We start from the raw sequence: 113,933 nt of genomic DNA, 5'->3' as shown, positions 1-113,933 counted from the left end.
GCGTCGTTCAAGAAGCCGACCCGCGCCGAGCTGCGGCACGACTTCCTGTGGCGGATCCGCCGCCAGGTGCCGCAACCGGGCTACATCGGCGTGTTCGACCGCTCGCACTACGAGGACGTGCTGGTCGCCCGGGTGGACAACCTGGTGCCGTCGACCGAGTGGCGGCGCCGGTACCGGCAGATCAACGCGTTCGAGGCGGAGCTGGCCGACCAGGGCGTGACCACGGTGAAGTGCTTCCTGCACATCTCGCCGGAGCGGCAGCGCGAACGGCTCATCGCCCGGCTGGAGAACCCGCTCAAGCGCTGGAAGTACAACCCGGGTGACCTGGAGGTGCGGGCCAAGTTCTCCCGCTACCAGCTCGCCTACTCCGACGCGCTGGTCAAGTGCTCGACGCCGGTCGCGCCCTGGTACGCCGTGCCGTCGGACCGCAAGTGGTACCGCAACTGGGTCGTGGCCCGGCTGCTGCTGGAGGTGCTGCGCGGCCTCGCGCCCACGTACCCCGAACCCTCGTACGATCCGGCGGTCGAGTTGGCACGGCTCCGGGACGCCGACCCGTTGCGCTGAGTGCAATCTTCATTGCGCCTCTTGCATGTTCACAGTGGTCCAGGCCAGTGTGGGAGCCGCCGCGGGCGGTCGAGCGGAGGTTCGGTGTGGTTGTCGACAGGCGGCGGTTCCTGGGGGCCGTTGGCGTGGGAACGGGGTTGCTGATGACCGAGGGTGTCGCGCGAGCGGACGAGGCCGAGGTGGGCCGCGGGCGGAAGGAGGTCCGCGCCTACCTGGGCACCTACACGTCCTGGGCGGGCGGCGGCACGGGCCTCGGCCTCGGCGCGTACGACCCGGCGACGGGCCGGCTGCGCGTCACCGGCGTGGTGCCGGACGTGCCGAACCCGTCGTTCGTGATCGACGCGGGGCGCTGGGTGTACGCGGTCAACGAGAAGTCCGACGGCGAGGTGACCGCGCTGGCGGTCGGCGCCGACGGCGTGCCGAAGGTGGTCGGCAGCCGGAGCACCGGCGGCGCGGACCCGTGCCACCTGGCGCTGCACCGGGGCTTCCTGCTCTCGGCCAACTACAGCTCGGGCAGCGTGTCCGTGCACCCGGTGCTGCGCGAGGGCGGGTTGGGCGAGCGCACCGACCTGGTCGTGCACTCCGGCGCGGGACCGGACCCGGACCGGCAGGAGGGGCCGCACGCGCACCAGGTGCTGCCCGACCCGACCGGCGCGTTCGTGCTGGCGGTCGACCTGGGCACCGACTCGGTTCACAGCTACCGGCTCAGCGACGAGGGCAAGCTGACCCCGGCCGGCACCGCGCGCGTGCACCCCGGCGCGGGTCCGCGGCACCTGGCGTTCCACCCGTCGGGCAAGCACGCCTACATCGCCAACGAGCTGGACTCCACGATCGTGGTGGCCGCTTACGACCGGGGGGTGCTCACGCCCGGCCAGAAGGTCGGCACGCTGCCCGCCGACGTGCCCACCGGCCCGCGTAACTACCCGGCCGAGATCGTGGTGTCGCACGACGGGCGGTTCCTCTACCTGTCCAACCGGGGCCACGACAGCGTGGCGGTGTTCGCGGTGGAGCGGGGCGGGGCGTCGCTGCGGCTGGTCGAGGTCACGCCGGTGGGCGGGAAGTTCCCGCGGCACATCGTGCTCGACGCGTCGGGCCGGTTCCTGCTGGCGGCCAACCAGAACTCCGACACGATCACCACGTTCGCCGTGGACCGGTCGACCGGGAAGCTGCGGCAGACCGGCACGACGGCGTCCCCGATCCCGGTCTGCGTCGCCCTGACGAGGTAGCACCCGACGGGTTAACTTCGGCCGGTGGGACCGTCCACAGTGGTAGGCCGGGTGCATGAGGATGCTCGCGGTCGCACTGGTGATGTCCCTGGCCCCGGCACCGGTCGCGCCGGAGCTCGTCGCGCTGGGTGACTCCTACGCGGCGGGCCTCGGCGCGGGCGACGAGGCGTCCGACGACTGCCGGCGCAGCCCGCACGCCTACCCGGAGCTGTGGGCGCGGCGCAACGGCGCGTCGCTGGTGTTCGCCGCGTGCGCCGGCGCGCGTACGGGTGAGGTGGCCGGTCAGGCGGACCGGATCACGCCGTCCGCCACGCTGGTCACCATCACCGCGGGCGGCAACGACGCCGGGTTCGGCGACGTGATGACGACGTGCACGCTCAACGGCGACGACGAGTGCGCGCAGCGGGTGGACGTGGCCGTGCGGTTCATCCGGGACGAGCTGCCGGGCCGGCTGGACGCCCTGTACGGCGCGGTGCGCGACCGGGCGAAGGTCGAGGTCGTGGTGCTGGGCTACCCGCGGCTGTTCTCGTTCGAGACGTGGTGCCTGATGAGCGGCCGCAAGCGGGAGGCGGTGAACCGGGCGGCCGACGCGCTGGCCGAGGTGACCGCCGACCGGGCCGCCGCGGCCGGGTTCACCTACGCCGACGTGCGGCAGCCGTTCGACGGCCACGGCGTGTGCGCCGACGAACCGTGGCTGAACGGCCTGGTCCTGGTCCCCGTCGACCGCTCCTACCACCCGAACCGCGCCGGCCACGAGTCCGGCTACCTCCCGGCGCTGACCGACGCCGCGTCCGTGCGAGCCGGCTGACCCGCCGCGAGCGGCTGACTTCCGGGCGGCCGAGCCGCCGTCTGCGGAGCAGCGGCAAGATGGCACCGTGAACCCCACGAACGGGCTGCGCCAGGTCGCGGCCACCCGCTACGTCACGCCCTTCCGGGAGGGCGGTTCGCTGCCCGGCCTGGTCGAAGCCGACGACCTCGGCATGTACGTGCTCAAGTTCCGCGGCGCGGGCCAGGGCGTGAAGGCGCTGGTGGCCGAGATCGTGGTCGGCGAGCTGGCCCGCCGCCTCGGCTTCCGGGTGCCCGAGATCGTCCTGGTCGAGCTGGACCCGGAACTCGGCCGGGCCGAGCCGGACCAGGAGGTGCAGGAGCTGCTGAAGGCCAGCGGCGGGCTCAACCTGGGGTTGGACTACCTGCCCGGCTCGTTCGACTACAACCCGGTGGTGCGCGAACCGTCGGCGGACACCGCGGCCCGGCTGTTGTGGCTGGACGCCCTCACGCTCAACGTCGACCGGAGCTGGCGCAACCCGAACACGCTGCTGTGGCACCGGGAGCTGTGGCTGATCGACCACGGCGCCTCGCTGTACTTCCACCACTCGTGGCGGCCGGAGAAGTTCCCGGCGGCCACCTACCGGTTCGACGCGGCCGACCACCTGATGCTGCCGTTCGCGGGCGACCTCGCCGCCGTCGACGCCGAGCTGACCGCCCGCGTCACGCCCGACCTCGTGCGCGAGGTGCTCGCGCTCGTGCCCGACGCGTGGCTCGCGCAGGACGAGGCGTTCGGCACACCGCAGGCCGTGCGCGGGGCGTACGAGTCGTTCTTCACCGCCCGCCTGGCCGCGCCGCGGACCTGGGTCGACGCACTGGAGGCCGCCCGTGCCGCACGTGTTTGAGTACGCGCTGCTGCGCGCCGTGCCGCGGCAGGAGCGCGGCGAGTTCGTCAACGTCGGCGTGCTGGTCTACTGCAAGGACCTGGACTTCCTGGGTGCGCGCGTGCACGTGGACGAGCGCCGGGTGCTGGCGTTGGACCCGTTCCTGGACGTGGAGGTGCTGCGGGCCACGCTGGACCACCTGGGTTTGTCGTGCGACGGCGTGCCCAAGGCGGGCCCGGTGTCGCGCACGTCGGCCGGTCAGCGGTTCCGCTGGCTGACCGCGCCGCGCAGCACCATCGTGCAGACCTCGCCCGCGCACACCGGCCTCACCGACGACCCGGAGGCCGAGCTGGACCGCCTGCTGGCCGCGCTGGTGCTGCCGCCCGCCCACTAGGGTGGGCAACCTCTCGCCGCGCGCCGCGTCTTTAGGTGCGGGCAGTGACGACACACGGACGGGGTCGCTTGATGAACGCCGGATACCAGCAGGGCGGGTATCAGCAGGGCGGATACCGACAGGGCGGGCAACCGCGGCAGCACAGGCCCCAGGGCCGGCCGCAGGGCTACGGGCAACCGGCATACCAGCAGGCCGCCCGCCCCGCGCAGCGCCGCCGCAAGCCGAGGATCGGCCGGATCATCGGGGTCGTCCTGGTGCTGCTGCTGGTGTTCGGCGTGGGGCTGTGGTTCTACGTCGACGGGTCGTTGCGCCGGATCGACGCGCTGGCCGACTACGAGGGCAGGCCCGCGGACACACCGGGCACGAACTGGCTGCTCGTCGGGTCGGACGCGCGGGACGACCTCACCGAGGAGCAGAAGCAGGACCTGTCCACCGGTGACGCGGGTGGGCGGCGCACGGACACCATCATGTTGCTGCACATCCCGGACGGCTCCGGGAAGTCCACTTTGGTGAGCGTCCCTCGCGACTCCTATGTGGACATTCCGGGCAACGGCAAGAACAAGATCAACGCGGCGTTCGCGTTCGGCGGTCCGTCGTTGCTCGTGCAGACCGTGGAGGGTGCGACGGGCATCCACGTCGACCACTACATGGAGATCGGCTTCGGCGGCTTCGCCGGCATCGTCGACGCGGTCGGCGGCGTGGACATGTGCATCGAGGAGCCGATGCGGGACCCGTTGGCGGGCTTGGACCTCCAGCCGGGCTGCCAGGAGCTCGACGGCGCGCAGGCGCTGGGCTTCGTGCGCTCCCGGGCGTTCGCCACGGCCGACCTGCAGCGGGTGGAGAACCAGCGCAAGTTCCTCGCGGCGCTGACCGAGAAGGCGACGAGCTTCGGCACGCTGGCCAACCCGTTCCGCGCGTTCCCGCTGCTGTTCGCGGGCACGGACTCGATCTCGGTGAACTCCGACGACCACCTGCACCACCTCGCGGGCATGGCGTTCGCCATGGGCGGGGGAGTGGACACGGTGACCGTGCCGGTGGGCGGCACGCCGACGGTGCCGGGCGCGGGCTCGGTCGTGCAGTGGGACCGGGAGAACGCGCTGCGCCTGTTCGGCGCGCTGGAGAAGGACGAACCGGTGCCCGCCGACCTGCTGCCGGCACCGAAGTAGCGCCGGCCGGGCCGCCGGGGCCGCACACGCACCCCGGCCGGCTCGCCGACGGGCCGCCGGGCACACGCACCCGGCGGCCCGTCCGCGTTCACGGCAGCCGTTCCCGGACTCCTCCCGCGCTCAGGCCTTGACCACCGGGACGTCGGGCACGCCGAGCCGCCGCACCGTGCGCGGCACGACGACCGCGCCCGCCAGGATCATCGCCGCGGCCACCGCGCACGCGACCCACCAGCGCGCCCCGTCGTACAGCACACCCGCCGCCACGCTGCCGATCAGCGCCCCCACCAGGCACGCGGCCTCGTACACGCCCATGGCCCGGCCCACCTGACCGTCGGCCGCCTCCGCGATCACCGCCTGCTGCACCGGCATCACGGCCGCCCACGCCAGCCCGCTGAGCACCCACAACCCCGCGATCACGTACGGGTTCGGCGCCCACGCCAGGCCGACCGCGAACGCGGCACTGGCCAGCGACGCGCCCGTCAGCACCACCCGCCGGCCGAACCGCAGCACGTACCGGTGCAGGTACTCGGCGGCGGCGCTCATCGCGATCGCGCCGGGCAGGAACACGTACGCCACCTCGCGCAGCTCCAGGCCGAACCCGCGTTGCAGGTGCAGGAGCAGCAGCAACCCGACGGCCGCCTCCGCCGCCATGGTCATCACGACCGCGAACAGCATCGGCCGCAGCCGCCTGCCCACCGCGCCGAGCCCGCCCGCCGCCGCACCCCCACCGACGCGTTCCGAACGCCGCGGCGCGGCCAGCAGGAACCCCGCCGCCGCGACGCACGCCGCCGCGCAAGCCCAGAACAGCCCGGCGTAGCCGAACGAGCCGACGAGCGTCAGCCCGACCACGAACGCCACCCACGACCCCGTCTCCTGCGCCGAGAGCAGGCGCGGGAACACCGCCGTGTCCTCGGCGAGCCGTTCGCTGACGATCGCGCGCACGGCGACCCACAGCAAAGCGCCACCCGCACCGCCCACGGCCGCCGCGCCGTACGCGAGCGGCGCGCTCTGGGCCACCGCGTACCCCGCCGCCGACACGGCGTAGAGCAGCGCGCCGATGGCGGCGGTGTGCCGTCGGTCCCACCGGTCCGCCAGCACGCCCGCCAGCGGCCGCACGACCACCGACAACGCCATCTCCACCGCCATCAGCAGCCCGACCTCGGTCGCGCTGAGCCCGATGGCCGCGCCCGCCCACAGCGGCAGCACGAAGTCGATCAGCTCGGTCGGCCCGTTGGCCAACGTCGCCGCCGTCAGCGTGCGCCGCTCGCGCTCCAACCCCCGGTCCACGGTCATCCCCCCAAAACATCGAACACCGTTCGGACAACTCCGAACGGTATACTGGGTTTCACCATGACCGCAAAGGGCGACGGGCAGCGGCGAGTGCTGGAGCTGCTGTGGAAGGACGCGCGCCGTCCGGCCCGCGGTCCTCGGCGGGGCCTCACGATGGAGCGGATCGTGGCCGCCGCGATCCAGGTCGTGGAGACCGAGGGGCCGGCCGCGCTGTCCATGCGCCGGGTGGCCGAGGAACTGGGTGTCGGGACGGCGTCGCTCTACACCTACCTGCCGGGCAAGGCGGAGCTGGAAGCCCTGATGGTCGACGCGATCGGGGCCGGGGACCCGTTGCCGGACGACTGGCCGGGCGACTGGCGGGCCAAGGTCGAGGCGTGGGCCCGCACCGACCACGAGCTCTACCGGAAGCACCCGTGGGTGCTGCACCTGGTGGCGACGGTGGCCGCGCCCGGTCCGAACCTGCTGCGGTGGATGGACTCGGCGCTGCGCGTGCTGCGGGGGACCGGGCTGACCGAGGCGGAGAAGATGGCCGTGGTCGAGTCGGTCGACGCCTACGTGCGCGGTCAGGCCAGGCTGAGCCTGGACACGCGCGAACCCAGCGCCGAGGAGGTGCGCGAGCGCGACGCCCTGCTCGGCGAACTGGTCGACTTCGAGCCGTACCCGGCGCTGGTCGAGACCGTCCGGGCGGGCGTTTCGCCGTACGCGGGGGACAAGTTCGAGTTCGGGCTGCGGCTGCTGCTGGACGGCGTCGAAGCCCTCATCGCCGCGCGGAGGGCTTCGACGCCGTGAAAGCCCTGATCAGGCCTTGACCCGGGTGGGCTCTGCCACGGCGGGCGCGTCCGGGGTGGGTTCGCCTGGGGTGAGTCCGCCCGTGATGGGCTCGTCGGCCTGCTCCGCGGCAGCCGGCGCGGCGGTCTGGACTGCCTCGGCCGCCTCGCTGACGAGGATGATCCCCTCGAACTCGCGCAGCAGGTCGTCGTAGATCGGCGTGAGTGACACTTCGTAACCCCCAAAACCTCGTACGTCCCCCGAACGGGCCAAAGCAGCCTACCTACGGCCGCACCATCACTTCACCCGGTATTGGGCAATCCGATCATTCCCGCGCTAACTGGTGGCTAAACACATGCACCGCCCCGAGGTTGTGGGGCTTCGTCACATGTGCGCTGCATCGCAGGTCACCTAGCGTTTCGGGCCATGACGAGTGTCCCCGGTCACAGCGACGACCTGTCCGGTCGCACCGCCCTGGTCACCGGCGCCGGCAGCGGCATCGGGCGGGCGTGCGCGGTCGCCCTCGCCCGCGCGGGCGCGACAGTGCACCTCGTCGACCGCGACGGCGACTCGGTCACCGAGGCGGCCCGCGAGACCGGCGGCACGGAGCACGTGGTGGACCTCGCCGCCGACGACCCCGTGCGCGACCTGCCCGCCGAGGTCGACATCCTGGTCAACAACGCCGGCCTGCAGCACGTCGCCCCGGTGCACGAGTTCCCGCCCGACCGGTTCGAGCTGCTCCAGCGGGTCATGGTGACCGCGCCGTTCCGGCTCGCCCGGCACGTCCTGCCGCACATGTACCAGCGGGGCTGGGGCCGGGTGGTGAACATCTCCAGCGTGCACGGCACGCGGGCCAGCGCGTTCAAGTCCGCCTACGTCGCCGCCAAGCACGGCCTGGAAGGGCTGAGCAAGGTCGTCGCCCTGGAAGGCGCGCCGCACGGCGTGACCAGCAACTGCGTCAGCCCCGGCTACGTGCGCACCCCGCTGGTGGAGAACCAGGTCGCCGACCAGGCGCGCGCGCACGGCATCGGGCCCGAGCAGGTGCTCGCCGAGGTGATGCTCACCCGGCACGCCATCAAGCAGCTCATCGAACCGGCCGAGGTGGCGTCCGTCGTGCTGTGGCTGTGCGGCCCGCACTCCGGTCACGTCACCGGCTCCTCGTTCACGATCGACGGCGGCTGGACCGCCCAGTGACCCCCTCGTTCCCCCCTCCCCCAACGAAGTGGTGACCGACATGACGAACGCCGCACCTCCGCCGAAGAAGTCCTTCACCAAGGTCGTCATAGCCAGCCTGATCGGGACCACGATCGAGTGGTACGACTTCTTCCTCTACGGATCAGCCGCCGCCCTGGTGTTCAACAAGCTGTTCTTCCCCACTGCGGACCCGCTCAACGGCACGCTGCTCGCCTTCACCACCTACGCGATCGGCTTCCTGGCCCGGCCGCTGGGCGGCCTGGTGTTCGGCCACTTCGGCGACAAGCTCGGCCGCAAGAAGCTGCTGGTGCTCAGCCTGGTGCTGATGGGCGGCGCGACGTTCGCCATGGGCCTGCTGCCCACCTACGCCGCGATCGGCGTGGCCGCGCCGCTGCTGCTGACGCTGCTGCGGTTGATCCAGGGCTTCGCGCTGGGCGGTGAGTGGGGCGGCGCGGTGCTCATCGTGTCCGAGCACGGCAGCGCGGAACGGCGCGGGTTCTGGGCGTCCTGGCCGCAGGCGGGCGTGCCGATGGGCAACCTGCTGGCCACCGCCGTGCTCGCGGTGCTGGCCGCCGTGCAGAGCGACGAGGCGTTCCTGTCGTGGGGCTGGCGGGTGCCGTTCCTGCTGTCCGGCGTGCTCGTCCTCATCGGACTGTGGATCCGGCTCAGCGTGGCGGAGTCGCCGGTGTTCCTGGAGGCGCAGGCCAGGATCGAGGCGGGCAAGGTCAAGGAGAAGCCGCCGATCGTGGCCGTCGTGCGCGACCACTGGCGCGAGGTGCTGATCGCGATGGGCGCGCGCATGGCGGAGAACGTGTCCTACTACGTGATCACCGCGTTCATCCTGGTCTACATCACCAGCGAACTGGGCATGCCGCGCTCGGCGGGCCTGAACGCGGTGCTGATCGCCTCGTTCGTGCACCTGGTCACGATCCCGATGTGGGGTGCGCTGTCGGACCGGATCGGCCGCCGCACCACGTACCTGATCGGCACGGTCGGCATCGGCGTGTGGATGTTCGCGTTCTTCGCGCTGCTGGACACGAAGTCGTTCGTCCCGATGACGCTCGCGGTCACCGTCGGCCTGTTCCTGCACGGCGCCATGTACGGCCCGCAGGCCGCGTTCTTCTCCGAGCTGTTCGGCACGAAGGTGCGCTACTCGGGCGCGTCCATCGGCTACCAGCTGGCGTCGATCGCGGCGGGCGCGGTGGCGCCGCTCATCGCGACCGCGCTGCTGGCCTCCTACGACAGCTCGTTCCCGATCGTGCTGTACGTGCTCGGGATGTGCGTGCTGACCGTGGTCGCCGTGGTGGTGGCGAAGGAGACGAAGGGCAGCTCCCTGAACCGGGCCGACGCCGATCAGGACGCAGTGCGAGCATGAGGGCATGAGCGAGGCGGACGCGGTGGAGCACCTGCTGGAGCTGCTCGACCTGCTCGCGGCGGACGCGGGCAGCGAGCGGCTGGCGGCGGTGCTCCCCGCGGCCCGCGCGGCGGGCGTGCCCGACCACGAGCTGGACCGCGTCGCCCGCGCCACGGAGTGGGCGTTGCGCGTCCGCCGCACGCTCACCGCGCACCGCCGCCGCGAAGCCGAGCTGGAAGCGCTGTTCGACACCGCGAACGACCTGGCGGGCGTGCGCGATCCGGACGCCGTGCTGCGGTCCATCGTGCGGCGGGCCCGGCTGCTGCTCGGCGCGGACATCGCCTACCTGAGCATGAACGAGCCGGGCCGCGGCACGTACATGCGCGTCACCGACGGCTCGATCTCCGCGCTGTTCCAACAGGTCCGGCTCGGCATGGGCGAGGGGCTGGGCGGGCTGGTGGCGCAGACCGCCCAGCCGTACGTGACCGCCGACTACTTCGCCGACGACCGGTTCAACCACACCGGTCCCATCGACGCCGCCGTGCGCGACGAGGGCCTGGTCGCCATCCTGGGCGTGCCGCTCAAGCTCGACCGCCGGGTCATCGGCGTGCTCTACGCGGCCAACCGCTCGCCGCGCCAGTTCCCGCCCGACGAGGTGGCGCTGCTGTCGTCGCTGGCCGACCACGCCGCGATCGCGCTGGACACCGCGCACCTGCTGGAGGAGACGCGGGCCGCGGGGGAGACGATCCGGGCGCACAACGAGGCCATGCGCCGCGCCGAGGACGCCCACGACCGGCTCACCGACCTGGTGCTGCGCGGCGCGGACGTGCCCGAGGTGGCCGCCGCCGTGGCCGAGGTGCTCGACGGCGGGATCGTGGTGCACGACAGCGACGGCACCGAGCTGGCCCGCATCGGCACCACCCGCGCGCCCGCGCCCCGTGCGGCGGTCAACGCCTCCCGCGCCAGCGGCCGGGCCATCCCGCAGGACGGCACGTGGGTGTGCGCCGTGCTGGCGGGCCGCGAGCTGCTGGGCAGCATCACCCTCACCGACCGCCCGGACCTCGGTGACGCCGACCGCAGGCTGTTCGAACGCGCGGGCGTCGTCACCGCCCTGCTGCTCCTGCTGCGCCGCACGGTCGCCGAGGCGGAGAACAAGGTGCGCGGCGAGTTGATCACCGACCTGCTGACCGCCGCGGTGGACTCGGTGGCGTTGCGCGCCCGTGCCCGCCGGGTCGGCGTCGAGCTGGCCGCCGACCACGTGGTGCTGGTCGCGGACGGCCCGCGGGACCGGCTGCTCGCCGCGGCGGCGCACCACGCGTCGTCGTGCCGCGGCCTGGCGGGTGCGCACGGCGAGCACGTGGTGCTGGTGCTGCCGGGCGCGGACCTGGCGTGCGCGGCGCGCGACGCGGCCCGGGTGCTGGGCAAGGCCGTCGGCCTGCCGGTGACCGTCGGCTCCGGCGGTCCGGCGCACGGCCCGGAAGGCGTGGCCGCCGCGCACGCCGAGGCGGTGCGGTGCCTGAAGGCGTTGCTGCAACTGGGGCGCAAGGGCACCGGCGGCACGCTCGCGGACCTCGGTTTCGTCGGCGTGCTGCTGGGCGACCGGGCGGACGTCGCCGGGTACGTCCGGTCCACCCTGGGCCCCCTGCTGGACTACGACGCGGGCCGCGGCACCGAGCTGGTCCGGACGGTGACCGCGTACTTCGCGTGCGGCGCCAACCTCAGCCGCGCCAAGGACGAGCTGCACGTCCACGTGAACACGGTGGTGCAGCGGCTGGACCGGGTGGCGAGCCTGCTGGGCGAGGACTGGCAGTCGCCGGAACGGGTGCTGGAGGTCCAGCTCGCGCTCAAGCTCATGAAGGTGCTGGGCGCCTGACCGTTCCGCAAGACTGCGGAGCCGCGGGCCGCTCTTCTCGGCTATAGGGGTGAAATCGACCCCGACCCGCCCTCGGCCGCCGACCCCGTCTGCTGTGATGGCCGCTCTTGTCGCTGCTGATCAAGGGCGCGGTGGTGCGGGTGCTCCACGGACGGGACGCGATCCTGGAGATCGCGACGAATCTGATCGTGCGCGGCTCACCGGTCTCGGGTGACGCGCGGCGGGCCGAGCGCCGCATCCCACCCGCGCTCGTCCTGGTGGGGCCGGGCGGCTCGGGGAAGTCGGCGGTGCTCGCCGAACTGGACGAGCGCCTCGGCGACCAGCCGCACGTCCGGGTCGACGCCGCCCGGACCGGCCGGGACGGCACGTCACCGGTGCTCGCCCTGGTCACCGCGGTGATGTTCGAGCTGGCCCGGCACGACGCCCGCCGCTTCCGGTTCTCCCGGTTCCTCGTCGGCTGGCTGATCACCGAGGTCGACCTGGACGACGGCAACGTCGACCTGGCGCACCGCCAGGCCGAGGCCGAGCTGCGCCGGGTCGACCCGGCCGCGCTCTCCGCCCGCCTCGCCGGCATGATCGCCCTGCTGCCCGAGCAGACCGGGATGCCCGACACCGCGGACGCCGTGCAGCAGTTCCTGCCGCCGCTCATCGAAGGGCTCACGCGCACCCACTGGGGCCGCCGGGCGACCCTGCTGTCCGGGCACGAGTGGTACGGCCACCGCGACCGCGACCGCCGCCGGGACGCGGTCGCCGAGCTGGTGGCGCTCAACCGGCTGCGCCGCCTCGGCGGCGAGGAGGGCCAGGCCGAGGTCGACCGCACGCTCGTGGAGGCGTTCCTGGCCGACGTGCGGCACGCCGTGCGGCGCGGGACGGTCGACCCGGTGCTGCTGCTGGACAACGCCGACCACGAATCGGGGGTGGAGTTCCTGCGCGCGCTGGCGGCCATCCGGTACGCGCCGGCCACCGACTACCCGCACGACCACCTCACCGTGATCGCCGGGGGCAACGGCACCCTGGTGAAGTCGCTGGAGATCGCCAAGGACGAGGTGGCCGTGGACGACCCGACCGTCGTGGAACGGGTGCGCACCGGACGCCTGGACGTGAAGGGGCCCTGGCTGGCCCTGCCGCTGCGCGACCTCACCGAGCCGGAGATGCTGCTGCTCGCCGAGGGGGTCGGCATCGAGGCGCAGCACCGCCACCGGGTCGTGCGGGTGCTGCGCGACCTGACCCGCGGCCACCCGGGCGGCACGGCGCTGCTCATGCAGGCCGCGGCGCTCGTCGGCGCGGGCACCGCCTGCCCCGGGGACATGTTGGCCCAGGACGTGCCGGCGCCACCGTCGCGCGACCGGAACGCGCCCAGGACCAGACCTGCGGCGGACGTCGTGCTGGACATGTTCCTGGCCGACCTCCCGGCCACCCTGCGGTACGACCTGACCACCTGCGCGGCGGCCCGCGACCACGACGAGGCCGCCGTGATCGCCGGCTCGCCGATGACCGGCACCGCGTTCCACGACCAGGAGCCGCTGCTGTCCACGGCCCACTGGAGCCCGCGCGAACCGGGCGGCGACCCGGTCATGCACCCGTTGCTGCGCCTGCTCCTGCTGCGGGAGCTGGCCAAGCGGCCCGCCTCGGCCACGACGTCGTGGCGCCCGGTGTTCGGCCTGCTGGCCGAGAAGGCCGGGCACGAGGACGACCGCCTGCACCACCTGTTCGCCCGCGGCGACACCGACGTGGTCGTGCAACGGCTGGTCGCCCTGCTGCGCGAGCGCGGCGGCAGGCAGTGGCTCGCGCTGGTCCGCTCGCTGGCGACCTGCCCGGCCCACCCCGACCTCGCGGGCGCCCGCGTCGAGCGCACCGGGGACGGGCCGACCGACGCCGTCACGGCCGTGCTCACCGCCTGGCGCGCCGGTGCGGACCCGCTCCAGGTCGGCAGCCGGGCGGACCGGCACGGCGTGGTCTACACGGAGATGCCGGTGCTGGCGCGGGAAGCGCTCGACGACCACGGCGAGTTCGTCTCGGTCGCCGCCGAGCACCGGGAGCTGGCCAAGCGCTGGCGGGACGTGCGGTGCGGCGACCCGGCCGACGAAGAGTGGGGGAGCGGACGATGACCCTGTTGGTGATCTCGGCGCTGCTGCTGGTGGGCTGGGCCGTCCTGCTGGAGTTCCGGCGGCGGTCGCGGGCCAGGTTCTCCGGTCCGATCACGCCACCGCCACCGCCGAGGGCCGTGCGCGTGCTGCTGGCGGTGGCGGTGGTGCTGCTGCCCGTCGGCGCGGTCGCGGTCGCCGCGCCGAAGGTGCTGTGCTTCGGCGGCGGCGTCGACACCGGCATCACCCTGCGCGGCTTGTTCTCGGCGGCGGAGCTGGAGTGCGTCGGCGTCAGCGACGGCGGCTACGACTTCTCCGGCGGCTTCGCCGACGGCGAGGTGGGTGAGAGCACCCGCGCCCGGTACGAGGAGGTGCTGGACCGGATCGGCGCGCAGAACGACGCGCTGTCCGGCGACCACGTCAAGGTCGCGCTGCTCGCGCCGCTGACCTCGCCGCTGTCCGGGCCGCGCGTCGTGCACGAGGTGGCGGGGCTCGCGGCCGCCCAGGAACGGCTCAACGCCGAGAGCGGCAGCCCGAAGGTCGAGGTGCTGCTCGCACACATGGGCACCACGTCGGCCCACTGGGAGCCGGTGGTGGACGAGCTGATCGCGATGAAGGACGACCCGGCGCCGCTGCTGGCCGTGGTGGGGCTCGGGCTCAGCCAGGACGAGTCGAAGTTCGCGGCCCGCAAGCTCGCCGGGGCCGGCGTGCTGATGGTGGCGGGCCACCTCACCGCGACCCGGCTGGACCCGGACGGCCCCATCGAGCACTTCCACCGGACCGCGTTCGCCAACGCGCGGCAGTTCGACGCGACCACGAAGGCGCTGGCCGCGGCCGGTGTCGACGGGACGCGCGCCATCGTGGTGAAGAGCAACGACGCGGGCGACGCCTACGCGAGCACGTCCGCCGAGGCCATCGCCGACCAGCTCGGCGGGCAGGAGACGCCCTACCGGTTCGGCAGCGACGACGAGGGCGTGCTGGGCAACCAGTTCCGGATCATCAGCGACAAGATGTGCGGCAAGGTCGACCCGACCCGGCCGGACGCGCCGGTCGCCGTCTACTACGCCGGGCGCGCCCGGTACCTCAGCGACCTGATGGGCAAGCTCGACGCGGAGAGCTGCCTGCGCAAGGTGATCGTGGTCAGCGCCTCCGACGCGGCCGTCCTGCGGATGGGCGGGCAGGACGCGGAGGCGGCGAAGGCGTGGAAGGTCCCCGAGGCGCTCGAGGTCGTCGGCCGGGGCAAGGTCGAGCTGTACTACACCCCGCTGGCGGACCCCGTGGTGATCGGCGACCGCCCCCGGTTCGCACCGCTGCGCGAGGCGTTCGCGGGCCACGAGCACGAGCTGGACACCGGCTGGGCCGTCATGTCCTGGGACGCCCTGCACGTGGCGGTCGGCTGGATCCGGCACGCGCAGGCGGGCGACCCGGACGTGGTGATCCCCCAGCCGGAGACGGTCGAGCTGGCCACCCAGGCGACCTTCTCCGACGCGGAGTCCGCCTACGAGGGCGCGAGCGGCACGTTCTACTTCGACGCCGCCGGCGACCGCGTGGACGTCGCCGGCGACCAGCCCGCCGTGGTGCGCCTGCTGCCGGACGGGTCCGCGCGACGCATCGGGTGAGCACCGCCGCTCGACGTCCGCGGGGGCACGTCGAGCGGCGGGCACCGGCGTCACGCCAGCACGCACTCCGTCGCGTTCACCACCGCCGGGCGCGGCACGGTGGTCGATACGGGCGGGCGCGTGCCCGACAGCCAGCCCTCCAGCGCGGCGAACGCCGACCGGTGGCACGGCGTCAACGGCCGCAGCCGGTCCGGGAACGCGTCGAACAGCGAGTCCACGTGCGTGCCGCCCTCGATCCGGTAGTAGCGGAACAGCCCACCCCGACCGGCTTGGCGCACCATGTCCGCGTAGACGTCCGAGCCGCGGGAGATCGGCAGCAGGGTGTCCAGCGTGCCGTGCAGCGTGAGCAGCGGCTTGCCGATCCGGCCGGTGAGCGCGATGCGCTCGACGGCCCGCTGTGCCTGCGGCCGTGACGCGTAGTCGTAGTCCGCGTCGCACGACGGCGTGCCGGGCGCGCAGAACGGCGTGCCGGCCTCGACGTCACCGTCCCAGGTCGGGTCCAGCTCCTCGCGGTAGATGCGCTGGGTCAGGTCCCAGTAGTACTGGTGGTGGAACGGCCACAGGAACTCCGACTCGGCCGGGAACCCGGCGGCCACCACCGCCGCCCGGTCACCGGTGGCGTAGCCCTTGAGCGCGGGCGGCAGGAACGTCAGCAGGTTCGGGCCCCGGGCGGTCCACAGCGTGCCCTCCCAGTCCACGCCGCCGTCGTACAGCTCGGGGCGGTTCTCGAGCTGCCAGCGCACCAGGTAGCCGCCGTTGGAGATGCCCGTGGCCAGGGTGCGCGCCGGCGGGCGGCAGTACCGCTGCGCCACCACGGCCTTCGCCGCCCGGGTCAGCTGCGTGACCCGGTGGTTCCACTCGGCGATCGCGTCACCCGGGCGCTCGCCGTCGCGGTGGAACGCCACCCCCGTGTTGCCCTTGTCGGTCGACGCGAACGCGTAGCCGCGGGCCAGCACGAAGTCGCTGATCGCGCGGTCGTTGGCGTACTGCTCGCGCACGCCCGGCGAGCCGGTCACGACCAGGCCGCCGTTCCAGCGCCGGGGCAAGCGGATCACGAACTGCGAGTCGTGCGCCCAGCCGTGGTTGGTGTTGCCGGTCGAGGAGTCGGGGAAGTAGCCGTCCACCTGCGTGCCCGCCACCGGCGTCGGCGCGGGCAGGCCGGCGGGGGTCAGCCCGGCCCAGTCGGCGGGATCGGTGCGGCCCCCGGCGGTGGACAGGTCGGCGAGGTGGGTCAGTTCCTGGTGCTCGGCACCGGGAACGCGCAGGGGCCCGCATCCGTGGGCGGACGCGGGAACGGCCTGCGCCGTCGTCGCGAGGAGCGCTGCGATCAGCGGAACGGCGATGTTCACCCGAGGCACGGTAGGACGGCCCGCCGGGGCGCGGAATGGGTCGCGACGCCATGGCCGGCGGGGCGGATGTGGTGTGCGCAGCCATCGGCGACACCCCGACGAGCGACCCTCGCACCGGCGAGGTGGTCGACACCGCGTCACGAGCGGACGTCAGCGGACTTTTCACTGCCACGAGTGACGTCGATCGGTGCATAACCACGCCGTGACCGGGCTCCACGTCCGCCTGAACGGCCCTGTCCTGGACGTCCCCGCGTGCACGGTGTTGCTTCTCGCTCGGCGGTGGAACCTTGAGTACCACGATCGGCGTGTTTTGACCGCCCGCGCAGGGGTAGCTGAGTTGACCCAGCGAAGTTCGCACTGCCAGGTGATTTACGTTCACCCGGCGTGAGGTGTCTGCTTCCGGGGTGACTGAGCAACGGCGCTCTACGCGCACTGACCAGGAGTGGGACCTGATCCGGCGCCTCCAGAACCTGGCCCACCGGGCCGAACGCACCGCGTTCGACCACTCGAACCTCGTCGGTCCGCCACCGTCCCAGCAGCACCTGGACATCCTGGCGGAGATCCGCGCCCTCACCGAGCAGGCGGTGGCACAGCGGATCCCGAGACCGGCCGCGCTGCCCCGGCAGCCGCAGCCGGTCGTCGAGAAGAAGGTCTCCACACCCGTTCGGTGACCGCCGTCGCGCGGGCCGGGCCTGACTCCCGGCCCGCGCGGCGCCGAGCGCTCAGCGGCGCCGGACCAGCTTCACCAACCCCTTGAACGTCTCCTCCAGGCCGGAGGAGAACGGGTTGTCGTTGACCAGGTAGGTCCAGGTGGTGTTCGGGCGCTGCACGCCCGCCTCGGCCAGGTGCGCGCCGTCGGCGTCGATCTGCACCTTGGCGAAGGTCTCCTCCGCCTCGTCCCAGGCGTCCGGGATGATCTTGTGGTAGGCCGGGATGGCCTCGCGGTGGAACTCGTCCAGCGGGTTCTGCCGGGCCAGCGCCCGCAGGTGGATGCCCTCCCGCAGGTCGGTCAGGAACGTCAGGTGGTCGCTCCACCGCTGGTCGAGGTGGTGCAGCGCGATCAGTCGGGCCGCGGACACCTTGACCTCGTCGTCGAGGTCCTCGATCTCGTGCGCCTTGTCCGGCTTGCGCTCGGACAGCTCCTTCCACGCCAGGTCGGTGCGCAGCAGCTTGTCCCGGTACTCCAGCAGCAGTTGGCGCTGGTGCTCGATCAGCTTGTTGTACCGCCAGGTGTTGCGGTGGATCTCCAGGTGCACGCCCTCGGCGACGCGTTGCGCGTGCTCCACGGTGTGCAGGGTGCCCGCGTCGGTGATGCGGCCGTCCTCGTCCACCTCGGCCGGCTCGTCGTGGTCGGGCACGTACTGCGTGACCAGGTCGTCCTGCAACGAGGAGAAGAACACCGACCCGCCGGGGTCGCCCTGGCGACCCGCCCGGCCGCGCAGCTGGTCGTCCAGCCGGCTGCTGGAGTGGCGGCCGGTGCCGATCACGTACAGGCCGCCGAGTTCGGCGATGCGCTCGTGGTCGGTCGAGTCGTGCCCGCCGAGCCGGATGTCCGTGCCGCGGCCCGCCATCTGGGTGGACACGGTGACCCGCTCGAACGAGCCCGCGTCGGCGATGATCGCGGCTTCCTCGGCGTCGTTCTTGGCGTTGAGCACGACGCACTCCAGGCCCGCCTCGGCGAGCTTGCGCGACAGGCGCTCGGACTCGGCCACGTCCAGCGTGCCGACCAGGATCGGGCGCCCCGTCGCGTGCACCTCCTTGATCTCGGCGACGATCGCGGCTTCCTTCTGCTCCAGCGTCGTGTACAGCCGGGGGGCCTCGTCCTCGCGGATCGTCTCCACGTTCGGCGGGATGACCAGCACTTCGAGCTGGTAGAAGTCGCGCAGCTGCTCGGCGACGGCCACCGCGGTGCCGGTCATGCCGCACACGGTCGGGTAGCGGCTGAGCAGCGCCTGGACCGTGATGGAGTCCAGCACCTCGCCCGCGTCCGTGGTGGCCACGTTCTCCTTGGCCTCGACCGCGGCCTGCAGGCCGTCGGGCCAGCGCTGGAGCTTCGCGATCCGGCCGCGCGTGTCGTTGATCAGGTGCACCTTGCCGTCGCGGACGATGTAGTCCACGTCCCGGTGCAGCAGGACCTGCGCGTGCAGGGCCACGTTGACCTTGCTCAGCGTGGTGGAGACGTGCTCGTCGGAGTACAGGTCGATGCCACCGAGCGCCCGTTCGACCAGCTCGCTGCCCGCGCCGGTGAGGTAGACGTTGCGCTCTTCGTCGTCGATCTCGAAGTGCAGGTCGCGGCGCAGCCGCTTGACCAGGTCGGCCAGCGCCGGGTCGACCGCCGGGCCCGCCGTGGAGCCCGCCAGGACCAGCGGCACGCGGGCCTCGTCCACCAGCACCGAGTCCGCCTCGTCCACGAGGGCGACGCGCGGCTTGGGCACGATGAGGTCGCCCTCGGCGGTGGCCAGCCGGTCGCGCAGCACGTCGAAGCCGATCTCCGAGACCGAGGCGTACATGACCTCGGCCTGGTAGGCGGCGCGGCGCTCCTCGGGCTTGGAGCTCTGGTTGATCCAGCCGACGCTCACGCCCATGAGCTCGTAGAGCGGGCCCATCCACTCGGCGTCGCGCTGGGCCAGGTAGTCGTTCACCGAGACCACGTGCACCTGGTCGCCGCGCAGCGCGAAACCGGCCGCGGCGATGGCGCCGGAGAGCGTCTTGCCCTCACCGGTGGCCATCTCGACCACGTGGCCCTCCAGGAGGCCGAGCGCGCCGAGGATCTGCACGTCGAACGGGCGCAGGCCGAGCGCGCGGTCGGCGGCCTCGCGGCCGAGCGCGCAGACCTCCACCAGCTCGGGGCGGCCGAAGTCGCTCTTGTCGCGCAGTGCGGCCGCCGCGGCGGTCAGTTCCTCGTCGCTGAGCTTCTTCACGCGCTCGGCCTGCTCGTTGACCTCTTCGAGCAGCTTCCGGTAGGGCGTGAGGTCGGCGGAGCCGGGCTTCTGCGCGAACCGACGCAGCCGCTGCTTGAACCGTCCCAGGAGAGTGGTCACGGCACGGCAACGTACGGCAAGTCCACAACGTTCCGCACGTCACCCGGTTGACAGTTCACTCGCGGGGTCCGTCGTCCGGCGGTGGAGCACTCCGGTCCGCTGAGCCAGGAGCACCAATCCCAGGCCTTTCCCGTCGAAGTGCGCCCTCGCCGGTGACTACGTGCCGTTACGCTTCGGTGCTCGAACGTAGCCGGGTCTTCCCAGGAGGCGGGATGCTCGCTCGGTTCATCGCCTGGCTGGACGACCTCCTCGCGGCCGAGGGCAGCCCCGCGATCGTGAAGGCCGTGCTCGGCATCCTGTCCTTCGCCGTGCTCCTGGGTGCGCTGCTGGGCAACGCCGCGGTCAAGGCCGGAGCCCTTGTCGCGGCGCTGCTCGTGCTCCTGTCGGGCGTGCTCGTGCTCTTGGCCGACCGCCGGGCGACCCTTCGTCGATTGGAGGTCCACCGGCGGCTCGTCTCCCACTACACCAAGCTGGCGTCCGACCACGACCCGCTGGAGTACCGGGTGATGGACTGGGACGACTTCTACACCGTCGAGCCCAACGGTGACACGCGCAAACGGCTCACGATGCGAGCCCACGTGCTCGTCGACGGTCTGTGGGCGGTGCGCCTGGAGCACGGTTGCGGATGGCCCCAACCCGCCAAGCACCGGCGCAGGGTCGCCGTGGTGGCGCGCAAGCTGCAGGCGGACGACCTGCCCGGTCCGAAGCTGACGACCACCTCGGAGTGGGTGGCCGAGGGCAAGTTCGTGCTGATCATCCACTTCCGCGCGGCACTGCCGCGCGGGAGTTCCTTCGGGGTGGTGGTCGAGTGCGACTGGCCGGGCATGTGCGTGCCGCTCATGCGCGACCACACCCCGGACGACTTCATGCTGAGGTTCCGCACCCCGGTCGTCCGGGCTCGTCATCGGGTCGCGCTCCCGCCGGGGTCCGACGCGTACTTCGAGCCGCTGGGCTTCAGCGACGGTGACGACGGCTTCGAAGTGGTCCGGGCCGTGGACGAGAGCGGTAGGCCCGTGTTCGGCGTCGAGTCGACCGCGGTTCCGCACCAGGAGAGCTTCGGGATGCGCATCGAGCTGAAAGGGAGGGGTGTGGTCGTGTGAGCACACCCCTCGCCGCTCAGCAGTCGTTCCCGCTCTCACTACCGCGTCGTCGAATGATGCTCGAACTCCTCTCGGATCGCGCACCGGTCACACGATTCGAAAGTAGTCGCGGTCACGTGGAATAGAATCGGCCGTTCGTCTCAATCAAGCCCGGTGCGTCTCCCGCAGCCCGAGCACCGAGGCCAGCGTCACCACGCCCATGACCAGCAGGAACGCCGAAACCGACAGGGACGTGCCCGTGGCCACCAGCAACGCGGTCATGATGAACGGTGTGCCGCCGCTGACCAGGATGGACGCCAACTGGTACGCCAGCGACGCGCCCGAGTACCGCACCTGGGGCTCGAACAGCTCCGCCAGGTACGCCGCCACCGGCCCGTAGACCAGGCTCGACCCCACCCCCGACACGGCCAGCGCGACGAAGATCAGCCCCAGCGACGCGGTGTCGATCAACCAGAAGTACGGGAACGCCCACACGATCATCGACACCGCGCCCGCCACGATCAGCGGACGCCTGCCGTGCCGGTCCGACCAACGCCCCGCCAGCAGGATCACCGGCACGCTGACCAGCGACGACAGCAGCGTCACGACCAGCACCGAGTTGCGCGCCAACCCCAGCTCACGGGTCGCGTAGTCGAGCACGCCGGCGATGCTGACGTAGAACACGGCGTTCGACGCGAACATCAACCCCGCGCCCAGCAGCACCGGCCGCCGGTGCGTCCGCAGCACCTCCTTCAACGGCGCGGGCGGCGGGCCGGCCGGGCGCCGTTCCTTGATCTCCCGGAACACCGGGCTGTCCTCCACCTTCAGCTGGATGAACAGCACCACGGGGAACAGCAGCGCGCTCGCCAGGAACGGCACCCGCCACCCCCACGTCGCGAACGACGCGGGCGGCACCGTCGCACCCACGACGAGGAACGCCACGTTGCCCAGGATCACCCCCAGCGGCACGCCGGCCTGGCCGAACGTGCCCGCGAACCCGCGCCGCCCCGGCCCGGCGGTCTCGGTCAGCAGCAGCACGACGCCGCCCCACTGACCGCCCACCGCGATGCCCTGGAGGAACCGCAGCACCACCAGCAGCACCGGCGCCACCACACCCAGCGTCGCGCTGGTCGGCAGCACCCCGATCAGGAACGTAGCCGCCGCCATCAGCGCCAGGCAGGTCACCAGCGCGGGCTTGCGGCCGAACTTGTCGCCGACGTGCCCGAACACCAGCCCGCCGACCGGCCGGGCGATGAACCCGGCCCAGAACGTGCTGAACGACAGCAGCAACCCGACCAGCGGCGACGCCTCGGGGAAGAACAACTTCGGGAACACCAGCGCCGCGGCGGTCGCGTAGATGAAGAAGTCGTACCACTCGAGCGACGAGCCGACGAGCCCGGCCGCCATGAGTTTGCGCAACGTGCGCCGCTCGGGGGGAGCGGTCGTGACCATGTGCTGTTCCCTTTCACCAGGTGTCCACGAACGGGCGTTTCTTGCCGGTCCTGACCTGGACGGGGTCGGGTCCGGTGAGCAGGGTGGTGATCCAGCGGCGCGTGTCGGCCGGGTCGATCACGTCGTCGATCTCGTACGCCGAGGCCACGTTGAGCGCCTTGCCGTGCTCGTAGGCGGCGGAGACCATCGCCTCGAACATCTCCTTGCGCTGCGCCGGGTCCTCGATGGCGTCCAGCTCGCGCCGGTACCCGAGCCGCACCGCGCCTTCCAGCCCCATGGGGCCGAACTCGCCGCTGGGCCACGACACCGCGAACAGCGGCACCTTCAAGCTGCCCGCCGCCATCGCCTGCGCGCCCAGCCCGTACGCCTTGCGCAGCGCCACGAACCCGAACGGCACGTCCAGGTTCGCGCCGGCCACGAGCATCCGGGTCAGGTGCCGCACGGTCGCGGTGCGCTCGGCGTCCGGCCCGACCATGAACCCCGGCGTGTCGCACAGCGACACCACCGGCAGGTCGAACGCGTCGCAGAGCTGGAGGAACCGCGCGGCCTTGTCCGCGGAGTCCGCGTCGATCGCGCCGCCGAGGTGGCCGGGGTCGTTCGCGACCAGGCCGAGCGGCCGCCCCTCGACCCGGACCAGCGCCGTGACGATGCCGAGCCCGAACCCGGGCCGCAGCTCCAACACCGAGCCGGTGTCGGCGACGGTCTCCACCACGGACCGCACGTCGTAGGCGCGAACCCGGTTCTCCGGCACGAGGTGGCGCAGCCGCCGCTGGTCGGCGCACTCCCAAGCGTCCACCGGGCCCTGGAAGTACGACAGGTACTTCTTGGCCACCGCGACGGCCTCGGCCTCGTCGGCCACGAGCACGTCGATCACGCCGTTGGGCACCTGCACGTCGACCGGCCCGACCTCCTCCGACCGGAACACGCCGAGCCCGCCGCCCTCGATCATGGCCGGGCCGCCCATGCCGATGGTGGCGTCACGGGTCGCGATGACCACGTCGCACGTGCCCAGCAGCACGGCGTTGCCCGCGAAGCAGCGGCCGGACGCGATGCCGACCAGCGGCACGAGCCCGGACAGCTTGGCGAACAGGTGGAACGCGAGGCAGTCCAGCCCGCTGACGCCGCCGTGGTCGGTGTCGCCGGGCCGCCCGCCGCCGCCCTCGGCGAACAGCACCACGGGCAGCCGCTTCTGCTCGGCCAGCGCGAACATCCGGTCCTTCTTGGCGTGGTTGCGCAGGCCCTGCGTGCCGGCCATCACCGTGTAGTCGTAGGACATCGCCACGACCCGGCCGCCGTTCACCGTGCCGACGCCCGCCACCAGGCCGTCGGCCGGGGTGCGCTCGACCAGCTCGTCCAGCGACCGGCGGCGGCGTTGCGCGGCGATGGCCAGCCCGCCGTACTCCACGAACTCCTCGCACAGGTCGGCGATGTTCTCCCGGACCGTGCGGCGTCCCGCGGCGTGCCGCTTGGCCTCCGCCTCGGGACGCGTGAAGTCGTGGCGCGCCAACGTTTCCGCGAGGTCGGCTCGCACGTCGTCCAGGTCGACCTCGACGGCCTTCTCCTCGACGGCGACGTCCACGCCCTCGGCGAGCAGCGCGCCTTCCGCGACCGTGTCACCGACCTCGACCAGCACCCGCGCGTCACCGATCGGCACGACGTGCTGCATCTTCATCGCTTCCACGACGACCGTGCCGTTCTCGATGGCGACGACGGTGCCTTGCACGGGAGCGCGCGCTCCGGTGTCCTCACGGGGCAGCGAATCAACCAGGCCCGTGTGCGCCTGCAACACGTCCGGGTGGTCCAGGAGACCGCGCAGGAAGCCGATGTTGGTCCGCGCACCGTCCACGGTGAACTCGTCCAGCGCGCGGCGGGCGCGGCGCAGCGCGGTGTCCGGGTCGTCGGCGTGCACCACGACCTTGGCCAGCAGCGGGTCGAAGCCGAGGCCCGCCCGGTAGCCGACGGACGCGTGCGTGTCGACCCGCACGCCGGGTCCGGTCGGCGGCTCGAACGCCGACAACCGTCCCGTGGACGTCAGGCTCACCCTCAGTTGCAGCGCGCTGCCGCGCGGCGTGTGGGTCAGGTCCGGCTCGACCTCGGTCGCCAGCAGCAGCTGGGCGCGCACCAGGTCCAGCCCGGTGACCTGCTCGGTGACGGTGTGCTCGACCTGGAGCCTCGGGTTGGCCTCCAGGAACGCGAACCGGCCGTCCGGCGCGACCAGGAACTCGACCGTGCCCAGCCCGGTGTAGCGGACGGCACGGGCGATCGTCGCCGCCGCGCCGTGCAGCGCGGACCGCAGGTCGGCCGACAGGCCGGGCGCGGGCGCGACCTCGACCAGCTTCTGGTGCCGGACCTGCAACGAGCAGTCCCGGTCGCCGAGCACCGTGGTGCCGACCAGCTGCACCTCGACGTGCCGCGCCGGTTCCAGCAGCTCCTCCACGAACACGGTGCCGTCGCCGAACGCGGCCAGCGCCTCGGCCCGGCAGCGCTCGACCGCCGCGGCCAGGTCGGCGAGCCGGCGCACCACCCGCACGCCCTTGCCGCCGCCACCGGCCACGGCCTTCACGACCACCGCGCCGTGCCGCCGGAAGAAGTCCTCGAACCCGTCCTCCGCGCCCGCCAGCACGGGCACGCCGACCTCGGCGGCCAGGGCGCGGGCCCGGCTCTTGTCGCCGAGCAGCTCCAGCACCTCCGGCGGTGGTCCGACGAACGTCAGCCCGGCCTCGGCGCAGCGGCGGGCGAACCCGGCGTTCTCGGCCAGGAACCCGTAGCCGGGGTGCACCAGGTCGCAGCCGTCGGCGGCGGCGAGCACGGCGTCCACGTCCAGGTAGGAGCCCTGCAGCCGGACCGCGCGGTCGGCGTGCCTGCCGTGGGCGTCGTCGGAGTCGGTGACCAGGGCGACGGTCCGCCAGCCGAGGTCGGCGGCGGCGCGCAGGACCCGGACGGCGATCTCTCCCCGGTTGGCGACGAGCAGCGTGGGCACTGGAACCTCCTGAGCGACCGCTTAGTATGTGACCGCGGTCGCATAGTGGCACCTGCGCTTGGCGTTCGTCCAGAGGGAACCGATGCACCTGTCGAGGCGTCTTTGAAGAAACCCGAGGTCAAGGGCGTGACACACAGCAGGCCAGGAGGCACTCACCGTGGTTTTCAAGAGGATGTTGCGCGCGTTCGGAGTCGGTGGTCCCACGGTGGACACGGTGCTGGCCAACCCCAACGCACGGCCCGGTGAGCTGCTCACCGGCGAGGTGCGCATCGCGGGCGGGGACCACCCCGCCGACATCGACCTGGTCAAGCTGTCGCTCGTCACCCGGGTCGAGGTGGAGAGCGGCGACAACGAGTACAACCGCAACGTCGAGTTCGCGCAGGTCGTGGTCGGTCAGCGGATCGGCGTCGGGCCGGGGCAGCAGCTGGCGCTGCCGTTCCGGTTCCCGGTGCCGCTGGAGACGCCGTTGACCGTCGTGCACGGTCAGCACCTGCACGGCATGACGATGGGGCTGCGCACGGAGCTGGAGGTGCGCGGCGCGGTCGACCCCGGCGACCTCGACCCGGTGGCCGTGCACCCGACCCGGTCGCAGGAGCACGTGCTGAACGCGTTCGGCGCGCTCGGGTTCCGGTTCCAGCGGGCCGACAACGAGTCGGGGCGCATCCACGGCGTGCCGCAGCAGCTGCCGTTCTACCAGGAGATCGAGTTCCTGCCGCCGGGGCAGTTCCTGAGCAAGATCAGCCAGCTGGAGCTGACCTTCGTGACCGATCCGCACCGGCTGTACGTGGTGCTGGAGGCGGACCGGCGCGGTGGGCTGTTCCGGGCGGGCGGTGACTCGTTCGGCCACTTCGCCATGTCGCACGATGAGGTGATCCGCACGGACTGGGCGGCGCTGCTGCACCAGTGGATGGACCAGGTCTCCGGCAGGCGATCTTCCCACGGTTTCGGCCACTAGGGCGGTTCGCGCGGAGGTCGCCGCGGCGGGCGGGCGGGGTTGCTCCGATCGCCGCTGGCGCTGCGGGCGACGTCTGCGGTGGGGATGATGAGCGGCGAGGCCCTCGACGCGGTCGGGGACTTCTTCGAAGGCGACTAACCCGCAGGAGGCATCGTGGGCATCGGCGGTGTGATCAGCGCTCTGATCGTGGGTCTCATCATCGGTTTGCTGGGCAAGCTCGTGGCGCCGGGCAAGCAGGCCATCCCCATCTGGCTGACGATCATCGTCGGCATCGTGGCGGCGTTCCTGGGCACGTTCATCGCCCGGGCGCTCGGCGTGGAGGACACGCCCGGCATCGACTGGATCGAGATCATCGTGCAGGTGATCATCGCCGCCATCGGCGTGAGCCTCGTCGCCGGCTTCTACGGCAAGAAATCCGTCCGCTGACCCGAGAGTCCTACGTTCACCACGCATGAGTTCAACGCTCGACCCGAACACCGTTGGGCATGAGCGTCGGACTCGGGCTGCCTGAACGTAGGACTCTCGAGCGCTGGGCGTAGGACCCCCGGGGTCAGGGGGTGCGGACCATGCGCAGGACCAGGTCGGCGTAGAGGTCGCCGATCTCGGCCGGGGTGCGGCGGCCGGAGGGTTGGTACCAGCGGGCCACGTCGATGCACAGGGACAGCACGGCCAGGGTCGCACCGCGCACGTCGGGCACGTCGAACGCCCCCGCGGCCACGCCGTCGGCGATCATGCCGCGCACCGCCGCCTCGATCCGCCGCCGCAGCTCCACCACCTCGGCCAGGTGCTCCGGCGTCAACGCGCTCAGCTCGTACTGCACCACCCGCGCCGTCGTGTGGTACTCCGCGTGCCACGACGCGAACGCCCGCACGGCCGCCGCCAGCCGGTCCACCGGGTCCACCTCGGACACCCCGGTCAGCAGCGACAACGACGTGGCGTGCCCCACCCGCGAGATGTGGAACAGCAGTTCCTCTTTGGACCGGTAGTGGATATAGACCGCGGCCGGTGACATGCCGGCCTGTGCCGCGATGTCACGGGTCGTCGTCGCGTGGTACCCGCGCACCGAGAACGCGGCGGCGGCGGCGATCAGCATCCGCCGGGCCGCCGGTGGCGTCACCGAGGACCACGTCTCGTCCAGGAGCGCGAACTCACCACTGGTCGTCGTCACAGCCGGCCCTCCTTGACACGAACCCGAACGATACCGCAGGCTAAGCACACGCTTACACCTAAGCAACCGCTTAGTATGGAGGATCCGAGAGTGCGCCGCACGTTGTTCGAGCCCGACCACGAAGCGTTCCGCGAGTCCGCGCAGGCGTTCTGCGACCGCACCCTCCGCCCGAACTACGAGCGGTTCGTCGAGCAGCGCAGCATCGACCGCGACGTGTGGCTGGAAGCGGGCAAGCAGGGGCTGCTCGGCCTGGAGGTCCCCGAGGAGTACGGCGGCAGCGGCGCGAACGACTACCGGTTCAACGCCGTGCTCGGCGAGGAGCTGTCCAAGGTCAGCGCCGGCATGTCGTCCTGCCTGGGCATCCACGGCGACGTCGTCGCGCCCTACCTGGTCGACCTGTGCACCGAGGAGCAGAAGCAGCGCTGGCTGCCCCGGTTCTGCTCGGGCGAGCTGACGACCGGCATCGGCATGACCGAGCCCTCCGGCGGCTCGGACCTGGCCGCGCTCAAGAGCACCGCCGTGCGCGACGGCGGCGACTGGGTGCTCAACGGCTCCAAGACGTTCATCACCAACGGCTTCTCCGCCGACATGATCGTCGTCGCCGCGCGCACCAGCCCGGAGAAGAAGGCCCGCGGCATCACGCTGTTCGCCGTCGAGACCGGCATGAAGGGCTTCGAGCGCGGCCGCAAGCTGGACAAGGTCGGCCAGCCCGAGTCCGACACCGCCGAGCTGTTCTTCGAGGACGTGCGCGTACCGGCCGAGAACGTCATCGGCGAGGTCGACCAGGGCTTCATCTACATGATGGAACGCCTGCCGCAGGAACGCCTCGGCGGCGCGATCTCCAACCTGGCCCACGCCAAGCAGATCCTGCTCGAGACGATCGAGTACACCAAGGAGCGCAAGGCGTTCGGCCAGGCCATCGGCTCGTTCCAGCACAACAAGTTCACCCTCGCCGAGCTGGTCACCAAGATCGACGTCACCCAGGCGTTCCTGGACCAGTGCACCGACGCGCACACCCGGCGCGAGCTGACCGCCGTGGACGCGGCGAAGGCCAAGTGGTGGAGCGCGGACGTGCAGAACGACGTCATCGACGCGTGCGTGCAGCTGCACGGCGGCTACGGCTACATGACCGAGTACCGCGTGGCCCGCGCCTGGATGGACGCCCGCGTGACCCGGATCTGGGCCGGCTCCAACGAGATCATGAAGGAACTCATCGGCCGCGACCTCGGCCTCTAGCCACCAGGAGCACCGCCATGCCCGAGGCTGTCATCGTCGCCACCTCGCGTTCCCCGATCGGTCGGGCGCGCAAGGGGTCGCTGGTCGACCTGCGCCCGGACGACCTGGCCGCGCAGATCGTCGGCGCCGCGCTGGACCAGGTCCCGGAGCTGGACCGCGACGACATCACCGACCTGCACCTGGGGTGCGCCGAGCCGCAGGACGAGCACGGCCAGAACGTGGCCCGCCGCATCGCCGTCCAGCTCGGCCTGGACACCCTGCCCGGCACCACCGTCAACCGGTTCTGCGCGTCCTCGGTGCAGACCGCGCGGATGGCGTTCCACGCCATCAAAGCGGGCGAGGGCCACGCGTTCGTCAGCGCCGGCGTGGAGTGCGTCTCCCGCTACCGGCACGGCGACCCGCACTTCAACCCGCTGTTCGACGTCGCCCGCGAGCGCACCCAGCGCACCGCCGAGACCAACGAGCCGTGGCACGACCCGCGCGAGGACGGCGAGCTGCCCGACTACTACATCGCGATGGGCCAGACCGCCGAGAACGTCGCCACCCTGCTCGGCATCAGCCGCCGCGACCAGGACGAGTTCGGCGTGCGGTCGCACAACCTCGCCGAGAAGGCCATCGCGGACGGCTTCTTCGCCCGCGAGATCACGCCGGTCACGCTGCCGGACGGCACGGTGGTCAGCGCGGACGACGGCCCGCGCAAGAGCGTCACCTACGACGCCGTGTCGGCGCTGAAGCCGTCGTTCCGTCCAGAAGGGACGGTCACGCCCGGGAACTGCTGCCCCCTCAACGACGGCGCGGCGGCCGTCGTCATCATGAGCGACGTCAAGGCCAAGGAGCTGGGCCTGACCCCGTTGGCGCGCATCGTGTCCACCGGCGTGTCCGGTCTCTCGCCGGAGATCATGGGCCTGGGCCCGGTCGACGCCACCAGGCAGGCTCTCGCGCACGCGAACCTGACCATCGGCGACATCGACCTGGTCGAGATCAACGAGGCGTTCGCGGTGCAGGTGCTGGGCAGCCAGCGCGTGCTCGGCATCGACGTGGACAAGCTGAACGTGCACGGCGGCGCGATCGCGCTGGGCCACCCGTTCGGCTCGACCGGCGCCCGCATCATGACCACCCTGATCAACGGGATGCGCGCGCGTGACGTCCAGTTCGGGCTGGAGACGATGTGCGTCGGCGGCGGTCAGGGCATGGCGATCATCCTGGAGAGGTTGAGCTGAATGGGAATCCTGGACAAGTTCCGGCTGGACGGCCAGGTCGCGATCGTCACCGGCGCGTCCTCCGGCCTGGGCGTGGCGTTCGCCAAGGGTCTCGCCGAGGCGGGCGCGGACGTGGTGCTCGCGGCCCGGCGGGTGGAGCGGCTCAAGGACACCGCGCAGCTCGTGGAGGACGCGGGCCGGCGCGCGCTGGTCGTGCAGGCCGACGTGGCGCAGCCGGACGACTGCCGCGAGGTGGCCCGTGCCGCGGCGGAGTTCGGCCCGGTGCGGGTGCTGGTGAACAACGCCGGCGTGGCGTCGGCGGTGCCCGCGTCCCGGGAGACGCCCGAGCAGTTCCTGGGCGTCATGGACGTCAACCTCAACGGCACCTACTGGATGGCGCAGGCGGCGGCGGCCGTGATGACCGACGGCGGGTCGATCATCAACGTCTCCAGCGTGCTCGGCCTGGTCTCCGGCGGGCTGCCGCAGGCCGCGTACTCCGCGTCGAAGGCGGGCGTGATCGGCCTGACCCGCGACTTGGCCCAGCAGTGGACGGGGCGCAAGGGCATCCGGGTCAACGCGGTCGCGCCCGGCTACTTCGCCTCCGAGATGACCGACCAGTACCCGGAGGGCTACCTCGAAGCGCACGTCTCGCGCCTGCCGATGGGCCGGGTGGGCGACCCGGAGGAACTGGCCGCGGCCGTCGTGTTCCTGGCCTCGGCCGCGGGCGGCTACACCACGGGCGCGACGTTCGTGGTGGACGGCGGCGTGACGTTGGGCGGCTGATCGCCGAGTTGTAACCCCCGGCGGCGGCACGGCGATCTACGCTCGTAGCAGCGCAGTGTCGCCGTGCCGCTCGGGGGAGTCCGTGGTCGCGAAGAGTTCCGCCGAACCCAGCTTATCGATCCTCGAACCGTCCAGGCCGGTGTTCCGGCGCAAGCGCTTCCTGCTGCCGTTCGGCATCTCGGCGGGCATCGCGCTGGTCGGCGTGGTCGCGCTGCTCGTCTCGGGCGCGGTCGCGCTGCCGTTCCGGGGCGTCACGGTCGTGCGGGCCATGATGGCCTCGAAGGTCGAGTTCTTCTCCGACGCCGAGGTCCGCCGCATCCTGATGGCCAACGGCATCCAGGTGCACCTCACCGACTCGGGCGGCTCGACCGAGATCGCCAAGGAGCGGGCCGACCCGACGTCGTTCGACTTCGTCATGCCGTCCGGCCAGCTCACGGCCCGGCAGATCCACGACCGGGTGGGCGGCACGCCGTTCTACCCGTTCACCACGCCGCTGGTGATCGCCGCGTTCAGCGACTACGCGCGGGCGCTGGCGCACGCGGGGGTGGCCGAACCCCAGTCGGACGGCGACGGCCTCTACTACACGCTGGACATGGCGGAGTTCGTCGGGCTGACCCTGGAGGGCAAGACCTGGAAGGGCATCGAGGGCGGCGGCCTGACCAGCGAGAACCAGATCATCGCCCAGTCGCCCGACCCGTGCCGGGCCTACTCCGGCGCGGCGTACCTGGCGGTGGTGGCGTTCGCGGCCAACGACCGGCGGGCGCCGACGGAGGCCGAAGCCCTGGCGGTCGCGACGAAGATCAAGCCGCTGTTCGAGGTCGAGGGCCAGTTCGGCGCGGGCATCGGCCGCACGTTCTTCGGTCCGGACGGCCGCACGTTCGCCCCGGTCAGCGTCATCTACGAGCACCAGTACCTGGCCTACCAGATCCGCACCGAGGAGCGCACCGGCGAAGTCGACCGCGACCGCGTGCTGCTCTACCCCGACGCGCACCACCACGCCGAGCCGTGGCTGATCGCGTTCAGCGAAGCGGGGGAGCAGGTCGGGCGGCTGCTGCAGGAGAACCCGGACCTCCAGCGGCGCGCGTTGGAGCTGGGGTTCCGCCTGGGACGGGCGGGCAGCGCGTCGGTGGGCACCGTGCTCGCCGAGCGCGGCATCCCCGTCGGCAACCCCGGTCAGGGCGACACCGAGGCGTACGTGGCCAAGCCCGCCGCGCTGGCCACGATGATCGGGGAGCTCGGGGACTGCCCGAGCGGGGTGCCGCTGTGAGGGCGCTGGCCGCCGTGCTGGTGACCGCGGCGGCGCTGGCGGGCTGCACGTCCGCCCGACCCGACCCGGTCACGCTGACCGTGCTGGCCAGCTCGGAGCTGGCGGACCTGGCGCCGGTGCTCGCCGACCTGCGGCGCGACACCGGCGTGGAGCTCAGGCTCGACCAGCGGGGCACGGTGCGGGCCAGTGAGGAGCTGGCCGCGGGCGTCGACCACGACCTGGCGTGGCTGGCCACGAACCGGTACCTCCGGCTGCAGGGCGCCGACCTGCCGCTGTCGACCAGCACCATGCTGTCGCCGCTGGTGCTGGGCGTGAAGGCGAGCCGGGCGGCGGCGTTGAGCGGCGCGTCGTGGGCCGACGTGGCGGGCCGCGCGGCGGCGGGGGAGCTGCGGTTCGGGATGGCCGACCCGCGCGTGTCCGGCAGCGGGATGGCGGCGTTGATCGGGGTGGCCACGGCCGCCGCCGGTACCGGCGCGGCGCTGCGGCCCGAGGACGTCACGTGCGACAAGCTCCAGGGCTTCCTGACCGGTCGGGCGTTCGACGCGACCGGCGCGGCGGAGGTCGTGGACGAGTACGTGCGGCGGCAGGACGACGTGGACGCCGTGGTCACCTACGAGTCGGCGGTGCTGTCGCTGAACGCGTCCGGGCAGCTCCGCGAGCCGTTGGAGGTCGTGTACCCGCGGGACGGGATCGTGCTCTCCGACTACCCGTTGATGCTGCTCAAACCGGACAAACGAGCCGCGTACGACCGGGTGGTCGAGTGGCTGCGCACGCCCGCGGCCCAGCGGTCGATCATGGAACGCACGGCGCGCCGGCCGGTGGACCCGCAGGTGGAGCGCACCGACGCGCTGCGCGAGCCGATCGGCACCGCGCTGTACTTCCCGGGCACGCAGCGGGTCGTGGACGCGCTGCTGGCCGCCTACGACCGGGCCGGTCGGCCCGGTCGGGTCGTGTTCGTGCTCGACCACTCGACGTCCATGGCCGGTCCGCGCCTCGCCGGGCTGCGGGAGGCGTTCGCGACGTTGAGCCGCGCGGGCGGGTTCGACCGGTTCCGGGTGGGGGAGGCGGTCGTGCTGGTGCGGTTCGCGGGGACCGTGCTGGAGGAGCGCACGGTCGTCGTCCGCGGCGCGGCGGACCTGGAGGCGTTGGCCGGTGCGCTGGAGACGGCGGAGCTGTCCGACGACGGCACGGCGATCTGGTCCGCGCTGGACCACGCCTACCGGGTCGTCGGCGAGGGCACGGTGGTGCTGATGACCGACGGCGAGAACAACGCGGGCCTGACCGCGGACGGGTTCCTGGCCGCGTGGCCGCACCCGCCCGCGCGCACGTACGCGATCCGGTTCGGCGAGGCCGACCCGGTGGAGCTGGACCGGGTGGCCCGGGCGACCGGCGGGCGGGTCGTGGACGCCACCACCGGGTCGTTGCTGGAGGCGGTGAAGGAGATCCGTGGCTGTCGATAGCAGGCTGTGGTGGTCGGTGTGGTGGCCCTGGGTGCTCGTGTGGGCCGTCACCGCGCTGGCGCTGCTCGTGGCCGCCGGCGTCGCGGTGTGGGCGTGGCGGTCGCGGCACCGGTACGCGCCCTCGCGCGAGGTGCCCGGGTTGACCATCTACCTGCACGAGAAGTCCGTGATGGACCTCTACCAGGTCGGCCGGTACGGCGACGCGATGACCAAGGAGGTCGTCGACCGGGTCGGCGTCACCAAGGACGGCAAGATCGCGCTGAAGGGCCTGGACCTCGGTGTCGAGGGCGCGCGGACGTCCGGGCGCGAGGTGGTGAAGACCTACATCGAGCAGTACGAACCCATCGCGGTCGTGGGCGTGCTGCTGGACGCGCTGGAGTCCGCGTCCGGTGTCGTGCACGTCGACCTGCGCGACCTGACCGTGCTGCGGAACACGGCGCTGGAGCAGCACCTGGAGTCGTTCGACTCCGTGCGGCTGCGGCGGATCGACTCGTACGTGTCGGTGAAGGGCGTGTTCCGGGTGGCGTCCGACGGTGACGGCACGACGGTGTTCCTGGCGCCGTTCGGCGACCCGGACGACCCCGAGCAGGGCCCGCAGGTGCGGGTCGAGTGCTACAACGGCGGGCTGCGCGACGAGGTCGTGCCCGAGGGCGGGTTCCAGGCGCGGTGCCTGGGCAAGGTGCAGGCGTGGCAGGCGGACCCCCAGCAGTTGGTCATCCGGCCGATCGCGATGTTCCAGTGATCCGGCGTGCGATGCTTGGCCCATGGCATCGGTACCGGAGCGGCTGATCGACGCCGCGACGCGGTTGTTCGCCGCCAAGGGCTTCGACCGGGTCGCGGTGCAGGACATCGTGGACCTCGCGGGCGTCACCAAGGGCGCGATGTACCACTACTTCGGCTCCAAGGACGACCTGCTGCACGAGATCTACGGCAGCCTGCTGCGCATGCAGACCGAGCGGTTGGAGCACTTCGCCGCCGGGTCCGCGCCGGTGGCCGAGCGGCTGCACGCGGCGGCGGTCGACGTGGTGGTCACCTCGGTGGACAACTTCGACCAGGCGCGGGTGTACTTCCGGTCGGCCGACCACCTGGCCGAGGACAAGGTGCGGGAGATGCGGGTCGAGCGGCGGCGCTACCACGAGCGGTTCCGGTCGCTGGTCGAGGAGGGGCAGGCCTCGGGCGTGTTCCGCACCGACGTGCCCGCCGACCTGACCGTGCACTACTTCTTCGGCACCGTGCACCACCTGGGCCAGTGGTACAGCGCCGACGGCCCGCTGTCGGCCAAGCAGGTGGGCCGCCACTTCGCCGACCTGCTGCTGGCATCCCTGCGCCCCGTTCCGGAGGACTCACCGTGAAGCCCGACCTGCACCGCTACCTGCGCTCGGCGCGCGAGGCGGTGCTGTGGAAGCTGGAGGGCCCGTCCTCCTACGACGTGCGCCGGCCGTTGACGCCGACCGGCACGAACCTGCTGGGCCTGGTCAAGCACCTGGCCGCGATGGAGGTCGGCTACTTCGCCGACACGTTCGGCCGGCCGTTCGGCGAGCGGTTCGAGTGGATGGGCGAGGACGCCGAGCCCAACGCGGACATGTGGGCGACGGCCGAGGAGTCCGTCGAGGACATCACCGGGCTCTACCGGCGGGCCTGCGCGCACGCGGACAGGACGATCGACGCGCTCGACCTGGAGTCGACCGGGGAGGTGCCGTGGTGGCCGCCGGAGCGCCGGGTCGTCACGCTGCACCTGGTCCTGGTCCACATGATCGCCGAGACGAACCGGCACGCGGGCCACGCCGACATCGTCCGCGAGCTCGTCGACGGCGCGGCCGGTCTGCGCCCGACCAACGACAACATGCCCTCGGTGGACTGGCCGGCCTACCGCGCGGAGCTGGACCGCGTCGCCCGCGAAGCCGGGTCCTGACCGGTCGGTGCCGGCCGCCCGCGCGGTGGTCGTGACCGTGGCCGAAGGGAGCAGGGGTCTCCTCGGCGGAAACCCCTGCTCCGGTCGACGCGGTCAGGCGGCCGGGACCAGCAGGACCACGGTCTCCGCCACGCACGCGGGCTTCGGGTTGCCCTCGATCTCGACGGTCACCTTCACCACCGCCTGCTTGCCCTGCGCGACGTCGGAGATCCCGGCCAGCTCGGCGCCGGCCCGCACCCGCGACCCGACGACCACCGGGCTGGGGAAGCGCACCTTGTTCAGCCCGTAGTTCACGCCCATCGCCAGCCCCTGCACCGCGTAGATGTCCCGCACCAGCAACGGGATCAGCGACAGCGTCAGGTAGCCGTGCGCCACCGGCGCGCCGAACGGGCCCGCGGCGGCCTTCTCCAGGTCCACGTGGATCCACTGGTGGTCGCCCGTGGCGTCGGCGAACAGGTTGATCTCGGCCTGCGTGATCTCGTGCCACTCGCCGTGGCCGAGGTGCTCGCCCTTGGCCGCCGCCAGCTCCTCCAGGTCAGCGAATACGCGCATCATCAGTCCTTCGGTCCGCCGGCGACGTAGACGACCTGACCGGACACGAACCCGGCCCCCTCGCTGACCAGGAACGACGCGGTGTGCGCGATGTCCTCGGGCGTGCCGACGCGCTGGACCGGGATCGCCGCCGCCGCGCCCTTCTTGAAGTCCTCGAAGTCGACGCCGACCCGGGCCGCCGTCGCGGCGGTCATCTCGGTCGCGATGAACCCCGGCGCGATGGCGTTCACCGTCACGCCGAACTTGCCCAGCTCGATCGCCAGCGTCTTGGTGAACCCCTGCAGACCCGCCTTGGCCGCCGAGTAGTTCGCCTGGCCCCGGTTGCCCAGCGCGGAGGTGCTGGACAGGTTGACGATCCGGCCCCACTTGGCCGCCGTCTGGAACTTCTGCACCGCCCGGCTCATCAGGAACGACCCGCGCAGGTGGACGTTGATCACCGCGTCCCAGTCGTCGTCGGTCATCTTGAACAGCAGGTTGTCCCGCAGGATGCCCGCGTTGTTGACCAGGACGGTCGGCGCGCCCAGTTCGTCGGCGACCCGCTGCACCGCCGCGTCCACCGCCGCGCTGTCGCTGACGTCGACGCCCACCGCGATCGCGGTCCCGCCGGCGGCCTTGATCTTCGCCACGGCGTCCGCGCAGCTGTCCTCGGTGAGGTCGAGCAGCGCGACGGCCATGCCGTCCTGCGCGAGCCTCGTGGCTACGGCGGCGCCGATGCCGCGTGCGGCACCGGTGACGATGGCCACCCGTGCGTCCGTCTCGGCCACGGTCAGTCCTCCTTGATCTGCGGGCCTAAGCAACCGCTTAGTAACCTACCGGCGACCTCGCCTTGACGCCAGAGCGCGTCAGGGGAACCATACCGACTGGTCGGAATGCCAGCCAGAGGAGGCGCGGTGGAGTTCTCGGGCAAGGTCGCACTGGTCACCGGGGCCGCGAACGGCATCGGCGCGGGGGTGGCACGTCGACTGGCCGCCGCCGGCGCGTCCGTCGTCGTCGCCGACGTGGACGACGAGCGCGGCAAGGCCGTGGCCGGAGAGGTCGGCGGCGTGTACGCGCACTGCGACGTGCGCGACCCCCGGCACAGCGAGGCGGCCGTCGCGACGGCCGTGGAGCGGTTCGGCGGTCTCGACATCGCCGTGCTCAACGCGGGCATCGCCACCGGCTTCGGGCTGGGCGACGACTTCGACGCCGAGCGGTACCGCACGGTCATGGGGATCAACCTCGACGGTGTCGTGTACGGCGTCCACGCCGCGTTGCCCGAGCTGCGCAAGCGCGGCGGGCGGATCGTAGCCACCGCCAGCATGGCGGGTCTGATGGCCATGCCGATGGACCCCCTCTACGGCGCGAACAAGGCCGCCGTGGTCGGGTTGGTCCGCGGCCTCGGCCCGGTCGCCGCCGCGGACGGCGTCACCGTCAACGCCGTGTGCCCGTCGTTCGCTGACACCGCCATCATCACCGGCTTCAAGCCCGCGCTCGAGTCGGCGGGGATGCCGGTGATGAGCGTGGACGACGTGGTCGACGCGTTCGTCGCCGTGTTGCGCGAAGGCCGGCCCGGTGAATGCTGGTTCGTGCAGGCCGGACGCCCCAGCGCGCCGTTCGCCTTCCCCAACCCGCCCGGCCCGCGCACCGCCACCGGCGAACGCGTGCGGCTCGGCCACGACCCGATCGCTGCCAAGGAGAACTGACACCGTGCGCGCCATCCAGATCACCGAGTTCGGCGGACCCGAAGTGCTCACCGAGGTCGAGCTGCCCGACCCCGTCGCGGGCCCCGGCGAACTGCTCGTCGACGTCAGCCGCGCGGGCCTCAACTACGCCGACACCCACCAGGCCGAGAACTCGTACCTGGCGAAGATGGAGCTGCCGCTGGTGCCCGGCGGCGAGGTCGTCGGCACGGCGGGCCACCGGCGCGTGGTCGGCCTGACCAACTTCGGCGGGTACGCGGAGAAGGCCGTCGTGCCGGAGGCGACCGCGTTCGACGTGCCCGACGGGGTGGACGACCTGACCGCGTTGAGCATGGTCGTGCAGGGTGCTACGGCTTGGCTGCTGCTGCGGCGCAGCGCGCACTTGGAGCCGGGGGAGAGCGTCGTCGTGCACGCGGCCGCCGGCGGTGTCGGGTCGCTGGCCGTGCAGCTGGCGAAGAAGTGGGGCGCGGGCCGCGTCATCGCCACCGCGAGCACCGAGGACAAGCGTCGGCTGGCGCTCGACCTGGGCGCGGACGTCGCCGTCGACTCGACCGCGGCGAACATGACGGACGCGCTGCGCGAGGCCAACGGCGGCCGGCGGGTCGACGTCGTGCTGGACATGACCGGCGGCGAGGTGACCGACCAGAGCCTCGCCGCGCTGGCCCCGTTCGGCCGGCTGGCGTTCTACGGCATGGCCAGCCGGGAACAACCGACCCCCGTCGCGCCGGGCAAGCTGCTGGTCCACTCGACCGCCGTCGCCGGCATGTGGCTGCCGCACGCGTTCAAGCTCCCGGGCCGCGTCGTCCACCGCGCCATGGCCGAGCTGTTCGACCTGGTCCTGTCGGGCGACCTGCGCGCCGTCCCGGGCGGCGAGTACGGCCTGTCCGAAGTGCGCCGAGCCCACGAAGACCTCCGCGCCCGCCGCACCACGGGCAAACTGGTCCTCGACCCGTCCCGCTGACCGGCTCGAGCGGCCCCGCTCGGCCTGTCACGGCGGAGCGGGGCTTCCGACGGGCCGCCGTCAGTCGAGGCTTCCCGCGATCCTCCGCAGCTCCGGAAGCCGTTCGCCGAGCATCCGGTGGAGCCTTTCGGCCGCCACGGGGTCAGTGCGACGGTCGCGGTGTGATCGAAGCTGACCTCGTAGTCGCCGTCTGCGGTGACCGACTCCTTGAACTCCGCCCGACCGGACACCCGGAAGTAGGCCGAGTGCTCGACCGGGCTCGCGTCACCGAGTTGTTCCACCACTTCTCCTTTTGCTCCCACGGTCGGCCCTTGGTCGCCCGTGGCTATCTAGGCCATCTAGATAGGTAACGCCAACGTGCTCGTGGGCGCGTGGACCTGTCTAGATAGGTTCTACGATGGAGTGATGGTCCAGATGAAGCCGTGGGTGGAGATCGCCGAAGAGCTCCGGCGGGAGATCGGCCGGGGCGTCTACGGTCCCGGCGAACGACTGCCCTCCGGGACTGATCTGATGAGCCGCTTCGGCGTCGCCCGGCAGACGGTTCAGAACGCCATGGACCAACTCCGTGCCGAGGGGTTGGTGTCGAGTGTGGCCGGGCGGGGTTGGTTCGTCGCGGAGCGGAAGCCGATCGTCCGCCTCGCGCGCAACCGGCTGAGCAAGGCGGAGCGGACCGAGGGGCGTGGCACGTTCCTGTCGGACGCGGCGGCCGGGAAGTGGCAGCCCGCTGTCACGGTGGAGGTCCGGCGCGAGCAAGCACGTGAAGACGTGCGCTCCTACCTCGGCCTGGCTGCCGACCAGGACCACGAGGTGGTCGTGCGGGACCGGGTCATGCGCGCCGACGGCGAAGTGGTGCAGCTCGCTGTGTCGTACCTGCCCGCCGAGATCGCCGGTGGCACCCGGCTCGAAGAAGCCGACACCGGACCGGGCGGTGCCTACGCGCGGTTGGAGGAGCTGGGTTTCGAGCTGACGCACTTCACCGAGGTGGTGTCGGCACGCTCACCGCGGCCCCGTGAGGCGGAACTCCTGCGACTCCCGCTCGGCTTCCCCGTGCTCCAGGTGATCCGGGTGGCCTTCGCGGGCGACCGCGCGGTGGAGGTCAACTACATGACCATGGGCGGCGAGCGCTACCAGCTCGTCTACCAGATCGACGCCGGCTGACGCGGTCCGCTCGCGGAACGGGTGTCGTCGCTCACGGCACCCGTTCCGCGCGGGTCGGTCTCAGTCGCTCAGCTCGGCCAGTGCGGCCTTGACCTTCGCGAGCTCGGCCTCCAGCTCCTCCATCCGCGTGCGGTGCTGGGCGCGGGCCGCTTCGATGACCTCGTCGATGCCGCCCGCGATGTCGTCGTGCAGCTCCTTGGCCGCCCGCGACACCGCCGCGGCCGAGATCGGGAGACCCTGCACGACCCGCTTGGTGCCGTGCACCAGGTCGGCCTGCCACTCGCCGTCGGCGGTTCCGGTGACGGTCAGCGTCAGCTCGACCGTGCGGGTTTTCTTGGCCGTCGACTTGGGCCGCTTGGCGGGCTTCGCCTCGGCGTCCGCGGACCTGGTCTCGACGTCCGCGGGCTTGGCCTCCGGCTCGGTGGCCTCGGCCTTCGAGGGCTGCTCTGCCTGCGCCACGGGTGCGACCTCCTGCTGCACGGGTGCGGCGGGCGCCTCGGCGTCCACCGTCTCTTCCTGCTCCACGAGCGTGTCCGCCTGCACGTTCTCGTTGTTCCTCTCTGCGCATCCGGCTCGACCCGGCGTGATCATAGAACACGTGTTCGATGGTGGGTCGATTGCCCCGCACAGCGTAGGGTGTCGGCCTTGTGAGCGGTTGGAGGGACTTCTCCGCTCGCCGGTTCCTGGACCGGTTGAGCGACGAACTCGGTCTCGCGGCGGTGCTGGCGCCCGGTGTCCTGGCGCCCGGGGTGCTGGCGGCGATCGACCAGCACGGCGCGGCGGTGCGCGACATCCTCGCGTTCGGCGTGCCCGCGGCGGCGGTGGCCGGCGCGGTGCTGCTGGCCGGTTACGCCAAGGGCGTGCTGGACGAGGCCAAGGCGCACGGCTGGGAACCGCCCGCGCTCGTGGACTGGCCGAACGCGGACTGGCTGACGCTGAGACTCGTCGCCGTCTGCCACCTCGCCCGGCGCGACGAGCCGGCCCTCGAGGGTTAGCGCGGGAGCGACGCCCTGATCCACAGGTGCCACGGGACCGCGTCGTCGCCGACCCGCGGTTCCCGCAAGGCCTCGATCAGCAGACCGGCGTCCTCCAAGGCGGCGGTGTAGGCGCCCAGCGGGTGGTTCCACCCGGTGAACCGCATCCGCATCCCGTCCCGCTCGACCTCCTCCTCGAAGCGGTGGCGGCCGAAGTAAGGCCGGTCGAGGACGAACACGCCGTCACGGCGGCTGCCGGTGTCGGTGATCGGGTGGGTGATCGACAGGCACAGCCTGCCGCCCGGTTCGAGCACCCGGCCGACCTCGGCGACGGTGCCGGGCATGTCGTCGACGTCCATCAGCACGTTGTAGGCGATTACGAGGTCGAAGCCGTCGTCCGGGAACGGCAGGTCCGCCGAGTCGGCCGCCAGGTACCGCCCCTCCGGGTCGGCCCGCCGTGCCGCGTCCAGCAGCGTGGGCGAGGCGTCGATCCCGGTCACGCGGTGGCCGCGGGCGACGAGGTCACGCGCCACCCGACCTTCGCCGCACCCCAGGTCGAGGGTGGCCCGCCCGGCCGCCGGGACCAGCTCGAAGAACGCCTCGCGATACCGCCAGTACGAGTCGAAACCGGGCTTGCGCACCCACGCGATCCAGTTCCGCGCCTGCTCTTCCCAGTCCTGCCCGCCCGCGGTCAACGCCCTCTCCGTCATTTCCCGCACCCTAATGCGGCGGTTCGTGACCCCGGCTTCCACCGCCGACCACAAGGCAGCGGGCCCCGCCGTTCTGCACGGTGATGTCCGGTCGGCTCGAACCGGACGGCGACGGGCTCGTCGTCACCATCGCGGGCGGCGGGCACCCACCCGCCCGTCCTGCGGGCTGCGGGCGGGGTGGAGACGTTGCCCACGTCGGCGGCACCGTCGTCCTCACCGGGGAACTCGACCACCAGGCCGTCCCGCACCTGCACGAGGCGCTCACGCGCCTGCGGCTCGCGGCGGGCTCGGCGCCTTCCTCGTCGCGCACGAGCCGGCCGTGGCGGCGGCTGACGGCTCAGCCGGAGAACCACGGCTCGACAGCCGGTCCCGCACGCGCCACCCGCGCGCGGGACCGGCCCAGGCCTGTTCTCAGCGGGCGTCGTCCGACGTGGCGGCCAGCGCCTGGTCCAACGTCTCGTGCAACGGCAGCAGGGTGTCCATCGCGGTGGCCGTCAGCGACCGGCGCACCGCGCGGCTGGCCACGACGTGCACCGGCGGGCGCCGGAGCGAGGCGTTGTGCGTGCGGATGTGTCCGAGCGCGGCGATGCCGGAGGAGGCGAAGAACGTGACCTCCGACAGGTCGACGACCAAGGAGCCCACTCCGTCGTCGAGCAGCTCCAAGCAGCGTTCGCGCAGGTCATCACTGTTGGCCATGTCGATGTCCCCGACGACGCGGACGATCACCGCGTTGTCGTGGCGGTCGACGACCAACTCCGGTGTGGGTGATTCGGCAGCATTCACCGCACCATCATGACCCAACGACCGAGCGGACCGCGTCGGCAGGCGACGCCGCGCACCGAGCCGGGCCGCGACCTGCCGAGCCGTCCGACGCGCCGGGCGAGTCCTCGGTGCGACCGACCCGTGGCCGCGGATGCTGCTCGTGGACCACCCTCCCGGGAGTGGGGAGCCGTGCGCCACGCGGTCGGCAAGAGCGTGTGGGCGGTCCTGGCCGGCCGCCCCCTCTGCCCCGCCACAACGCCGGCCGACTGATCCGACCCCGTGCGGCCGTGCGAACTCAGCGGTGCCCTTCCCGCGTGCCGGAGCCCGATCCGGTCGACCTGTAGAAGCAATCGAACCGCTCTTGCTCGGACACCCCGGAATCGTCGTACCCCGCCGGCAAAATAAAAGCAGGGGTTCCCTTGGCGGGGACCCCTGCGGAGCGTGGACGGGTGGGTCAGCGCTGTTCACCGGGCGGGTACTGGCCCGGGTGCGGCTGGACCGGCGGCGCGGGCGGCATCGGCTGCCCCACCGGCGGGGTCGGCATGCCGGCCGCGTGCGCCGGGGTCTCGGTGATCCGGGTCGTCCGCTCGGCCGGCGAGACGCCCGCGGCCGTCCGCCGCACGTCCTCACGGCCTCGCTGGTAGGCCTCCGCCTGCGCCTTGGCCTGCGGCGCCTCGTTCTCGGCCTTGGTCAGCCAGCCCTCCCAGCGCTGCTGCATGGGCTTGATCAGGCCACCGCCGACGCCGACGACCATGATGCCGCCGACCGTGGCCAGGATGGTGATCAGGATCGGGGTGGTGACGGTGGTGGCGACGCCGATCTGGTTCAGCGCCGCGATCACGCCGAGCGCGATGATGAACCACGAGGCGACCTTGCCGAGCGTCGGCCCGTAGGACAGCCCGCCGAGCGCGCGCGAGGTGATGTCCTGCACGGCCCGCGCGATGGCGGCGGCCACCACGATGATGATGATCGCGACGATCGCCCGGGGCAGCCAGGCGACGATCTCGGTCAGCAGGGTGCTCACCGGGTTCGGCCCGAACACGCCGAACGCGATCTGCAGGGCGATCAGCAGCACCGCGTAGTACACGATCTGCGCGACCAGGCCCGAGGCGTCGAACTTCGAACGGGCGAGCGCGTCACCGATCCCCCCGCGCTGGACGGCGCGGTCGAAGTGCACGCGCTCCAGCACCTTGTTCACCGCCGTGCGCAGCAACCGGGCCACGATCCACCCGATGAGCAGCACGACGAGGAAACCGACGAGCTTGGGTACGAAGGTCACCACCGAGCGCAGGGCGTCACCGGCGGCGTCACCGATGCCTTGAGCCTGCGCCGTCTGCGCGGCGAGCAGGGCGTTCATCGTCTTCGACCTCCTCGGACGACCGGTTCGTCTCCAGCAACCGGTTACCCGAGGTGCCCGGGGTAAACGCAGGTCCCTCGAACGGGTGAAGTGCGTGACGTCGGGCTGGTCGCCGCCCCCCGCGGCGACCAGCCCGACCACCTCGACGGGCCCTAGGGCGCCTGCACCAAGCCCGCGCCCACGTCCGTGGACGGCAGGGGCAGCCGGCGCGCGGTCTGCGCCAGCCTCGCCCACAGCTCCCACCCGCGGGCGCCGTGCTTCTCCGCGATGAGCGCCGCGACACCGGCGACGTGCGGCGTGGCCATGCTGGTGCCCTGGATGCGCTTGTGCAGGCCGATGCCGCTGTTCTCGGAGTTCCAGCTGGAGTAGACGTCCACGCCGGGACCGACGATGTCGACCTGCCCCACGGTGTCGACCGTGCCGCAGGAGAAGAACGCGATCGCCCGGTTCACGTCCACCGCGCCCACCGACAGGATCGACGGGCAGTTGGCCGGGTGGCCGACCGGCGCGACCCTGCCCGGCCGGCTGCTCTCGTTGCCCGCCGCCGCGATGATCAACGTGCCCTTCGCCATCGCGCGCGTGGCGGCCTGCTCGAAGATCTGCGAGTGCGGCGTGCCCGGCCGCACGGCCGCGCCCAGCGACATCGACACGACCGCGCACCCGTTGGCGATGGCCCACTCGATGCCCGCCAGGATGCCGCTGTCGCTGCCGCTGCCCCGGTTCGACAGCACCTTGCCCGCGTAGATCTCGGCCTCGTGGGCGACGCCGTAGCCCGGCCCGCCGCTCGCGGCCTTGCGCGGCCCGGCGGACGAACCGATGCAGTGCGTGCCGTGGCCGTGCGCGTCGTCCACCGTCTCACCGTCGATGAACGACTGCGTCATCACGGAGCGGCCCGCGAAGTCCGGGTGCGCGACCGTGAAACCGGTGTCGAGCACGGCCAGCCGCACGCCCTTGCCGGTGGCCGAGCTGATGTTCGCGCCCACGGCCTGCAAGCCCCAGGTGAACACGGACTCGTCCACCGCCGCGGCCTCGTCCGCGTCCGGCGGCGCGGTGTAGGCGTGCACGACCCGTTCGGCCTCGACCACGGCGATCGGGCCCGGCGCGTCGGCGGCCCGCGTCAGCTGCGTGACCTGGTCCGGCGTCGCGCTGACCACGGCGACGCCCAGCTCCTGGAAGATCACGCCGTCGGCCGCGGCGAACTCCGCTCTGGTGGCGGAGTCCGCCGTGCTGGCGGCCCTGATCCCGGCGACCCGGTTCATCTCCCGCGCGCCGGCCGCGACGGACTTGTCGTCGAGGAGGACCAGGTAGCGGCCGGTGGTCTCGGTTCCCGCTGGTTGTGACATGACGACCCCCTTCGGGGTTGGACGGCAGTCAGGTGTAACCCCGGACCACGTCCGCGCTCAATCGGCCGGAAGAGTTGGCCGTGCGCGCGGACGTGCCTGTATGCCGTAGTGGAGCCGTCGGGTCGGGAAGAGATACAGGTCAGGCGGTCGCCGGCGTCGTACCACGCTTTCGGGTGAACTTCTTGGCCAACGGTTCCACCACGCGCGCCGCGACCGGCCCCAGCACCGCCATCAGCAGCACGTAGGCCGTCGCCAGCGCCGCCAACTGCGCGTCCACCGCGCCGGACGCCACCGTCAGCGACGCGATCACGATCGAGAACTCACCGCGCGCCACCAGCGCCGCGCCCGCCCGGGCCCGGCCCATCCGGCCGATGCCCTGCCGCCGCGCCGCCCACCACCCGGTGGCCACCTTCGTCAACGTGGTCACCACGGCCAGCGCCACCGCGAGCCCCAGCACCGGCGGGATCGACGCCGGATCGGTGTTCAACCCGAACACCACGAAGAACATCGCCGCGAACAGATCGCGCAACGGCTCCAGCATGCGGGTGGCGTTCTCCGCCGTCGACCCGGAGATCGCGATGCCCAGCAGGAACGCGCCCACCGCCGCCGACACCTGCAGCTCCGACGCCACACCGGCCACCAGCAGCGCCGCGCCCAGCACCTTGAGCAGGAACACCTCCGGGTCGGGGCTGTCCACCAGCGCCGACACGTACCGGCCGAACTTCAGCGCGATCACCAGCACGACCGTGATGGCGGCCAGCGAGATGCCCACGGCGGTCAACCCGCCCGCGAAGCTCACGCCCGCCAGCACGGCGGTCAGGATCGGCAGGTACACCGCCATCGCCAGGTCCTCGAACACCAGGACCGACAGCACGACCGGCGTCTCCCGGTTGCCCAGCCGGCCCAGGTCCCCGAGCACCTTGGCGATGATCCCGGACGACGAGATGTAGGTGACGCCGCCCATCGCCAGCGCGCCCAGCGGACCCCAGCCCAGGATCAGCGCCGCGATGACGCCCGGTGTGGCGTTGAGCACGATGTCCATGAGCCCGGCCGTCCACGACCGCTTGAGCCCCGTCACGAGCTCGGCCGCCGAGTACTCCAGGCCGAGCAGGAGCAGCAGGAGGATGACGCCGATCTCGCTGGACAGGTGCGTGAAGTCTTCGATGCCGTGCAACGGCACCAGGCCGCCCTGCCCGAAGGCCAGGCCGCCGATCAGGTAGAGCGGGATCGGGGAGATGCCGATCCGCCACGCCATCTTGCCGAGCAGGCCCAGCCCGAAGAAGACCGCGCCGAGTTGGATCAGTGCGAGTGCGGTGCTGTGCAAGGTGGTCAGCCACCGCCCAGCAACTCGGCCGCGGCGCCCAGGCCGTCCACCGTGCCGACCACGACGACCAGGTCGCCGCCCTCGAAGACGAAGTCCGGGCGCGGCGACGGGTGCACCGAGCCGCGGCGCACGACGGCCACGATGGACGCGCCGGTGCGCGTGCGCAGCTCCGTCTCGGCCAGCGGGCTGCCGTCGAACCGGGAACCGGGCACGACCGGGAACTGCTTGGTGGAGATGCCCGCGACCTCGCGGTGCTGCTCCTGCAGGTGCGCGACGAGCTGCGGCGAGCCGAGCAGCCCCGCCAGCGTGCTCGCCTCCGCCGGCGTCAGGGCTATCGACGCCGCGCAGTCGTCGGGGTCGTCGAGGTGCGACACGATCAGCTCGAACTTGCCGTCGCGGTGGGTGATCACCCCGATCCGACGGCCCGCGCGGATCATGAAGTCCTGACGGGTGCCGATCCCCGGAAGCGGCGTCACCTCGACGTTCACAACATGTGATCCTAGACGAGTGAGTACACCTGTCCGGGCGATAAGCCGGGGTTGGGTCGTCCGTGACCGCGTGCCCGGACCCGACGTGGACGAGTTCGCCGAGCCGGAACGCGTCGTCGCGGCCCTGGCCCGCGCCCGCCCCGGCACGCTGCTCGCCGTCCAGCACCCGCACCGCACGCCCGCCGCGCTGGCCGCCGGGTCGTCGCTGCTCGACGCCCTGCCGCACGCCGTCGCCGAGCTCGCCCACCTGCGGCGCACCGCCTACCGCGAGGTGCGGGACGTGGTCGCGCCGTACCGGGTGGACGGCCCGGACGGCACCGCTCACGGGCTGCTGTGCATGGTGGACCCGGCGGCGGTCGGGCACACCGAGGACGTGTACCCCGAGGTGGTCGCCGAACGCGCCCGCGTGCTGTCCGGCCTGGGCTGCGTGACGAGCGCGGCGATGCTGGTGCCGGTCGCCCGCGACGTGCGGCTGACCCGGCTGGTGGCGGAGGTGGACGACGAGCCCGCCGTGTTCGTGGTCGACCCGGGCGGGCGGCGGCACTGGCTGTGGCTGGTCGGGCCGGGTGAGCGCCAGGACGCCCTGCTGGAAGCCGCGGGCGAGCACCCGCTGCTGGTGGCCGACGGCAACCACCGGGTCGCCGCGTCGGCCGGGTTGTCCGGGCTGTTGGCGCTGGTCACGGCGGGTCCGGACCTGCGGATCGGGCCGATCCACCGCGTCGTGGCGGACACCGGGCTGTCGCTGGCGGACATGGCGGTGGCGTGGCGTGCGCTCGGGCTGGCCGTGACGCCGGTCGACGCCGCGACCCGCCCGTCACCGGGGGTGGTCGTCGCGGTGGCCGGGTCGGCCGCGGTGCGCGTCGAGCTGCCACCGGCCGGCGTGGACCACGCGTTCGTCGAGGAGGTGCTGCTGGACAAGGCGCTCGGCCTGGACCCGGAGAGCCCGCACGTGCGCCCGGTGGCCGGCGACGTACCCCACGGCGTGCCCGCGGACGCCGTCCTGCTGATCGCCCCCGTGCCGCTGGCCGACGTGCTGGCCGTGCACGAGGCGGGCGGGCGGATGCCGCGCAAAAGCACCTACTTCACGCCCAAGCCGCGCAGCGGGTTGTTGTTGGCCGACTTGGACTGACGCGGTTGTCCACAGGCGCCCGTCCACGCACCCGAATCGTCAGTCCCCGCCGGCAGGATGAAAGCAGGGGTCCCCTTGCCGGGTACGCCTGCGAGAGCGATCGGCGGGGCCGGTTCCGAGCGTGGCGACCGCTCGCGGGTTCCAGGCGGCCGTTCGCGAGCGGACCGTCGGGGGCGGAAACGCGGCCCGCGGCGGTCACCGCGAGGTGGGGCCGGGAAAGCTTTTCGGCGGGACCGGCCCGCGGCGGCGACCTGATGCGGGTGTGACGGGCCGCACCAGGCACAATTGGAGGTTGACGACCGTCGTCGCGTTGAGGAGGAAAACCCCGTGGGACACGGTGAGCTGCGTGGCGTGGTGGCCCTCGACGGCCCCTCCGGCACCGGCAAGTCCTCCGCCGCGCGCCGGCTCGCGGCCGCCCTCGGCGCGCGCTACCTCGACACCGGGGCGATGTACCGCGCGGTCACGCTGGCCGTGCTGCGCGCCGGCGTCGACCTCGCCGACGCGGCGAAGGTCGCCGACGTCGCGGCCGCCGCGCTCGTCGTCCAGGGCACCGACCCGGACCGCTCGACCACCGTCCTCGACGGCGCCGACGTCGGCGCCGAGATCCGCGGCCCCGAGGTGACGCTGGCCGTGTCACCGGTCTCCGCCGTGCCCGCCGTGCGCGAGCTGCTGGTCGCCGAACAGCGCCGGATCATCGCGCGGGCCCTGGACGAAGCGGGCGGCATCGTGGTCGAAGGCCGCGACATCGGCACCGCCGTCGTCCCCGACGCCCCGCTCAAGGTCTACCTCACCGCCGACGCCGAGGCCCGCGCCCAGCGCCGCGCCAAGCAGGACAGCGCGTCCGGCCGCGAGTCCACCCTGGACGCCACGCTCGCCGACGTGCAGCGCCGTGACGCCTACGACTCGTCCCGGGCGGTGTCGCCGCTGCGGGCCGCCGACGACGCGGTCGTGCTCGACACGACGTCCCTCGACCTGCCGGGCACGCTGGCCGCGCTGCTCGACCTGGTGGACGACCACGGGCTGCTGGCCCAGCCGAGCGGACGGGTGCGCGGGTGACCGACCAGCTCCCCGAGGGGTCGGCGCCCCGGCTGCACGACGTCGGCCGGTGGATCTCGCGCGTACCCCTCCGGGCGTCGTTCCGGGTAAGGGCGCGCGGCATCTCGCGGTTCCCGCTCGAAGGCCCCGTGGTCGTCGTGGCCAACCACAGCTCGATGGCGGACGGGCCGATCCTCTTCGGCCTCTTCCCCCGGCGTGTGGTGTTCTTGATCAAGCAGGAGATGTTCAAGGGCGTGGTGGGCACGCTGCTGCGCAAGATCGGCCAACTGGCCGTCCGGCGCGGCGCGCCCGACCGGGAGCCGCTGCTCGCCGCCCAACGGGTGCTGCGGGCGGGCGGTGTGGTCGGCGTGTTCCCCGAGGGCACCCGCGGCACCGGCGACGTGGCCGAGGCGCAGGCCGGCGCGGCCTGGCTCGCCCGCTCGACCGGCGCGCTCGTCGTGCCCGTCGCGTGCCGCGGCACCCTGCGCCCGGCCGGGACCCGACGGAGGTTCCGGCCCGTGGTGGACGTGCTCGTGGGTGAGCCGTTCGAGCTGCCGGGCGACCGCGGTCGCCAAGCGCTCGTGAAGGCCACCGAGCAGGTCCGCGACCGCTTGGCCACGCTGGTGGCCGAGCTCGACAGCCAGCGAGGAGAAGCACGATGACGGACTTGGACGGCACCTGGGCGGACGAGTCCGACTGGACCGCGTTCGACGAGACGGTGGAGGGCGAGGAGGGCGGCACGCCGCCGATGCCCGTGCTCGCCGTCGTCGGCCGGCCGAACGTGGGCAAGTCGACGCTGGTCAACCGCATCATCGGCCGCCGTGAAGCGGTCGTGCAGGACGTGCCGGGCGTCACCCGCGACCGCGTCGCCTACGACGCGCTGTGGAACGGCCGCAAGTTCACCGTGGTCGACACCGGCGGCTGGGAACCCGACGCCACCGGCATGATGGCCTCGGTCGCCGCGCAGGCGGAACTGGCCATGGCCACCGCCGACGCGATCCTGTTCGTCGTCGACGCCGCCGTCGGCGCCACCACCACCGACGAAGCCGCGGTGAAACTGCTGCGCCGGTCCAAGCGGCCCGTGCTGCTGGTCGCGAACAAGGTCGACGACGAGCGGCTGATGGCCGAGGTCGCGTCCCTGTGGTCACTCGGCCTGGGCGAGCCCATCCCGGTGTCCGGCCTGCACGGCCGCGGCTCGGGCGACATGCTCGACGCGATCCTCAAGGCCTTGCCCGAGACGCCCCGCGAGACCTACGAGGCCGTGCGCGGCGGCCCGCGCCGGGTCGCCCTGGTCGGTCGGCCCAACGTCGGCAAGTCGTCCCTGCTCAACCGGCTGACCGGGGAGAACAGGTCGGTCGTGCACGACGTCGCGGGCACCACCGTCGACCCGGTCGACTCGCTCGTGGAGCTGGACGACGAGCTGTGGCGGTTCGTCGACACCGCCGGCCTGCGCAAGCGGGTGAACTTCGCCTCCGGCGCGGAGTACTACGCGTCGCTGCGCACGAAGGCCGCGATCGAGTCCGCCGAGGTCGCGATCGTGCTGCTGGACGCGTCCGAGCCGATCAGCGAGCAGGACCTGCGGGTGCTGACCATGGTCGTCGACTCCGGACGTGCCTGCGTGCTCGCGTTCAACAAGTGGGACCTCGTGGACGAGGACCGGCGCAACGCGATGGTGCGCGAGCTGGAACGCGGACTGGTCCGGGTGCCGTGGGCCGAGAAGGTGAACATCTCGGCGTTGACGGGGCGCGCGGTGCGCAAGCTCGCGCCCGCGCTGCGGACCGCGTTGACGTCGTGGGACACCCGCGTGCCGACCGGCCAGCTGAACTCGTGGCTGACCGACCTGATCGCCGCGACCCCGCCGCCGGTGCGCAGCGGCAAGCAGCCGAAGGTGCTGTTCGCCACCCAGGCGAGCACCCGGCCGCCGACGTTCGTGCTGTTCACGACCGGTTTCCTGGAAGCCGGGTACCGGCGGTTCATCGAGCGCAAGCTGCGCGAGGAGTTCGGCTTCCAGGGCAGCCCGGTGCGCATCTCGGTGCGGGTGCGGGAGAAGCGCCCGAAGAAGTGACCCGACGCCCGCGCGTCCGTCGCGGCAGGTTGCTCCGGCAGGCCGAATGCGGTTGCCTGACGTCGTGCCGGTGCGATTGGTCCTCGCCGACGACGAAGCGCTGCTCCGTCGAGGGCTGAAGGTGCTGCTCGAAGCGGACGGCCGCGTCCAGGTCGTGGCCGAAGCCGCGGACGGCGCCGGGCTGCTCGACGTCGTCCGCCGGTTCCGGCCGGACGTGGCGCTGGTCGACGTGCAGATGCCGGGCATGGACGGGCTGGCCGCGCTGCGCGCCGTGCTGGCCTGGCCCGACCCGCCCGCGCTGGCCGTGCTGACCACGTTCGACCTGGACGACTACGTGGCCACGGCGCTGGACCTGGGCGCGCAGGGCTTCCTGCTCAAGGACGCCGAACCCGACGCCCTGGTCCGCGCCGTGCTCGACCTGGCCGCCGGGGGAGCCGTGCTCGACCCCCGGATCACCGCCCGCCTGCTGCCCCGGCTCCGCGCCGCCCGGCTGCGCCACAACCCGCAGCTGGACGGCCTGAGCGCCCGGGAACGCCAGGTGCTCGAACTGCTGGCCAGCGGACAGCCGAACAGCGCCATCGCCGCGTCCCTCGGCCTCAGCGAGGCGACGGTGAAGAGCTACGTGTCGACCGTGCTGACCAAACTGGGCGTCGAGAACCGCGTCCAGGCCGCCCTCGTCGCGCACCAGGTGGGCACGTGGTGATCCTCCTGGAGTTCCTGGCCGTCGTGGTGCCCGCCGCGATGGTCCTGCTGGCCGACCACGTCCCGTACACGTGGTCCATCCCGACCGCGCTGGCCGCGTGCCTGCTGCTGCCGGTGCGCCGGTGGCGGCCGTCCCTCGCCGCCCTGGCCTGCCTGCCGGGCCTGGTCGGCGGCCTGGGCTGGCCACCGACCGTCGTCGCCCTGTACCGGGTGGGCCGCAAGTGCACCGCGCCCGTGATGATCACGTGGGTCGCGCTGGCCACCGTGCTGCCGTCCACGCTGGTCGTCGCCACCCAAGCCCTGCCGCCGGGTGCCGCGCTGCTGACGTTCTCGTTCAGCCTGTTCATGGCCGGCGCCCCCACCGCCCTCGGCGCCCTGATCACGACCAGACGCGAACTGACCGCGAGCCTGGCCGAGGCGTCCCGGGCGCGAACGGCCGAGGTCGAGGCGCGGGAGGACGGGGCCCGTGCCGCGGAACGTGCCCGGATAGCGCGCGAGATCCACGACGCCGTCGGTCACCACGCCACCCTCATCGCCGTGGAGTCGGCCGCCCTGGCAGCTACCACCGACGACGCCGAGACCCGTGACACGGCACTGCGCCTGCGTGCCCTCGCCAAGGACGCCCTGGCCGAGATGCGCGCCGCCCTGGGCCTGCTCAACACCGAACCCACTCCCGGCTTCGAGGGCATCCCGGCCCTGGTGGACCGCGCCAGATCCGCCGGCCTGACCGTGCACTACGAGGACGACAGCGGCCAACCCCCACCACCCGCCACCGGCCGAGCGGCCTACCGAGTGGTGCAAGAGGCATTGACCAACGTGACCAAGCACGCCCCCAACGCCTCCGTCCACGTCCGACTGTCGAAAAAGGACGGAAACCTGCGCGTGACGGTGACCAACGACCGCCCCGCCCACCCCCGACCGATCCCGGACCAGGGCGGCCAAGGCCTCCACGGCCTGAAGGAACGAGTGACCCAAGCCGGCGGCACCCTGACCGTGACCACGGGCCCAACCGACACCTTCACCGTCGACGCCACCCTACCGACGGGTCCGTCGAAAGTTGACACAGATGACTCGACTTTCGGCGGTAGTGCACCAACCCGCGCCACCGCATAGTGACCTCCGAGGCGCCGCTCCGGGGGGAACCGGCGACCGAGGGGACCAGGGGCCCGCCACTCGCGGGCCCCTGCCGTTCTCGCAGGTAGAGCCCCTGATCTTCCGATCAGGGGGGGGCGTGTCGGGGGTCCGTTGCGAGTGCGCTAAGCTATCCGCGCACCCCACAACGGGATGCGGCCGGGACGTGGCGCAGCTTGGTAGCGCACTTGACTGGGGGTCAAGGGGTCGCAGGTTCAAATCCTGTCGTCCCGACGGTCGACGAAACGCCCTCTGACTGGACTTAGAACCAGCTCAGAGGGCGTTTCGCTATTTCCGGGCCGATCTTGCCCATGATCACCGTCGTCCCTACTTGGGGACCACTTGGGGACCAGGCCTCACGATCTCTCACACGGCCCTGAGATTCGGCCGACGTGGGGACCGCAAGTGCTTGGACAGCAGCTCGCCCGCATCGGTGACTGACCGCCTGTCGGGGTGCAGGTACCGCTGTGTCGTGGTCAACGATCCGTGACCGGCAATCCGCTGGAGGTGGTGCACCGGTACCCCGGCGTCGGCCAACCACGTCAGGCCGGTGTGGCGGAGATCGTGCCGCCGCAGGTACTCGTAACCGAGCTTGGTCACGACCTCGTCCCAGTGGGTAGCGTCCCGCAGTACCGCCGTCGAGATGCGTCCGCCACGCGGCCCGGTGAACAGCCGCGCATCGGGCCTGCCGTTGACCTTGTCGATCCGTCGTTGGATGAGCGGCCGGACCTCTTCGATCAACGGCACCGTCCGAGCGCGCTTGCCCTTGGTGCCCTTGTCCACCAGGCCACCCGGTGCCGTGGTGGTTTGACGGCGAATCCTCCACGTCCAATCGGAGGTGTCGATGTCACCGACTCGGCAGCCCGACACCTCACCGATCCTGGCCGCCGTACACGCAGCGAAGATCACCACGTCGCCCCAACCCGAGTAGTTCTCGTGTGACCGCTCGACCAGGGCGTTCGCGAGCCGGGTGAGCGTCTGCCAGTCCGGCAGCGCCAGCGACCGGGGATCGTCCAGCTCATCCTCCGCCCGCAGGTACTCACGCTGCCATCCGGTGATCCGCGCCGGGTTCCGGTCGATGATCCCGTCACGCAACGCCTGCTCCATGATCCGCACCAGGACGGCGATGCTGTTCTTGACCACCGACCGGCCGCACTCGTCGGCGATCCAGCCGTGCACCGCCCTGTCCACTACACCGTTGGTAATCATGCGCACGGGCAGGTGACCGAGCGTCGGCACGACCCGCTTGCGCCAGCCCGCAAGGTAGGGGTCCATCGTCTTGGCTTCCAGGCCGCGCATGGCCAACGTCATGTTGGCGTTGCCGTAGTCCACCAAGGGCATCGTCGCGGCCGAGGGATCAACGCCACGGGCAGCGGCACCTTTGATCATCTCGATCCAGGCGTCGGCTTCTTCCGACGTGGCGAAGGACTCCGACTTGGACGGGCGGGTCTTGGTGACGGGATCGACCCACCGCACACGAGCGCGGTAGGGCTTCCGACGTCCGGGCCGGTGTTCGACGTCGGACGACAGCGGCACCCCGAGTGGTGGTTCGACGCGGGTGCCCATCAGGCCGCCTTCCTCGGGTCGATCCGCCGACTGGCCAACCACTCCTCTACGTCGTTGGCGCTGTAGAGCGTCACGCGCGAGGTCAATTGCACGAACGGTGGTCCTTGTACTGGCCGGGCCGTTCGCCAGCGCCTCAACGTAGAAGGGTCGACACACAGGAGCTTCGCCAGCTCCTCTGTTGTGAGCCATCCACCGCCGAGGAGACCGGTTGTGCTCACCACACACCGCCTTCGCGGGGGAGGTTGTCCCACCAGGTCTTGAGGTCGGCGCGGGTGCTGAACCAGTAGCCGCCGACCTGGGTGCCGGGGATGGTGCCGTTGGTCAGGTACTCGGTGGTGACCCCGATGCTCAGGTCGAGCAGGAAGGCCACCTCGGTCAGCGTGAACAGGGAGGCGCGCGGGTCGATGTCGACTTCGGGCCCGTCGTACGGGTCACCGTCGGAAGGCAGGTCGAACGGGTTGTTCGGGCCGGGGATGGGGTCGAAGGGGTTCACGGGGTCTCCTCCCCAGTTCGGCGGGACAGCTTGCGGGACGCGATGGCTGCGGCCAGCTCGCGTTCGGCGTCGGTGCGGTAGCCGACTCCGGTCATGGCCCAGTCGTTGACCACGAGCACGGTCGAGCTGTCGACCACGCCCAGGCGGTCGAGCTGTTCGGCGTACCGGTGTTCGGTCCGTGCGGTGCGGAGGGCGGTGAAGGTGACGGAGTAGCGGCGGGACTTGGTCAGGAAGTGGCCCCGGAAGCCGAGCATGTGCGCCCACTTGCGCAGGTTCAGCCCAGCGAACTCCGGCAGTCCGCCGAGCCGCCAGGCCGTCGAGATCATGGCCTTGTGGTGCTCGGACACGTCCAGGTCCGCGATGGACTCCTCCCGCTTGATGCGGCTGTCCACGCCGGAGGTCGCGCCCGTGCCCTTGGTGGCGTACTTGGCGATGTACCCGGCAACCTTGCGGTCGTGCACCGCCGCGTCCGGGTCACCCGACTCGTGCGCCGCGATGGGCTCCGCGTCGACCTGCTCACCCCACGTCAGGATGTGCTGTCCCACGGCGTCGCTGTCCTTGGTCGTGACCGTGACGGAGGCAGCCGCGGAACGCACCACCGCACACAGCAGCTCCGGAGTCACGGTGACCGGCGCCGGTGAGCCGGGACCGTCCGGGCCGTCCACCCGGATCACGGCGTGGAAGTGCACCAGGCCCCGCCGCTGGTACTCCGCGACCTTGGCGTAGGAGACGCGCAGGTGGTCGCGCAGCTCGCCGCGCCGGATGCCGAGTGCGTCGGCCAGGTGGCGGGCGGTGGTGATGGTGAAGCGCCGCCACAGCTCCGAGGCGTGCGCCTGCCACAGCACCGCGCCCACGTAGTCGTAGGAGCCGGAGTCGAGGGGAGTCCCGAGACGGGTGTCCGCGTCATGGTGGAACTCCCCGCACGCGCAGCGCCGAGGCTTGCCGGAGCGGGTACGCGGTTGGTTGTGGACCTTGCCGAACGACGGCGGGGTCAGCGTGGCGAACACCCGCACGTGTCCCGACACCGACTCGGGCACGCCCTTGCCGCCGGTCAGGCCGGAGCGGACGAGGTGGAAGGTGTCGGAGGCGTAGCGGGCCGAGCAGGGCTCGCACACGGCCTCGCGCCGGTTGCCGCACGGCACCAACAGCGAGCCCTCGAACCCGTCCAGCACCACACCGGCCGAGGTGTCCTCCAGGCGCGTGGAACCGACCAGGCGGACCGGACGGGCGCAGCCGTGCACCGACTCGACCCGACCCCGCCACGACCGGTAACCGTTGGAGCGCAACAGATTCGTCAGCCGCTCGTCCTCAGTGGACAAGCGCGGAACCAGAGCGGCAGAGGTCATCAGGCAGCCATCCCCGACCCGTGACGCGCCAGCCAGGCCAGCGACTCCGCACGCTCCACCGCCCGCGTACCGGCCTCGTCCAGCACCGCGTACCGACCACGACCGGAACAGACACCGCACCACCCGGTAGGCGTGCTCCTACTGGTCTTGGACCCGCCGCAGCCGCCACACGTCGCGTCGGTCACCGTCACGGCGCTCATCACGCACCCCGAGCCGACGTGCGCGTGCAGAAGCACACCAGCGACGCGCCCACCACACCGGTCAGCGAGCCGTCCGGGTCGATCTCCACACAGGTGCCCCAGCAGTCCGGGCACGTGCCCTCCGGAGCCTGCCCGGTCGGGGGACGACGCAACGGGCGGTTGAGCGTCCACGGGATCACGCGCGCCCGGTGGCAGTCGACCTCCTCCACCACCTCACCCGCACGCACCAACCGGTCCCACTGCGACGCGGTGAACCCCATGTGCTCGACCACCAACGCGATGAACTCCGGCAGGTCGTCAAACCGCGACGCGCACAGCGCCACACCCGTCAACGGGTTCACGTCCCAGAAGTGGAACTCCCGCCCCTCGCCATCCGTACGAGAACGCTGCTTATCAGCCAAAACAGCCGTCATATCAGTCCCCTGATGTAGAGGACCCCTTGAGCAGGTGACCGCAACCAACACGCGCGCTACGCTCTGAGGGCGCATCCGCTGCCAAGCCTTGCGCGTGAGGGCTCACGGGTTACTGCCCGTAGAGTCCGATCGGCCCGGTGGGGGTTGCCGCCCCTTCCGGGCTTTTTAGTCCTCCATGTGAGGACCATTACGTCCTCCACTATGAGGTCCAGTACGTCCGCTTGTCAAGGACTAACTAGTCCCCCATCATGGACCTGTGGAGATGGCAGAGGTGATGCGACAGCGCCGGGGCGAGTTGGGGTTGTCCCAGGCGGAACTTGCAGAGCGCGCTGGAGTGGGTGTTCGGCAGATCAGGCGTTACGAGGCGGGCGAGCAGGAACCGAGCTTGTCTGTCGGTGTTGCCATCGCAAAGGCGCTACGGATCACCGTCACCGAGTTGACCGGCGAGCGGCCCCAGGGTGTCAACCTCACCGGTGAGTGGTGGATGTCCTGGCAGACGTTCAAGGACGGCCAGGAGGTCATCACCGCTCAGGAGGTTCGCTTCACTCAAGAGGGTGAGCTGATCAACGTGCAGACACTCACGCGCGGCATCGAGGTGGACGACGGCGGATACCACTGGCACGGCGAACTACGCCTGTGGGATAACGAGATCCTGATGGGCTGGTACGCCGCCAACGACGGCTCCGTACGTTCCAAGGGGACGATGTACTTCGTGCTGCACCCTCATGGCATCAGCATGGAGGGACGTTGGGTTGGGTTGAGCTACGACGGCAAGGTCGTCACGGGTTGGGGCTCGCTGGGGCGCGATGAGGAGCAGGCACGGACGCTGATCGACCAGCTCAAGAGCAGCAAGGCATGACTACCGACGTTTGCGAAGTCGTGATCACCGCAGCGGACGCTGACTGGCTCGCGCGATTCATCCGGAGCCTTGTGGTCGACCGCTTGGCGGCAGCGGGTCACACTTTCTCTCCCATCAGCTCTGCTTACTGGTGGGCTGACGACGTGCAGGCTCATGCCGAAGCGCGCGCCACGCTGCACACCCGGGTCGAGCTGGTGCCTGCCATTGTGGAACGGGCGAACCTTGAGCATCCGTACGAGCTGCCCTGTGTAGTCGCCGTTCCCCTGATCGCTGGCAACCCGGCGTACTTCGACTGGATCCGCACGGAGACCACGCCCCAAGGCTGATCGCTGCTGATCTGGCTTGCTGGTGAGGATTTTCTCTACTGGTTCAAGGCGGCCCCTGGCGGGGCCGCTCGGCCGCACTCTGCTGTCCCCGCTCGCCAGGTCCTCTTCGGCCCCGTCCCTGTGTCGCTCGGGCAAGCGGGCGGGGCCCGGCCTCCGGCCACCCACCCGCGCCCGGCGACGGGAGGTAGGGCCGGGACCGGGCGAGCGGGACAGCGGCCGACCGACCCCACCAGGGTCCGCAAACCAAAAGATCATGTCCTCGCCGGACGGGCAGGCCAGCAGGATGACCGGAGGACACCGACAGCTCGCGAACCAGCGGGGACCGGGTTTCGTGTCATCCCGCCGACCTCCACGAGGGCAACCACACGCGTCAAGGGGGCAGTCCTCAGAGGACAGTCCAGAATGGACGAGTGTGCCCCCTTGACACGTGTGGTTGGGGCGAGCCAGGTCGGCGGGATGACACGAAGCCCCTCTGTGGGGTGATCATCCGTAGTTGCGCCATTCCGGCGTATCGGCAGCAACGCGCCAGGACGGTTGCCCGAAGCGTCGAGCGATAGCGTCGAGAACCAGATCATGGCAACCCTGTCCCGCGTCCCGCTGCACCTCGTCCATCACCTGGTTGGCACCTTCGATGTCGGCTGTGCGCAGGTGAGCGCAGGTCTCCTCGACCTTGCGGTGCATGTAGTCCATGACCTGCGCCACCTGCTGAGGGGTGAGCGTGATCTGGAACTTCATGTGGCGACCAATCCTCGGGCGTCAGAACGTCTCGAACGTCTCAAGCGTCTCATAGGTCTGATGTCGTGGGAAGCGTCTCACCTGCACTGATTCGATGTGATTCGTCCGTCAGAGTGAACGCATGCCGGGAAGTGGGCTGGTCAGCACGGGTGAAGCGGCGAAGTCAATCGGCGTAGGCCGCGCGACGCTGGCGCGGTGGTGGGCCGAGGGGTTGGTGGTACCTACGCTGGTGACCGCTGGCGGTCATGCACGCTGGGATGTTGATCAGCTCCGCCGCGATCTGGCTGCGCTCCGGGAACGCGACGAGTAGTGCTCAGCGAGCGCACTTGATCCGGGGACAAGTGCGGATCTGGGGACCACGTGGGGACCACACGTCATGCACGGAGGCGAACAACCCGCAGGTGGGCGAACATTGAGCATGTCCCTTGTGGACCGCCTGACCGGCCAAAACGGCAACCCCGACGTCCTGGGGGTCAAGGGGTCGCAGGTTCAAATCCTGTCGTCCCGACGGTCGATAGAGGGCGTAAGCCCAGGTCAGGGCCTTGGATCACTTCGGTGAGACAAGGCCCTGACCCGTTTCGGGGCAGCGCTATCTCACAATTTCTCACGAACGCTCGTACTGCTTGTTCAGCCCAGGAGTTCGTCGAGCTGGTCGGCTGCTTGGCGCAGGTGCTCGACGTTGGGGTGGATGTAGACCCGCTTGGTGAAGCTGAGGTCCGCGTGGCCCGCCCAAGCGCTGACGATCACGTCGGGTACGCCCGAGGTGGCCAGGTAGGTCAGGCAGGCGTGGCGGGCGTCGTAGGGCCGGACCTTCCTGACCTTCGCCTCGGCCATCAGCTTGTAGATGGCCCGCCGGAGCCGGTCGGTCTTCCAGGGCCGTCCCAGCTCGTCGACCAGCACGAACCCGGACCGCTCGTACAGCTCACCGGCCCTGATCGCCTCCGCGGCCTGCCGGGCCTTGAACGCCTTGAGCGCCGCGTGCAGGGGCTTGGGGAGTGGGAGCTTGCGCTTGCCCTTCTCCGACTTCGGCCCCTTTTCCTCGACTTCGCCTTCGACCAGCGTCCTGGTCAGCTCGACCGACAACGTCCCGGCCTCCAGGTCAACGGCTGACCAACGCAGGCCGCAGACCTCTGCCGGCCGCATCCCGATCAGCGCCAGAAGCACTGGCGCGTGGAGCCGGTGGTCGCGGATCGAGGAGAGGAACTCTCTCACCTCCGTCTCACTCCACGGCATCCGCTGGGCCGCCGCAGCCGCCGCCTTGCGCCGTGCTTCGCGTGGGATCTGCGTGTTGTGCCGCTCGAAAAATCATCGCTGCTGGTCAAGCGGCGTGTCTGTACTCGTTGATCAGACCGCCGAGAACTCGGGTGCGTTGCAGTCTGCGGGTGTCGAGGTTGTGTACTGCCGCAGGGTGTTGCCGGGCGTCGGGTGGTAGTTGGTCGCGGGCCTGGTGGGGTCGGTGCCGGTTGTAGTGGTCTTCGTAGGTCGTGAGGACGTGTTGTGCGTGGGCTTCGCCGGTGATCAGGATGTGGTCGAGGAGTTCGCGTCTGATGGTGCCGATGACCCGTTCGCAGTGGGCGTTCATCCGGGGTGCCTGCGGCGCGCTCTTGATGATGCGTAGGTCGTCCGCCAGGAAGACGCTGTCGAACGTCTGGCTGTACTTGCCGTCGCGGTCACGGAGAAGGAAGCGCAGCGACTCCATCCGATGTCCGAGGTCGGCGGCGAGGTTCCTGGCCTGCTGGGTCGTCCACTCCCGGGTCGGGTGGGACGTGACGCCGGTGACGTGCAGGCGGCGGGTGCCGTGTTCGAGGAATACCAACGCGTACAGACGCCTGCCGAGCACGGTGTCGAGGTGGAGGAAGTCCGCCGCGATGATGCCCTGGGCCTGGGCGGTGAGGAACTCCCGCCAGGTCGGACCATTGCGGCGTGGTATCGGGTCGATGCCCGCGTCGCGCAGGATCTGCCAGACCGTCGAGTGGGCGATGTGGTGGCCGAGGCGGGCCAGTTCGCCCTGTATCCGACGGTGCCCCCATCGCGGGTTCTCCCTGGCGAGCCGCAGTACGAGCGTCTGACCGTCGCTCGGGTTGGTGGGCGCCCGGCACGTCGACGCGCGGAGTGGTCCCACTTGCGGGCTATGAGTTTGCGGTGCCAGGTGAGCAGGGTGCCCGGCGTGACCGGGAAGACCTCCCGCCACCGGCGGCGATTCACCAGTGCGGACAGGGCGGCGAACCAGAACCGGTCCGCGGGCTCGTAGCGGACCGGGCCTGCGAGTTGCCGACGAAGGACCGCGTTCTCGTGCCGCAGCACGAGCAGCTCGGCATCCTTCGCTGCCTCGCCGCGCAGCAGCACCGACGGGACGGACAGCAACGTCCGGGTCACCTTGTACAGCAGGGACACGATCACCCGGACATGGTCTCAACGCGGCGACACCCGCTCTACCAGCAGCGATGACTTTTCGAGCGGCACAAGATCGGTGACCAGGACCAGCAGGTCCCAGCCCCGGTCCCGCCGGCGCTGCCGCGACAACGCGCGCATCGGGATGTCACCGTCCTCGTCCAGCGGCAGCTGGACCACCTCATGCTTCACCCGCCATCCTGCCTGCCCGCTCAACCTGGGCGGCGAAGACGCCGGGCAACTCGTCGGCGACCGCCGTGATCACCCGTTCGGGAAGCCCTTCGTCGGCCAGCACCCCGACGGCCACCTGGCGTGGTGCGCTCATGTGGTTCACCTCGCTGCCTCGCTTCGGCCGGACTTGGACGACCTCGTGGCGCTCGGGGCCGGTGGTGCTCCTCGTCGGCGTTCGCACGGGGAGGCCGGACCGGATCTTCGACCACGACGAGCACCGAGAGCACCGCACGCGGGTGACCGTCAGGGTTTCAGGACGACCTTCTCGCAGTTTTCCTGCTTGTTCTTGAAGATCTCGAAGCCGCGTTCCGCCTCGTCGAGCGGCAGGGTGTGGGTGATGATCCGGGTCGGGTCGATCTCCCCGCGTTCGATGCGCTCCAGCAGCGGCTTCATGTAGCGCTGCACGTGGCACTGCCCCGTGCGCAGGGTCAGCGACCGGTTCATCCACGCCCCGGCCGGGAACTTGTCCAGCAGGCCGCCGTACACGCCGATCACCGAGACCACACCGCCGCTGCGGCACGACAGGATCGCCTGGCGCAACGTGTGCGGGCGTTCGGTCTCCGACCGCACGGCCTGCTTGATCCGATCGTAGGCGGCGACGTGCGCGCTGCCGTGGGTGGCCTCCAGGCCGACCGCGTCGATGCACTTGTCCGGGCCGCGCCCACCGGTCAGCTCCAGCAACCGAGAGCGGACGTCGACCTCGTCGAAGTTCACCGGCGTGTGGCCCGCCCGTTCCGCCATCTCCAGCCGGTAGGGCTCCTTGTCGATCGCGATGACCTGCGCCGCGCCGAGGAGCCGGGCGCTGTCCATGGCGAACTGACCGACCGGGCCCGCGCCCCACACGGCCACCACGTCGCTGGGTTGGATGTCGCACATCTCGGCGCCCATGTAACCGGTGGGCAGGATGTCGGACAGGAACAGCACCTGCTCGTCGGTCAGGTCGGACTCGATCTTCAGCGGGCCGACGTCGGCGAACGGCACGCGCGCGTACTGCGCCTGACCGCCCGCGAAACCCCCGGTCAGGTGGGAGTAGCCGAAGATCCCGGCGACCGGGTGACCGAACATCTTCTCCGCGATCCCGGCGTTGGGGTTGGAGTTCTCGCAGCAGGAGTACAGCTCGGCCGCGCAGGCCGCGCACGCGCCGCAGGCGATCGGGAACGGCACCACGACCCGGTCGCCGACGCGCAGCTTGTCGGGGCCGACACCCGGACCGACCTCGACCACCTCGCCCATGAACTCGTGCCCCAGCACGTCGCCGTCCTGCATGGTCGGCACGTAGCCGTCGACCAGGTGCAGGTCCGAGCCGCAGATCGCGGTGGAGGTGATCCGGACGATCGCATCACGGCTGTTGAGGATCTTCGGGTCCGGCACGTCGCGGACCTCGACCTTGTTGCGGCCCGCCCAGGTGTTCGCCCTCATGCGTCCGCTCCCTTCGCGAGCTCGGAATCCGACAGCGGTTGCGCCGGCCGTTGCGGGAATTCCTCGCGCGCCCGCTTGCCCCACGGCGCACCGTCCGAGCGGACCACCTCGCCGGTCTCCACGACCTGTTTGAACCGGCGCAGGTCGTCGTCGAGCTGCTGGTGCGGTTCCTCGCCGAAGTACTTGGCGACCGCCTTGCCGACCGCGCCGCCGGGGATCTCGTACACCAGGACGACGAACACCTCGGTGCTCACACCGTCCGGGGCGGGTGTGAACCGCACCGTGCCGGCGTTCGGCACCGCGGCTTCCCCGGTCGACCGCCACACGATCTTCTCGCCGGGCGTCTCGTCGGTGATCTCCGCGTCCCACTCGACGCTCTTGCCGAACGGGGCACTGGCCGACCAGTGGCTCGTCCGGTCACCGGTGGTGCGCACCTGTTCGAGGTGCGCCATGAACGTCGGGAGGTTCTCCAGGTCGCGCCAGAACGCGTAGACCTCCGACGGGGGTTTGCGAATGGTTGTCGTCGCTGTCAGCTCCACGGATCCTCCTTTGCGCAGGCCCTGCCCCGCCGGCGCGGAACCGGTGCGTGCCTCTCGGGTGGCCTGTACGGCGGTCAGCAGGTCCAGTGCCGTGATCCCGGCGACGGCGCCGGTGACCCCGACCAGACGCCGTCGGCGGGCCCCGTCGCGGTGGGCGAGGGCCACCCCCAGCGCGGTCAGGTCCATCGCGTCGCCCACGACCCTGGTCCACGCCCAGGTGCCCTTCCGTCGGCTCGTCAGGAGCCCGGCTGCGTGGACCAGCTCCCGCGCTCCGACGACCGGCACCACCGCCCGCGACCGCGCGGAGTCGTCCACACCGCCGAGCCGGCGCATCACGCCCGGTGCCGCCAGCTGCACCACGCCCAGCGCGAAGCTCAGCCACCCCAGCCGCCGACCCCGCCTCTGCATCTCTTCCTGCCTTCCGCGCCCTTCGGACAGGCTTGCCGGTCGGATCATGCGCAGCCTCCGCATCCGATCACGCCCTGTCGAACGCCCGGTGGACCACGGCCCGGGACGCGACCGATGTGGACTGGGCTACCCTTCGGCAACCCCGCTAACCCTCCGGTACCGTCGCCCACGACCGTGGAAGGTCGCCTGCGAGCTGCGCGTGAACCACGAGGTGCCGCGCAACCGGGCCGTTTGATGCCGGTCGGCGAGTCTCCGCGTTCGAAGACGTCGAGCTGGTCGCCTGCGCAATCCCGGTGCATGCACAGCGCTGTAGCGTGGTGTCTTGCTGCGATCGGCTGTCGTCGCCGCGTGCCGCCATGAGCGTGGGCTGGAGGCTCTCCAAGCGCTGCGACACTCTTGTTCGAATCGGTACCAAGGCCGCCGATTGCAATTCAGGCTGTTCCATCGAGCGAGGCTGTCCCCGGGCTGTCCACGTCGCCGGACAACGTGAGGTGCAGATTCCGCAGCCGCTTCGACGGGCAAGGCGAACTGAACCGGCCAATTCGGGCGTTCTCCGGCGTGCTTCGTCATCGCGATGAGGAAATCCGGTCACCTGAACGTCCCATCCTTTTCTGATTGCTGAGGACCGCACCGTGTCGGTGGCCGTTCCGCCGCGCCCCAACACGCTCGCCGAGTGGATCGCCGCCACCTTCCCGCCGAGGATCCCGGCCATCCGCCTGGGGACGATGTGCGCTTCGTGCTCATGTCGTGGCGTGGCAGCACGCAGGCGGATCGGGCGGCCGCAGTGACTTCGAGCGCAACATGGTTGCCAGCCTACGGTTGCGTCCTGGACGCAAGCCCTCACTCAGGTCACCTGAGCGCAGGTTGTCCGCCGCCTTTGCACGGCGGATATAGCCGTGCTGTGAGCGCTTCGAGGTTTTTGGCCTTGCACGTCCTCTACCTGCGTGGATGGAGTTCTCGGCAGGTACAAGGTGTCCAACGTCTTTGGGTGTCAGAAGTTGGCCACGCGGTGTGGCGTGCGGCTAGGCTTCTGTGAGTTCGTAATCGTTGATCAGGCCTCATAATTGCCCGGAATGCTGATCATGGCAGTGATCTACGACGATGGCTTCCGAGTGACATAGAGTGTGTTCAAGTGATTCTGGTCAGCACCGATGGTGCTGGCATCTGGTTGGGCCGGCTTGAGACCTTCGCCATGGACCGACGTGTCGGCTACGGGTCCGGCGGTTCACCTTGCGCCGATCGGCTCCTCCAGCCACCGGCGCAGCCGGGCGAGCCGGTCGGCCTCGGCATTGGTTAGCCCCGATACGAGAGCCGCCGTGTCGATCGCGGCTCGGCCCTGATCTACCGCGCCCAGTTCGCGAAGCTCCTCGGCTGCCTGTACGCGTAGGCCCAGCTGAACGTCCGGGCCGACAAGGGCGTCCAGCCACAGGTTTCTGGCCGTATGGCTCTCGTTCGCCACGCACAGCTCTGCCGCGATCCACGCCCGTTCCGATGCAGTGCAGCGCCGGTTAGCCCGCAAGGTCGCGATGGCAGTGGCCACCTCATCCGAACCGCCGGTGCGGAGGAAGAGCCTCACTGCGCGCAGTAGGTGCTCCCTGGAGGCGACCGGATCAGCGAGGACGTCCGCGGCCAAGGTGTGGGCGTCGCGTGCGGCACCGTGCAGGCTCATTGCGTCGGCGTAGCCGAGCCGTTCTTCCGGTCCCGGCTGAAAGCCGCGCAGGATCGGCAGGATCGTCGGTGCGGCTGTGACGTCGGCCCGCAGCCATGCCCGGACGGCAGCCAGGCGGCAGCCCTGCCGTTCCACAGGGTTCGTGAGCAACCGACGGGCCGCCTCGACCACCGTGTCGGCGTTCCCGCCTTGAATCACCACGTCGGTCAGCTTCGAGAACTTCACCAGCCCGTGGTCGCCCGTGACCCGGATGATATGGGAGAGGTACTTTCCTCGGTCGGTCTCCAGTGGGACCTCGAACGCCCACCAGAAGCTGACGTCATGGTCTCCGTGCTCCGGTCTCGGAGCGATTCTCATGATCAAGTCGGCTGCTTCCCGCTGAAGGCCCATCCGGTGCATCTCGCGTGCCGCCCAGAGCTTCGTATCCTGGGATATGTGCGGCGCCGAGCGAATCGTGTCCGCGACCTCGTGGCCAGCTCCGCGCTCGCCCGCCGACAGGCTCCACGCCCGCACAACGCCGTTCACGAGGTCGCTGTCGCCGTCGGCCTCGGGGTGTTCGAAGACGTACCGCCCCAGCTGGGCGAGCGCATCGTGCGCACCGACTTCGCCCAGCGCCTTGGCCAGCTCATCCAGGCACCACACATGAATGTGTCGGTGCCCGTCCATCATGCGCATGATGTCGCCCGCGCACTGCCGGCCGCGGACCGCGAGCACGAAGCTGGCGGCGTGGACGAACACGCTGTCGGTGATGTCGCTGTTCTTCGCCAAATCCATCACCAGATCCGCGGCGCCCTCGGCCCTGTCGCACTCGACCAGGGCGTACGCGGCGTTCACACGAGTCCAACGATCGGTCCCCCGGTCGTCCAAGACCGATTGCGCGAGATCCACGAGGATTGCGCCGTCATGCCCCAACGCCTGCAGTGCGTAGAAGATGTCGAGCCTGCCGGTCGAGTCGGCAGAACCGACCAACTCATACAGCATCTCCGCACCACGGGATTCGTCCACGACCCAGGCGTACGCCGAGGCCGCCTTGACCCGGCTCTCGAGCTTCGTGGTGTTGCTCGCGACGAGCTCTTCCAACCGGTACGCGAGGGTCGGCAGCTCGCCGACCATCCTGATTAGGCCGACCGGGTCGAGGGAGTGCGTTGTCTCGTGCAAGAGTGCGATCAGACGGTCGACCACCGCCTTCTCCAGGTCCGCGTCCAGTGCCACGCCGGCCGTGACCAGTCGGACCAGCGTCTCAACCGCCTTCACCCCTATCGCGAGCAACCGGCGCACGATCATCCCGCCGTCGTGGGACTCGTGTCGGCTCCAGATGGCCAGCGTGAACAGTGCGAGGTTTCCCGAGGTGGCCCGTTCGACGGCCTGGTCCACCCAGCGCTGCATCCCCTCGAACGAGGCGCCCGCGCGCTCGGCGTGGTAGCGGGCGGCCAGGTACTCCACGATCGACTGGTGGATGAACCGGAAGACGCCACCGCTGACGGTGAGCAGGCCGCTGTCCACCAGCACCTGCTCGACGTGCCGTTCAGAGTCGCGCGGGGGCACTAGGTCGGCGGGCCTGTTCAGGTCCACCCAGCGCTGCGCGGCTGGAAGCAAGGGGATCTCACCGTCCAGGTGGAGCCTGGCGAGGAAGGACAGCAGCGACTCGCGGGATCCGCGCAGCCACGACCGCCACGCGGTGTCTGAGCCCGTCGGCTGCCGAGCGTGCAGCAGTTCGTCCACGACGCGCTCATACAGCTCCACCTGGGTCGCAGGTAGCGGGCGCTTGGGGGACGTGGTCTGCATCGCGGCCGCAATGGTGGCGAGCAGCGGCACTTGGACGACTTCGCTGAGGTGCGATTCCGCGATGTGGTCGAGGAACCGATCTGCCTCTTCCGCCGCGTCATCCGCCCCCTGCGCTTCGAACCAGTCATGGGCGAACTCGGAGAGCTGGTCGTGACCGAACGGTTGGAGCGTGTACTCGCCGAGGTCCGGTGCGCGCAGGAGTTCGAGTTCCCCGTGTGGCAGTGGGCGTGAGGTGATGACGAGCCGGTACGGCCCTCGGTGCAACATCAGTCGGTTCAAGATGTTCAGCAGCTCGTGCCGGCGGTCCGGGTCGTGGATCTCGTCCAGGCCGTCGACCACGATCAGCCAGCGCACGTCGCGCACCCGGTTGGCGAACAACGCCGGTTCCGGCTCCGCGACCAGATAGTTGTTGTTCCGCACTACAGCGGCCAGCCGACGGCTCCAGGAACCGGTCGGCGGGACCTGGACGGCGGGCACGTACAACGGCACCACGGCCTCGCCGATCGGTTCTGCCGTGGCGAGGCGTAGCCACCGGTCCGAGAGTTGCCGCACGAGCGAACGGCCGAGCATCGACTTTCCGTAGCCCGGGTCGCCGACGATGAGCAGGTGCTCATGCCTGCCCAGCGCCACGTCGAGCGGGACCGGGAGGCGTGCCGACGGGTCCTCCTTCTCCTTGCGTTTAGGGGCCTCGGCTGGTCGCAGGGCCGATTTGACGTGGATCCGGGAGACCGGGGGCGGGTTCACCCCAAGGAGTCGGTACGGGAAGGTGTCGCTCGCAGCGTGCTGCGCATTGAGGATGTCGAGCAGGCTGTCCGCAGGCAGTGGCAGGTCGCGCCAGGACGCCTTGGCCGCGCCGCGGGCGGACATGCTGAGCAGCGTCTCGCGTTCCAGCGCGGCCTTCGCCTCCTCCCACGTGGGCAGGAGGTGCTCCGAGGACACCGAGAGCGCGCGGGCGAGCCGCTCGACATCGGCCCGCTCCGGGAGCGCGCGACCGCCGCAGATCTCGTACAACTCGTTTCTCGGGATGTGCGGCCGCACCAAGGGCACCAGCCGGTTCACGCTGCCGATCCCGGCGTTTCCCATCGCCTCGGCAAGCCGGGCGTGAAACCCGGTCAGCGCGGGCAGCGGACCGGCCTCACCCCGGTGTTTCCGACCTCCCTGCGGCACGCGCGGCACCCCTCTCCTCTGCCGGTTTCCCGAGCTTCATCCGGCGATGGCGGGAAACGGTACCGGCCGCCGACCGTGGGAACCGGAACGCCACCCAGGAGAGGACCGACCTCATGATCGACGCCCTGATCACCCTGACCGGCCAGGATTGGTTTCCCCTTGCCCTGGCGGTCGTTACCCGGGCACCCCGGTCAGTCCGGGCGCTCGTCCGGCTGGTGCGCCGCAAGGCCCAGACCGTCCGCGAGCGGCACGCCGCGCACCCGGAGGAGAAGGACTGAGCCAGAGCGTCCTTCACCAACTCTGGGAGTTGAAGCCGAGCGGAACCACCGACGAAGTTCTGATCATGTCCGCCGCCAACGGTCTTGTACTTGATTCGACCATCCCGACAGTGGGCGACGTGAAGCCCGTCATGTGGGAGACGCACCGTGAACCATGGCAACGATGGCTGTTAGAGGCCAGCCCCGACGGCGTAGGCCACCTGATCAGGTCTGCACATAACCGCAGGTACATCAGCGCGAACGAGGACTCTCAGCCGCGTTGGCGGCCATGGTTCGAGGATCGCCACGCTCAACTGTCTCAGCAGCGGCTCCTGGCCCTGCCCTACGCCGGTCGTGGCCGCCGCTAAAACGGTCGCGGAAGATCCATTCCGGCTCTGTCTCACCTGATCGCTTGGCTGCCATCCGCTCACTCGATCTAGTGTCAAGAACACCACTACTGGCATGTGTCTGACCGCTCGACCGGCGACAGCGTCGTGCACAGCGCATAAAGGCGTGCATGCCTCATACGGCAAGATGGCATGGTGGACTACGACTTGACGAGGCTTGGCACGCGGGAGTTCGAGCACCTCGTCCAAGCCTTGGCGCTTCGGGTCCTCGGTGCGAAGGTGGAAGTGTTCGGTGACGGCCGCGACGGTGGCCGGGAAGCGACCTTCGACGGGAGGACGCACTATCCCGATCCGGATGCGCCCTGGGATGGGTACGGAGTCCTCCAGGCCAAGTTCCATCAGCGCCCACGGGACCCTGCGGCGAACGCCACGTGGTTGTGCGCTGAAGTCAAGGCTGAAGCCGAGCAGTGGCTCAACCGGCGCCGCAGTGAGCTCGGCAATACCCGCAGGCCGAAGTACATGATTTTCGCGACGAACGTGGTCCTCTCGGCCGTACCCGGCTCGGGCGGCATCGACAAAGTCAAAGAGACGCTCAGGTCCGTCGCCTCGTCGATGGGGTTACACGATTGGGCGTTGTGGCATCACGACCAGATCTGTCGCTTCCTGGACGGCCATGCCGACATCAGGAGGGCGTACGCCGCGTTCACCACGCCGGGAGACGTGCTGGCCAAACTGGCTGAGCCTCCCAGCCCGCCGCTGCTGAACACCGAGCTCGCGGTGGCGGCCGACCGGCTGGCGATCGAGGTCGCGAGCCAGTGGGCCGCGGAGGCCGACCACAGGAGGCTCCGCGTTCCGATGCCGGTGCCTATCCGCTGGCAGTGGGCGAAGGGCATGACCAGCACAGTGGGGGTCGTCGCGAACGTCCCGCCGCGCCGAAGACCGCTGTTCCCGCCGCTGCCCGGGGTGAGCGCGGTCGGTCCGGCGGGGTTGCGGTCCGGTGGGCTTCGTGACCTGTTCTCGGTGTACGCCGGACTCGACGGTGGGCGCACCGTGATCCTTGGCGACGCGGGTTCCGGGAAGTCGGCCGCCACGATCCTGACGTTGATCGAAGCGTTGGCCCACCGGGCGGGACTGGCAGTGCAGCAGCGGGCGGCGGTGCCGGTGCCGGTGCTGTTCACCACGAGTGGGTGGGATCCGGGCGATCAACGGCTGGGGGAGTGGCTGGCCGAACGGTTGGCCGTGGACCACCCGTTCCTGCGCGCCGAGCAGTTCGGCGACAGCATGGCCGCCCAACTCGTCAAAAGCGGTGGAGTCGCGCTGTTCCTAGACGGGTTCGACGAGATGGACCCGCGGTTGCGCGCGGCGGCCCTGGACGACATCCGCAAGCCGTCGACATTCCGCCTGGTGCTGGCGACCCGGACGAGGGAGTTCGCCGACGCGGTGATCACCGGCGAACACGTGCACGCGGCCGCGGCGCTCGAACTGTTGCCGGTCCCGGCCGCGGACGCAGCCGATTACCTCGACGGGCTCAACCGCGACGACACCGCACCGCAGTGGACGCAGCTGACCGCTCACCTTCGCGGGCACCCGGACAGCGTCGTCGCGCACACCCTCGACTCCCCGCTCACCCTGACCCTGCTGCGCGACCACACCGACGCAGACCTCGTTCGAGACCTGCTGACGCCGGGCAGGTTCAACGTCCGGGAGGAGGTGGAGAACGCGCTGCTCGACCGCTCCGTCGGGGCCGGTGAGCACCGAGCGCTGCTGACCTTCGTGGCGGCGCGGATGCTGGAACAGGACAACACCCGCGACCTCGCCTGGTGGCAGATCCACTGGTGGGTGAAGCGGTGGCACGAGCGTGCGGTTCGCGTGAGCGTTCCCGCGGTCATCGGGGTGGTCCTGGGCGCGGTGTTCGGGCCGGTGATGTTCGGACCGCACGGCAGGTACGTGGTCGACGGATCCACCGGGGCCGCTTTCGGCCTCGTCTACCTGTCCGCGATCGGCCTGGTGTTCGGCCTGCTGACCGGTCTCATGTCCGAACTGCGCCATTCCCGCCGGTTCGCCAGGGCCAGCGGCAACACCGCGGCGTTCAGCCTCGGCGCGGCGGTGACCACCGGGGTCGCCACGGTCATCGCGGTCGGGAACCAGACGCACTGGGGCCTCGGGGTCCTGGCGGGCCTCGGTGCGGGCGTGGTGATCTGGCGCGGGCCGACCGGCGCTGCGGCTCCGCTACGGACGGGCGAACGCTCGCGGTGGCGATCGCTCGCGAGCCGGTTCCACCCGCTGTCGGGTCTCGCGGGCGGACTGCCCATCGGACTGGCGTACGGGTTCACCGACGGACCGCGGCAGGGCATCGGCGCGGGCTTGACGATGACGTTCGTCTTCGGGGTCATGGTCGGCTTCGGCCGTCCGTCCATGCAGACCGCCACAGATCCGTATGTGGCATGGGTCCAGGACGTGAAACGCGCCATCACCTTCGGTCTCACCTGCGGGTTGGCCCTGGGCGTGCCGCTAGGGTTGAAGCAGGGGGTGCTCCACGGACCGTTGGCCGGGGCGATCACCTTCGCGGCGATCACGGTCATGGTGGGACTCAGCCTCGGCATCGGTTCCTGCGATGCGTGGCGGACGACACTGGTGTGCCTGCAACTGAGGCTGCGAGGCATCCGGATCCGCGGCGTTTCCTCGCTCGAGGCGGAGCGCGACCGCCGCGTGCTGCGCACCGTGGGCACGCTATACCAGTTCAAGCACCCTCGCCTGCAAGACCGGCTTGTGGACGAAAGATCGGCCGGTTGAAGCAACATTTCGCGATGACGGTTGTGAGCTGGGTGTCTTCGTGCCGCTCGCGTCGACAGAGCACTTGATTCGCGCTCAACTGCGCGATGTCCGTGTGACGTTGAGGTTCACTCGGTGGCTTTGGGGTGGGCGCCAGCATATTGCACCCATACGGTGTGCTTGTCGGCGTCCAGTAGGTACCAGATGCGGTCGCCGCCGGTGACCTCGATCTGCCAGCGGGGCAGGGTCTTCCCGTTGTACGTGCCGTGGGCGAGGCTGCCTTTGAGTTGGTGGTGGCGGTTGGTGGGCTTGCCGGGACCCGGGCCGGGGTCGTTGCGCATGGTGTCCCAGGCTTGGCGCAGGTTGCCCGATGCTCGGGTTTCGAGGTCCTGCCAGCCTTTGACCGCGTCGGTGGTGCAGTAGCGGATGCGCCACTCGTTCCCGATGGTGGGCGGGGCGACAGGGTCGCCTTTCTTCGGGCTCACGCGGTGGCTGCTCCTGGTGCGGGGACGTCACCGAGGTCGTCGCCGTCTTGGTGGAGGATGGCGAGGAGTCGTGGGTCGGCGTGGACTTCGGCGGTGTGCTGCCACTGGCTGATGAGCTGGGTTACCGGGGCCGGGGTGCCGAGCGAGTCGGCGGCTTGCAGGACGTCGACGAGTTCGACGACGAATGCCTGCATGTCCTCGCGTGGCAGGAACCGTACCCAGGGGAACGCCGTGGGCATCACGTCGGTCACCAGGTCGCGGACGCTCTCGCTGTGCTGCATCAGCGCCACGAAAAGGGCGGTGGTGGTCGAGACGACCTCACGGACCTCTTGCGCTCGGCTGGCCGTGGTGAGGACCAGGTCCTCCTCGTCGCCGCGGCGGTGCACGAGCAGTGTCCGGCTCGGCGACTCCTGGAGCTTGCGGACGGAGTCGGCCGGCTTGTTCGACAGATCGCTGAAGTTGATCTCTGACGCAGCCGTGGACATAGTTGCAAGGTACCTTAAAACTCGCGGTGGTGCCAGGTCGTTCCGTCCGTGGCCTTCGAAGTTGCCGTCACGGCTCTGTCCTGCGGCTGGTGCGGTAGCCGCTGACACTGCGGCGATGGCAGCACTGGTGGAGTTCGGTCACTCGATGGGTGCACAAGTGTTCGATGTCCGCTGGGGTCGACATGGGTTTGCCGTGGGAGGAAGATGGGAGGAAATTGGGAGAATTCAAGGTGAATGAACAGGGGTGAACTGCGTTGAGGTGTACTCAACTGCACTGTCACAACCTGTGAACTTGATGTTTTCGCAGGTCAGGCCATGATCTGGCCCACCCTGGGGGTTGAGTCTGCAACATATCGTCTGGTCAAGTGGTCGTCTCTTCGTGATCGATTGAAGGCGACTCGGGGTGTGCTGTATGACTCTATCGCTCCGCTTGGGGCGATGCCGTTCGAGGTGCATCTCGAGGGCGGCTGAGGGTCACAGTGTGGCGTCGCGCGGTTGACACCGCGGATAGTGCAGGTTGCGGATGCCGTGCAGTGCCTCGTACAGATAGCCGGTGCCGCACAGCCTAGGCAGGACCCACGCGTCCATATGAGGCTGAACGATTGCGGTGACGCTTTCTGCTGGTCGTCACAGGTGGTCGCCCAGTCGACGCCGACCTCACACGTGGCCCTGGCGCTCACGCAGTAATCGCACCGGCACTCTCACGGTCGCTCGGATTGCTGATCGTGACATATGACCTGCGACGATGACTTTTCGAGCGGCACACCTGTTCGTCGACGGCTGCTTCTGGCACACCTGCCCGGTGCACGGTCGACTTCCCCGGGCCAACCGCGCATGGTGGCGGTTGAAGCTGCGGGGCGTTGCTCTGCGCGACCGGGACACGGACGTCAGGTTGACTGCAGCAGGGTGGTTGGTCGTCAGGGTGTGGGAACACGAGGACCCCGAAGAGGCTGCGGAACGTATACATGGGCTGGTCGCAACGCGCATCAGGCGGTCAGTCAGGTGATCGACTCATCGGCGGTGTTAGGAGGAGACGGACAACCCCCACTGGACCGCCAGCCACACTGCCCGTTCCTGTCGCCCGGGCGAGGGATCGTGTGGCCAACGGCCCACGGGCACAGTGGAGCAGGTGAAGGTACGACGCCTCGAAGTGCTGTTCCCCTCCGATGTGAACCGCCGCGAGTACGCCATAGCCTGCGCGGTGTGGAGCGCGCTCCACCCGACCAGGCTCGTGAGGGACAGCTCGCCAGAGCGCAACGGAGGCACCAGCGACGCAAGGCCAAGCGAAGCGTTCGACGAGGAAGTCCAAGGTTTCTGATCAGTCCTGTGACCGGTGCCCGCCGGTCTTGGACGCCTCGTAGAAGCCCGTCACCCGTATCCCAGCCCACCAGGTACGGGCCGATACTGCCGAGTCGCGCCGCTACAACTACCTCGTCGCCGCCACCCAACTGGCCGGCTACCTGGCCGAGTACTCGCCCGACCCGGACGCCGACGACGCGGCCGACGACCCGTGCGAGGTGACCAAGGCCCACGTCGAGGCATTCCAGGCGTGGATGATCGAGACCCGCTCGGGTGCCACGGCGTTGAACAAGCACAAGGGTCTGCAGCAGTTCTTCAAGTGGCTAATGCTCGACGAGGAGGACATCGACCGCTCCCCAATAGAACGGGTGAAGCAACCTGTGCCGATGGAGAAGTCATCGCTGCTGGTCAAGCGACATGTCTGTACTCGTTGACGAGGCCGCCGAGGATGCGGGTGCGGTGCAGCCTGCGGACGTTGAGGTCGTGGACTGCCGGAAGTTGATGTTGAGTCTCGGGTGGTAGTTGGTCGCGGGCGTGGTGGGGTCGGTGTCGGTTGTAGTGGTCTTCGCAGGTCTTGAGGACTTGGTGTGCGTGGCTCTCGCCGGTGATCAGGATGTGGTCGAGGAGTTCGCGTCTGATGGTGCCGATGACCCGTTCGCAGTGGGCGTTCATCCGCGGTGCCTGTGGTGCGCTCTTGATGACGCGGAGGTCGTCGGCGTGGGAGACGGCGTCGAAGACCTGGCTGAACTTGCCGTCGCGGTCGCGGAGCAGGAAGCGCAGGGATTCCATGCGCGTTCCGAGGTCTGCGGTGAGGTTCCTGGCTTGCTGCGTTGTCCAGGCCTGGGTCGGGTGGGGCTGTGACTGCGGTGATGTGCAGGCGCCTGGTGCCGTGCTCGAGGAACGCCAGCGCGTAGAGGCGTTTGCCGAACACAGTGTCGAGGTGGAGGAAGTCGGCCGCGATGATGCCCTGGGCCTGGGCGGTGAGCAATTCTCGCCAGGTCGGGCCGGTGCGGCGTGGCGCCGGGTCGATGCCGGCGTCGTGCAGGATCTACCAGACCGTCGGATGGGCGATCCCGTGGCCGAGTCGAGCCAGTTCGCCCTGGATTCGGCGGTGGCCCCACCGTGGGTTCTCCCTGGCGAGCCGCAGCACGAGCGACTTGATCGCCGCTCGTGTCGGTGGGCGTCCGATGCGTCGACGTGCACGAGACTTATCCCACTCGCGGCCCAAGAGTCTGCGGTGCCAGGCGAGCAGAGTGGCGGGCGTGACTGGGAAGACCTCTCCCCAACGTCGACGATCCACCAGCCTGGACAGGGCGGCGAACCAGAACCGATCGGCGGGCTCGTGATGGACCGGACCCACGAGTTGTCGGCGCAGGATCGCGTTCTCGTGCCGCAAGACGAGCAGTTCGGCGTCCTTCACCGTCTCGCTGCGAGAAGCACCGCCGGGACGGACAGCAGCTTCCGGGTCACCTTGTACAGCAGGGACTCGATCACCCGGCCATGCTTCCAAAGACGACGGCGCTCTCGCTTCACCAGCGGCGATGACTTTCCGGGCGGCACACGTCACCGCGTTCTCGACCCTGGTCGCTGACCAAGCCGGCGGACCACCTGCTCGACCGCGGCACCGTGGCCGTCATCAGCCAGGACCCTGCGAACGAGATCTGCCTCGCAGACTCGGCGGTGCGCCGATGCGCCGACTGTTCGAGGTGCTGTCCGGGTCACTGGCCCAACCCCGTGCGCACGGGGTCCGGTTCGGGCCCTACCGCACGGTCTTCTCCGACGGCTGCCGTTCGATCAAGATCCCGGGCGCCGTCCAATCGACATCCAGAGTCCGTCCAGTGTCCGTCCAGACGTGAACTTTAGAGTCCTGTCTGCAATTAGCGACTCGTTCTATTGCTATTGTTGGAGAAGGTGAGATGTCTATGCGATTCCGCGCCACAGCTTGGTCGTCCGTCGTCATGACGGTAGCCGCGACCGCCGCGCTGATAGCCTCGTCAGGTGTGGCCAACGCGTCGTCGGCCACCGTCGAAAGACCTCAACTCCAGCGGGTACTGGCAACGCAGGCGGTCCCGGAAGCGCCAGTCGTCTTGCGCAAACTGATTTCTCGGCAGGGAGAAGCCGCCAGCGCGAGCAGTCCGCCGGTGATCACGTGCAACGCGATCAGCGACTACCCGCACAACTCCTCGCACGTCCCCGGCACGATCAACGTGGTAGGCCGTGGAGTATGCGACTATCCGGTCGGAAGCATCGATGTGGTCACGGGCTTGTTCCGGGGCGGGACGACCGTCGTCGGCACCGGCGCACGAGTTCAGGCCAACGTTGCCAGCCTCTCCGCTCCCGCCTCGGCACCGTGCGTCGCCGGTAGCTACATCGGTGTGGCTGACGTTATCTTTACCGCGCCACCTGGCTATTACCCTCCGGCTATTCGCTTGGTCGGCCAGTCACCTTCCGTTTCCATCAGCTGTTGAGCACGCCCTGTGGTATCGCTGTTGATATCCACGCCGGAGGTGGGTCGATCGCCGGAAGTGCGCAGTAGCGCAGGGCGGTGAACTCGGCTTCGATCCAGTTCAGCCAGGAGTTGCAGGTCGGTGGGAACACCAGGTCGGCGTCGTTGCCGGCGGCCCAGTCTCGGACGTCGGGGTGACGGTGGGGCGAGAAGCCGTCCATGACGAGGTAGCGGCGTTGGCCCGGCCATCTGCCCCGCAGGCTCGCGAGCAGGTCGAGAAGTTCGCCGTGCCGTTTGCGGCGCCGGATCCGGTAGTGGATCTTTCCGCTGGTCAAGTTTAGGGCGGCGAGCATGTGCATCACACCGTGTCGACGGTTGTAGGTGGCCTGTAATCGGCGCGGTGCTCCGGTCGGCCGCCATGCCCTGCCCTTGCAGCGTTGGAGGTTGAGCGGTCCGAACTCGTCGACGCAGATCACCCGGCCGTCGTCGGACGGGTGATCTGCGAGGTCCAGGATCCGGTGCATCTTGGCCATCAAGTCCGGGTCGGGCTCCTGCAGCACGTGATGTGTGATTACCGCAGCTCAGCGCTTCGGCGCAGAGCTCTGGCACCCCACAGGTTCGACGACATCTGGTCACGGCTCACGCGTGCAGCCCGGCCCGGCTCAGCGCCTCACCGGGGGAACACCCGAGCTGGCGGCGCAGCCATGCCACTCGAGCAGCGATGGCGTCCTGCGAGAGCGCGGCATGAGGGGCCACGACGTCGAACCCGTGGAAGCCACCGGGCCAGACGTGCAGTTCGACGTGGCAGCCCGCCTGCCACATGCGGCTCGCATGGGCAACGTCCTCGTCCCGGAACGTTTCGGCCGACCCGACGTCGATGAACGTGGACGGCAGGCCGGAGAGGTCCGCGGCGCGGGAAGGCGCGGCGTACCCGGACACGTCCGGTCCTCCGCGCACGCTGCCGCCGAGGAGCGCGTTCCACCCGGTCTCGTTCGAGGAGCTGTCCCAGACGCCGAGGCCGCGCATCTGCCGGGCGGAGGGCGAGTCGTTGCGGTCGTCGAGCATCGGCGACAGGAGCAGCTGGGCCAGGACGGCGGGGCCGTTGCGGTCGCGTGCCATCAAGGTCACACCTGCTGCGAGGCCGCCGCCGGCGCTCGCACCGGCGATGACGATGCGCTCGGGGTCGATGTTGAGCTCGTGGGCGTGATCCGACGTCCACACCAGGCCCGCGTAGCAGTCCTCGACGGGACCGGGGTGGGGTGTCTCGGGTGCGAGCCGGTACTCGACCGAGACCACGGCCATGCCCATCGGTTCGGCCAGGTTCAGCATCTCGACCAGGCCGAACCGGTTGTCCCCGACGATCATGCCGCCTCCGTGGACGTAATAGATCGCCGGGGTCGGCGTCGCCGCGTGCTTCGGCAGGCAGATCAGCAGCGAGATGTCCGGTTCCCCGTCCGGCCCCGGCACCGTCCGCTCCCGCACGCTGTAGGCGCCACCGCGCGAGAGGACCTCGTCGGTCGGGGTCTCCACGCCGGGAACGGGTCCGCGCATCTCCACGATGTTGTCCGGGCGGTACGCGTCGGGTGGGCGCAGGCTGGTCAGCACTTCGAGGACGGGAGCAAGCTCCGGGTCGAAAGGTGGTGGCGGCCCGATCGGCTGGGCGGAAGGCCGCTCCGCGACTTGCTCGGTCATGGGTTCTCCTTGCGGCAGGAGGCGTGATGTCCGCCTGCCGCAGGTCACAGGTCATCGATGAATGTGGGAGGAATCCGGCTCAGACGGTCGGAACGGTCCCGCCGTCGATCACGTACTCGGCGCCCACGATCGCCGAGGCGCGGTCCGAGACCAGGAATCCGACCAGGTCCGCGATTTCCCCGGTGTTCGCGAATCGTCCCAGGGGGACTCCTCCGAGGGAGTCGTAGATGGTCTGCTTGGCTGCTTCACGTGTGCTTCCGCTGCCCTCGGCGATCCGGTCCACGAATCGCTCGTAGGCTTCGGTCTCGATCCCGCCGGGGCTGATCGCGTTGACCCGTACGCCGCGCGGCGCGAGCTCGTTGGCGAGGCCTTTGCTGTACGTGCGCAGAGCAGCCTTCGCTGCCGCGTAGGCCAGGGACGCGTCGTACAGGGGTAGTTCACGCTGGATCGAGGTGAAGTGCAGCACCACGCCCGCCCCGGACTCGATCATCGCCGGGAGAAGAGCCCGATCGAGCCGCACCGCTCCCAGGAAGTTGAGGTTCAGCTCGGTGAGCCACTGGTCGTCGGTGATGACCGCGAACCCACCGGCCGGCGTCGACGACCCTCCGACGACGTGCACCAGGATGTCGAGTGCGCCGCCGGCCTCGGCGATTCGAGAGGCCACCGCGTCAGTGCCTTCGATCGTCGAAGTGTCCGCTTCGATGAACCGGTCGGGGTGCTCGTACCCGTCGGGCATCGTTCGCGCCGTGACGTACACGTCGGCGCCCATCTCTCGCAGCCTCTCCGCGACGGCCTTGCCCGAGCCCTTCGAACCGCCCGTGACCAGCGCCCGGCGACCGTCGAGACGATCGCGATCCGAACCAGACATTTCTCTCTCCACTGAAAATCGGCGTAGCGCGGGTTGGGTCAGGCCGAGTGGTTGGCGATGACGAGCTCGGCGATGAGGTCGTCCCGCAACGCGAACCGGTAGTCGAGTTCGGCGACACCGCCCGGGAAGGTGCCCTCGATCCGCACGGTCACCACCCAGTGGGCATCATCGACGCGGCGAGTGCCGATCTGCTCGGTCGTGTACTCGAACTCGGCCCCGGCGTCCCGCAGGAACGCGTGGACAGCCTCCCGGCCGCGGAAGGTCTCGTCCTGGTCGACGACCACCGCGTCCTCGGTGAGGAACGACGAGGCGGTGTCGGCGTCGTGGACGACGTGGGCGGCGAAGAACCCGCGCACGGTGGCCGGGAGCAGATCGGACGGGAGATCGGTGCGCTGTGTCATGAACCCATCGTGTGACCTCACGGCGTGAGAGGGTCAAGCCGTGGACCCTCTCCCAGGGGGAGAGTCCAGAATGTGCGGGTGCTGACCATCGGGGAATTCTCGCGGTTGACCCACTTGAGCGTGCGGACCCTTCGCCGGTATCACGAGGCGGCCCTGCTGGAACCCGCCGTGGTCGACGAGACCACCGGTTACCGCTACTACGGCGTCGACCAGATCCCGACCGCGCAGGTCATCCACCGGCTCCGCGAACTCGACGTCCCCCTGAGCGACGTGCAGCGGATCCTGCGGACCCCCGACCCAGGTGTCCGGGCGACCCTGGTCGCGGACCACCTGCAACGCCTCGAGGACGTGCTCGACCGCACCAGGGCCGCGGTCGTGTCGCTGCGGCGCCTGCTCCGGCCCGACCCCGCGCCGATCGACGTCGAGCTGCGTGCGGAGCCCGCCCGGACGGTCGCGGCGGTGGAGGCCGTCATCGGGCATCGCGACGTCGCGACCTGGTTCGCAGGCGCGATGGCCGAATTGGAGGCGGCCGTCGGCGCCGCCGCGACCGGACCGCCGGGCGGCTGTTATGACAACGCCCTCTTCGAACAGGAGCGCGGTCACGCGCTCGTCTACCTGCCGACCGCCACGCCACCTCGCGCCGGACGCGTTCACCCCGTGACTCTTCCGGCCGTGGAACTGGCCGTCACCACCCACGTCGGCGAGCACGACGGCGCCGAGGTCACGTATGGCGAACTCGGGACCTGGGTGGTGGAGAACGCGATGTCGGTGGCCGGGCCGGTGCGGGAGGTCTACGCCGTCGGCCCTCGTGACACGAGCGATCCCGCCGCGTGGCGCACCGAGATCGGCTGGCCGGTCTTCCGCGTCACCTGACGCGGTCAATGCTGAGCGGAGTCCTGGACGAAAGAGACAACTACCATGATCGCGGAATCACCGCCGAGATGAGCCTCGAGTCATGTTGAGGTCAGTGGCGGCGGCAATTCCTCAGTCGGTTGGTGATCCGGGTACGGGCCGCCGTCCTGGCCTGCCTTCGGGCCGGGCACCGACCTGTGCGGGATCGTTGTGCAGTCTTACCGCGGTTCTTTCAGGCGCTGTTCGACGGCCCCGGCCGGCGTTTCGCGCTCGGCGACCGGGCCTACCCGCCGACCGCCGCGAGCCGGCTCCGCTCCGACACCCAGGTCCTGCTGACCTGCGGCACCAACGGCCACCGGATGCCCCGCGCCACCATCGAAGCCGCTCGTCGAGGACCTGCGCCGAGCGGGCGCCACGGGCCCGGGGCGCACGGTGCTGACCGGCGTGGACCACGGCCTACGCGACACCGGTCCGAACATTCCGGTCCCCGCTGTCGTGGCCGCCCTGCGCGTCTTCACCGGCGGTCTGCGCTGAACACGACCCGAGCGGCCGGTGGCATGCCGAGGTCTGGACCGCACCAGCGCGCGGTGTCTTCAACCGACGGTGGGCGCGCGGCGTAGGTAGTGCTGGCTGTATCGGCATCGTGCGGCGTGCGGGATCGCTCGGGCGCCGGGATGACGGGGAAGCTGTGCCCGCGAGCCTGAACCTCGGAGAGTGCGTCTCGAAGGTTCGAGTCGGGATCACCGGCAACACCGAGGTGTTCACCCGGGCGCTGTGCCGCCACTCGTCGAGATAGCGGTCCGGCGCCCTGGGGAAGCGAAATGTGAACACGGTGGAGGAAGTGCTGTCGTGACCACCACACCCATCATCAAGTGGCCCGAGAACCAGTTCACGTCCTGGGCGGACCGGGCCCGCCGGTTGACCTGGGCCGCGAATGGGATGAGGTCCTGGACGACAGCGGGTACCCGTTGCACCGGTGGCACGCTCAACGCGGCGCACAACTGCCTGGACGTGCACGTCGAGGAAGGCCGGGGTGACCGCCCCGCGCTGATCTTCGACAGCCCGCAGACCGCGGTGAAGGACGTGCGGCTACCGTCGGCTCCACGAGGAGGTGGTCTCCTTCGCCGGCGCACTCGCCGAACCGGGGCTGCGGAAGGGTGACACGGTCCTGCTCCTCCTGCCTGCCGCGCCGCAGACCGTGATCGCCATGTTGGCCTGTGCCCGATCAGGGCTCATCAACTCCGTGGTGATCGCATCGACGACGCCGGACCGGCCGTCGTCCTCACGGCGTCGGGCGGGTTCGACGGACCTCGGGCCGTCAGCTACAGCCCGTGGTCGAGGCCGCGCTCGACCAATCGCTCCACGCGCCGTCGGCGTGCGTGGTGTTGCAGCGCCCCGCCACCGGGGCTGTGGCACCTGTGGGGTGCCAGAACCTGCACTGAGGCGCTGAGCTGCGGCTATCGCGCACCACGTGCTGCAGGAGCAAGATCGTGAGGCGTGGCACTACGACTGCTGGAGCTGATCCTCGCCCAGGTCGTCGGCAGGATTCTCGATCGCGCCTCGGTAGGTCGTCGTCGCTGGATCACCCCTTGTCCCACACGGTGGCCGTCACGCTGATCGACGGGTTCAGTTCGTTGGGCCCTGGGGTTCGGATCACGGTGAAGTAGCGGACTCGGCCATCACGAGTTCGGAGGCACGCCGTGGTCCCGCGGCGGACGGCTGTCCACGCCTGGCCGAGGTTGGCGTCCAGCAGGTCCGTGCACTGCGACAGATCCGGTGGGATCGCTCCGTCCCACTTGACCATGGCCACGCCGGCGACTTCGGTCTCCGACCCGTAGTAGAGGTCCCCAGTCACGGCTGGGCCGGGCGGGCTTCGGTCGAGCCACCAACCGCCGCCCGTGCCGCCGTAGCCGCCCAGCTTCAGATTGCCCGTCCACCAGACGGTCGCAGGTGCGGGTGTCGGCGTCGTCGTGGCGGTCGGTAATCGGGTAGCCGCAGTGGATGCTTCCGGCGGTGCCGGCGATGTTGTAGTTGTCGCGGTCGTCGCCGTGGTCGTGGCCGTAGTCATCGCGGTGATCGTGGTCGATAGGTGTTCCGTGTCAAGCACCGACGGTTCGGCGGTCGGTCTGTGCCACGTCGCCCAGGTCACGGCCGCTGCCGCCACCACGACCGAGACGCTGACCGCAGCCCACACCCAGATTGGGACGTGCAAGTCGACGTCGTACATCTTGACGTCCCGGCCGGCTTCGGTGACGTGGACGTCGCCGCCAGCCTGGTTCACGTTGGAGCCGTTCGCCGCGCCGCCTATCTGCTTGATCTGCTCCGGTCTCGGTTCGTCGCCGCTCGCCACCGTGACCCCCATCGACTCACATCTGGTCACCATCGATACCAGACAACGCTCGCCTGTCCGGGGTTGACGCGTTTTGGAGGGCGGCGAGCCGCGCGGAGGTGTATCGACAGCCGCGGTCGGCGTGCAGCCGGGGTGCGCCATAGGTGCCCCGCGACTCGTCGTGGATCGCGACGACCTGCGCGGCCAACTCGGCGTCCTGTCGTGACGTTGATGTGCGGACGGGGCACTCAAAGCACCCTCTACGGTGGCCCACCCGGTCGCGTCGGGCGCCATACCGGGCGCGGCGTACCGGATGAGGTCTCCAAGCGTGCTCGCCTACTCGCTCGGCGGGACGGCGCGGCGCGCGGTCACGCTCGCGGTTTCCCCTGTCGCGTCGAGCAGGCGGACCAGGACCCGCCGGGCCGAGTCGGCCGCGTCGTCGCCCGCCAGCTTCGTCAGCCGGTCGTCCAGCTGCCGTCGTACCCGGCGGCTGTCGTCGACGAGCCGCCGACCCCGGTCGGTGAGCCGGGCACGTCGCACCCGGCTGTCACCGGGATCCGGCACCCTCGCGACGTAGTCGAGACGCTCCAGTTCGAGCAGGTGCTTCGAGGCCGCCTGCTGGGTGACGTCGAGGAGGTCCGCGAGTTCGGAGACCGTGGGTGCCCCGTGGATCAGGTGTTGGATGACGTACCCGTGGGAGTTGCGCACGCCGGTGTGGCCGGCCCGGTGCAGCTCCGCGAGGATCGCCCTGTTGGCGGCGCTGCCCGCCAGCCAGGCGAGGGTGGCGATGTCGATGCCCGCCGGGTCGAGTGTGGCCACGAGGTCCAGTATGCGATTGACAACCACGGTTGTACAACTAGGGTTGTGGTTATGGCTCGTGATCCGATCGCCGTGGCGACCGCCCTGCTCCGGGCGCTCGAGGCCGGGCACCGGGGTGAAGACCTCCGGCACCACTTCGCCCCGTCGGCCTCGACCACCGAGCACCCGAACCGCCTCAAGCCCGCAGGCGCCCGCGCCACCCTGGACCAGATGCTCGCCGCTTCGGAGGTGGGTGCCGGACTGCTGGCCCGGCAGGAGTACGACGTGCGCTCGGCCGTCGCGGTCGGCGACACCGCGATCCTGCGCCTGACCTGGAGCGGGGTGGTCGCACGTGACGCGGGCCCGTTCCGCCGCGGCGACGAGCTCGTCGCGCACATCGCGCAGTTCGTCGAGACCGCCGACGGCCTGATCACGTCCATCGAGACCTTCGACTGCTACGAACCGTTCGACGCCCGGCCGTGAACCTCGCGCCGCCGCCGGGACGTCGTCCTCAGGCCTCCGCCCCATGCACCGAGCCATCCACCCGGCACACCGAGTCGATCAAGAACCGTCACGGGCCCGGTTCTTCCACCACCAACACGAATCCAACCCCGCAACTCGTCGACAAGCCCTCCTGTCGTTCGTCCGGAAGGAGAGTCACCATGGAGTTCAAGCGCACGTTATCCGCCGTCCTGTCGACCGTGGCCGGCGTGATCGCCCTGACCACCACCCCAGCCGCCGCCGCACCGGCCCCGGGCGGCGGGGTCTCCGCAGCGGAGATCCGCTGCGGCTTCGAAGCCACGGTCGACAACGTCCTGGCCATTCCCCCGCGCCGCTTCTCGGCCACGCTGGAGGTGACCAACACCGGCTCGACCGGGCTCCGCCCCTGGCACGTCGGGTTCAACCTGCGCCCCGGCGTCACCATCGAGTCCTTCTCCGGCCACGGCAGGTACTCCAACGACTGGGGCTCCATCAGCTTCACCCCCTTCGACTGGAACGACTACCTGCCGCCCGGCGGTTCCGTCCGCTTCGAGTTCGACGGGATCAACCCCGACTGGCCCGCCGTCAAGATCTCCAACGTCGCCCTCAACGGCGTCCTCTGCACCGCCTGACCGTGACACCCGTGTCGCCATCCGCGTAGGCAGCCGCACCGGTTGACTCGAGGACTCGGCCCGGCGCGCCTCCAGTGCGGAGTACTCGAACCCCGCAGAGTTGCGGTCACGTGGATGGTCGAGGTGGGTGCGGTCAGTCCTCCTGCACCAGCATCACCAACCAGCCGCCGTGCGCTGCTTCCGGTTCGACGCTGATCTCGACCGGCTGCCCGGGCACGAGGGTGGCGGAGTCGTACCCGGCGGAGTTGGTGATGCCGGTGGGCGCGTACTGGTAGTTGCTCTGATCGGCGACGGTCTCGCCGCCGATCAGCACGCGGAGGCGGCCGGGTGAGCCGGTCCACATGCCTTGGTGGGTGGTGGCGGCCACCCACGTCCGGTCCGGGGGTGGTCAGGCAGCGGCGGCGGTGCAGGCGGGTGCTGCGGCTGGGGCGGCCACCGCCGTGGTCGTCACGGGCGGGCCGGCGTGTGCCGGGCGGGTGCCGGAGCAGTAGTGGGACGACACCTCGCCGCCGGTGGAGTCGCCGAACGCGAACACCAGGTACGACTCGCCCACGTAGAGCGAGAGCCCGCACATCGATCCGGCGTAGTGGGTCGTCACGGTCACGGTCGCCGGCACGTCGCCCTTGTACTCCTGGTCGACCTGCACGGTGTACGCGCGCAGGTCGTCCCAGACGTAGTCGGGCTTGCCGCGCTCCAGGACGGTGGACGCGGACACGTAGCCGCTGAACACGTGATCGGCCCGTGCGTAGCGCTGTGGTTCGGTGTCATAGGGCAGACAGCTGCACGCACTGGCAGTACCGGTCAGCACTGCGGCGGACAAGACGGCCGCCAGCACCACGGCACCGGTGGCATGAGCGAGAAAACGCAAGCGCGCCAATGAAAGCTCCCCTGGTCGGGTGAACGGTGGCGGTGCTCTTCCAGCGTATCGGTCGACGCTCCGGCAGGCATTCGCCCAGTTGGCACTTCGCCGAGTCGGGTGCCGCACGTCGGCGCCACCACAACCCCGTACCGCTCGAAACGGATGTCGCTGGTAGAGCGAGTGCCAGCGTGTCGAGAGCATGTCCGGGTGATCGTGTCCTTGCTGTTCGAGGTGACCCGGAATCTGCTGCCCGTGCCGGTGGTGATGCTGGGCAGCGAGACGATGAAGGACGCCGAACTGCTTGTGCTGCGGCACGAGAGCGCGGTCCTTCGTCGGCAATCGGCGGGTCGGGCCCGCTGGGAGCCCGCCGATCGGTTCTGATTCGCCGCCCTGTTCGGGCCGGCCGCGCAACGCCCGCCCGATCACGAAGAACACGTAGACCCGCTCGAGGGTGACCGGAACCGTCGTCAGGAGGTGTCGGTGTCACGCTGGGAGCGGGCGGTACCCGCAGACGCTGGAGCTCCTTCGCACGCGGTCCGGTCGGGTGGTGACGGCCGCCGGCACGTCGACCGGGATGGCCGACGTGCACGACGCCAGCACGGTGCCCGGCCCGCACAGGCGGTCCAGCCCACCCGGTCCGGCACCCCGCCCGGGTCGGCGGGCGCCGGTCCGAGCGGCGCCTGGAGCCGCAGGCCGTCGCGCACCCGGTCCGGCCCGGCAACTCCACATCCTCGGCCGCCGATGACCGACGAGCAGAACCAACCAGCCAACGACCCGGACGGCCCCCTGCGCACCACCGACCTGATCGGCCTGGACACCACCCGGGACACCCTGCTGGTGCTGCGCGAGCTGCTGGACGACCCGGCCCACACCCCGTGCCCCCCGGAGATGGTCGAGTCCGGTCGGCTGGGCAAGAAGTCGGGCCGGGGGTTCCACACCTGGCGGCTCTGAGCGGGTCAGGGCACGAAGCGGTAGCCCATGCCCGGTTTCTCGGCGACCCCCGTCCACCGGTGTCGGAGTGGGGTTCAGGGGGGCCGGAGGTGGGCGGGTTCGCGACGCGGCACTGGCTAGGGCTGTTTGACGGCCTGCACGATCCACGCGGCGGACGCGTAACGCACGCCGTGCTCGTCCAGGTGCCGGGCGATGTCCTGCCGTGCGGCCCGGACGACCCGTGCGCGCGTGTCCTGGTCGAGTTCGGCCAGCTGAGAGGCCTGCCGGGCGGTCATGAACGCCAACGCGTCCTCCACGTCGTGGCCGAGCCACACCGGTTCGCTGACGGCGTGCAGCTCGACGTCCGTCATGCCGGCGCCGGTCAGCAGCGCGCGCACCCGGTCGGGGTCGCTGAGCGAGAACGGGTGCGCCCCTGTGGGCGGCGGCTCGGGTACGGGCTCGCCGGCGGCGACCAGCGTGCGGAACGTGGACGCGAACTCGTTGCGCGCCAGCGGTTGCCACGTCAGCAGCGCCATCCGGCCACCGGGTCGCAGGGCGGTCGCGATGTTGGCGAAGGCCTTGTCCGGGTCGCCGAAGAACATTACCCCGTGGCGGCTGATCACGAGGTCGAAGGCGGCCTTGGGGAACGGGTGCACCTGGGCGTCGGTCTGCTCGAATGCGATGTTGGTGATCCCGTCGAGCTCGGCCCGCCGCCGTGCCTCTTCGATCATCCTGGACGACAGGTCCACGCCCAGGGCGTGGGCGGCGCGTCGGGCGGACTCGCGCGTGGACTTGCCGGTGCCACAGCCGATGTCCAGGACGCGGTCGGCGGGGCCCACCCGGGCGGCGTCGAGCAGCCGTTCGTGGTACCGGGCGGCACCTTCGTCGAAGCGGTCGGCGTGGTCGGCCCAGAAGGCGCCCTGGTCGCCGTCCCACGCGGTGAGCTGGTCGGAGTTGGTCGGATCCACCCGCACGGTCATCCGCCAGACGCTACCGCCGCCCCGGCCATTCCGACCCGCGCTCACCCAGGGGCTGTGCGACGTGCTCCACGAGCCCCAGGTACTGGGTTCGGGTGGTCGGGCCCTGTCGCTGGTGGGTTCGGGTATGCGGCGTAGGACGTAGGGAAGTGGGGTGGCTCGTCGGTGGTCTTGTCGCGTTCGAACGGCGGGGGTGATGTTCGTGGGGTGATTGGGTAGGTCTCCCGGTGATGGGGAGGTTGCCGTGGACCGTGGCGTGGCAGGACCGGGTGATGTGCTGGCTGCGGCGGAGAGCGCACCGCCCGTGGAGTCGGTCGAGGTCGTCGCGCGCGACCTGGCGAAGAGGTTCGAAGCCTTCGACGTGTCGTTCCTGCTGGTGGACCTCGTGGGCGGGCAGTTGGTGCGGGTGACCTCGACTGCGGCTGACTCGGGTGGGCGCGCCGTGGAGCGCGTCGAGCTGAGGGACAGCGCCTACGAGGAGGTGCTGCGCACCCAGCGGCCGTGGCAGGAGCGGGACAGTGGCCAGGTGCGGGTCGTGCTGCCGGTGACCAACCGCGGTGACTGCGTGGGCGTGCTGGAGCTGACCGTGCCTGCCCTCGACGACGAGGTGCTTGCGCAGCTGTCGGAGGCCTCCCACACGCTGGCCTACGTCATCGTCACCGACCGTCGGTTCACCGACCTCTACCACTCCAGTCGGCGCACCACCGCGGTGAGCCTGGCCGCGGAGATCCAACACCAGCTGCTGCCCTCGGCGTCCTGCTGCGAGGCCGCCCAGTTCACCGTCGCGGGTGCCCTGGTGCCCGCCGACGACATCGGAGGCGACACCTACGACTACGCGCTGGACCACGACACCCTGCACCTGTCGATCACCGACGCCACCGGGCACGACGTGGCCTCGGCGCTGACCGCGACCCTGCTGGTCGGGGCGCTGCGCGGGGCGCGGCGGGCCGGGTACGACCTGGCCGAGCAGGCGCGGCGGGCCAACCAGGCGCTGCTGGAGCACGGTCGCGGCTCGCTGGCGACCGGGCAGTTGCTGCGCGTGGACCTCGCCGGTGCGGGAGTGGAGCTGGTCAACGCCGGCCACCCGGCGCCGCTGCTGCTGCGCGACGGCGTGGTGGACCCCGTCGGGCTGGAGGTCGACCCGCTCTTCGGCGTCGCCCCGTACCCGTACCGGGTACAGCGGCTGGAACTGCGCCCCGGTGACCGGCTGGTGCTGCTCACCGACGGCATGTTCGAACGCGACGCCGCCGGTGTCGACCTGCACGCGCTGGTCCGCGACACCGACCGCCTGCACCCCCGGGAGGTGGTGCGGGCGGTGACCAGGGCGGTGCGGCACGCCTGCCGCGACCGGCTCCACGACGACGCCACCGTGCTGTGCCTGGACTGGCACGGCACCGACCGCACCCACCGCAGGGCCGACAACGGCGCGGACATCGACACCGCCTCCGATTCGATCCACTTGGCCCACCGCCGGGGGCCGATGAGCTGAAGGAACTGCACCGCCTGGCGCTGCGTCCGTGAAGCGGTGGACCTGCTCGCCGTCCTGGCCGACGACCTCCACGCCGCCGGTGAGCGGGCCTCCCGCCTGGCCTACGCGATCCTCGATGGCACCCTGGTTCCGATCGACCGCGTCGCCGACCAAAAGCCCTCATGCGTTCGATGATCGCGTTCATGCGTGGGGGAAGGACTCCGCTGAGGACGACTTGGATGCCGGCGTCAGCGGGGGTGTCGTCGAACAGGGCGGAATCTGCCGTCGCGGTTGCGGATCAGGAACCGTGCTGTGCAGCCCGTGTCTTCAAGGTCCATGGCGAGGTTTCCGGCGGCTTGGGGATCCGGGAGGTGGTCGTGTGCTCGGTGGCGCCGAGCACCCGGATCCGGCGCCGGCGTGTTCGATGACCGCGAGTACGCACGGGCGGGTACCGTTCAGGCCGGTCCCCGGTCAGGGGCGCAGGAGGTAGCGGAGCAGCTTGCGGCGCTCGGCGGTGTTGTCCGGCCGTGGGTTGAAGACCGCGTCGAGCAGGGGTAGCACCTGGTCGCGGGCTTCGCGGGTGCGCATGATCCGCCTCCACAGCAGCAGGTTGAGGTCGTAGCGCCACTTCGGGGTGGTCGCGAGGCGCAGGACGTTGACGACGTTGCCGCGGGCCTTGGCCGGCAGCGCGTCCAGGTCCCCGGGCGTGGCGAGCAGCGTTTCGGGCAGCACGTCGAGGCCGTGGGCGGTCATGAAGGCGAAGTCGGTGGGCCAGGCCGCCGCCCACAGGTAGTCGACCATCCGGCACCAGCCGCGCAGGAACGTGACCTCCAGCTCGGGCCAGGGGGTGGTGTCGACCGCGCCGAGCACGCCGACCACCACGTCCAGGCACGTCTTGTGCGCCTTCCACAGCGCCAGGCGCGCCGGTTCCAGGTCCGCCGGCCCGCTCGCGCCCAGCAGGGCGAAGTAGGCGCGCCAGTCGGCCACGGCCGCGACGAGTTCCTCCGGCACGACGCCGCCGACCACGTACCGGAACCGGGAACGGGTCGGCGGGTCGGCGATGCGCAGGTGCGGCGCCACCCCGGCGTCCACTGCCGCCAGCCACGGGATGACGTTGAGCGTGTAGTTGCCGTAACCCCAGGGCGAGTCCGGGTCGATCCGCCCGTCCCGCAGGGTGGTGGCGCCGAGCCGGCCGGTGCGGAACTGCCACTGGTGTTGGAACATCAACCCCCACAACGGGTTGTGCCGGTTGTCGGCGCCGAACCTGGTCGTCGCGTTGGTGTTCTCGATCATCAGCCGGTAGGCGGCCATCCGCTGCTCGAAGGAGAACGGGTCGAACGCCTCCCGCAGGTCATCCGCCGTCGTCCAGACCGAGTGCAGGTCGAGGGCGGTCAACTCGTCCGGGTGTGCCATGACCGGGATCCTCCGCGGTGAGTCGGCGACCGAGTCCGATCAGACCTGCCGGAGTGACCGGGGTCCGCCTGGTCCGCGGCCGTGCGATGCGTGACGGGTTTGCCGGTCAGCGTTGTGTGGCGGTCGGTTCCGCCGTGGTGGAGGCGGGGGACCGGCCTTCGGCTTCCCACCGCTCACGCAGGTCGCTGGGGATGGTGAGGGTGGTGGACTGGCCGTTGGTGAGGTTGCGGACGCTGCCGCCGAGCAGGATGGTGCCGGCGCGGTCGAGGATGGTGGTGGCCAGGGTGCTGTTGTCCTCGGCGCGTTCCAGTGCCCGGACCAGGCGGGTGCCGGCGCGCACGACGCCGTTCCAGCCGCGGGACTTCGGCACCTCCATCCAGTCGGCGACCTCGGGGTTGACGACCTGGCGGATCATGGCGGCGACGATGCCGTCGAAGAGCTTGCCGGGGAAGAGCTTCTCGTAGAGGTCGAGCAGGTGCCGGGTGAGCGCCACGCCCTCGGACGACGGCCCGTAGACGGACTCGACCATCGCGGCGCTGAGCTCGCGAGCGTCCTGGATGGACTCCGGGACGGCATCGGCGGGGATTCCGAGCATGGCGCCCGCGGCGCGCCACACGTAGTAGTAGTCCTCCGCCTCCTGTTCGGTGACCGAGATGCCCATGCGGCGCATGCCCTCGATCACCTGGACGGAGAAGATGAAAAGGGCTCCCACCATGTCCTGCTGGCACACCGGCACGCCGTCCACCGCGACGTCCCACTTGCCCGACGAGATGAGGAAGTGGCGCACGGCGGCGTGGATGAGGCGCGTCTTCTGGATGGTGGGCACGAACGACCCGCCCGAGCCGAACGCGTCACGGCCCATCATGTCCATGACGAACTGCGAGGTCTCCGACAGCCGTCGGTGAGGCTGGTTCAACCCGTGGGTCAAGGTGAGCACCCGGGACGCGCGGGCGTGGGCGTAGCAGTTGACCATCGCGCCGAACGTCAGCACGGAGGCGACGTGCACGCCGTCGTCGACGAAGAACTCGTAGGCCCGCGCCACCCGGTCCTGGTCCACCCACGCCGGTGGGTCGTCGGTCGCGACCAGGAACTCCCGCACCGAGTCGGGCAGCAGCTCGGGGATGGGCTGGTCGTTGGCGCGGAAGTGCGCCAGCACCTCGTTGACCACGCCGACCCGGCCGGTGGCGACCAGGTCTGCCACGACCGCGTCGGCGAGCGGGTCGCCCTGGAACTTCAGTGCCTCGAAAGCGGCTGCATCGACCACCGTGACCACCAATCACCTCGGGGTTATCACAAGCTCACTCCTCGTGCACCCGGCACGCCAGAACACGATCCGGTGACTGATTCCGTCAAGGCGCTACTCCCCGTGTGTCAACCGCAGAAAACGGACCTCGTTCGAGGGGGGTGGCGTTCAAAGTGAACGATGCTCGCATGTCGGCTCGGGTTCTGCTCGACGACACCGACGGGTGGCCGCGGTCCTTCGGTCGGAAGTGGTGACGGCGATCCACCGGGGAGAGCGGCCTCGAACCCAGGACCAGAAGGTGGCCGAGAAGGCGGTCGTGGCGATGACGCCGGTGCCGGCTGACCGGTGGGGTCCGTGCCCCGGCGCGTCGGTTCCGGTGCCACCGCAGAATCGTCACGGCCGCACCAGCAGCCGGAGTCGATGAAGCGCGCTCATGGGCAGCAGCCGCAGCAACGCGAACGCGTTGGACACACCGGGACAGGCCACTCACGAGCACCTCGGCCCCTCACGCTACGCACGGTTTCAACCTGCATGGACGGAGTTGTCGGCAGGCACGGCGTTGGCCCGGCTGGAACGGCTGGTCCGGGACCACAGCGTCTACTACGACTCGCTGCTGCGCACCACGCTCCACCCCGAGACCCCCTGGACCACGACAAGCCGCGCGACGCGGACGTCGCATCCCGGCGCCTGGCCGACCACCACGTCGGCACGGTCCTGCACGGCTCGGAGCTGCCCGTCTGCTGCTGCCCGTCGACGGGCACGACCAGGCCTCGACCGCGCCGTGAGCCGCCTGTGAGCGAGGCCTGCCACGCAGGTTCCCGTCACGTGCTCAGGTAGGAGGTCAGCGACGAGCCGGTTTCGCGGGTGCCAGCCATTTGACGGTGGGGCCGGCGCCGATGCCGTGCAGCACCACGCTGCCGAAGACCACGGTGACGGTGACGAGCAGGATGGTGTCGGCGGAGGGTCCTTCGGGGAGCCGGTTGAAGGCGAGCAGGCCGAAGACGATCGACGTTGTGCCGCGTGGCCCGAGCACCCCGACCTGCAGACGTTCCCGCTGGGAAAGCTCCGATCCGGCGAGGGAGAGGGCCACGGGAAGCACCCGGACGACGGTGAGCGCCGCGATGCTGAAGAGCGCGACCTGCCACGGCAGCCCGTCCGAGAACGCCACCACGGCGGTGATGCCGACGACGAACCACAGCGTCATGGTCAGCAGGGTGGTGAAGTCCTCCAGCAGCCGGAAGTCGTCGTGCAGCTTTCCGCCCCGCAGCAGGTTCCGCCCCTGCGGGGAGTGGCGGATCCGGTGTGCCTTGGCTCGCCGGTGGACGTAGCGGAACACGATGCCGCAGACGAAGGACGCCACGAACCCGTTGCCGTCGATGGCGACCGTGGCCGTGTAGGTCAGCAGCGGCACCAGCAGCACGACGATGCGTCCGGATTGTTCGGTGAGCCATCCCGCGCGGTGTGCGGCGGTCAGCAGCAGTGCGAGTGCCGTACCGAGCACCAGACCGGCGATGAGGGCCTTGAGCGCGAACGGCAGCACGGTGGCCAGCGCGGAGAGCGGTGTGCGTTCCTGGGTGTGGTCGCCCGCCAGGATCAACGCGAACAGGAAGAGGGGCGAGATGATGCCGTCGTTGTAACCGCTCTCGACGTTGAGCACGGTGCGCACCCGTGACGACAGGCCGCGGTCGCGCACGACCCGTTCGGCTGGGGCGAAGTCGATGGGCACGACCACGCCGGCGAGCAGCAGGAGCACCGGCCAGGGCAGGCTGGGGAACAACCACCAGCCGAGCAGCATCGCCGCGACGAGGCTGAGAGGCATCGCGATGAGCAGCACCCTGGCCGCAAGCCCCGGCGAGCTGCCCCACAGCCGTCCGCCGCGCACCTCGGTGGCGTCCACGAACAGCAGCACGGCGAGCACGATCTCGGCCACGTACAACATCGCCTGGGTGTTCAGCGCGATCGTGATCGACTGTTCGTTGACCAGGCCGATGACGACGCCCGCCGCGACGATGACGACCGGTGCGCCGAGGTTCCACCGGTCGAGCCGGGACGCGGCGAAGGAGCGGACCGCGATGGCGATCGCGATCATGAGGAGCAGCGAGTTCATGTGATCGTGCTTCGTGAGGCGGCGTGACGGAGAGGGAGAGTACTCTCCCCAGAGGCCATTGTGGACAAGCCGCCGGCCGCGGAGTGTCGTGTCGCGTCCACAGTGTTCCGCCATCCCCCAGGCGGCGGGTGTCACCGGGTCACGTGGCTGGAGGATCCAGCCGGTTCGCCGGTGCCGTGCGGTGTGCGGTTCGACTGACAATCGTGGAGCCGGTCCGCGGCGGCGTTTCGCCTGCCCGGATCGCATTCCCGGTCACGAACAGAGAAGACGGAGTTGTTCTACCGTGCGCACCCCGATCGACCGCGCGACCTGGCGAACGCTTCTGGGGTACGCCAGACCGCAGCGACCCACCATCCTCTTCGGAGGCGCGCTCGTCCTGCTCGGCGGGCTTGCCGCCGCCGCGCAGCCCCTGGCGGCCAAGGCGCTGGTGGACCGGCTGGGCTCGGGTGCCGGGATCACCGGTCTGCTGGTGTTGCTGGTCGGTCTGGCACTGGCGGGTGCCATGGTCGCCATGGTCGGCGACTACCTGCTGGAACGCGCCGCCGAGTCGGTCGTGCTCGTCGCCAGGAAACGGCTGGTCCGGCGACTGCTCTCGCTGCGCGTGCCCGCGGTGCAACGCACCGAGCCAGGAGACCTGCTGTCCCGCTTCACCAGCGACACGACCTTGCTGCGCGAGGTGTGCACCCACGCTCTCGTCGCACTGGTCACCGGCTCGGTGACGACCGTGGTGATGGTAGTGATGATGGGCGTGATGGACCTGGTCCTGCTGGGCATCACCCTGGCCGTGCTGCTGGTGGTGGGCCTGCTCGCCCTGGCCGGCATGCCGATGATCGAGAAGGCGTCCCACGCCGCTCAAAGCGCTGTCGGTGAGACCGGAGCGCGGCTGGAGCGCGTGCTCGGCGCCTTCCGCACCGTGAAGGCAGCGGGCGCCGAGACGAGGGAGATCGCCGCGATCGAGCGCGGTGCGGAGAACGGGTGGCGTGCCGGTGTCCGTTCAGCGCGGTGGGAATCGCTGGTGCACGGCTCCAACAGCCTCGCGGTCCAGGCGTCGTTCCTCGCCGTGCTCGCCATGGGCGGTGCGCGGGTCGCGACCGGCGCGATCTCACTGTCCACTCTGGTCGCCTTCCTCCTGTTCCTGTTCTACCTGCACGAGCCGATCGGGCAGTTGCTGCACGCCGGCAGCAGGCTGCAGATCGGGCTCGCCGCGGTGCGCAGGCTCAGCGACGTCGACCAGATGCAGACCGAACCGCTCGGCGACGGCGGCAACGAGGTCTCGGACGAGGGCGGAACTCGCCTGAGCTTCGCCGACGTCCGGTTCCGCTACGCCCCGGACCGGCCTGAGGTCCTGCGCGGCGTGAGCGTCGACATCCCCGCGTCGGGCATGACCGCCTTCGTCGGCCCGTCCGGTGCGGGCAAGTCCACCCTGTTCGCACTGGTCGAGCGGTTCCACGAGCCGGATTCCGGCCGCATCCAGCTGGACGGCCGGGATCTGGCGGACTGGGACCTGGCAGCCCTGCGAGCGCGCATCGGGTACGTCGAACAGGACGCGCCCCTGCTCTCGGGATCGTTGCGCGAGAACCTCGTCTACGGCCGCCCGGACGCGACTGACGAGGAGATCCGCGACGTGGTGGCGCAGACCCGGCTGGACTCGCTCGTCGAGCGGCTGCCCGACGGATTGGACACCCCGGTCGGGCACCGCGGCACCTTCCTGTCCGGTGGTGAGCGGCAACGTGTCGCGCTCGCCCGTGCCCTGCTCAGCCGTCCGCGGTTGATGCTGCTCGACGAGATCACGTCACAGTTGGACGCCGCGAACGAGATGGCGATCAGGGACGTGGTCACGACCGCGGCGAAGACGATGACGGTGCTGGTGGTGGCGCACCGGCTGTCGACGGTGATGCAAGCGGACCGGATCGTGGTGCTGGACGACGGAACCGTGCGGGCCACCGGCACTCACGACGAGCTCGTCCTGAACGATCCCTTGTACGCCGAGTTCGCCGCCACTCAGCTGCTCACCGGCGAACACGTCCGATGAGCGGATGCTCGGAGTGCGTCGATCCGGCGCACTCCGAGCCTGTGGTGGTCCGTGTGCTGTGCCGACCGCCGTGATCGGCGGCCGCAGTCGTAGCTGGAGCCGCCGTCGGGCACCGGGAAGCGCGGCTCGTCCCGGTTGACCGCCTGCGGCCCGACCCTGCTCCTGACGAGCTGAGCCGAGCCTTCACACCCCGGCCGGTGCGCTGGGCTCGACGAATCCACCGGTCGTCCACCCGCGATCGTCGAGCAGCCGCCCCAGCTGCTGGGACGTACGCGGGTCGACCGCGCTGCCCGACAGGGCACATGACCAGCTCCGGCAGCGCGTTCAGCGCTGCGATCGCGCGGTTGTGGTCGCGGGGTCCCACATGAGCGGTCCAAGTGCTGTTGGCCACGATCCGAACCGGCCAGTGAGTCGTCCAGCCAGTAGCCGGTGGAGAACACGATCGCCGCGAGCACCGCGTTGGTTCCGGCGAAGACCTCGGACCGCACGATCTCCCAGGCACTGCGACCGGCCTTGGCGGGGACGTCGTTGGTCCGGCCGAGTTCGATCCGCTGTGCCACCGCCGGTCGTGGGACACGGGCAGCACTCGCGCACGACCGGTCCCCTCCGGTCGCGGTCAGCCGCGCGCCATGCCGATGGCCGTGACCGGCAGCCGCAGTCGTAGCTGGAAGCCGCCGTCGGGCAGGGGACCGGTGTGGAGCTTCCCGCCGAGGAGCGCGGCTCGTTCCTGCAGTCCGACGAGTCCGTGCCGGGCGCTGGGCAGGGCGAGGGTGGGCCGGGTGGGCCGGGTGTTGGTGACGGTGACGGTGAGGTCGGTGTCGTCGTGGCTGATCTCGATGGTGGCGCTTGCCCCGGGGGCGTGCTTGCGCACGTTGGTGAGCGCTTCCTGGATGGTGCGGTAGATGGCCCGTTGCACGGGTGGTTCGAGTCCGTCGGGCACGTCGCCGACCAGCCTGGCGTCGATCGCGCTGCCTGCGATGAGGCGTTCGAGGTCGGTCAGCGTGGGTTGCGGGGTGAGCTCGGTCGAGGGTGTGCCGGAGGCGCGCAGCAGGTTGACCATGTGCCGGAGTTCGTCGAGCGTGTTCACCGACAGCTGCCGCAGGTTCCCGGCAGCCTGCCTGGCGTCGGGGTCTGCGGTGCTGACCTGGAGCGCTGTCGCCTGCACGGCGATGAGGCTCACCTGGTGGGAGACGACGTCGTGCATCTCGCGGGCGAGCTGGTTGCGTTCCTTGGCCAGGACCGCCTCGGCGTCGAGCCGGCGCTCGTGCTCCCTGGCCTCCTTCACCTCCTCCAGCCGCAGCGCCAGCTCGCGCCGGGAGCGCAGGAACTGGCCGAGCAGGATCGGAGCGAGCGCGGTCATCGTGAAGTAGATGACGCCGAGCAACGTGTAGGAGTCCCAGATCGATGGAGCGAACTCCGTCGTCGGGAAAACGAAGCCGGCCGCGGCCAGCAGCCCGCAGCCGGCGATGATCCACCAGTCGCGGTAGCGGCTGGAGACCACGTAGAGAGCGATGATCGCCGGGACGATCGCGCCGGGGTACAACACCGCGGGCAACGTCGCCAGGAACGCCGGCACGGGCCGGCGCTCGAGCACCACCAAGGCAAGCACCGCGATCGCGATCGGGACCGCACCGTACGGGTCCTCCTCGCTGATCAACGTCAGCACGCCCTCGGCCACCGCGAGCGCCAGTACGGCGACGCGGACCAGCGGGCGGGAGCTCACCGGGAATCCCCGCCCGCGTCGAGCAGCCCGGCGCGTTGCGCCACGAGAGCGGCCTGCACCCTGCTGCCGACGCGCAGCTTGGTGAGGATGGCGCTGACATGGTCCTTCACCGTGCCGACACTGACGTGGATCCGAGCGCCGATGTCGGTGTTCGACAGTCCCTCGGCGATGAGCACGAGCACCACGCGTTCGCGTTCGGTCAGCCGGCCGACCTGCTCGGAGGCCTGCGAGCCCGCGCCGGAACCGAGATAGCCGTCCACGACCGTGCGGGTGACCTTGGGGGAGAGCACCACCCCGCCGCTGACCAGCGTGCGCACCATCTGGGCGAGCTGTTCGGGTCCGGTGTCCTTGAGGATGAACCCGGCTGCGCCCGACCGCAGCGCCATGGCGATGTACTCGTCGGAGTCGAACGTCGTCAGCATCGCGACGACCGGCGGCGGCGTGAGACCTTGCAGCTGACGCAGGATGGTCAGGCCATCCACGTCCGGCATCCGGATGTCCAGCAGCACGAGGTCGGGCTTGAGCAGGCTGATCTCGCGCACCGCCTGCGCACCGGTGGGCGTCGCGACGACCTCTATGTCCCCGGCCGCCTGGAGGATGAGGCGGAAGCCGGTGCGCACGAGCTCTTCGTCGTCCACGACGACCACCCGGATCATGTCCCACCCCTTTCCGGATCCTGCATGCGTGCATTCTCGCTGGGAGCGGCGTGGGACCGCCATCCGGAAGCCAGTGGGTCGGGTCCGGCCGACCGGCAGGTCGCGACCAGCCGGTCGGCCGGTGCTCAGCGGATGTGCTTCGCCGGCTTGGTCGCGAGGTCGAGCAGGTGCTCGAGCGGTCCCTTGCGGAAGAAGCGAGACCAGGTCCAGGCGAACGCCATGGCGCCGAGGATGAACACGAGCACCGGCGTCCAGGACGCCTGGGACTCGGGCCCGGCGGTCACGCCGGCCCCGGATGCACCGAAGGTCCCGGACATCTGCGATGACAGCACGAAGTGGCCGACGTAGGCGGTCAGGGACATCGTGCCCACGGCGATGACCGGTGCGGCCAGGCGCTGCAGCAGCGGCAGGCGGTCGATCGCCGTCGTCGCGAGCACGATGACGGTGATCGCGACTCCGACACAGCCGATGATGTCGAACGGCATGCCGCTGTGCGGTCCCGAGGTCAGCAACGACCAGGCCGATCCGGTGGTGTCGGGCGGCATCATGTCACCGGCGGCGCTGGGGTCGCCCATGGCGCCGGGGCCCTTCAGCCCCTTGCTCATACCCGAGCTGCCGGGGCCCCTTGCGCCCTGCATCTCCGAGGCTTCCCGGACGCTGCCGATCAGCTGGGCGAGCAGCCAGGAGGCACCGTGGGCGAACAGGGCGAGGGCGGGACCGAACACGGCCAGCCGCCGCCGCACGGCGCCGGAGGACACGTCCAGCCGGCCCAGAGCCATGCCGGCGATGATGAACGCCATCCAGGGCATCGCGGGGTAGAAGCCCGTGAGCAGGAGGTCCAGCAGTCCCGCGCCGCCGAGTTGAGCGAGTGGGTCGTAGGCCTTGATGGCAGCCTTGACCGGCTCGGTGACCAGGGACTTGAGGCCGAAGGCCAGCACCGGCCCGACGACGGCGATCGCGGCCGCGATGATCGCGAGCGTCGTGGCGCCCAGTCGCACCAGTGGCAGGGCCAGCAGGAAGAAGAGCCCGTACGAGGCGAGGATCACCACATCCCCGTAGAACGTGATCATCACGGTGCCCAGGACGAGCAGGATCACGGCCCGGATCGCGATCCGGGCCTTCGCCTGCCGTCCGGCCACACCGGTCTTCGGCTCCAGGCGGCCGGCGATCAGCATCAGCGAGAACCCGGCGAGCGTGGCGAACAGGGCGGACGAACGCCCCTCCGCCAGGTGCCGCACCCAGGCGCCGATGCCGCTCGCGTTGCTCGTCGAGGGGCCGAGGTGTACGACGTACATGCCGAACACGGCCAGCGCGCGGGCCAGGTCCACCCCGATCAAGCGCCCCGTCGAAGGGCGGGGCTCGGCCGGCGCGGCGGACTCTGCCGGCGTTCGGGACGGGGAAGGCGATGTCTCCGGCGCAGCCGAGGTGTCCCGCGGTGGTGGCATCCGTGTCATGCGGTAACTGTGTCGGTGCGCTCGGTAACCGGGCCATCCGTCAGGTCGGGGTGTTGATCCCGCCACCTGGCCGGACCTCCCCGGCTGGTCGGGTCCGGTCCGTCGCGGTCGGTCAGGAGCGCCGGATCATCCTGGCGGCGAGGCGGAGGCCTTGGCGCAGAGTGACGCCGGGCAGATAAGCGCGGCTGACCGCGTTGGCGATGCGAGGCAGCGCGGCGGCGTCCGGGTAGACCATGTACAGGGGTCGGTAGGTCGGCTGGAACTTGGCCTTGAACGCGAACAACGAGCGGAACCCGTAGATCGGTTCCAGGACCCGTCCGGTGACGTCCAGCACTCGCTGGAGCAGGCGAGGTCGTTCACCCCGGTCCAGCCGGGCGAGCGGTGCACCGGACAGGCTGAGGAACCGGACTCCCCCGGCCTTCAGCTGCAGCGCCGCCGAGGCGATCAGGAACTCCATCGTGCCGCGGAAACCGTTGGCACGGCGGCGCATGAAGTCGAGCGTGTAGCCCACGACCTCGCCTTCGGAGTACACCGGCAGCCAGCTCGTGACGCCGTGCACGGTGCGGTCGGCATCCACGGCGAGCAGGCAACGCACGCCGTCTCCGGTCAGCTCGTCGAGGCCGCCGAGCGTGAAGCCCATCTCGGGCAGACCCTTGTCCGTCACCCACTCCGCCGAGATGGACCGGATCTGGTCGGTGATCGCGAAGGGCGCGTCGGCGTAGGTGCACCACTCGGCGGTGATGCGCTGCTTGGCGGCCTTGTTCAGGGCGGTGCGCACGTCCTGCCACTTCTTGCCGGTGAAGGCGAGCGCGTCGAGGTCGATCACGGTGTCCTCGGCGACCTGCACCGCCGGCCAGCCGAGCGGGGCGACCTCGTCGCGCGTCTCGGCGCTGATGCTGTACAGGCACGGGGTCCAGCCGTTCTCCTCGCAGAACTCGGCGAACCCGCGCACGGCGTCGATCCTGGCGGGCCCGATCGGGTCGCCGACGGTGAGCGCGATCGTGGCGACCACCCGGTACGCGATCACCGTCTCACCGTCCGGGGAGAACCAGTACCGGTTGCCGCGCCACGTCGTCATGTGCGACAACGAAGATCCGCCGTAACGCCGCACCAGTTCGCGCGCGTGGGCCGCTTGGTTCTCCGACGACGACGGCCACGCCCGCCAGGAAGCCACCAGCAGACCCGCCAGCACGATCAGCCAGAACACCACGCCGGTGTACTCGAACAACAGCGTGCCGACCACCCCGTCCGCCTGGAAGCGCAGCGGCACCAGACCGAGGTAACCCGGCGGCAGGAACCGCGTCGGCAGGTCCGCGAGCAGTTGGAGGAAACCCGGTCGCGGGGCGAACCGGTCCCGTACCAGATAGCCGCCGAACACGTACAACGCGGACAGCACACCGATGCTGCCCGCGGTGAACCGCCAGAACCTCCGGATCGCGTGCCGGGGAAGCCGCACAGTGAAGTTCCCGCGCGTCAACAGCAGTACCAGAGTGATCGAGAGCGATGCCAGGATCGGCACACCGTAGGAGAAACCGGTCTCAAGACCACCGACCTCCGGAAGCCGCGCGGCCTGCGCGACGTACCACCCGGTGGTCGCCGCATACGCCGCCGTGGCGCCCAGCGCCGACCACCACGCGAACCGCCGCCCGCGCCGCAACCCTTCGGCGAGCACCAGCAGCAACAACGCCGGCAGCAACGACATCACCAGCGCCGGAAACCGCCCGTAGGACAGTTGGACCAGCATCGTGCGGCATTGCTCAGCCGCGCCCGAGGCGCACGCGAGGTCCACGTCCGACTGCGCCGGCTGGGCGACGGCGACCACGTCGGAGAACCACGACAGCGGGCCGTTCGGAAACGGCGACAGCACCGCCACCACCGGCCCGAGCGCCGACGCCGCCACCAGCACACCGACGAGGACCCGCCTCTCCGCCAGGGTGCCGGGCTCGCGGCCTTCGTCGCGACGAAGGAAGAACGCGCCGATGAGCAGGCCCGTCGCGCCACCGGTGAGCCGCAGCAGGTCTTCCAGCCATCCCGAGTACAACGCGAGCACCAGCAGCGACAGGGCCGTCATGAGCCGGACCCGGCGCCGCCACGACACCGGCATCCGGAACGACAACGCCAGCACGAGTCCCACCCCTGCGATCGACGGCCCGGCCGCGACCTCGCCCGTGAGCGACTCCGGCCAGGACCAGCCGAGGTTGCTGCCCAGCAGCACCACCCCCCGTCCGAGGAACACCCCGAGCACGTGGGAGGTGAGGAAGAGCCCCGCGGTGCGCAGGGCACCGAACTCGCGCTCGGCCAGCGTGCCGAAGACGAGCAGCAACGCGGTCGTCGCCACGTACCCCGTGAGATCCATGGCCCACAGCACAGAGGAGAACGCCGTCCACAACGGGCTGTCGGTGCCGAAGCCGACGCGATCGAGCAGGGCGTCGTTCCGGCCACCCAGCGCACCGGTCAGCGCACCGGTGGTCCAGAACGAGATGAGGAAGGCGCACGTCAGCGGGGCGGTCCGGAACAACGTGCCGATCAGCCTCGCGATCCGGTCCCGTTGCGCGCTCATGTCTCCCGTTCCCCGGTGGTTGCCGCGGTCACCTGCTCAAGCCCGTTCGCGCGGCGAGCCACGGCAGGGACTCGTAGAGGCCCGGTCGCCACACGTTCCAGTCGTGCCCGCCCGGGAGTTCTCTCCACCGCACGTCCATACCGGCCCTGCGGCAGGCCTCGAACACCTCGGCGTTCGCCTGGCGGTAGTGCACGTCGTCCCGGCCCGCGACGATGACGCCGGCCGTCTGCGGGAACCGTTCGCGGACGAGGATGTCCATCGGGTTGACGCGCGCGAACACCGCTTCGTCGCCGTCGAACGCGGCCTTGACCGTCTCGGAACGGGAACCGAGCGACGGCTCGCGCTGCCCGGTGATGTCGAGGAAGTTCCCGTACACGTCAGGCGCACGTACGGCGAGCTGAAGCGCGCACGTGCCACCTTGGGAGAACCCGGCGATGGTCCAGGCCTCACGCCGCTCGTCGACGGTGAGCCGGCGTTTGATCCACGCGGGCACCTCACGGGCCAGGTACGTCTCCGACTGCCCCAGCCGCGAGTCCAGGCACAGCGGGTTCGCCATCCGCGCGCCGAGTTGATCGGCCACCACCACGATCGGTGCCAGCCCGTCGTGCTCGCGGGCGAACGCGTCCAGTCGGTCGGTGAGCCGACCCGCGTCGAACCAATCGCGAGGCGAACCGGGTTGCCCTGGGAGCAGCACGACGACCGGCAACCGCGGGCGGGGCGTCGCGGCGTAGGCGGGCGGAAGGTAGATCCACGCCGGCCGCGCGTGGAACGCACCGGGGATCGTCGCCTCCGACACGGTCCCCTTCCGGGGCAGGTCGGCGGGTTCTCGCCAGACGTCGGCGAGCTTGCCGCCCTTCGGTACCTCGACCACGCTCGACGCCGGTCCGGCGGCCACGTCCAGGTCGACTCGGTTGTTCGTGAACACCTCGAGCACCGCGCGTGAGGTGGGGTAGGAGCCGAAGTGCGCGTTCGCCGCCGTGAACGAGCTCGCCATCACGATCAGCACCAGCACCACGATCAGCACCCGCCGGTACCACCGCTCGGCCCGCAGCCGTGCGACCGCCAGGCAGACCGCGAGCAGCACCGCGCCCGTCCAGACGGCCAGGATCGGTGGAAGCGGCTCAGGCCACGGCTTCCACACGTGGTCGACCACGAGCTTCAGACCGGCCGTCACGGCGGTGATCACCAGCATCATGACCGGCACAGTCCGGGTCCACCACGTCCGGTTCCTGCGGGCCGCCAGAGTGACCAGCGCGAGCACGCCGGCGGCAGTGGCGACAACGGGGATCGGCCCGTTGATCAGCGACAGGTCCAATGGGCTGAGCATCCGTTCTTCAGCGAGTCCTCGGGTTCACTCCGGCGGGTGAGTCCTGACCGGACATCCCTCCCGCAGGGGGAAGTGGTCCGCTCACTCAGGAAGGTGCGTGACAGGCGTCCCGAGGGGAGAAGACGCCTGTCACGCGGGCCTCGTTGCGAGTGCGGTCATCCTTCGTCGTCGCCGAAGAGCTCCCCGGCCACGCTGTTGATCGCCATGCCGCCGAGCACGCCGCTCGCGGCACCAGCCGCACCGGCGGCGAGCATGCTTCCCATGCCCGAACCACGACGCCGACTCCGGGGGTCGTAGTCGTCGTGGTCGTGGCCGCGACCACCGCAACCAGGCTGCCCGCCGTAACCGGCCTGGCCGCCGAACGCCGGGTTGTGCGCAGCACCGCCGAAAGCGGGGTTCGGCCGGCCGCGCTCGGCGACGTGCGCGAGCCGGCCGCTGATGGCGGCGGCGCAGTCGGTGACCTGTGCTTCCTGGTGGGAGAGCCGAAGGTGGCCGGACGTGCCGCCACCGGACGGGAATCCGCCGCGGCGTCGGTCGGCTTCCAGGATGACGTGCAGCTCGTCCGCATTGGCCACGAAGGTCGACTCGACCTGGTCCACCCTGTCCGCGAACTGCGCCGGCGGCGAGAACCCGAGCTTCTGGTGGAAACCGAACTCGTGCGGGACACCGGGTAGCCGCCCGGCCTCCACGTGGGTGCCCCGGAAGGAGAAACCGAGCCGGCCGAACGCGTCCAGCACCTTGTTCTGCACGGGCAGTGGAGCGACCAGGACCGGGTCGAAGTCCCCCTTGTCGGGTGCGCCCGCGACGAGCAATTCGGTGCGCACACCCACGCTCGACCCAGGCAGAGCCGCACCACCGACCGCGGTGATCGGCGTCTCCCACGGCACCGGCAACTGGAACGGGATCGAGACCAGTCGGCCCGCCGGCACCCGCAGCCCCTGCTGCACGACCATCCGGAAGAACTCGGCGGTCCCTTCGTTCTCGTCATCGCCGCCGAAGCCGCCGAAGCCGCTCAACCCACCATGCTCGACCTCGACCTGGGTGACCAGCGACAGCACGACCTGGTCGATCTCGGCGTCCGAGCTGCCGCCCTGGATGTGGACCTGTCCGGTGATGTGCCGGCCGGGCACGACGTGCGGTGAGTCCAGCACGGTGTCGACGGACGGGCCTCCGATGCCGAAGGCGCTCAGCATTCGACTGAACATCACGGTACATCCTCTTCGGATAGGGGAAATCGGTTCTGGTGCGACGTTGTCCAGGCGCAGGGAGTCGCGCCCGCACAGTGCCGCACCCCGGGTGATGTGGGTTGTTCGCGTTGGTCGCGGCTGCCTGCCGCCCGGTCGACCCACCGCCCGACTGGGCTCGACCCCACCGAGCGGCCAGTCACGCGGAGTACCACGGTCAGGTCGCGCGGTAGGCGTCGTCGAGGGGGAGGTGACGCCTACCGCGCGGGCTCGGGTGCGATCAGGGGTGCCCGCGGCCGTACAGCCCGGTCGCCAGGCTGACTCCACCAGCGGCGAGGGCGACCTGGATGATCAGCTCGATCCAGTCGATGCCGCGGGTGTCGCCCACGCCGAGCACGTTGGCGGCGGCAGTGCCGATCAGCGCGGCGACGACCCCGATCAGGATGGTCAACCAGATCGGGATGCGCTGCTTGCCGGGCACGACCAGCCGGCCCAGTGCGCCGATGGTCAAACCGATGACGAGAGCGCTGAAGATGCCGGAGATGGCCACGTTGCCTCCTTGTGCGTCACTTCGGCCGATGGCCGCGGTCGAGTGTGTTGGCGGCTCGACTCGTCCTCGCGCGGAACACGATCGTTCGTGTGGTTCGACAAACTTCCTGCGCAGCAACGAACATCATCGTCCGGGTAGACGAACCTCTTCTGCCGAAGTGCCTTCCGGAAGGCCATGACACGAGTGTCGCGGGTGCCGACCCAGCGTCCCAGCTGCCGGAAGGCTGGAACCGCCCCGCTGTCCGGCTGGAGCCGACCCCGCCGGGTGACCGGGGGGATGGTGATGAAGCACTACCCGGGGTCCCGGCCGAGCGCGACGACCAAGTCGGTGGCCGAGGACATCGGGGTCACCCACGAGACGCTGCGCGACTGGATCCGGCTCGACGACACCCAGCGCACCGGACCGGTGGTCACCTGCTGTTCCCCCAGCGTCCACCCGGTAGACGAAGTCGACGGTCGGTCGACCAAGGCGGGCAGTGGCGCGCGGCTCCTCGACCACCTCGCGGGTGGGCGGGAGCCGGTCGCCGGGGTGGAGGAAGCCCGGCAGCGCCGCGTGGCGGACCTGGTGGACGAGCTGCGGGTAGGGCGGCACGCCGGAGTGGGTGTCGGACCGGAAGACGAGCCCGGTCGCCCCTTGCCGCTTTGCCGGCACCGTGGTGAAGAACTGGGTTCGGGGCCGAGGGAGTTGACGCCTCCCCACGACCTCGGCACCGGGTCCGGGCCATCAGGGCACGGCGGCCGACATCGGCAACGGACCGCCGACGTCGGCGCGGATCGTCCAACCCGGACACATCCGCGCTCCGCGGAACCCGGATGGACAAGCCCGGTCGTGGGGCGGGTCGGCGAGCGTGCGGCTACTGGGACGGGGTGTCCGCGGGACCGCAGGTATGGCTGTTGGCACTCGTCCGAGCCTCAGCCCGTGCTCAGCGGCGGTCGGCTGTTCAGGGAAGTGTTCGTCGATGCTGCCGCGGGAAGCCGGTCGTCCGATTTGGCCCTTTTTTCGCGTGTCGACTCTGCGGTGTCGGACCGCGGATGGCCCTTTTCTTGGGGGCGATTCACCATTCAGGCGGTATACCGGTTACCCGATTTCGTCCCGTCCGTCGGGTCGGGTGGGCTGTCGGCCGCGGTGGAGTGCAGCGTGGATCTTGGTCGCGGATCGGGTGTCGGCGCGCCGCCGGGACGAGGGTGGCGTTCTGCGTCGGCTCGGTGCCCTGTCCGCGACGGGGGTGCGACCGTGGTCGCGGCTGGGGGTTCGATCAACCGATGACGGCTTGGTCGGGTCGTGCTATGGCACGTTCCGAAATCGCGCACCGGCGGCTCGGCACTCCACGGTTCGGCCGTACCGGTTGACCCGTTCGCCACGGTCGAGACAGGGTCGGTCACATTTCGGCTTGCGCGATTACGAAGGGTTCACGGCACCCCGACAACCTGGGTTCGCCATTGTTACCGGGTAGTGGCGTTGAAGGCCCTGGACAAGTCGGGAAGTCGTGCTATAAAGCGTCCCGTGGGGGTGCTGTAGCGAAAGAACCACTGGTCGCTGCGCTGGAGGGAACTGGACGATTGGTGCTGACGGACCATGGTGATGCGCTCGCCGAACTGGCCGGCCTGCTCGCCGATTGCTCGGCGGGTACAGGCGGGCTTGCCCTGGTCAGCGGCGGTCTGGCCAGCGGGAAGACCGAACTGCTCCAGCGGTTCCAGCGGCACGCCGCCGCCGCCGGGGCGCTGTTGCTGACCGCGACCGGCGCGCCTGCCGAGCGTCCCCTGCAGGCCGGGATCATCGATCAGCTGTTCGACGGCGCGGGACTGCCGCCGGAAATTGCGGACCGCGTTTCGCACCTCATCACCCCTATTGCCGCCACCGTGGACGACTTCGGTGCGGACGTGCAGGGCATCCACCATTCTTACGTGCGACCCGTGCATGAATTGTGTCAAATCCTGATCGAGTTGTCGCGAGAACGCCCGGTTGTGTTGTGCGTGGACGACGTGCAATTCGCCGACAGCTCGTCGCTGCAATTCATCCTCTACCTGCGGCGGCGGATGAGGACCGGGCGGGTGGTCGTCGTGCTCGCCGAGTGGCAGCGGCCGCAGCCGACGCTGCCGCTGTTCCACGCCGAGCTGACCCGCCGGCCGCACCGCCGCATCCGGCTCGCACCGCTGTCGGCCGACGGGATCGCCGAACTGCTGCGTGACCGGGCGCTCGACCCCGACGCACTCGCCCCTGCCTGGCACAATCTCAGCGGCGGCAACCCGATGCTGGTCCGCGCCCTGATCGAGGACCGGGAGGCCGGGCACGAGACCGGCCCCGACCAGGTCGGTCCCGCGTTCAAGCGCGCGGTGCTGGAGTGCCTGCACCGCTGGGACGCCGGGCTGCTCGAGGTCGCGCGCGCCATCGCGGTGCTCGGCGAGGAGCGCACCCCGGTCCTGCTCGGGCGGCTGGCCGGCACCACGCCCGAGGCCGTCGAGCAGGCGGTCGACGTGCTCACCGCCGCGGGGCTGCTGCACGACGGCGGCTTCCGCCACCCCGGCGCGGCGTCGGCGGTCCTGGACAGCATGCCGGGCGCCGAACGGGTTCGGCTGCACGCCCGCGCCGCCGAACTGCTCTACCAGCGCGGCGCGGCGGCGGCCGTGGTGGCCGACCACCTCGTGGCCGCGGACCGGGTCGCGCCCGGCTGGCCGGTCGGCGTGCTGCGCATCGCCGCCGAGCAGGCGCTCATGGGCGACGACGTGGCCGCGGCCGTGCGCTACCTCGAACCCGCGCTGCCCGTGGTCGAGCGGGACGAGCGCCTGGGCATCACCAGCGTCCTGGTCCGGGCGCTGTGGCGGGTCAACCCGGCCGCCGCCGTCGTGCACATGGAACCCCTGCACGAGGCGATGTGGGCGGGCGTGCTGCGCGGCCGGGACGCCATGACCGTCGTGCAGCACGCGCTGTGGATCGGGGACGAGGCCACGGCCGTGCGCGCGCTCGCCGTGCTGGACGAGAACCCGGGCGTGCTGGACGCGCAGAGCGCGGCCGAGCTGCGGATCGTGTGCCAGTGGTTCCACGGCCTCGGCCCGGCGACCGCGGTGGCCACCGACGTGGTGGCCGACGCGGACCCGTGGGTGGCCGCGGCGCAGGCGGTCGGCACCTTCTGGACCGCCGAGTTCCACCCCGACGCGATCGCCAGCGCCGAGCACATCCTGCGCAGCTGCCAGCTCGGCGACATGTCGCTGGAAGTCGTGCTCACCGCCCTGCTGATCCTGGTGCACAGCGGCCACCCCGACCGCGCCGAGCGGTGGTGCGACCGGCTCGCCGACGAGGCCACCCGCGGCGGCGCGGTGACCTGGCAGGCGATCCTGGAGGTCGTCCGGGCGGACATCGCGCTGCGCCGCGGGGAGGTCGTGGTGGCCGCCGCACGCGCCGAGACGGCACTCGCCCTGCTGCCGCACCAGGGCTGGGGCCTGTCCATCGGCTACCCGCTGGCCGTGCTGCTGGAGGCCAACATCGCACTCGGTCGGCACCGCGTGGTGGCCGACCTGATGCGGCTGCGCGTGCCCGACGCCATGTTCGCCACCGCCGCCGGCCTGCGCTACCTGCACGCCCGCGGCAACGGCAACCTCGCCGCCGGGCGGGTGCTCGCCGCCATCAGCGACTTCCAGAACTGCGGCACCCGGATGCGCGAGTGGGGCATCGACCTGCCGGTGCTCGCGCCGTGGCGCTGCGGCCTCGCCCAGGCCAACCTCACCCTCGGCCGCCCGGAGGTGGCCCGCGAGCTGATCCACGAGCAGATGCTGCTGCCCGCGGGCGACCGCCGCACCCGCGGCGCGGCGCTGCGGGTCCTCGCCGCGGCGGGTGAGCTCGCCGAGCGGCCCGAGCTGCTGCACGAGGCCGTGCGGCACCTGCGACGGGCGGGTGACCGGGTGGAGCTGGCCCGGGCCCTGTCCGACCTCAGCGAAGCCCTCGACGCCTTGGGGGAGCACGACAAGGCGCGCGAGCTGTCCCAGGTCGCGGCGGCCGAGACCAAGGCCTCCTACTCCGGTGCCCTGCCCATCCCGGTCGACTGGGAGGACGGCGGCGGCGACGCCGGCGAGGGGCGACCGGCCCTGAGCGACTCCGAGCTGCGGGTGGCCGAACTCGCCGCGAAGGGTCACACGAACCGCGAGATCAGCGGCATCCTCTACATCACCGTCAGCACTGTCGAGCAGCACCTCACGAGGGTCTACCGCAAGCTGGGCATGCGCAGTCGGGCGGACCTGCCGCACCGCCTGTCCCAGCGGACGGGCGCAGACCCGCGGGCCTTCGAAGCCCGAGGGTGACCCGCGCACCACCTGAGCAGAAAGAGCCCGCCAATGCACAACCAGTCCACCTGCCGCGTCTGCGCCGGGACCGTCACCGAGTTCGTCGACCTCGGTGACCAGCCGCTGTCCGACGCGTTCCGGCAACCCGAGGACACGTCCGTCGAGTTCACCTACCGCCTCGCCGTGGGCGCGTGCGCGGACTGCGCGATGGTGCAGCTGATGGAAGAGGTGCCCAGGGAGAAGATGTTCCACGAGGACTACCCCTACCTCTCCCAGGGGTCCACGGTGATGCGCGGGCACTTCCGCTCCCTGGCCGAGCGGTTCCTCAGCACCGAGCTGGCGGGCGAGGACCCGTTCGTGGTCGAGCTGGGCTGCAACGACGGCACCATGTTGCGCACCCTCGCCAAGGCGGGCGTGCGCCACCTGGGCGTGGAACCGTCCGGCGCGGTCGCCGACCTGGCCGCCGAGGCGGGCGTGCGGGTCCGGAAGGACTTCTTCGAGGAGTCCACCGCGCTGTCCATCTGCGAGCAGGACGGCCCGGCCGACCTCGTGTACGCCGCGAACACGTTCTGCCACATCCCCTACGTGGACTCGATCCTGCGCGGCATCGTGGCGCTGCTCAAGCCCGGCGGGGCGTTCGTGTTCGAGGACCCCTACCTCGGCGACATCGTCGAGCAGACCTCGTTCGACCAGATCTACGACGAGCACTTCTTCCTGTTCAGCGCCACCTCCGTGGACGCCATGGCGCGCCGGCACGGCTTGGAGCTGGTCGACGTCGAACGCCTGCCGGTGCACGGCGGCGAAGTCCGCTACACCCTGGCCCTGCCCGGCGCGCGCACCCGTTCCGAGGCCGTCGCCGCCCTGCTCGCCGAGGAGGAGGCGCGCGGCCTGCACGACCGCGCCGTCCTCGGCGGGTTCGGCGACCGGATCCACGCGATCCGCACCGACCTCCGGGCGCTGCTGGAGGACCTGAAGGCCAAGGGCGAGCGGGTCGTGGGCTACGGCGCGACCGCCAAGAGCGCCACCGTCACCAACCTCTGCGGCATCGGACCGGACCTGGTCGAGTTCATCAGCGACACCACGCCCGCCAAGCAGCACAGGCTGGCGCCCGGCTCGGGCATCCCGGTGCGCCCGCCGGCCGCCTTCGCCGACCCCTACCCCGGCTACGCGCTGCTGTTCGCCTGGAACCACGCCGCGGAGATCATGTCCAAGGAGGAGGCGTTCCGCGCGGCGGGCGGCAAGTGGATCCTGTACGTGCCCGACGTCCACGTGGTGTGACCGTGACGAGGACACTGGCCGGCACGTTCGTCGCGGTGCTCGGCGGCTCGGGGTTCGTGGGTTCCGCGGTGTCCGCGCGGTTGGCGGCGAAGGGCGCGCGGGTGCGAGTGGTGGCGCGCAACCCCGGCGTGCCGTCGTTCCCGTCCGAGGTCGTCGCGGCCGACCTCACCGAGCCCGGCGCGGTCGCCGCCGCGGTCGCGGGCGCGGACGTGGTGCTGCCGCTGGTGCTGTTCACCGGCGGCGGCAGTTGGCGGGTCGCCGACGGTGGGGCGGACGACGCCGCCCGGGTCAACGTCGGCATCGTCGCCGAGGCGGTGGCCGAGGCTCGTGGGACCGTCGTGTTCGCCGGCTCCACCTCGCAGGTGGGGCCGGGTGCGCCGGAGCGGATCGACGGCACCGAGACCGACCGACCCGATTCGGAGTACGACCAGCAGAAGTGCGCCGCCGAACGGCTCGTGCGCGACGCGGGCGGCTGCTCCTTGCGGCTGCCCACCGTCTTCGGGCCCTCCACCGGCTCCCCGGACCGGGGCGTGGTGACCGCGATGGCACGGCGTGCGCTGGCCGGCGAGCCGTTGACCGTGTGGAGCGCCGGGGACATGGAACGCGATCTGGTGTTCGTCGAGGACGTCGCCGAGGCGTTCGCGGCGGCCGTGGCGCACGCCGACCGGCTGGCCGGTCGGGCGTGGCTCGTCGGTTCGGGCGCCGGGGTGGCGGTGCGCGCGTTGTTCGAGCTCATCGCCGCCACCGTCGCCGACCACACCGGCCGCCCGGCCGTGCCGGTGCGGTCGGTGTCGCCACCGCCGCACGCCACCGCCTCGGACTTCCGCAGCCTGGTCGCCGACCCGGCCGCCCTCACCCTGGCCACCGGGTGGCGGCCCCGGGTTCCGCTGGCCGACGCGGTGTCGAGGACCGTCGCGCACCTGGCACGGTCCTCTGTAGACAGTCCTCGGTCGGGTACCCCTATCCCCGGATAGGGGTTCCCCTAAGCTGGTTGACCGCGCGGGCCGGGCCGCTGCACGCTGATCACCGCCTGGGACGGAGGTCGTCGATGAAAGCCCGCGCACTCTCGGTCGGTGGGGCTTGGGAGTTCGAGCCCGAGGTGTTCCCGGACGACCGCGGCCTGTTCGTCTCCCCGTTCCAGCACGAGGTGTTCGCCGAGGCGGTCGGCGTGCCGCTGTTCACCGTGGCACAGGCAAGTGCCAGCGTGTCACGCCGCGGGGTCGCCCGCGGCGTGCACTACGCCCGCACGGCACCGGGTTGCGCGAAGTACGTGACCTGCTCGCGCGGGCGGGTGCTGGACATCGTGGTGGACCTGCGGGTCGGCTCGCCGACGTTCGGCGAGTGGGACTCCGTCGAGCTCGCGGGCGACGACTTCCGCGCCGTCTACCTCCCACCGGGGCTCGGCCACGCGTTCGTCGCCCTGGACGACCACTCCACCGTGCACTACTTGCTGTCCCGCACCTACGAACCCGCCGACGAGCTGGCGGTGTCCCTGCTGGACCCGGACCTGGCGCTGCCCGTGCCGGCCGACGTCGTGCTGTCCGAACGCGACCGCGCCGCGCCGGGCCTGGCCCTCGCGCGGAGCACCGGACTGCTGCCGGCACACGCCGCCTGAGCCGAGGAGAGCACACCAGGTGACCGCGCCCACCCGTCGTCCCACCCAGGTGCGCCTGGCCGAGTCGATGCTCGCCGCCCGTGACGCCGACGCCGTGCACGCCTGGCTCGCCCGCACCGCCGAGCGCAGCTGGATGCACGTCGAACGCGTGCCGCTCGACGGCCTCGCGGGCTGGCTGACCGAACCGGGCACCGGCAACCTGCGCCACCACACCGGCCGGTTCTTCAGCGTCGAGTCGCTGTCCGTCGAGCTGCCCGGCGCACCGGTGCCGCGGTGGTCCCAGCCGATCATCAACCAGCCGGAGATCGGCATCCTCGGCATCCTGGTGCGCGAGATCGACGGCGTGCTGCACTGCCTCATGCAGGCCAAGCACGAGCCCGGCAACCCCAACGGCCTGCAGCTGTCGCCGACCGTGCAGGCCACCCGCAGCAACTACACCCGCGTGCACCAGGGCAAGCCCATCCCGTACCTGGAGCACTTCCGCGACACCTCCGGCCACCGGGTCCTGGTGGACATCCGGCAGTCCGAGCAGGGCGCGTGGTTCTACCGCAAGCGCAACCGCAACATGGTCGTCGAGGTCGACGGCGAGGTCGAGGTGCGCGAGGGGTTCCGCTGGTTCACCCTCGGCGAGATCGCCGGCCTGATGACCGTGCCGGACCTGGTGAACATGGACGCCCGCACGGTGCTGGCCTGCCTGCCCGGCGGCGGTGCGGCCCTGACCCGCGCGGCGACCGACCCGTTCAGCGAAGCCCTGGTCCGTTCCGCCGACCCGGCCACTCCCGGCGTGCACACCATCGGGGACGTGCTGAGCTGGATCACCGAGGTCCGCACGCGCACCGACCTCCGGGTGGCCCTCGGCCCGTTGTCCGGGCTGCCGGACTGGACCCGCGAGAACGGCGTCATCGCGCACCGCGGCGGCGGGTTCTTCACCGTCGTGGGCGTGGACGTGCGGGCAGGCGGGCGTGAGGTCGGCTCCTGGTCCCAGCCGATGATCGAACCACGCGGCACGGGCGTGATCGCGTTCCTGGTCAAGCAGATCGGTGGTGTGCTGCACGTGCTCACCCACGCGCGCACCGAGGCCGGCTACGCCGACGTGACCGAGCTCGCGCCCACCGTGCAGTGCGTGCCGGAGGCGCACGACCACCTGCCGGTGCGGCCCCGGTTCCTCGACGACGTGCTCGGCTCGACCAGGATCCGCTTCGACGCCGTGCTGTCCGAGGAGGGCGGTCGGTTCCTCGGCGCGCGCAACCGGTACCTGGTCGTGGAGACCGACGCCGACGTCGCACCGGACGACCCCGAGTACCGGTGGCTGACCCTGCACCAGTACGAAGAGCTGCTCAAGCACAGCTTCTACGTCAACATCCAGGCCCGCAGCCTGCTGCTGTGCCTGCGCAGCCTCGTCCCGCGCGGGTGAGGCGGGCGTCGCCGCCCGCCCCGGGCCCGGTCACAGCGTCGCCAGCACCTGCTTGAGCGCGTCCACGACGTGCTCCTGCGTGTCCTGGGGCAGTGACGGGTACATCGGCAGCGAGAAGATCTCGCCGGCCACCCGTTCGGTCACCGGCAGGCTGCCCTCGGCGTAGCCCAGGTGCGCGAACCCGGTCATGGTGTGCACCGGCCACGGGTAGCTGATGTTCAGGTGGATGTCGTGCGCCTTCAGGCGTTCGAGGATGTCGTCGCGCCGGGGGTGGCGCACCACGTGGACGTAGTGCACGTGCGTGTTGCCCGGTGCGGTCGTCGGCAGCACCAGGTCGGTGTCCGCCAACGCCTCCGCGTACCGCGCGGCCACCGCCTGCCGCGCCGCGACGTAGTCGTCCAGGCGGACGAGCTTGCGGCGCAGGATCTCCGCCTGCACCTCGTCGAGCCGGCAGTTGTGGCCGGGCGTCTCCACGACGTAGTAGGTCTTCTCCATGCCGTAGTAGCGGTGACGGCGCAGGTTCGCGTCCACCACCGGGTCGTTGGTGATCGTCGCGCCGCCGTCGCCGTAGGCGCCGAGCACCTTGGTGGGGTAGAACGAGAACGCGGCAGCGTCACCCATCGACCCGGCCACCCGGCCGTGGTGGCGCGCACCGTGCGCCTGGGCGCAGTCCTCCAGCACCAGCAGGCCGTGCCGCCGTGCCAGCGCCCGCAGCGGTTCCATGTCCACGCACTGGCCGTACAGGTG

Annotated in this window: 110 protein-coding genes, 1 tRNA gene and 1 pseudogene (2 of these 112 cut by a window edge); 59 read left to right on the top strand and 53 right to left on the bottom strand. The window is 70.7% G+C overall.

Annotated features, from left to right (window positions below; translation table 11 throughout):
- The 6 genes from FHX81_RS11805 to FHX81_RS11780 form a co-directional block, all read left to right on the top strand.
- Window positions 1-564, top strand: the 3' portion of a protein-coding gene (locus tag FHX81_RS11805) for a PPK2 family polyphosphate kinase (RefSeq protein ID WP_141977814.1). It extends 306 nt beyond the left edge of the window; 564 of the gene's 870 nt are visible here — the last part of the coding sequence; the start codon falls outside the window, past its left edge; the stop codon is at window positions 562-564.
- Window positions 565-707: 143 nt separating this feature from the next.
- On the top strand, window positions 708-1,790 hold the full coding sequence (locus tag FHX81_RS11800; protein ID WP_141977812.1) for a lactonase family protein: 1,083 nt from the start codon (window positions 708-710) through the stop codon (window positions 1,788-1,790).
- A 55-nt stretch (window positions 1,791-1,845) separates the two neighbouring features.
- Entirely contained in the window at window positions 1,846-2,598 is a 753-nt protein-coding gene (locus tag FHX81_RS11795; protein ID WP_141977810.1) for an SGNH/GDSL hydrolase family protein, read from the top strand.
- Between the two features lie 67 nt (window positions 2,599-2,665).
- The gene (locus tag FHX81_RS11790; protein ID WP_141977808.1) at window positions 2,666-3,460 is read left to right on the top strand and encodes a HipA family kinase; all 795 of its coding nucleotides are present in this window, start codon (window positions 2,666-2,668) and stop codon (window positions 3,458-3,460) included.
- Window positions 3,444-3,833 (top strand): DUF3037 domain-containing protein, encoded by a 390-nt coding sequence (locus FHX81_RS11785; RefSeq protein WP_141977806.1) that lies wholly within the window; start codon window positions 3,444-3,446, stop codon window positions 3,831-3,833. Before FHX81_RS11790 ends, FHX81_RS11785 begins: the two co-directional genes overlap by 17 nt.
- Before the next feature lie 71 nt (window positions 3,834-3,904).
- Window positions 3,905-4,999 (top strand): LCP family protein, encoded by a 1,095-nt coding sequence (locus tag FHX81_RS11780; RefSeq protein ID WP_211363467.1) that lies wholly within the window; start codon window positions 3,905-3,907, stop codon window positions 4,997-4,999.
- A 120-nt stretch (window positions 5,000-5,119) separates the two neighbouring features.
- Here the strand turns inward: FHX81_RS11780 and FHX81_RS11775 are convergent, their stop codons facing one another.
- On the bottom strand, window positions 5,120-6,292 hold the full coding sequence (locus tag FHX81_RS11775) for an MFS transporter (RefSeq protein ID WP_141977804.1): 1,173 nt from the start codon (window positions 6,290-6,292) through the stop codon (window positions 5,120-5,122).
- 57 nt (window positions 6,293-6,349) lie between these two features.
- Between FHX81_RS11775 and FHX81_RS11770 the strand changes: the two genes are divergently transcribed.
- The gene (locus tag FHX81_RS11770; protein ID WP_141977802.1) at window positions 6,350-7,078 is read left to right on the top strand and encodes a TetR/AcrR family transcriptional regulator; all 729 of its coding nucleotides are present in this window, start codon (window positions 6,350-6,352) and stop codon (window positions 7,076-7,078) included.
- A 9-nt stretch (window positions 7,079-7,087) separates the two neighbouring features.
- Here the strand turns inward: FHX81_RS11770 and FHX81_RS11765 are convergent, their stop codons facing one another.
- Window positions 7,088-7,288: a hypothetical protein gene (locus FHX81_RS11765; RefSeq protein ID WP_141977800.1), complete on the bottom strand. Its 201-nt coding sequence runs from the start codon at window positions 7,286-7,288 to the stop codon at window positions 7,088-7,090.
- A gap of 195 nt (window positions 7,289-7,483) precedes the next feature.
- Here FHX81_RS11765 and FHX81_RS11760 point away from each other — a divergent pair, with 195 nt between their 5' ends.
- The 5 genes from FHX81_RS11760 (at window position 7,484) to FHX81_RS40480 (ending at window position 15,181) form a co-directional block, all read left to right on the top strand.
- Window positions 7,484-8,251 carry a 3-hydroxybutyrate dehydrogenase gene (locus FHX81_RS11760; RefSeq protein ID WP_141977798.1) on the top strand — a complete coding sequence of 256 codons (768 nt, stop codon included), beginning with the start codon at window positions 7,484-7,486 and terminating at the stop codon, window positions 8,249-8,251.
- A gap of 40 nt (window positions 8,252-8,291) precedes the next feature.
- Window positions 8,292-9,626 (top strand): MFS transporter, encoded by a 1,335-nt coding sequence (locus FHX81_RS11755; RefSeq protein WP_141977797.1) that lies wholly within the window; start codon window positions 8,292-8,294, stop codon window positions 9,624-9,626.
- Between the two features lie 4 nt (window positions 9,627-9,630).
- Window positions 9,631-11,478: a helix-turn-helix domain-containing protein gene (locus tag FHX81_RS11750; protein ID WP_141977795.1), complete on the top strand. Its 1,848-nt coding sequence runs from the start codon at window positions 9,631-9,633 to the stop codon at window positions 11,476-11,478.
- A 107-nt stretch (window positions 11,479-11,585) separates the two neighbouring features.
- Window positions 11,586-13,586 (top strand): hypothetical protein, encoded by a 2,001-nt coding sequence (locus FHX81_RS11745; protein ID WP_141977793.1) that lies wholly within the window; start codon window positions 11,586-11,588, stop codon window positions 13,584-13,586.
- Entirely contained in the window at window positions 13,583-15,181 is a 1,599-nt protein-coding gene (locus FHX81_RS40480; protein ID WP_170232023.1) for an ABC transporter substrate-binding protein, read from the top strand. Before FHX81_RS11745 ends, FHX81_RS40480 begins: the two co-directional genes overlap by 4 nt.
- Window positions 15,182-15,231: 50 nt before the next feature.
- Here FHX81_RS40480 and FHX81_RS11735 read toward each other — a convergent pair whose 3' ends face one another.
- A complete protein-coding gene (locus tag FHX81_RS11735; RefSeq protein WP_425473812.1) occupies window positions 15,232-16,539 on the bottom strand; it encodes a tannase/feruloyl esterase family alpha/beta hydrolase in 1,308 nt (435 codons plus the stop codon).
- Window positions 16,540-16,934: 395 nt separating this feature from the next.
- Here FHX81_RS11735 and FHX81_RS11730 point away from each other — a divergent pair, with 395 nt between their 5' ends.
- Window positions 16,935-17,201 (top strand): hypothetical protein, encoded by a 267-nt coding sequence (locus FHX81_RS11730; protein ID WP_141977790.1) that lies wholly within the window; start codon window positions 16,935-16,937, stop codon window positions 17,199-17,201.
- A 51-nt stretch (window positions 17,202-17,252) separates the two neighbouring features.
- Here FHX81_RS11730 and secA2 read toward each other — a convergent pair whose 3' ends face one another.
- A complete protein-coding gene (gene secA2, locus FHX81_RS11725) occupies window positions 17,253-19,571 on the bottom strand; it encodes an accessory Sec system translocase SecA2 (protein WP_141977788.1) in 2,319 nt (772 codons plus the stop codon).
- 212 nt (window positions 19,572-19,783) lie between these two features.
- Between secA2 and FHX81_RS11720 the strand changes: the two genes are divergently transcribed.
- Window positions 19,784-20,671, top strand: a complete 888-nt coding sequence (locus FHX81_RS11720; RefSeq protein WP_141977785.1) for a hypothetical protein — start codon at window positions 19,784-19,786, stop codon at window positions 20,669-20,671.
- Window positions 20,672-20,815: 144 nt separating this feature from the next.
- Here the strand turns inward: FHX81_RS11720 and FHX81_RS11715 are convergent, their stop codons facing one another.
- Window positions 20,816-22,102 (bottom strand): MFS transporter, encoded by a 1,287-nt coding sequence (locus FHX81_RS11715; protein ID WP_141977783.1) that lies wholly within the window; start codon window positions 22,100-22,102, stop codon window positions 20,816-20,818.
- 13 nt (window positions 22,103-22,115) lie between these two features.
- Entirely contained in the window at window positions 22,116-25,082 is a 2,967-nt protein-coding gene (locus FHX81_RS11710) for an acetyl-CoA carboxylase family protein (RefSeq protein WP_141977781.1), read from the bottom strand.
- A gap of 205 nt (window positions 25,083-25,287) precedes the next feature.
- Here FHX81_RS11710 and FHX81_RS11705 point away from each other — a divergent pair, with 205 nt between their 5' ends.
- Both FHX81_RS11705 and FHX81_RS11700 read left to right on the top strand, forming a co-directional pair.
- The gene (locus FHX81_RS11705; RefSeq protein WP_246107774.1) at window positions 25,288-26,037 is read left to right on the top strand and encodes a sporulation protein; all 750 of its coding nucleotides are present in this window, start codon (window positions 25,288-25,290) and stop codon (window positions 26,035-26,037) included.
- Window positions 26,038-26,190: 153 nt separating this feature from the next.
- Window positions 26,191-26,463: a GlsB/YeaQ/YmgE family stress response membrane protein gene (locus tag FHX81_RS11700; RefSeq protein ID WP_141977777.1), complete on the top strand. Its 273-nt coding sequence runs from the start codon at window positions 26,191-26,193 to the stop codon at window positions 26,461-26,463.
- A 124-nt stretch (window positions 26,464-26,587) separates the two neighbouring features.
- On the opposite strand, the gene FHX81_RS11695 is transcribed toward FHX81_RS11700, so the two are convergent.
- Window positions 26,588-27,130, bottom strand: coding sequence for a TetR/AcrR family transcriptional regulator (locus FHX81_RS11695; RefSeq protein WP_141983894.1), 543 nt, complete (start codon window positions 27,128-27,130; stop codon window positions 26,588-26,590).
- 165 nt (window positions 27,131-27,295) lie between these two features.
- Between FHX81_RS11695 and FHX81_RS11690 the strand changes: the two genes are divergently transcribed.
- The 8 genes from FHX81_RS11690 to FHX81_RS11655 all read left to right on the top strand — a co-directional run bounded on the left by FHX81_RS11690 (window position 27,296) and on the right by FHX81_RS11655 (window position 35,062).
- Window positions 27,296-28,441: an acyl-CoA dehydrogenase family protein gene (locus FHX81_RS11690; RefSeq protein ID WP_141977775.1), complete on the top strand. Its 1,146-nt coding sequence runs from the start codon at window positions 27,296-27,298 to the stop codon at window positions 28,439-28,441.
- 17 nt (window positions 28,442-28,458) lie between these two features.
- Complete coding sequence (locus tag FHX81_RS11685) at window positions 28,459-29,661, top strand: acetyl-CoA C-acetyltransferase (RefSeq protein WP_141977773.1); 1,203 nt, start codon at window positions 28,459-28,461, stop codon at window positions 29,659-29,661.
- Window positions 29,662-30,423: an SDR family NAD(P)-dependent oxidoreductase gene (locus FHX81_RS11680; protein WP_141977771.1), complete on the top strand. Its 762-nt coding sequence runs from the start codon at window positions 29,662-29,664 to the stop codon at window positions 30,421-30,423.
- 139 nt (window positions 30,424-30,562) lie between these two features.
- Entirely contained in the window at window positions 30,563-31,690 is a 1,128-nt protein-coding gene (locus FHX81_RS11675) for a hypothetical protein (RefSeq protein WP_141977769.1), read from the top strand.
- A complete protein-coding gene (locus tag FHX81_RS11670) occupies window positions 31,687-33,150 on the top strand; it encodes a vWA domain-containing protein (RefSeq protein WP_141977767.1) in 1,464 nt (487 codons plus the stop codon). The genes FHX81_RS11675 and FHX81_RS11670 overlap by 4 nt, the downstream gene beginning before the upstream one ends.
- Window positions 33,137-33,892, top strand: a complete 756-nt coding sequence (locus FHX81_RS11665; RefSeq protein ID WP_141977765.1) for a hypothetical protein — start codon at window positions 33,137-33,139, stop codon at window positions 33,890-33,892. Before FHX81_RS11670 ends, FHX81_RS11665 begins: the two co-directional genes overlap by 14 nt.
- A 22-nt stretch (window positions 33,893-33,914) precedes the next feature.
- Complete coding sequence (locus tag FHX81_RS11660) at window positions 33,915-34,502, top strand: TetR/AcrR family transcriptional regulator (protein WP_141977763.1); 588 nt, start codon at window positions 33,915-33,917, stop codon at window positions 34,500-34,502.
- Window positions 34,499-35,062 carry a DinB family protein gene (locus tag FHX81_RS11655; RefSeq protein WP_141977761.1) on the top strand — a complete coding sequence of 188 codons (564 nt, stop codon included), beginning with the start codon at window positions 34,499-34,501 and terminating at the stop codon, window positions 35,060-35,062. The genes FHX81_RS11660 and FHX81_RS11655 overlap by 4 nt, the downstream gene beginning before the upstream one ends.
- A 93-nt stretch (window positions 35,063-35,155) precedes the next feature.
- Here the strand turns inward: FHX81_RS11655 and FHX81_RS11650 are convergent, their stop codons facing one another.
- Both FHX81_RS11650 and fabG read right to left on the bottom strand, forming a co-directional pair.
- A complete protein-coding gene (locus FHX81_RS11650; RefSeq protein WP_170232021.1) occupies window positions 35,156-35,614 on the bottom strand; it encodes a MaoC family dehydratase in 459 nt (152 codons plus the stop codon).
- A gap of 2 nt (window positions 35,615-35,616) precedes the next feature.
- Window positions 35,617-36,378: a 3-oxoacyl-ACP reductase FabG gene (fabG, locus tag FHX81_RS11645; protein WP_141977757.1), complete on the bottom strand. Its 762-nt coding sequence runs from the start codon at window positions 36,376-36,378 to the stop codon at window positions 35,617-35,619.
- A gap of 126 nt (window positions 36,379-36,504) precedes the next feature.
- Here fabG and FHX81_RS11640 point away from each other — a divergent pair, with 126 nt between their 5' ends.
- From FHX81_RS11640 to FHX81_RS11630, 3 genes are all read left to right on the top strand, one after another.
- The gene (locus FHX81_RS11640; RefSeq protein WP_246107773.1) at window positions 36,505-37,296 is read left to right on the top strand and encodes an SDR family NAD(P)-dependent oxidoreductase; all 792 of its coding nucleotides are present in this window, start codon (window positions 36,505-36,507) and stop codon (window positions 37,294-37,296) included.
- A 4-nt stretch (window positions 37,297-37,300) separates the two neighbouring features.
- Entirely contained in the window at window positions 37,301-38,254 is a 954-nt protein-coding gene (locus FHX81_RS11635; RefSeq protein WP_141977753.1) for a quinone oxidoreductase family protein, read from the top strand.
- A gap of 405 nt (window positions 38,255-38,659) precedes the next feature.
- Window positions 38,660-39,412 carry a GntR family transcriptional regulator gene (locus tag FHX81_RS11630; protein ID WP_141977751.1) on the top strand — a complete coding sequence of 251 codons (753 nt, stop codon included), beginning with the start codon at window positions 38,660-38,662 and terminating at the stop codon, window positions 39,410-39,412.
- Window positions 39,413-39,472: 60 nt separating this feature from the next.
- On the opposite strand, the gene FHX81_RS11625 is transcribed toward FHX81_RS11630, so the two are convergent.
- Complete coding sequence (locus tag FHX81_RS11625; RefSeq protein ID WP_141977749.1) at window positions 39,473-39,955, bottom strand: DUF6319 family protein; 483 nt, start codon at window positions 39,953-39,955, stop codon at window positions 39,473-39,475.
- A gap of 104 nt (window positions 39,956-40,059) precedes the next feature.
- Here FHX81_RS11625 and FHX81_RS11620 point away from each other — a divergent pair, with 104 nt between their 5' ends.
- Window positions 40,060-40,407 (top strand): DUF6401 family natural product biosynthesis protein, encoded by a 348-nt coding sequence (locus FHX81_RS11620; protein ID WP_141977747.1) that lies wholly within the window; start codon window positions 40,060-40,062, stop codon window positions 40,405-40,407.
- Here FHX81_RS11620 and FHX81_RS11615 read toward each other — a convergent pair.
- The 6 genes from FHX81_RS11615 to FHX81_RS11590 form a co-directional block, all read right to left on the bottom strand.
- Complete coding sequence (locus tag FHX81_RS11615; RefSeq protein ID WP_141977745.1) at window positions 40,404-41,096, bottom strand: class I SAM-dependent methyltransferase; 693 nt, start codon at window positions 41,094-41,096, stop codon at window positions 40,404-40,406. The genes FHX81_RS11620 and FHX81_RS11615 overlap by 4 nt on opposite strands.
- A gap of 411 nt (window positions 41,097-41,507) precedes the next feature.
- Window positions 41,508-41,879 carry an STAS domain-containing protein gene (locus tag FHX81_RS11610; protein ID WP_141977743.1) on the bottom strand — a complete coding sequence of 124 codons (372 nt, stop codon included), beginning with the start codon at window positions 41,877-41,879 and terminating at the stop codon, window positions 41,508-41,510.
- A gap of 433 nt (window positions 41,880-42,312) precedes the next feature.
- Entirely contained in the window at window positions 42,313-43,215 is a 903-nt protein-coding gene (locus FHX81_RS11605; RefSeq protein WP_141977741.1) for a mechanosensitive ion channel family protein, read from the bottom strand.
- A 152-nt stretch (window positions 43,216-43,367) separates the two neighbouring features.
- Window positions 43,368-44,558 (bottom strand): S8 family serine peptidase, encoded by a 1,191-nt coding sequence (locus FHX81_RS11600; RefSeq protein WP_141977739.1) that lies wholly within the window; start codon window positions 44,556-44,558, stop codon window positions 43,368-43,370.
- Window positions 44,559-44,697: 139 nt separating this feature from the next.
- Window positions 44,698-45,882, bottom strand: a complete 1,185-nt coding sequence (locus tag FHX81_RS11595; RefSeq protein WP_141977737.1) for a cation:proton antiporter — start codon at window positions 45,880-45,882, stop codon at window positions 44,698-44,700.
- Window positions 45,883-45,887: 5 nt separating this feature from the next.
- Window positions 45,888-46,370 carry a cation:proton antiporter regulatory subunit gene (locus FHX81_RS11590; protein WP_170232020.1) on the bottom strand — a complete coding sequence of 161 codons (483 nt, stop codon included), beginning with the start codon at window positions 46,368-46,370 and terminating at the stop codon, window positions 45,888-45,890.
- A gap of 19 nt (window positions 46,371-46,389) precedes the next feature.
- On the opposite strand from FHX81_RS11590, the gene FHX81_RS11585 reads away from it, so the two are divergent.
- The 7 genes from FHX81_RS11585 to FHX81_RS11555 all read left to right on the top strand — a co-directional run bounded on the left by FHX81_RS11585 (window position 46,390) and on the right by FHX81_RS11555 (window position 52,666).
- Window positions 46,390-47,499, top strand: a complete 1,110-nt coding sequence (locus FHX81_RS11585) for a DUF1015 family protein (RefSeq protein WP_141977735.1) — start codon at window positions 46,390-46,392, stop codon at window positions 47,497-47,499.
- A gap of 327 nt (window positions 47,500-47,826) precedes the next feature.
- A complete protein-coding gene (cmk, locus tag FHX81_RS11580) occupies window positions 47,827-48,555 on the top strand; it encodes a (d)CMP kinase (RefSeq protein WP_141977732.1) in 729 nt (242 codons plus the stop codon).
- Complete coding sequence (locus FHX81_RS11575; RefSeq protein WP_141977730.1) at window positions 48,552-49,196, top strand: lysophospholipid acyltransferase family protein; 645 nt, start codon at window positions 48,552-48,554, stop codon at window positions 49,194-49,196. The genes cmk and FHX81_RS11575 overlap by 4 nt, the downstream gene beginning before the upstream one ends.
- Window positions 49,193-50,599, top strand: coding sequence for a ribosome biogenesis GTPase Der (der, locus tag FHX81_RS11570; RefSeq protein ID WP_141977728.1), 1,407 nt, complete (start codon window positions 49,193-49,195; stop codon window positions 50,597-50,599). The genes FHX81_RS11575 and der overlap by 4 nt, the downstream gene beginning before the upstream one ends.
- Window positions 50,600-50,645: 46 nt before the next feature.
- Window positions 50,646-51,302 carry a response regulator gene (locus FHX81_RS11565; RefSeq protein WP_141977726.1) on the top strand — a complete coding sequence of 219 codons (657 nt, stop codon included), beginning with the start codon at window positions 50,646-50,648 and terminating at the stop codon, window positions 51,300-51,302.
- Window positions 51,296-52,414, top strand: a complete 1,119-nt coding sequence (locus FHX81_RS11560) for a sensor histidine kinase (RefSeq protein ID WP_246107772.1) — start codon at window positions 51,296-51,298, stop codon at window positions 52,412-52,414. The genes FHX81_RS11565 and FHX81_RS11560 overlap by 7 nt, the downstream gene beginning before the upstream one ends.
- Before the next feature lie 178 nt (window positions 52,415-52,592).
- Window positions 52,593-52,666, top strand: a tRNA-Pro gene (locus FHX81_RS11555).
- Window positions 52,667-52,798: 132 nt separating this feature from the next.
- Here the strand turns inward: FHX81_RS11555 and FHX81_RS11550 are convergent.
- The 5 genes from FHX81_RS11550 to FHX81_RS11530 all read right to left on the bottom strand — a co-directional run bounded on the left by FHX81_RS11550 (window position 52,799) and on the right by FHX81_RS11530 (window position 56,378).
- Window positions 52,799-53,998: a tyrosine-type recombinase/integrase gene (locus FHX81_RS11550; RefSeq protein ID WP_141977724.1), complete on the bottom strand. Its 1,200-nt coding sequence runs from the start codon at window positions 53,996-53,998 to the stop codon at window positions 52,799-52,801.
- Window positions 53,998-54,216, bottom strand: a complete 219-nt coding sequence (locus FHX81_RS11545; RefSeq protein WP_211363466.1) for a helix-turn-helix transcriptional regulator — start codon at window positions 54,214-54,216, stop codon at window positions 53,998-54,000. The genes FHX81_RS11550 and FHX81_RS11545 overlap by 1 nt, the downstream gene beginning before the upstream one ends.
- The gene (locus tag FHX81_RS11540; protein WP_141977720.1) at window positions 54,213-54,491 is read right to left on the bottom strand and encodes a MerR family transcriptional regulator; all 279 of its coding nucleotides are present in this window, start codon (window positions 54,489-54,491) and stop codon (window positions 54,213-54,215) included. Before FHX81_RS11540 ends, FHX81_RS11545 begins: the two co-directional genes overlap by 4 nt.
- Entirely contained in the window at window positions 54,488-55,810 is a 1,323-nt protein-coding gene (locus FHX81_RS11535) for a replication initiator (RefSeq protein ID WP_246107771.1), read from the bottom strand. The genes FHX81_RS11540 and FHX81_RS11535 overlap by 4 nt, the downstream gene beginning before the upstream one ends.
- Window positions 55,811-56,036: 226 nt before the next feature.
- Complete coding sequence (locus tag FHX81_RS11530; protein ID WP_141977716.1) at window positions 56,037-56,378, bottom strand: hypothetical protein; 342 nt, start codon at window positions 56,376-56,378, stop codon at window positions 56,037-56,039.
- 334 nt (window positions 56,379-56,712) lie between these two features.
- Here FHX81_RS11530 and FHX81_RS11525 point away from each other — a divergent pair, with 334 nt between their 5' ends.
- Entirely contained in the window at window positions 56,713-57,309 is a 597-nt protein-coding gene (locus FHX81_RS11525; protein ID WP_141983891.1) for a helix-turn-helix domain-containing protein, read from the top strand.
- A complete protein-coding gene (cutA, locus tag FHX81_RS11520; protein WP_141977714.1) occupies window positions 57,306-57,635 on the top strand; it encodes a divalent-cation tolerance protein CutA in 330 nt (109 codons plus the stop codon). Before FHX81_RS11525 ends, cutA begins: the two co-directional genes overlap by 4 nt.
- Before the next feature lie 483 nt (window positions 57,636-58,118).
- On the opposite strand, the gene FHX81_RS11515 is transcribed toward cutA, so the two are convergent.
- Entirely contained in the window at window positions 58,119-58,370 is a 252-nt protein-coding gene (locus FHX81_RS11515) for a hypothetical protein (RefSeq protein ID WP_141977711.1), read from the bottom strand.
- 121 nt (window positions 58,371-58,491) lie between these two features.
- Here FHX81_RS11515 and FHX81_RS11510 point away from each other — a divergent pair, with 121 nt between their 5' ends.
- The gene (locus tag FHX81_RS11510) at window positions 58,492-58,680 is read left to right on the top strand and encodes a MerR family transcriptional regulator (protein WP_141977709.1); all 189 of its coding nucleotides are present in this window, start codon (window positions 58,492-58,494) and stop codon (window positions 58,678-58,680) included.
- A gap of 317 nt (window positions 58,681-58,997) precedes the next feature.
- Here the strand turns inward: FHX81_RS11510 and FHX81_RS11505 are convergent, their stop codons facing one another.
- The 7 genes from FHX81_RS11505 to FHX81_RS11480 form a co-directional block, all read right to left on the bottom strand.
- Window positions 58,998-59,582, bottom strand: coding sequence for a site-specific integrase (locus tag FHX81_RS11505; protein WP_246107770.1), 585 nt, complete (start codon window positions 59,580-59,582; stop codon window positions 58,998-59,000).
- Between the two features lie 106 nt (window positions 59,583-59,688).
- The gene (locus FHX81_RS11500) at window positions 59,689-60,492 is read right to left on the bottom strand and encodes an integrase core domain-containing protein (RefSeq protein WP_246107769.1); all 804 of its coding nucleotides are present in this window, start codon (window positions 60,490-60,492) and stop codon (window positions 59,689-59,691) included.
- A 290-nt stretch (window positions 60,493-60,782) separates the two neighbouring features.
- On the bottom strand, window positions 60,783-60,953 hold the full coding sequence (locus tag FHX81_RS41980) for a hypothetical protein (protein WP_246107768.1): 171 nt from the start codon (window positions 60,951-60,953) through the stop codon (window positions 60,783-60,785).
- Window positions 60,943-61,086, bottom strand: a complete 144-nt coding sequence (locus tag FHX81_RS41975) for a hypothetical protein (protein ID WP_246107767.1) — start codon at window positions 61,084-61,086, stop codon at window positions 60,943-60,945. Before FHX81_RS41975 ends, FHX81_RS41980 begins: the two co-directional genes overlap by 11 nt.
- A 149-nt stretch (window positions 61,087-61,235) precedes the next feature.
- A complete protein-coding gene (locus tag FHX81_RS11490; RefSeq protein ID WP_141977705.1) occupies window positions 61,236-62,411 on the bottom strand; it encodes a zinc-dependent alcohol dehydrogenase in 1,176 nt (391 codons plus the stop codon).
- Window positions 62,408-63,358 carry an SRPBCC family protein gene (locus FHX81_RS11485; RefSeq protein WP_141977703.1) on the bottom strand — a complete coding sequence of 317 codons (951 nt, stop codon included), beginning with the start codon at window positions 63,356-63,358 and terminating at the stop codon, window positions 62,408-62,410. The genes FHX81_RS11490 and FHX81_RS11485 overlap by 4 nt, the downstream gene beginning before the upstream one ends.
- A gap of 1,225 nt (window positions 63,359-64,583) precedes the next feature.
- Window positions 64,584-67,988 carry an NACHT domain-containing protein gene (locus FHX81_RS11480; RefSeq protein WP_141977701.1) on the bottom strand — a complete coding sequence of 1,135 codons (3,405 nt, stop codon included), beginning with the start codon at window positions 67,986-67,988 and terminating at the stop codon, window positions 64,584-64,586.
- Window positions 67,989-68,092: 104 nt separating this feature from the next.
- Here FHX81_RS11480 and FHX81_RS40475 point away from each other — a divergent pair, with 104 nt between their 5' ends.
- The 3 genes from FHX81_RS40475 to FHX81_RS11470 all read left to right on the top strand — a co-directional run bounded on the left by FHX81_RS40475 (window position 68,093) and on the right by FHX81_RS11470 (window position 71,376).
- Window positions 68,093-68,257: a hypothetical protein gene (locus FHX81_RS40475; RefSeq protein ID WP_170232019.1), complete on the top strand. Its 165-nt coding sequence runs from the start codon at window positions 68,093-68,095 to the stop codon at window positions 68,255-68,257.
- The gene (locus tag FHX81_RS43145; protein WP_484336717.1) at window positions 68,254-68,604 is read left to right on the top strand and encodes an RICIN domain-containing protein; all 351 of its coding nucleotides are present in this window, start codon (window positions 68,254-68,256) and stop codon (window positions 68,602-68,604) included. Before FHX81_RS40475 ends, FHX81_RS43145 begins: the two co-directional genes overlap by 4 nt.
- 171 nt (window positions 68,605-68,775) lie before the next feature.
- Window positions 68,776-71,376, top strand: a complete 2,601-nt coding sequence (locus tag FHX81_RS11470; protein ID WP_170232017.1) for an NACHT domain-containing protein — start codon at window positions 68,776-68,778, stop codon at window positions 71,374-71,376.
- Between the two features lie 107 nt (window positions 71,377-71,483).
- Here the strand turns inward: FHX81_RS11470 and FHX81_RS11465 are convergent, their stop codons facing one another.
- On the bottom strand, window positions 71,484-71,840 hold the full coding sequence (locus FHX81_RS11465; protein WP_141977695.1) for a hypothetical protein: 357 nt from the start codon (window positions 71,838-71,840) through the stop codon (window positions 71,484-71,486).
- Window positions 71,837-72,325, bottom strand: a complete 489-nt coding sequence (locus tag FHX81_RS11460; protein WP_141977692.1) for a hypothetical protein — start codon at window positions 72,323-72,325, stop codon at window positions 71,837-71,839. The genes FHX81_RS11465 and FHX81_RS11460 overlap by 4 nt, the downstream gene beginning before the upstream one ends.
- Before the next feature lie 1,376 nt (window positions 72,326-73,701).
- Here FHX81_RS11460 and FHX81_RS43140 point away from each other — a divergent pair.
- A complete protein-coding gene (locus FHX81_RS43140; RefSeq protein WP_141977690.1) occupies window positions 73,702-74,058 on the top strand; it encodes a phage integrase N-terminal SAM-like domain-containing protein in 357 nt (118 codons plus the stop codon).
- Here FHX81_RS43140 and FHX81_RS41970 read toward each other — a convergent pair.
- Window positions 74,033-74,413, bottom strand: coding sequence for a transposase (locus tag FHX81_RS41970; protein ID WP_246107766.1), 381 nt, complete (start codon window positions 74,411-74,413; stop codon window positions 74,033-74,035). The genes FHX81_RS43140 and FHX81_RS41970 overlap by 26 nt on opposite strands.
- A gap of 100 nt (window positions 74,414-74,513) precedes the next feature.
- On the opposite strand from FHX81_RS41970, the gene FHX81_RS41965 reads away from it, so the two are divergent.
- Together FHX81_RS41965 and FHX81_RS11445 are read left to right on the top strand one after the other, a co-directional pair.
- On the top strand, window positions 74,514-75,215 hold the full coding sequence (locus FHX81_RS41965; protein WP_246107765.1) for a hypothetical protein: 702 nt from the start codon (window positions 74,514-74,516) through the stop codon (window positions 75,213-75,215).
- 331 nt (window positions 75,216-75,546) lie between these two features.
- Window positions 75,547-76,092 carry a hypothetical protein gene (locus FHX81_RS11445; protein ID WP_141977688.1) on the top strand — a complete coding sequence of 182 codons (546 nt, stop codon included), beginning with the start codon at window positions 75,547-75,549 and terminating at the stop codon, window positions 76,090-76,092.
- On the opposite strand, the gene FHX81_RS11440 is transcribed toward FHX81_RS11445, so the two are convergent.
- The 4 genes from FHX81_RS11440 to FHX81_RS11425 form a co-directional block, all read right to left on the bottom strand.
- Window positions 76,082-76,630 (bottom strand): transposase, encoded by a 549-nt coding sequence (locus FHX81_RS11440; RefSeq protein WP_246107764.1) that lies wholly within the window; start codon window positions 76,628-76,630, stop codon window positions 76,082-76,084. The two genes, FHX81_RS11445 and FHX81_RS11440, sit on opposite strands and share 11 nt — an antisense overlap.
- 79 nt (window positions 76,631-76,709) lie before the next feature.
- Window positions 76,710-77,762 carry an alpha/beta hydrolase gene (locus FHX81_RS11435; protein ID WP_141977686.1) on the bottom strand — a complete coding sequence of 351 codons (1,053 nt, stop codon included), beginning with the start codon at window positions 77,760-77,762 and terminating at the stop codon, window positions 76,710-76,712.
- A 79-nt stretch (window positions 77,763-77,841) separates the two neighbouring features.
- Window positions 77,842-78,630 (bottom strand): SDR family oxidoreductase, encoded by a 789-nt coding sequence (locus tag FHX81_RS11430; protein WP_141977684.1) that lies wholly within the window; start codon window positions 78,628-78,630, stop codon window positions 77,842-77,844.
- A gap of 38 nt (window positions 78,631-78,668) precedes the next feature.
- A complete protein-coding gene (locus FHX81_RS11425) occupies window positions 78,669-79,031 on the bottom strand; it encodes a nuclear transport factor 2 family protein (RefSeq protein WP_141977681.1) in 363 nt (120 codons plus the stop codon).
- Between the two features lie 78 nt (window positions 79,032-79,109).
- Here FHX81_RS11425 and FHX81_RS11420 point away from each other — a divergent pair, with 78 nt between their 5' ends.
- From FHX81_RS11420 to FHX81_RS42975, 3 genes are all read left to right on the top strand, one after another.
- A complete protein-coding gene (locus FHX81_RS11420; RefSeq protein WP_141977678.1) occupies window positions 79,110-79,904 on the top strand; it encodes a MerR family transcriptional regulator in 795 nt (264 codons plus the stop codon).
- A gap of 828 nt (window positions 79,905-80,732) precedes the next feature.
- A complete protein-coding gene (locus FHX81_RS40465) occupies window positions 80,733-81,044 on the top strand; it encodes a hypothetical protein (RefSeq protein ID WP_170231852.1) in 312 nt (103 codons plus the stop codon).
- Window positions 80,995-81,333, top strand: a complete 339-nt coding sequence (locus FHX81_RS42975) for an AMP-binding protein (RefSeq protein WP_141977676.1) — start codon at window positions 80,995-80,997, stop codon at window positions 81,331-81,333. The genes FHX81_RS40465 and FHX81_RS42975 overlap by 50 nt, the downstream gene beginning before the upstream one ends.
- A gap of 132 nt (window positions 81,334-81,465) precedes the next feature.
- Here FHX81_RS42975 and FHX81_RS11410 read toward each other — a convergent pair whose 3' ends face one another.
- Both FHX81_RS11410 and FHX81_RS40460 read right to left on the bottom strand, forming a co-directional pair.
- Window positions 81,466-82,245: a hypothetical protein gene (locus FHX81_RS11410; protein WP_141977674.1), complete on the bottom strand. Its 780-nt coding sequence runs from the start codon at window positions 82,243-82,245 to the stop codon at window positions 81,466-81,468.
- A gap of 303 nt (window positions 82,246-82,548) precedes the next feature.
- Window positions 82,549-83,031 carry a MarR family winged helix-turn-helix transcriptional regulator gene (locus FHX81_RS40460; RefSeq protein ID WP_170232016.1) on the bottom strand — a complete coding sequence of 161 codons (483 nt, stop codon included), beginning with the start codon at window positions 83,029-83,031 and terminating at the stop codon, window positions 82,549-82,551.
- Window positions 83,032-83,082: 51 nt separating this feature from the next.
- Here FHX81_RS40460 and FHX81_RS40455 point away from each other — a divergent pair, with 51 nt between their 5' ends.
- Both FHX81_RS40455 and FHX81_RS11400 read left to right on the top strand, forming a co-directional pair.
- Complete coding sequence (locus FHX81_RS40455; protein ID WP_170232015.1) at window positions 83,083-83,493, top strand: nuclear transport factor 2 family protein; 411 nt, start codon at window positions 83,083-83,085, stop codon at window positions 83,491-83,493.
- Between the two features lie 179 nt (window positions 83,494-83,672).
- On the top strand, window positions 83,673-84,122 hold the full coding sequence (locus FHX81_RS11400) for a cellulose binding domain-containing protein (protein WP_141977670.1): 450 nt from the start codon (window positions 83,673-83,675) through the stop codon (window positions 84,120-84,122).
- A 133-nt stretch (window positions 84,123-84,255) separates the two neighbouring features.
- On the opposite strand, the gene FHX81_RS11395 is transcribed toward FHX81_RS11400, so the two are convergent.
- Both FHX81_RS11395 and FHX81_RS11390 read right to left on the bottom strand, forming a co-directional pair.
- A complete protein-coding gene (locus FHX81_RS11395) occupies window positions 84,256-84,489 on the bottom strand; it encodes a hypothetical protein (RefSeq protein ID WP_141977668.1) in 234 nt (77 codons plus the stop codon).
- 21 nt (window positions 84,490-84,510) lie between these two features.
- Window positions 84,511-85,182, bottom strand: coding sequence for a hypothetical protein (locus FHX81_RS11390; protein ID WP_141977666.1), 672 nt, complete (start codon window positions 85,180-85,182; stop codon window positions 84,511-84,513).
- 6 nt (window positions 85,183-85,188) lie between these two features.
- Between FHX81_RS11390 and FHX81_RS11385 the strand changes: the two genes are divergently transcribed.
- Together FHX81_RS11385 and FHX81_RS11380 are read left to right on the top strand one after the other, a co-directional pair.
- The gene (locus FHX81_RS11385; protein ID WP_246107763.1) at window positions 85,189-85,362 is read left to right on the top strand and encodes an integrase; all 174 of its coding nucleotides are present in this window, start codon (window positions 85,189-85,191) and stop codon (window positions 85,360-85,362) included.
- Window positions 85,363-85,722: 360 nt separating this feature from the next.
- Window positions 85,723-85,932 carry a 3-hydroxyacyl-CoA dehydrogenase family protein gene (locus tag FHX81_RS11380; protein ID WP_141977664.1) on the top strand — a complete coding sequence of 70 codons (210 nt, stop codon included), beginning with the start codon at window positions 85,723-85,725 and terminating at the stop codon, window positions 85,930-85,932.
- Window positions 85,933-86,048: 116 nt separating this feature from the next.
- On the opposite strand, the gene FHX81_RS11375 is transcribed toward FHX81_RS11380, so the two are convergent.
- Window positions 86,049-86,891, bottom strand: coding sequence for a class I SAM-dependent methyltransferase (locus FHX81_RS11375; RefSeq protein ID WP_141977662.1), 843 nt, complete (start codon window positions 86,889-86,891; stop codon window positions 86,049-86,051).
- Window positions 86,892-87,132: 241 nt separating this feature from the next.
- On the opposite strand from FHX81_RS11375, the gene FHX81_RS11370 reads away from it, so the two are divergent.
- Both FHX81_RS11370 and FHX81_RS11365 read left to right on the top strand, forming a co-directional pair.
- On the top strand, window positions 87,133-88,377 hold the full coding sequence (locus FHX81_RS11370; RefSeq protein WP_141977660.1) for a PP2C family protein-serine/threonine phosphatase: 1,245 nt from the start codon (window positions 87,133-87,135) through the stop codon (window positions 88,375-88,377).
- A 9-nt stretch (window positions 88,378-88,386) separates the two neighbouring features.
- A pseudogene (locus FHX81_RS11365) lies at window positions 88,387-88,536 on the top strand (IS5/IS1182 family transposase); the annotation flags it as partial.
- Window positions 88,537-88,827: 291 nt separating this feature from the next.
- On the opposite strand, the gene FHX81_RS11360 reads toward FHX81_RS11365, so the two are convergent.
- The 3 genes from FHX81_RS11360 to FHX81_RS11350 all read right to left on the bottom strand — a co-directional run bounded on the left by FHX81_RS11360 (window position 88,828) and on the right by FHX81_RS11350 (window position 93,254).
- Window positions 88,828-89,769 carry a Leg1-related protein gene (locus FHX81_RS11360; protein ID WP_141977658.1) on the bottom strand — a complete coding sequence of 314 codons (942 nt, stop codon included), beginning with the start codon at window positions 89,767-89,769 and terminating at the stop codon, window positions 88,828-88,830.
- Window positions 89,770-89,875: 106 nt separating this feature from the next.
- Window positions 89,876-91,033, bottom strand: coding sequence for an oxygenase MpaB family protein (locus FHX81_RS11355; RefSeq protein ID WP_246107762.1), 1,158 nt, complete (start codon window positions 91,031-91,033; stop codon window positions 89,876-89,878).
- Window positions 91,034-91,853: 820 nt separating this feature from the next.
- Window positions 91,854-93,254 (bottom strand): cation:proton antiporter, encoded by a 1,401-nt coding sequence (locus FHX81_RS11350; RefSeq protein WP_246107761.1) that lies wholly within the window; start codon window positions 93,252-93,254, stop codon window positions 91,854-91,856.
- Between the two features lie 46 nt (window positions 93,255-93,300).
- On the opposite strand from FHX81_RS11350, the gene FHX81_RS11345 reads away from it, so the two are divergent.
- Window positions 93,301-95,151 carry an ABC transporter ATP-binding protein gene (locus FHX81_RS11345; RefSeq protein WP_246107760.1) on the top strand — a complete coding sequence of 617 codons (1,851 nt, stop codon included), beginning with the start codon at window positions 93,301-93,303 and terminating at the stop codon, window positions 95,149-95,151.
- 616 nt (window positions 95,152-95,767) lie between these two features.
- Here FHX81_RS11345 and FHX81_RS11340 read toward each other — a convergent pair.
- The 8 genes from FHX81_RS11340 to FHX81_RS42600 form a co-directional block, all read right to left on the bottom strand.
- On the bottom strand, window positions 95,768-96,874 hold the full coding sequence (locus tag FHX81_RS11340; RefSeq protein ID WP_246107759.1) for a sensor histidine kinase: 1,107 nt from the start codon (window positions 96,872-96,874) through the stop codon (window positions 95,768-95,770).
- A complete protein-coding gene (locus tag FHX81_RS11335) occupies window positions 96,871-97,530 on the bottom strand; it encodes a response regulator (protein ID WP_141977654.1) in 660 nt (219 codons plus the stop codon). Before FHX81_RS11335 ends, FHX81_RS11340 begins: the two co-directional genes overlap by 4 nt.
- 125 nt (window positions 97,531-97,655) lie before the next feature.
- Window positions 97,656-98,858: a heparan-alpha-glucosaminide N-acetyltransferase domain-containing protein gene (locus tag FHX81_RS11330; protein ID WP_211363464.1), complete on the bottom strand. Its 1,203-nt coding sequence runs from the start codon at window positions 98,856-98,858 to the stop codon at window positions 97,656-97,658.
- A 238-nt stretch (window positions 98,859-99,096) separates the two neighbouring features.
- Entirely contained in the window at window positions 99,097-101,544 is a 2,448-nt protein-coding gene (locus tag FHX81_RS11325) for a DUF2156 domain-containing protein (RefSeq protein WP_141977652.1), read from the bottom strand.
- Between the two features lie 28 nt (window positions 101,545-101,572).
- Complete coding sequence (locus FHX81_RS11320; RefSeq protein WP_141977650.1) at window positions 101,573-102,871, bottom strand: alpha/beta hydrolase; 1,299 nt, start codon at window positions 102,869-102,871, stop codon at window positions 101,573-101,575.
- Between the two features lie 155 nt (window positions 102,872-103,026).
- Window positions 103,027-104,076 (bottom strand): sporulation protein, encoded by a 1,050-nt coding sequence (locus FHX81_RS11315; protein WP_141983886.1) that lies wholly within the window; start codon window positions 104,074-104,076, stop codon window positions 103,027-103,029.
- 259 nt (window positions 104,077-104,335) lie between these two features.
- Entirely contained in the window at window positions 104,336-104,605 is a 270-nt protein-coding gene (locus FHX81_RS11310) for a GlsB/YeaQ/YmgE family stress response membrane protein (RefSeq protein WP_141977648.1), read from the bottom strand.
- Between the two features lie 290 nt (window positions 104,606-104,895).
- On the bottom strand, window positions 104,896-105,018 hold the full coding sequence (locus tag FHX81_RS42600) for a hypothetical protein (RefSeq protein ID WP_281291730.1): 123 nt from the start codon (window positions 105,016-105,018) through the stop codon (window positions 104,896-104,898).
- A 1,149-nt stretch (window positions 105,019-106,167) separates the two neighbouring features.
- On the opposite strand from FHX81_RS42600, the gene FHX81_RS11300 reads away from it, so the two are divergent.
- The 5 genes from FHX81_RS11300 to FHX81_RS11280 all read left to right on the top strand — a co-directional run bounded on the left by FHX81_RS11300 (window position 106,168) and on the right by FHX81_RS11280 (window position 113,186).
- The gene (locus tag FHX81_RS11300) at window positions 106,168-108,897 is read left to right on the top strand and encodes an ATP-binding protein (protein WP_246108244.1); all 2,730 of its coding nucleotides are present in this window, start codon (window positions 106,168-106,170) and stop codon (window positions 108,895-108,897) included.
- A gap of 33 nt (window positions 108,898-108,930) precedes the next feature.
- Window positions 108,931-110,157, top strand: coding sequence for a class I SAM-dependent methyltransferase (locus FHX81_RS11295; RefSeq protein WP_141977644.1), 1,227 nt, complete (start codon window positions 108,931-108,933; stop codon window positions 110,155-110,157).
- 2 nt (window positions 110,158-110,159) lie between these two features.
- A complete protein-coding gene (locus FHX81_RS11290) occupies window positions 110,160-111,131 on the top strand; it encodes an NAD-dependent epimerase/dehydratase family protein (RefSeq protein ID WP_246107758.1) in 972 nt (323 codons plus the stop codon).
- A 74-nt stretch (window positions 111,132-111,205) separates the two neighbouring features.
- Window positions 111,206-111,772, top strand: a complete 567-nt coding sequence (locus FHX81_RS11285; protein ID WP_141977639.1) for a dTDP-4-dehydrorhamnose 3,5-epimerase family protein — start codon at window positions 111,206-111,208, stop codon at window positions 111,770-111,772.
- Window positions 111,773-111,791: 19 nt separating this feature from the next.
- On the top strand, window positions 111,792-113,186 hold the full coding sequence (locus tag FHX81_RS11280; protein ID WP_342787189.1) for an NDP-hexose 2,3-dehydratase family protein: 1,395 nt from the start codon (window positions 111,792-111,794) through the stop codon (window positions 113,184-113,186).
- Between the two features lie 30 nt (window positions 113,187-113,216).
- On the opposite strand, the gene FHX81_RS11275 is transcribed toward FHX81_RS11280, so the two are convergent.
- On the bottom strand, window positions 113,217-113,933 hold the 3' portion of the coding sequence (locus FHX81_RS11275) for a DegT/DnrJ/EryC1/StrS family aminotransferase (protein WP_141983883.1). It continues 393 nt past the right edge of the window; the window shows 717 of its 1,110 coding nt (coding positions 394-1,110); the start codon falls outside the window, past its right edge; its stop codon occupies window positions 113,217-113,219.

It is taken from the genome of Saccharothrix saharensis (assembly GCF_006716745.1).
GTDB lineage: Bacteria > Actinomycetota > Actinomycetes > Mycobacteriales > Pseudonocardiaceae > Actinosynnema > Actinosynnema saharense.
The sequence above is the reverse complement of the archived record's forward strand: the minus strand, read 5'-3'. Positions and strand labels throughout refer to the sequence as shown.

What these genes read in the sequence shown, in the direction of transcription:
- FHX81_RS11325 (WP_141977652.1), bottom strand. Translation starts at nt 101,544, where the DNA reads ATGAGCGCGCAACGGGACCGGATCGCGAGGCTGATCGGCACGTTGTTC.
- FHX81_RS11285 (WP_141977639.1), top strand. Translation starts at nt 111,206, where the DNA reads ATGAAAGCCCGCGCACTCTCGGTCGGTGGGGCTTGGGAGTTCGAGCCC.
- FHX81_RS11720 (WP_141977785.1), top strand. Translation starts at nt 19,784, where the DNA reads ATGCTCGCTCGGTTCATCGCCTGGCTGGACGACCTCCTCGCGGCCGAG.
- FHX81_RS11755 (WP_141977797.1), top strand. Translation starts at nt 8,292, where the DNA reads ATGACGAACGCCGCACCTCCGCCGAAGAAGTCCTTCACCAAGGTCGTC.
- FHX81_RS11460 (WP_141977692.1), bottom strand. Translation starts at nt 72,325, where the DNA reads ATGTCCACGGCTGCGTCAGAGATCAACTTCAGCGATCTGTCGAACAAG.
- FHX81_RS11795 (WP_141977810.1), top strand. Translation starts at nt 1,846, where the DNA reads ATGAGGATGCTCGCGGTCGCACTGGTGATGTCCCTGGCCCCGGCACCG.
- FHX81_RS11295 (WP_141977644.1), top strand. Translation starts at nt 108,931, where the DNA reads ATGCACAACCAGTCCACCTGCCGCGTCTGCGCCGGGACCGTCACCGAG.
- FHX81_RS11780 (WP_211363467.1), top strand. Translation starts at nt 3,905, where the DNA reads ATGAACGCCGGATACCAGCAGGGCGGGTATCAGCAGGGCGGATACCGA.
- cutA (WP_141977714.1), top strand. Translation starts at nt 57,306, where the DNA reads ATGACTACCGACGTTTGCGAAGTCGTGATCACCGCAGCGGACGCTGAC.
- FHX81_RS11615 (WP_141977745.1), bottom strand. Translation starts at nt 41,096, where the DNA reads ATGACGGAGAGGGCGTTGACCGCGGGCGGGCAGGACTGGGAAGAGCAG.
- FHX81_RS11760 (WP_141977798.1), top strand. Translation starts at nt 7,484, where the DNA reads ATGACGAGTGTCCCCGGTCACAGCGACGACCTGTCCGGTCGCACCGCC.
- FHX81_RS11400 (WP_141977670.1), top strand. Translation starts at nt 83,673, where the DNA reads ATGGAGTTCAAGCGCACGTTATCCGCCGTCCTGTCGACCGTGGCCGGC.
- FHX81_RS11490 (WP_141977705.1), bottom strand. Translation starts at nt 62,411, where the DNA reads ATGAGGGCGAACACCTGGGCGGGCCGCAACAAGGTCGAGGTCCGCGAC.
- FHX81_RS11695 (WP_141983894.1), bottom strand. Translation starts at nt 27,130, where the DNA reads ATGCTGATCGCCGCCGCCGCCGCGTTCTCGGTGCGCGGGTACCACGCG.
- FHX81_RS11445 (WP_141977688.1), top strand. Translation starts at nt 75,547, where the DNA reads ATGCGATTCCGCGCCACAGCTTGGTCGTCCGTCGTCATGACGGTAGCC.
- FHX81_RS11380 (WP_141977664.1), top strand. Translation starts at nt 85,723, where the DNA reads ATGACCGACGAGCAGAACCAACCAGCCAACGACCCGGACGGCCCCCTG.
- FHX81_RS11425 (WP_141977681.1), bottom strand. Translation starts at nt 79,031, where the DNA reads ATGACACAGCGCACCGATCTCCCGTCCGATCTGCTCCCGGCCACCGTG.
- FHX81_RS11770 (WP_141977802.1), top strand. Translation starts at nt 6,350, where the DNA reads ATGACCGCAAAGGGCGACGGGCAGCGGCGAGTGCTGGAGCTGCTGTGG.
- FHX81_RS11470 (WP_170232017.1), top strand. Translation starts at nt 68,776, where the DNA reads ATGGTGGACTACGACTTGACGAGGCTTGGCACGCGGGAGTTCGAGCAC.
- FHX81_RS11485 (WP_141977703.1), bottom strand. Translation starts at nt 63,358, where the DNA reads ATGCAGAGGCGGGGTCGGCGGCTGGGGTGGCTGAGCTTCGCGCTGGGC.
- FHX81_RS11550 (WP_141977724.1), bottom strand. Translation starts at nt 53,998, where the DNA reads ATGGGCACCCGCGTCGAACCACCACTCGGGGTGCCGCTGTCGTCCGAC.
- FHX81_RS40475 (WP_170232019.1), top strand. Translation starts at nt 68,093, where the DNA reads ATGATCGACGCCCTGATCACCCTGACCGGCCAGGATTGGTTTCCCCTT.
- FHX81_RS11335 (WP_141977654.1), bottom strand. Translation starts at nt 97,530, where the DNA reads ATGATCCGGGTGGTCGTCGTGGACGACGAAGAGCTCGTGCGCACCGGC.
- FHX81_RS11315 (WP_141983886.1), bottom strand. Translation starts at nt 104,076, where the DNA reads ATGTTCAGTCGAATGCTGAGCGCCTTCGGCATCGGAGGCCCGTCCGTC.
- FHX81_RS11750 (WP_141977795.1), top strand. Translation starts at nt 9,631, where the DNA reads ATGAGCGAGGCGGACGCGGTGGAGCACCTGCTGGAGCTGCTCGACCTG.
- FHX81_RS11360 (WP_141977658.1), bottom strand. Translation starts at nt 89,769, where the DNA reads ATGGCACACCCGGACGAGTTGACCGCCCTCGACCTGCACTCGGTCTGG.
- FHX81_RS11525 (WP_141983891.1), top strand. Translation starts at nt 56,713, where the DNA reads ATGGCAGAGGTGATGCGACAGCGCCGGGGCGAGTTGGGGTTGTCCCAG.
- FHX81_RS11410 (WP_141977674.1), bottom strand. Translation starts at nt 82,245, where the DNA reads ATGGGGGTCACGGTGGCGAGCGGCGACGAACCGAGACCGGAGCAGATC.
- FHX81_RS11630 (WP_141977751.1), top strand. Translation starts at nt 38,660, where the DNA reads ATGGTCCAGATGAAGCCGTGGGTGGAGATCGCCGAAGAGCTCCGGCGG.
- FHX81_RS11435 (WP_141977686.1), bottom strand. Translation starts at nt 77,762, where the DNA reads ATGACCGAGCAAGTCGCGGAGCGGCCTTCCGCCCAGCCGATCGGGCCG.
- FHX81_RS40480 (WP_170232023.1), top strand. Translation starts at nt 13,583, where the DNA reads ATGACCCTGTTGGTGATCTCGGCGCTGCTGCTGGTGGGCTGGGCCGTC.
- FHX81_RS11680 (WP_141977771.1), top strand. Translation starts at nt 29,662, where the DNA reads ATGGGAATCCTGGACAAGTTCCGGCTGGACGGCCAGGTCGCGATCGTC.
- FHX81_RS11650 (WP_170232021.1), bottom strand. Translation starts at nt 35,614, where the DNA reads ATGCGCGTATTCGCTGACCTGGAGGAGCTGGCGGCGGCCAAGGGCGAG.
- FHX81_RS11320 (WP_141977650.1), bottom strand. Translation starts at nt 102,871, where the DNA reads ATGCTCAGCCCATTGGACCTGTCGCTGATCAACGGGCCGATCCCCGTT.
- FHX81_RS11515 (WP_141977711.1), bottom strand. Translation starts at nt 58,370, where the DNA reads ATGAAGTTCCAGATCACGCTCACCCCTCAGCAGGTGGCGCAGGTCATG.
- FHX81_RS11430 (WP_141977684.1), bottom strand. Translation starts at nt 78,630, where the DNA reads ATGTCTGGTTCGGATCGCGATCGTCTCGACGGTCGCCGGGCGCTGGTC.
- FHX81_RS11660 (WP_141977763.1), top strand. Translation starts at nt 33,915, where the DNA reads ATGGCATCGGTACCGGAGCGGCTGATCGACGCCGCGACGCGGTTGTTC.
- FHX81_RS40455 (WP_170232015.1), top strand. Translation starts at nt 83,083, where the DNA reads ATGGCTCGTGATCCGATCGCCGTGGCGACCGCCCTGCTCCGGGCGCTC.
- FHX81_RS41970 (WP_246107766.1), bottom strand. Translation starts at nt 74,413, where the DNA reads ATGGAATCCCTGCGCTTCCTGCTCCGCGACCGCGACGGCAAGTTCAGC.
- FHX81_RS41975 (WP_246107767.1), bottom strand. Translation starts at nt 61,086, where the DNA reads ATGAGCGCACCACGCCAGGTGGCCGTCGGGGTGCTGGCCGACGAAGGG.
- FHX81_RS11715 (WP_141977783.1), bottom strand. Translation starts at nt 22,102, where the DNA reads ATGGTCACGACCGCTCCCCCCGAGCGGCGCACGTTGCGCAAACTCATG.
- FHX81_RS11375 (WP_141977662.1), bottom strand. Translation starts at nt 86,891, where the DNA reads ATGACCGTGCGGGTGGATCCGACCAACTCCGACCAGCTCACCGCGTGG.
- FHX81_RS11510 (WP_141977709.1), top strand. Translation starts at nt 58,492, where the DNA reads ATGCCGGGAAGTGGGCTGGTCAGCACGGGTGAAGCGGCGAAGTCAATC.
- FHX81_RS11685 (WP_141977773.1), top strand. Translation starts at nt 28,459, where the DNA reads ATGCCCGAGGCTGTCATCGTCGCCACCTCGCGTTCCCCGATCGGTCGG.
- FHX81_RS11565 (WP_141977726.1), top strand. Translation starts at nt 50,646, where the DNA reads ATGCGGTTGCCTGACGTCGTGCCGGTGCGATTGGTCCTCGCCGACGAC.
- FHX81_RS11600 (WP_141977739.1), bottom strand. Translation starts at nt 44,558, where the DNA reads ATGTCACAACCAGCGGGAACCGAGACCACCGGCCGCTACCTGGTCCTC.
- FHX81_RS11390 (WP_141977666.1), bottom strand. Translation starts at nt 85,182, where the DNA reads ATGCTCTCGACACGCTGGCACTCGCTCTACCAGCGACATCCGTTTCGA.
- FHX81_RS11775 (WP_141977804.1), bottom strand. Translation starts at nt 6,292, where the DNA reads ATGACCGTGGACCGGGGGTTGGAGCGCGAGCGGCGCACGCTGACGGCG.
- FHX81_RS11605 (WP_141977741.1), bottom strand. Translation starts at nt 43,215, where the DNA reads ATGAACGCCCTGCTCGCCGCGCAGACGGCGCAGGCTCAAGGCATCGGT.
- FHX81_RS11800 (WP_141977812.1), top strand. Translation starts at nt 708, where the DNA reads ATGACCGAGGGTGTCGCGCGAGCGGACGAGGCCGAGGTGGGCCGCGGG.
- der (WP_141977728.1), top strand. Translation starts at nt 49,193, where the DNA reads ATGACGGACTTGGACGGCACCTGGGCGGACGAGTCCGACTGGACCGCG.